The sequence below is a fragment of the Geomonas oryzisoli genome, from assembly GCF_018986915.1.
Classification (GTDB): Bacteria; Desulfobacterota; Desulfuromonadia; order Geobacterales; family Geobacteraceae; genus Geomonas; species Geomonas oryzisoli.
Window position 1 is genome coordinate 1,176,299 of the sequence record NZ_CP076723.1, and the last position, 114,835, is coordinate 1,291,133.

Genomic DNA, 114,835 nt, shown 5'->3' on the forward strand with positions numbered 1-114,835 from the left:
CGCGGCCTGGCCTACGCCTGCGGCTGCACCAGGAGCGAGATAGCGCAGATCGCATCGGCCCCGCATGAAGACGGCCTGGTGTATCCAGGCCTTTGCCGCGACGGATTGGCGCCGGAGAAGGTGGAACGGGCGCTGCGGGTCAAGGTCTACGATGAGGTGATTTCCTTCGATGACGGGATCATGGGACGCTACAGCCAGCACCTCACCGCGTCCTGCGGCGATTTCGTGATCCACCGTGCCGACGGGCCCTATGCTTACCATTTGGCTGTCGTGGTCGACGATGCTGCCTCAGGTGTGAACCAGGTGGTGCGGGGGTCGGACCTGCTCGCTTCTACGCCGCGCCAGATCTACCTGCAGCGCATCTTCAACCTGCCGACACCCTCCTACTTCCATCTGCCGCTGGTTACCGGGCCCGACGGCGCCAAGCTCAGCAAGCGCGACAACGCCGTCTCAATTGCCGCGGGGCGCGACCTGGAGCGGGAGGGGGGGCGACTCCTCTTTGCCGCGCTTCGTTTTCTCGGGCAGCTCCCGCCGCCGGAACTGCAGGACGCGGCAGCGACGGAAGTCCTGGAGTGGGGAGTCGACCATCTCGATGTCTCCGCCATCCCCCGCACCCCAGCCCCCTTTATCTATCCCTGATCCATGAACGGCGGAGGGGTTTCCTGCGGCGCCGCCATCGGCGGTTTCTTTTCCCGTCGCTGCAGTCCTTCTCTGATCTGGTCGCTGATTCTGCCGCTCAACCCCGGTTCCTTCAGGGTGAAACGGATCATGGCGTCGTTGAGCGTTTCGCATCCCGACAAAAACAGCAACATCAGCGGCAGGAGCACCCGGCTGGTCACGATTTTTTCCTCCTTCTCTCCACTTCGCGCCATTTTTCCAGCTCCGCCTCGGTGACCGGCTGCCATTGCGGCACCGGTGCCGGGTGCCAGTTCTCGTCGACAGCCACCATGGTGAAGACGCCGCTTGCGGCAAGGCGTTTGTTGCCGTCGGTGACGTTCTCCGCTTCCACTTCCACTTCGACCTCCATGGAGCTGCGTCCCACGTGGATGATGGTGGCCCGTGAGTAGATCACCTCTCCAACGTTGATCGGCGTGAGGAAGGTGATGCGCTGGGCGCAGGCGGTGACCACGCGCTTGCGGGAATAACGCCAGCAGACTACACCCGCGGTCTTGTCCATGATGCTCATGATCACGCCGCCGAAGATGTTGCCGTAAGAATTGGTGTCCTTCGGTAGCAGCGTCTCGATCAGCTCCGCTTTTCTGTTCTCCATGGAATCTCCTCTCTTGCCGCGTATTTGTTGCAGGTGCGGACACTCACTCTGCCGTGGGATCAGACCCGCTTTCGTCCGCGCCGGTGGTCGCGCCGACGATCCTCCTGAGGCGCGCGGCGCCGGCCCGTTCCATCGCCTTGCCCGTGATGCTGCTTCTGGTGCGGTTGCGCCGCTCCGCCACCGGGTACACCGAGCATTCGATCTCGACTCCCCGGTCCTCGAGGTAGATGTGCGTGTAATCCCTGATCACGCCCCCCTTCCTGATGGGGACCGTCTCCGTCTGGAACGGGATCCCCCTTTCCTGCAGCAGGTTCTCCACCGCTTCTACGGAATCCGAGAAGAGGTGGATGTCGATGTCGCTGCGGTCGGTGACCGCACCGGAGAGGACCGAGCCGACCAGGTAGGGTGAGAATTCCTCGAACAGCTCCAGGTACGAGAGGGCTGTCACCCTGAGTCCCAGCAGGCGCCGGGGAAGGACGTCCTCTTCCCGGGCCGCGATCAGGCTGGCGAGCTCCTGGTGAATCTCGGCGTTACTTGGGAGATGCGAGCCAAGGGAGAGGGCCTTCTCTGCCCCGAAGGGCTTGGCAGCCTTTCTTTTTGCATCGCGGTATTCCCGGACGCCCTCTTCGTACATGAGCCGAGCCGCCTCCCTGGCGATCATCGCGCGTATCCTGTCATCCCTTCTCATGTGACGAGTATAGCTGATGGTGTGCGATATGATACGACTTTTACTCCGCAGGTGGGGCAAAAATTTTCGTGTCATTAAAAAAAGGGGTTGACTGTGAAACCGGGTTTTGCTATAAACAGGATCTCTGCTGAGCGGGAATAACTCAGTGGTAGAGTGCAACCTTGCCAAGGTTGAAGTCGCGGGTTCGAACCCCGTTTCCCGCTCCAAATTATCTATCAAGCCCCGGTGACTTCACGTTGCCGGGGCTTTTTACGTTGTAGCCGGGAACGGACACACCACGAGTGGGAAGCTGCATCGGTTACATTCAAGACTTACTGGTTGGATTTTTTTTGACAGTCATCCGCTGCATCAAGTTCCCGACCTCTACTGGCGGCGCACCTGAACTCTACTCAGCATGGGCCAGTGGCATCGGCCGCGGCTGATGCCAGGTCTGCCTGCCTCGCAGCAGGAGCGAAGTAAGGGGGTGCGGCCTCTGGCAACTTGCCAGCCGGTGATGGGGAGAGTCTTTATGACAAAGAGTCCGGACGAGACCGTGCTGAGAAATGAGGATGTGGTGCAGGTGCTGGTGGGAATCCCGGAGGGGCATCGGCATGTGCGCACCACGATAAGGTTCGCCGATGGCCGCTCTGTGACATTTCAAGAGGCAACCGTAGCTGCCATCGTCCGTGCCTACATCACTGTGAAGACCGATCCTGTCAAAGATGCCGTCGAGCTTACCGGACGGAGGGTAGAGGATCGCAAGGCCGGTTACGCCGAGTGGCAGCTTCTGGAAGAGCCGCAGCCTAAGGAATGACTCTGATTGACTGAAGAGCTTTTATGCCTGTGTGGCTCCATAGCTGTTGAAGAATGAGAGAGTGTCTCGGTTGACGACGCTTTGCAACGGGGGGATGCAACATGTCGGCTGGACGACGGTGTGGCGGGTACAAGTGAAAAGTGCAGGCCAGGGGCTCACCTCGCCTGCACTTTTTCAGTTGGCACTACTGCAGGAAAGTCTCCTCGATGAAATCGGCGACGGCGCAGGGGTCGTTCAGGTCCAGCACCGGGACGTCGAGGTCGAGAACGCCGTCGCTGGCCACGGCTACGAGGGTGGGATCGTAGCTCTCGCCGCGGCAGAGCAGGGTGGTGCTCCTCTCCTGGCGGTTCACCTCGATCTTGGGCATGCCGCTTTTCTTGAAACCCTCGGTAACCACGATGTCCATGTCGCTGAAGTAGGTCTCGATCAGTTCCTCGATGGGCGGGGACTGGGTGTGCTTTTTCACGATGGCGAGCTTCTCCGGTGAGGAGATCAGCATGGTGTCGGCGCCGGCCGCGGTAAGCCGGTAGCTGTCCTTGCCCGGATGGTCGATGTCGAAACGGTGCGCGTCATGCTTGATGACCCCCACCTTGTATCCGCGCTCTTTCAGGTGGATGATCACCTTCTCCAGCAGGGTCGTCTTGCCGGTGCCGGATTTTGCCACAAAGGAAACTGCCTTTACCGTCATGTAATTCCTCCTGTATTGATAACGTCTTCCGGTGTGTTGAGATTCAGGAAGGCGGTGCCGGTGGGGTCGAGACGGGCGATCTCCTCGGGGCCGACCTCCCTCACCCTCACCTGCGGGTACCACGCGTAGGCGCAGCATTCTCCCCCCTCCAGCAGCTTTTGAATCGGCTCCAGGCACCGCTTGGAATACAGCGCGAACAGCGGTTCATACCCCTGCCCGGTCTTCGGGACCACCGCGTCGTAACCCTCCCTGAGCGAGCATAGGTGTCGAAGAATCGCGACGCTGGGGAAGGGGAGGTCGCAGGACGATACGAAGATCCACTCGCTGTCCGCGCCGGACAAGCCGGTGTAGACCCCGCCGAGGGAACTGCCGGGGATGAGATCTGGGAGCACTGTGAGGGAGTAGCTTGAGAAGCGCTCGCTCCGGTCGCCCACCAGCAACACCTTGGCAAAAGATCCCCGGAACAGGTCGAGCACCCGTTCGAAGAGAGGCTTTCCCTGCATTTGCAGAAAAGCCTTGTCCCGTCCCATACGGCGACTCTTGCCGCCTACCAGGATGACCCCCGTTATGTCGTCCGCCACAAAAACCGGCATGTTTGCTGACTCCACCTTAGCGTCACTTGTCCTCATTCCGGGAACAAGCCTCGTTTATAGCATAAGTGTTGCCGGCCGTGGCAGAAATTAAAATCCTCCCCTGATGTTTGCAGCTAATAAATATATGCTAACCTCTCCGTTGTCCTTGGGCGCGATATCCGAAGCATGCCGTCGGGGCATGCCCACACGCGCGATGGGGGTGGCCATGTATAGGATCATATTCGTTGCTTCGCTACTCGGTTTGCTGGCAGGTTGCTCGATGAACATGCGGCTGGCGGAAAAAGGTGCCACGACCTCGCCCGCAGAGGTGATCCGGCTCAAGGTACAGGCCGATCGCCAGCTCAACCGCTATGACAGGAGTTCCCACGCCCTTCTGCTGTGCCTGTACCAGCTGAAGGAGCCCGACGGATTCAGGCAGCTGGCCCAGAACAAGGAGGGGGTCCCGAAGCTCCTCGAATGCGGGCGTTTCGACCCCTCGGTGGTAAATGCGCAGCTTTTGGTGGTGCAACCGGGGCAGGAACTGAGCCGGAGTTGCGACAAGGGTGCCGGTACCCGTTACCTCGGGCTCGCTACCGGCTACTACGGTCTGGGCAAGGGGAAGGTAACGGAACTGCTGCCCATACCGGAAGGTGCCGCGGCCGACGGACGGCAGGGGCTGCTGCATCTGGACCTTGGGGCGCATGAGATAAACAACGCGAGGGTCGAATGAGCGCGGCGCAGCGTCCCATCTTCTGGCATCAGGGCATGTTCCTGCAGCCGCAGCATTTCCAGCTTGCCGAGCGCGGCGTGCACTCCCTGCTGGTCCCGTACCACACCGTTCAGACGCCGCACTTCTGGGGAGTGGCGCGGGTCGCGGTCAGGATCGTTTCGCGCGGGCTTCCTTCCCTGGAACTGGTCAGCGGCGCCTTTCTTTTTGCCGACGGTACCTACATCGAGATACCGGGAAACGCGATCGCTGAATCCCGCTTGCTTCCCGAGGCGGAGACGGGGAAGGGTACCCCCGTCACCGTCTACCTGGGACTGAAGAAGTGGCAGGAACAGGCGGAAAACGTGACCGTCCTGCAGCAGGGCGATCCCCTGGCCATGTGCAACACGCGCTACGTCGTCGCTCCCGACGTCGATTCCTGCCCGGATCTCCATGCCGGTGGTCCCTCTGCCGAGGTGCGCCACCTGGACCACGTGCTGAAGCTGTTCTGGGAGAGCGAGCTGGACCTGCTGGGGGACTACCTGCTGATTCCTCTCACCCGGCTGGAGCTGCGCGGCGACCAGGTGGAAATCTCTCCCGATTTCATCCCCCCCTGCCTTACCATTGCCGCCGTTCCGCTGCTCACGGACCTGGTGCGGGGCATACGCGACCTGGTCGCGGTGCGCTCCCGTCGCCTGGAAAGCGGCAAGAGGCAGCGCGGCGTGCAAGGCGCCGAGTTCGGGTCCAAGGACCTGGTCTACCTCTTCGCACTCAGGACGCTGAACCGCTACCTCGCCCAGCTCGACCATCTCGTGGGAGCCCGGGACGTCCATCCCTGGCACCTGTACGGCGTTCTCGGACAACTGGTTGCCGAACTCTCCTGCTTTTCCGACTCCGTCGCCTGCTCGGGGGACGCGGCGGCCGAGGCAGCAGCGTTCCTGCCGGAGTACAGCCACCTCGACCTGTCTCATTGCTTCTCGCAGGCCCACGATCTGCTCCTGAAACTCCTGGACCAGATCTGTGCCGGGCCGGAGTACGCACTGAAGCTCAGCCACGATGGCACCTATTACCATGCAGACCTCACCTCGACACATCTGCAGGGGAAAAGCCGGTTCTATCTTGCCGTAACCACCGAAGCAGACCCGGCCTCGGTTCGCGAATCCCTCACCGGGCTCGCCAAGCTGGGCGCACGTGAGAGGCTCCCTCTCCTGATCGCCCAGGCCCTGCCCGGCATCACCCTGGAGCAACTGCCCAACCCGCCGCAGGAACTGCCGCGCCGCTCCTCAACTCTGTACTTCGCCATCGACAGCCGTTCCGAACATTGGGACCTCGTACAAAAGTGGCACAACATCGCTCTCTTCTGGGACCAGGCACCCGACGACCTAGAGGCCGAGCTGATGATCGTCACCAGGGGGTGACCATGAGACTGATCGACTGCTTCATGCCATTGCTGGCCCATGTCGTGGAGTTCCGTAACGCGCTGCCGCAGTGTGCCGCCGATTATGCCGAGGTGAAAGGGACCATACGGCAGCTGTTGGCACAATCGGAAGCGCTGGCGCAGGAAGCAGGCTGCGACCCAGACCAGTTCGACCAGGCCCGGTTCATCGTCTGTGCCTGGGTCGACGAAACCCTGCTCGCCTCACCGTGGCACGAGCGGCAACTCTGGCAGCATGAGCAGCTGCAGCGTCTTTTCTACCGGACCACCGATGCCGGCGTGGAAGCTTTCCAGCGGCTTGAGGCCCTGGGGGAGCAAAAGGACGCGCTCGAAGTTTATTGCACCTGCCTCGCCCTCGGCTTCAAGGGGCGCTACATCGGAGAGCAGGGCGAGTATCTGCTGGCGCAGTTGAGGACCGCGCACCTGAAGCGGTTTCTCGGCACGGCTGACGCTGTCCCCGCTCTGGACGGCCTCGCGCTCTTTCCCGAGTCCCTGCCCGACCCTGCTACCGGCGCAACCTCGACCTTTCGGCCCGGCTTTGCCATGGCCCCTCTGTCAGCGGTCCTGATCGCCGCGCCCGTCATCCTGTTTGCCATCATGTACCTCGTGTTCCGATACGTGCTGAACGGTCTGACCCTTCCGAACCTCTAGCGGAGGAGGTGCGTCGTGCAGAAGTCCACCGTGCTCACCTGCTGCAAATATCTGCTCTTCGGCGCGGCGCTGCTTCCCATCACGGTGGTCGCTTTCGTGATGATCCCGCTCCTCACCTGGCCGTGGCGCATCGGCATCTTCCTTCCCTTCATCGTGCTGCTGCTGTGGGGGGTGCTGGAAGGGCTCAAAAAGCTCGTGCAGCGTGTGCGGCAGAGCAAAACGCAGCCGGTGCCGCAGGAACCCGCGCCCGTCCAGCCCGTCCAGCCTGCCCAGACTGCCCGGACTGCCCAGACTGCCCAGACTGCCCGCCCGGAATCGGTTCAGCTTGACGCGCCCTCGGTCGAAACGGCACGGCAGGACCGGATTCTCGATCTGCAGCAGAACTTTCGAGCGGCGATTCGCACCTTGAAGGCGTCTCACCTCAAGCAGGAAGGGGATGCTCTGCATGTGCTGCCCTGGTGCCTGCTGCTGGGTGCGAGCGGTTCCGGAAAGACCAGTGCGGTGCGGGGCGCCCGGCTGTTGTCCCCCTTCTCAGAGCGTCTGGAGCATGGTGCGACGGCCAACTGCTCCTGGCACTTCTACGACCAGGGGGTCGTGATCGACACCGCCGGGCGGTACGCCCTCCCGGCCGACGACGGGGGAGATCGTGACGAGTGGTTGACCTTCTTGTCGTTGCTGAAACGCTACCGGAAGACCGAACTCATCAACGGCGTCATTATCACCGTGGCTGCAGACAGGCTGATGGCTGGGGAACCCGCGGAACTCGAGGAAGAGGGGCGGCAGTTGCGCTGCCGCATCGAGGAGATGATCCGCTACCTGGGCGTCACCTTCCCCGTGTACCTGCTCATCACCAAGTGCGATCTCATAAGCGGCATGAGCGAGTTCTGCGGCGGACTGCCATCCGGGACCCTGGACCAGCCCGTGGGGCTTTTGAACCGGGAACTCGACGCCGACGTCCCGCGCGTACTGGAGCGGTTTAGCGACGTGGTCGACGGGCGCCTGCGGATGCTGCGCCTTTTGCTGCTGCACCATGCGGCGGCAACACCCGCGACCGGCCGTCTGCTCCTCTTCCCCGATCAGGTGCGGGCGCTGCGCCCCGGCCTCGAGCTCTTCATGTCGGCCGCCGCAGGGCAGAATCACTACCAGGAAACTCCGCTTCTGCGAGGCATCTACCTCTGCAGCGCGCTCCCGCTTCGAACCCTTTCCCGCCATGTTCCCGGCGACACGCACCCCGCTGCCGTGGCTCACGCACCTTTTCTCCACGATCTTTTCGAGAAGGTTCTGCCTCGGGACCGCGGGCTGTGGAGTCCCAGCGCCCGGACCCTGAAATGGCGGCACCTCGCCGACAACCTGGCTCTGGTCTGCTGGCTGCTGGTCGGCATCTCGCTGTGCGCCATGCTCACCTGCGCCTTCGTCAAGAACATCGGCGTGTTGCGGCAGGCTTCCTTCGCGGCGGCCGGCACGCCGCTTTTGCAGGGCGATACCGCCGCCGATCTTGCCGCACTGGAAAACATGCGCCGGTCCATCGCGGACGTGGAACGGGAGAACCGGAACTGGTGGGTGCCCCGTTTCGGCCTGAGCCGCAGCAAGGACGTCGAGCAGGCGCTCAAGGCGCGCTACTGCAAGGCGTATCGGGAGCACCTGCTGGCGCCCTTCGATGCGGAGATGGCACTGGCCTTGGAAGCGCTCTCTCCGGCCCTGCCGGATTCCGCCTTCGGTGGGCTCGTGCTGCACCTGAGCCGGCGCTGCAACCTCCTGAAAGGGAAGCTCTCCGGCGAGGATGAGGTCGTTCTCGTGTCCCGTCCGGTTCCGCAGTACCAGGTGCTGGCGCCGGCACAGGGATGGTCCGATCCCGCCGCGGGAAACCTTTACCTCGCCTACGTGGCATGGCTCGCCGATCCGGCCCAGATGACGGAGGAGTTGCAACGATTGCAGCAGTTACTCAAGCGCCTGGTGTTGTTGAAGGGAGCGGATCTTGGGTGGGTGGTGGGGTACGTGGAGCGGGAGGAAACGGCAGCGCCGATTTCCCTGCAGGAATTCTGGGGAGGATCGCGGACCCTTCAGGGCGAGCCGTCCCTGGCCGCCTGTTTCACCCGCAACGGCAGAGAGCGCATTACTGCCGTCTTGGGCGAAATCGGGGCCGCGTACCCGGACCGGGACGTCCTGGCGCGGGCGCGGTCGGAGTTCTGGCGCGGCTACCGGGAAGCGGCCTTCAGCGCCTGGCAGAGCTTCGCGGCACAACTCCCCACCGGTGCCCTCCGGCTTTTGGCGCCCAAGGAGTGGCAGAGCACTGCGACCACCATGGCGGGGGAGCATGGTCCCTACTTCACCTTCATGCGCCGTGCCCTGACTGAGCTGCAGCCCTTCGATCCCGCCGAGTCACTGCCGGTCTGGGTGGCCGAGCTGTACCGCTTCCAGGCGCTCAAGGGCGCCGGCCCTGCCGGGGTCGCATCCTCCCTTTCCGGCCAGGCGAGCAGGGTGGCAGGGAACATCGGGCGACTTGGGGGCAAGAAAGAGAATAATCCAGGTGACGAACTGGGCGCGAACCAGGCCAGGGAATACCTGAACGCCGTGGCACAGATCGCTCCGGTGGCGAAGTCCAGGGCCTTGGCGTACCGGATGGCCTTGCAGGCCTTCGGCGATTCCGGTGAGGCCGGCAAGTCGCCGTTGTTTCAGGCTGCGGAGGCGGCCCAGCGGCTGAACCAGTTCCTTGTGCAGGGGCAGGGGGACGACACCTTCGCCCGCCTCATCTACGGCCCCATCACCTTCTACGGCACCTACATCCGCATGGAAACGGCCTGCGCCCTCCAGGCACAGTGGGAGCAGACCGTGCTCAAGGAGGTGCAGGGGAGCAGGGATCCCCAGACCCTGCAGTACCTCCTGGGTAAGGACGGGCCGGTCTGGAAGTACGTCGGCGACTACGCGAACCCCTTTATCGGCTGGAGCCCCGCGCGTGGCTATTTCCCCAAGTCGGCCCTCGGGGGCTCGATACCGTTCAAGCCCGAGTTCTACTCGTTCCTGGCGCAGGGGGGAAAGGCGAGGCTTGCCGCCGCAGCCGGCTCTCCCAAGCCGGTGTACCAGGTCACCATCAAGGGGCTGCCGACCGACGCCAACGCCGAGGCCCGAGTCAAGCCGCAGGGGACGCGGCTGGAACTTCATTGCGCCACGGGGGTGCAGTCCATGGTCAACATGAACTACCCGGTCAGCCGGCCGTTCGTTTACATGCCCGACGCCTGCAGCGACGTGGTGCTGCAGATCGAGGTGGGGGATACCACCCTCACCATGAGGTATCCCGGCAGCCGCGGCTTCACCGAGTTCCTGCGCGATTTCCCGGCCGGGCGGCATACCTTTTACCCCCGCAACTTCCCCCAGGAAAAAGAAGCATTGCAGCGGCTGGGGGTGCGCTTCATCAAGGTGAACTACCAGCTTTTCGGCGCGGGGGACCTGGCCGCACAGCCGGCCGAGCTGCTACCGGCGCGAATCCCGGTGAAGATCGCCGAGTGCTGGGACTAGGGGGATACCATGATCAGGGATCTTTCCATCGAGAAGCTGTTGCTGCCCATCTCCTCAGAAAGCCTGGCCGGCAGTGATCTGCGCTACACGACCGTGTACGAGGAGATCATGGAGGCGCGCCGCTGTGAGGATGCCGTGGCCATGGGTGACTGGCGGCACGAGGTCAAAAAGGCCAACTGGGACAAGGCGATCTCCCTTGCAGTCACCGCACTCGGCACCAAGAGCAAGGACCTGCAGATAGCGGCATGGCTTGCCGAAGCACTCACGGTCACCGAAGGGTTTGCCGGCCTGGAGTCAGGGCTGGAACTGATCACGGGGCTCACCGAGCGCTTTTGGGAAACGGTTTATCCGCAGGCGGAGGGGGGCGACCTGGAATACCGGGCGACTCCCTTTCAGTTCCTCGACGCCAAGGTCTCGTTGCAGGTCAGGCAGATCCCGCTGACCGACCCGGAACTGACTCCCGGCTACTCGTGGCATGAATGGCAGCGCTGCCGGGAGGTCGGCTCCGAGTCGGAGGTGAGAAACCGCTATGGCGAGATCGACGAGGAGAAACAGAGCCGGCGGGACCAACTGCTGGCGGAGTCGGCCGTCACTCCCGAGGAATTCACCGCTGCGGTCGCGCGCTCCGGCGCGGGCTATGCCGCAGCGCTCCGCCAACGGCTGGCCGCGTGCAGCCAAAGAGTCGAGCGCCTGGCAAAGGTGCTCGAGGACAAATTCCCGGCGGCACACAGCCTCGGGGAGCTTTCCTCGGCCGTCGACGCGTGTACAACGCTCGTCGACACGCTGTACCGGGCAAAGGCGGAACCTGGCGCGACCGCCCCGGTGGAACGACGGCCGCAGGCGCCGGCTGCCGGGGATCTGGATGACCTGCAGGCTGAGCAGGCCGCGGTGCATCCGGTACCGGACCTTGCTGCAGCCGCTTCCGTGGCGTCGGGGGCGGGACTGCCCGAGCACCCGCTCTGGGCAGATGCCGTGGCCAGGTTCGAGTCGGGGGACCTGCAGGAGGCCCTGGCCATGCTTCTTTACTGCGGTAACGGCGCCGACTCGATCCGGGATAGAAACCGCGTCAAGCTCCTGATGGGCAAGCTGTGTCTCAAGGCAGGACGGTCGGACCTGGCCCGGCCCATCATAGAGGAGTTGCACGCGGTTATTGAGGAACTGCATCTGGAGCGCTGGGAGTCGCCGCTTTGGGTCGCGGAGGTGCTGGTCGCCTACTATCAGTGCCTGCAGGCGGGCGGTCCTCGCGAGTGCGACCTCGATCTGTCGCAGGCGCTGTTTCGGCGTATCTGTTTGCTCGATGTCACCAAGGCGATGCCGTACTCGCACTAGAGTGCGGCAGAAGGAGAGACCATGTCTAATTCGGAAAGTCTGCAACACAGGCTGGAGCGGGTGAGGGCGCCTCGGGTCCGCATCACCTACGATGTCGAGGTCGACGACGGCGTGGAGGTGAAGGAGATTCCCTTTGTCGTGGGGGTGCTCTCCGACCTGTCGGGTACGCCGGAGAGTGCGCAGCCAAAGCTTCGGGAAAGGAAGTTCCTGGACATCGACAGGGACAACTTCGACCGCGTGATGGAAGGGATGAGGCCGCGGCTTGCCTTCAGGGTCGATAACACCCTGTGCAGCGACGGCTCGCAACTGGGAGTCGAGCTGCGTTTCTCCAGCCTCGATGACTTTCATCCCGAGCGCGTGGCGCAACAGGTGGAGCCGCTCCGGAAGCTGGTCGAGGCACGGAGCCGACTTTCCGACCTGTTGCACCGGCTGGACGGCAACGACCGCCTCGATGAACTGCTGCAGGATCTGCTCGCCGGCGGCGACGCCCTCAAGGCTATCTGCCACCGCACCGAAGCCGGCGGAGGAACCGACGGCGAGAGCGCCTGAAAAGGAGGGAGTCATGGAAGAACTCACGAGAGAAAAGCGGGTGCAGTTCGCCGAGCCGGAGCCTGCCCCGCAGTTACTCGACATCATCGTCACCGAAGGGCGTCTTGCCCGCTGCGAAGAGCAGCAGGAATACGCGAAGGAGATGCTGGTCGAACTGGTACGGCAAGTAGTGGCCGGGGAAATGGTCTATAGCGGCGACACCGTGCGGATGATCCATGCCAGGATCGCCGAGATCGACCGGCTCGTCAGCGACCAGGTGAACGAGATCATCCATCACGCCGAGTTCCAGAAACTGGAGGCGTCCTGGCGCGGGCTTTCCTACCTGGTGCACCAGGCGGAAACCGGGAGCAACTTGAAGATCCGGGTGCTGAACGCGTCCAAGCAGGAACTGGCCCGGGACATGGAGAAGGCGGCCGAGTTCGACCAGTCCTCGCTCTTCAAGAAGGTCTACGAGGAGGAGTTCGGCAGCTTCGGCGGCGCGGCGTACGGTTGCCTGGTGGGGGATTACGAGTTCGGCAACACCCCGCAGGACCTGTCGCTATTGACCAGAATGTCGGAGGTTGCCGCCGCGGCACACGCTCCGCTTCTCACCTCGGCGTCTTCGACCCTGTTCGGGGTGGACAGTTATGCCGGGCTCGACGGACCGAGGGACCTGGCCAAGGTATTCCAGGGAGCCGATTACGCACGGTGGCGCTCGTTTAGGGTGTCCGAGGATGCGAAGTACGTGGCGCTATGCCTGCCGCACGTTTTGATGCGGCTGCCGTACGGCCTGGACAGCGAGCCGGTCGAGTCGTTCCAGTTCGAGGAGATCACCGGCGGCGACCATGACAAATATCTCTGGGGCAATGCCGCCTACTGTCTTGCCGGCCGCATCACCGATGCTTTCTCGAGGTACGGCTGGACCGCGGCCATCCGCGGCGTGGAAGGGGGCGGGGCGGTCGCCGACCTGCCGATCCACACCTTCGATACGGGAGAGGGGGAACTGGCGGCGAAGTGCCCGACCGAGATCGCCATCACCGACCGGCGCGAGAAGGAACTCGCCGACATGGGGTTCGTCCCCCTGGTGCACTGCAAGGGGACCGACATGGCCGCGTTCTTCAGCGTCCAGAGCGCGCACAAACCCAAACTCTACGACACCGATGCCGCCAATGCCAACGCCAGGCTCTCGGCGCAACTGCAGTACATCCTGGCGGTGTCCCGTTTTGCCCACTATCTGAAGGCGATGATGAGGGACAAGATCGGCAGCTTCGGGACCAGGAAGAACGTGGAGGATTACCTGAACCGCTGGATCAGCAGGTACGTGCTGCTGGATGACGATGCGGGGCAGGAGATGAAGGCGCGTTTCCCGTTGAGGGAAGCCCGCATCGAAGTCTTCGACCAGCCGGGGCGGCCGGGCAGCTATCGCGCCGTCGCTTTCCTCAAGCCGCACTACCAACTGGATGAGCTCACCATATCCTTGCGGCTCGTTGCGAACCTTCCCGCACCGCGCACGAGCTGACCGAAATCGACCCACAACAAAGGGAGGACGTCATGGCCTTCGACGCATTCTTGAAAATAGAAGGAATTCCGGGAGAGAGCAGCGACGACAAGCACAGGGACTGGATCGAGGTTCTCTCCTATAACTTCTCCGTCACCCAGCCCACCTCAGGTACCGCCAGCAGCGCAGGCGGCGCCTCGGCGGAGCGCGCGAGCTTCTCCGACTTCAGCGTCGTCAAGGTGCTGGACAAGGCGAGCCCCAAGCTCTTCGAAGCCTGTGCCACCGGCAAGCATATCCCCACGGTCACCCTCGAGATCTGCCGGGCCGGCGGCGACAAGCTGAAGTACATGGAATACAAGCTCAGTAACGTCATCATCAGCCTGAACCGCCCCGGCGGCAGCGCCCACGGCGGCGAAGCCATCCCCGTCGAGGAGATCGCCTTCAACTACGGCAAGATCGAGCTCGCCTACACCCAGCAAAACCGCTCCGACGGCTCCGGCGGAGGGCAGGTGGCGGCAGGGTGGAACCTGGAGACCAACAAGAAGGTATGATGCAATCTGCGACGTGGCGGGAGGGCGCATGCGATACCAGCCGGAACCAAGACGATCCTTACTGGACAGGCTTATCGACCGTGAGCCGGAATGTCCAGCTGAGCCCGTGTGCTCCTCCCGCAAGAGCTTGAATACGCTGATCGACTCGGTGCTGCGCGACCTGGAGAACCTTTTCAATAGCAGATCCTTCCCGATTGTGAACCCGCGCAGGGGGCTGGCCCCGCACGTGCCAGCTCCCCTCGTTTCCCATCTGCAGCACTCGATTCTCAGTTATGGAAGCCGTGATTTCAGCACGGATAACCCGCGCTCAGGTCGGGTGCAGCAGGCGATACGCCTGGAGATAATAAGGCTTCTCGATAGCTTTGAGCCTCGACTGAAGGACGTGACGGTGTCTTTAGGGACGACCCTGGGAGAGCGGACCTTGAATTTCCGAATCGAGGCATTGCTGCAAGTAGAGCCGGTAGCACTCCCGACCGCCTTTGACACCCATTTCGACATCAATAGCGGCGCCTACACCATCCTCTCGTGAGCCACCATGCCAGATGACATCCTCTACTACTTCGAAAGAGAGCTCAGCTACTTGCGCGACATGGGTAGCAGTTTTGCCAGGAAGTATCCCAAGGTTGCTGGGAGACTCCTCCTTGAGCCGAGCAAGTGCGAGGACCCGCACACCGAACGCCTGATCGAGGCATTCGCCTTTCTCTGCGCCCGAATCCAGCGTAAGATCGACGACGGTTTGCCTGAGATTACCCAGTCGCTTTTGCAGGTTCTCTATCCGCAACTGACGGCTCCCATCCCGTCCTGCGCGGTGGTGAAGTTCGCGCCCCTGTTGAGGAACCTGCCGGAGGGGGGCTATGAGATCGCCAAAGGGACACCTCTCTTCTCCAAGCCGGTTGACGGCGTACCCTGCCAATTCAGGACTGCCTATCCTGTCACTCTTTGCCCCGTAGAAGTAATCGACGCGTCATTGGAGTCGCCGGTAAAGCTGCTTAAAGGCGTGCAGCAGGCGGTGCGGGTTCGTTTGTTGCTGCACGGCGGCTCCGGGGTTCCGGGCGACGCACTGCGTTTTTATCTGAACGGACAGCCTCAGCACGTCTTCCCGCTGTACCAACTGCTGCTGAATCATCTGTGCTCTGTTGAATGCATGCCCGCCGGGGCATCGGTCGCCGATTCACTGCGACTGCCACCCGGTTGCCTGCAACCTGTCGGCTTTGCCGCGGATGAGGAACTTTTGCCGTACCCGGAACAGTCCTTCCCGGGGTATCGGCTGCTTCTCGAGTACTTCGCCTTTCCCCACAAGTTCCTATTCATAGACCTCACGGGGCTGTCGCTGCTCTGGAAAGGTGGTGCCTTCGGTGATGCCGTCGATCTGATCTTTTATTTAGACACCGCCGCGCCGGAGTCTTTAGTGGTTGGGGCCGAAACCTTCTGCCTCTATGCGACCCCCGTCGTCAACGCCTTCGAGAAGATAGCGGAACCGATCAGGCACAACCACGGAAAGAGCGAGTACAGGATAGTTCCCGACCTGAGACGTGAGGGCGCCTTGGAAGTACTCACTGTCAATGAAGTCACGGCTACCGAGGCGAGTTCTCCCGGTGAGGTAAAACGTTACTGTCCGGTTTTTCCAGTGAACAGTGGGGAAGATAATGCTTGCGTATGGCAGATGCAGCGGCGGCCGGCATCGTGGCAGCACGACGGTTGCACCGACGTTTTCCTTTCTGTTTGTGGACTTGTCGAAGCTGAGACTGCTCCATTGGAGGAAACCCTTCTCGTCCGCGTCACCTGCTCCAACCGCGACCTCCCTGCTAAGCTTCCTTTTGGGGATCCTGCCGGAGATTTCGACACGGAGTCTGCCGCACCGCTTCTCGGCATCTACTCCCTTCTCAAGCCGACCCCCTCTTTACGTCCGCACCTCGATGGGGAGCGGCAACGTCGCCTTGTTTCCCATCTTTCCCTGAACTTCATTTCCCTTGTAGAAGGAGGCGCCGGAGCTCTGCGGCAGCTCCTCTCCCTGTACGACTTTGGCTTGTCCTCTACCACTCGCCACCAGATAAGCGGCATTGTCTCTGTGACTTCACGAGCTGTTACCAGAAGACTAGGAGTAGGCTTTTGCCGCGGTGTGGAAGTGACGGTAGTCTTCGATGAAGAGAAATACGTCGGCAGCGGCGTTTACCTGTTCGTCTCTATCTTGGAGAGGTTCCTGGGGCAGTACGTGTCGGTCAACTCATTCGTGCAGCTTGTGGCCATAGGCGCATGCAACAACGCGATAATCAAGCGCTGGCCGCCCCGAGCTGGTGACAGGGTGCTGCTGTGAAAGGGAATGCACCAATTAAATCTGGCTTGGGCTTTTTTGCGACGGTCCGTTTGCTGGAACGGATGAGCCGCCACAACATAGAAGCTGCCTCATTGCCAGACGTGGAAAAAATCCGCTTCACAGTGAGGAAAGGCTTTGCCTTCCCTGCAGGAGACGTAACCGGGATTAGCTTCGGTGAGGACGGATCTGCCAACGTAGAAGTTGCCCTGATGGGGCTGATCGGTCCATCCGGGGTATTGCCGCACTGGTACCATGAACTGCTTCTGGAGCGGGAGAGGGCAAACGATCACGCCATGGGCGACTTCTATGACCGCTTTCATCACCGCCTCATTTCCATCTTTTACCGTGGCTGGAAGCGCAACTCGCTTCTGTCACAGAAGAAAAGCGACAACAGCGATGTCGTTTCCAATCATCTCTTCAGCTTCCTTGGACTCGGGACAGAGGGGCTGCGTGAAAAACTCTCAGTATCAGAGGTGGCATTGCTGCATTTCTGCGGTCTCGCAAGCCGGTCGGTTGCATCAGCCGGCACCATCGCTCGCATCGTTCAAAACCTGTTCGGCGTGGATGCCGAGGTGGAAACTTTTCTTCCGCGCAAAGTCAATCTGGAGCAGGCCGACCTGACCATGTTGGGCCAGAACAACTGTCTCCTTGGAGTCGATGCCGTCTGTGGCGGCCAGACCTGCGACATCCAATCCACCTTCCGGCTTTGTCTGGGGCCTATGGTTTTCCACGACTTAATCGACCTGTCGACAGAGGGGAGACTGAAGCAGATGGCTTCACTGGTCAGGTTCCTGGTGGGGGCTGAATTTGAGTTCGAGATCCGGTTCATTTTGAGAAGAGAAGACGTTCCCGGGTGCAGGCTCGGTGCGGCTACTTCCGATGCAACAAGGCTTGGTCTTTCCACCTGGCTCAAAGCGCCAGGCACCATTCTTGATGCGGACCCGTTCGTGACGATCTATCCCGACGAAGTCTCGAAACTCGCAGCATCGTAAAGTGGGGAAGCTATGTTTGCAGATGCGACAAAGAGGGGACTGGCGCCAGAGCTGGCGCGCAAGAAGTCGCAGGAACTGCAGGAGGCTGCAGCGCGGAAAACCGATGCAATGCGTCAGCACGAGTATATGGTGGCCCGCCAGTCAATTCTGGGAGACATGTCGTCATTGCCGTTTACGGCCAGTCAGGAATGCATAACAAACGCAAAGGCTGCGCGCCGCAGAGAACGTCTGAAATTGGTGAGTAGTGAGATCGTCGCCTGCCCAATGCATGCCTCACAAGCAGCGCGTCTACGAAAAGACATGGATGAAGTGGAAAACATGCGGTGCGCGAAGCATGTGTACTTGGCAAATGACCCGGATGCTCCCCCTGAACTGCGAGATACCCCTCCACCGGGCTTCATGAAGCCGACGGCAGAGCAACTTGAGAAGATGGGTCTATCCGAAGACATGCTGACGCCGGAAAGAAGCCAGTTCAGAGCAGCGGTTTATATCAAGGACCCTGCGGTGTGGGGGGCGTTCTCAAAACCTCCTGCTGTAATGGCATTCAGAGGGTCTACTGCAGCTCTCGAGGACTGGCAGAACAACTTCAACCAGGATGCAAATCAAGAAGCTCCGTATTACCGTCAGGCTGTAAAGATTGGAAACAGATTGTCTGCGAATGCTGCAGATGTTCAAATTGTCGGGCATTCGCTGGGCGGGGGCTTAGCCAGTGCGGCCCAAGGAGGAAGTGGTCTTAACGCTTCAACGTACAATGCATCCGGCTTACATCCTGCTACCGTAGCACGATACTCGCAAGACGTGAACCATGTGGCAGCGGAGGCCGGGAAAATCACCGCGATTAGAATTAAGGGTGAAGTGCTTACTACCACTCAAGAAAGACTAATGGGGTCACGAGGGCTATCAGTATTAGCGAATGATGCAATCGGAGTCAAAAAATATATTCAACCATCACATGGCAAAACTTATTTTCTCCAGCTTAAACAAAAAGAGAAGGTTGATTCTGACGATGATTATGCAACTTACTTGCACGGAATGGATGAGGTAATAGATTCAACTGAAAAGAACAAAGCGTCAGATGAATCCGTTATCAAGAATTGCAGTGCCAGAAGGAGGACTCAATGACGAAATATTTGTTCGTAGTATTCATCGGTATAGGAGCATTAACCATGCTGACCACAACCTCACAAGCCGCACCTAAGTTCAATTTGAAGCAGCCGGCCTTTTATTTCTCAGATAAAAAAACACTGGCCTTGGTCGATGCTGCTTTGGCAGGCGATCTAAGTTCAGCCAAACTTGCAGCGTCTCAAGGAGCAAATCCGAATGACGAGGGGCCTCTACAGAACAAGTACAATCGCTTGCGTCCGCTTCATTATGCTATTGCAGCAAACAATAAGGATGCCGTGAGAGTTCTGGTTGCAGTAGGTGCGGACCCTGAACTGAGTGCATTGGGATACGGGAGATCTTTCCTGTTCGCGATGAGTCTGGAAAACGTTGACATGATTTCTCTCTTGCTGGATCTGAGGCCAATTAAATCCCTCCGCAAGGACACCCTTGAGTACCTCCTTTTTGAAGCAGTGAACCAGCCATGCTGGAAATGCTTGGAACTCGTCCTGGAGCGAGGTGCTCCTATAGATTACCCCGATGGGCCAGGCTATACGGTGATGATGGTCGCGATGGATTGCCAAGACTATGAAATGGCTGAGAAACTGCTCCAGCATGGTGCATCCGTACACGTGGAAACAAAAAACGGTGTGACGCCGGCATATTCCGTAGAGTTCCATTTGAAGAAGTACATCCCCGGCAGCCCCACGTACAAAAAGGTGCTTCATCTGAAAGAAATGATGGCAGCGCGCGGGGCAGTTTTTCCTGCGTTGAGCCCGGAAGAGGTGCGGGGCAGGCGTAACAAGCAAAAGGATTCGCTTTCTCAATAGTGAGGTGCACATGGCGTTCACACAGCGTGACAGAGTCATTTCCTTAACGACCTCGCTTGGCGAGGATGCTCTCTTGCTGACCGAACTCACCGGGGAGGAGGGCATCTCACGCAGTTTCCGTTTCGACTTGTCTTTGCAATCCGAACGCCCTGGTATTGCCTTCCAATCCTTGCTCGGCAGTAATGCGACAGTTGCCATTACACTTGCTAACGGCACCAAAAGGTACCTGAACGGAATCATCTCCAGCTTTACCCAAGGCAGATCGAGCGGTGAGGACAGTGAAGATGGCCGCTTCTCTTTTTACAGATGCACGCTCGTTCCGTGGTTTTGGGCCCTCAGCAAAAGTGCGGACATGAGGATCTTTCAGAATCGCTCAATTCCGGAGATCGTTGAGCAGGTGTTTGAGAACCTTGGTTTCTCCTGGTACCGCTTTGACCTGCGCGGGAGTTACGAAAAAAGGAATTTTTGTGTCCAGTACCGGGAAACCGCCTTCAACTTCGTCTCCCGCCTTCTCGAGGAAGAAGGGCTTTTCTATTTCTTCCGCCATGAAGACGGCAAACACACCATGATCATCGCGGATTCTCCGGATGCAAACCTCCCTTGCCCGTTTCAGCAGTACGCTTCATCACGTCCTAACGCGACGGGCACCAGGAAGGAAGACGTCATCACCTCTCTTGAAATCACCCGGTGTATACATCCCGCCGCATACTCATTGAGCGACTACAACTTCACTATTCCCAACGCCAACTTGAAGTCTGAGGCTCCCGGCGTGGCCCAGACACAGGCGACGAAATGCGAGCTGTACGATGCGCCGGGGTGCTACGGCAGTAAGGGCGCAGGCGACAGGCTGGCAAGAATCCGGATGGAGGAAGAGGAAACTATGGCCACGGTTCTCCTTGGCAGTAGCGACTGCCGTGCCTTTGCCAGCGGGTATCGCTTCCGGCTCAAAGACCACTGCAGCCCGGAAATGGACGGTAAGGAGTTCCTCTTGATATCCGTGAAGCATGATGCAATGGAAGCATATAATGCCGGCTCGATCTCCAGTTACCGCAACAGTTTTGAGTGCATACCTCGTCAGACTCCGTATCGCCCGGCACGTCTGACACCTAAGCCGGTCGTGCAGGGAACTCAGACGGCTGTGGTCGTGGGGCCGCCAGGAGAGGAGATTCACACCGACCAGTACGGACGAGTCAAAGTGAAATTCCACTGGGATCGCGCTGGGAAAACCGATGACAGCAGTTCATGTTGGATCAGGGTGAGTCAGCCGCTAGCCGGCAGCGGTTGGGGCGCGTTATTTCTCCCGCGTGTCGGCCATGAGGTCATCGTCGACTTCCTGGAGGGCGATCCCGACCGTCCCGTCATCATCGGCCGACTCCATAACGGAGTGAACCTGCCGCCGTACCCCTTGCCTGCAGCAAAAACCAAAAGCTGCATGAAATCGTGCTCCACACCCGGTTCCCAAGGGCACAACGAACTCTGTTTCGAGGATAAGAAGGGGGCGGAGCAGTTGTCCATCCACGCACAGCGAGAGCAGGTGAACCGGGTCAATGAGGATTCGCTAGAGTGGGTAGGGCAGGACCGGCACCTAATCGTCAAGCGGGACCAGCTGGAGCAGGTGTCTCGTGATCAGCACCTACAGGTGGCCGGGGATTGTAACCATCGCATCGACGGGGACCTTTCCATAACAGTCGGTGCCGATCTCCAATTGAAGGTGGCAACAAAGTACGCCCTGCAGGCGGGGGAGGCGGTCCATATACAGGCTGCCAAGAGCATCGTGGTCGAGTCGTTAACGCAGGTGTCGTTGCAAGTGGGCGGTAGCTTCATCACCATTACTCCTGCCGGAGTAGCCATAGTCGGTGGCTCGGTGCAGATCAACAACGGCGGGATGCCGGGAGTTTGCACCGTAGCGTCGCCAGAACAGCCGAAGCTGCCAAGAGAAGCGGGCAAACCCGATACGACCACGACTTCCTGCAAAAGCCAGGATGTGCCATCTTGTACGACGCCGCAGGCAAGGTCATTGGAGAGAGCGGCAGCCGAGCATACACCATTGTGCGCGGCGTGACCGACAGGGTGAAGGCCGGTCGGCCTGTATCAGGGGAGGAGTAATGGAAAGTCTGGAAGAACTGGTGTTCGCCACAGACAGTAGCAGCGTCTTCTGTATCCTCGATGGCGCAGTGGTGCCGGATCTTCCCTCGCTTCTGGCCTCTCTAGCCTCGCAGCACTTCTGTCTTTTGCGCGGGGCGCTGTCACCTGACCTGGCGCAGGTCGCTCCCTACCTGGTCTTTCTCCGGCGGGACTGCCGCTTCACCGATTGGTTGCTGGCGCAAGGGTGGGGCAGGAATTGGGGGATCTACGGGGGGAGTGGCGGCAGCATGATAGAGCTGCGCAAACACTTCCGTCATGTGTTCCACGTCTCCGATCAAAGCGGCAAGCCCTACTACTTCCGCTTTTACGACCCTTGTGTCCTGAGGCACTATCTGCCTCGTTGCACGGATAAGGAACTGGCTCAATTCTTTGGGCCGGTGCAGTGGTTTCTTGTCGAGGAACGCACACCTGGAACAGCTAGAAAGTTTTTCCGGACTGGCAATGCGCTGCGCGAGGACAGAATCGCCGTCGCGCAACCACACCAGAGGGTGGGGGAGGTGTCATGGAGATTCGAATCGAGCAGATGAACGAGGTGGCGCGCGCGGAGTTTCTCGAGAGGCTGGACGCAGCGTTGATGCGTGACTTGAGCGATTACTACAGAATCGAGCGGGACCAGCGCCGCGAATTCCTTGCCGGCGCCATCGAACTGGCGGAGAGCAAGGGGTTCAGATCGGAGCAGGGCATGGCATCCTACGTCCTGGCCCTGTGGTATCTCGACATCGACTTCGAGGACAAGAGTTCGGAACTGGAGACGCTGCTTGCCTCCTCCCTGCCTGAGGTGCGTCGCATCCACGGCATGAATCAATGGGTGGAGGCCCTCCTGGGCGATCCTGACAACATTGCCGCTGCGGATGACGCTCTGAAAAAGTCGCTGCAGCTCACTGAGCCTTGGGGGCACTGACATAACAGGCCCATTCCCTCGGCCTCTGGCGGCAGCAGAGGCCGGGAGATTTTCACCAGGCAAAATCTTACCTTTACCTCTGCCGTCTCCGCGCCATCCCACTGAAAAAAAAGACGCTGAATTTAGCTGTTGACATAATGCGGGATCTTCTTTATAAAACTGATAACAGTTTTCATTATCGAAACACTTCCTCTTGAATGAAAACCTTTTGTCAGTGTGAGCAGGTGTTGAGAGCCTGGCGGAATCCACTATCAGAAACTGTGGAGGGGACATGAGCAGTTTTGTTGGAATCAGAGACAATCTGTCGGCGGTAAACGGCGCCGATGCAGCATCTTCCTCCCGCATGTCGAGGGCGGCCTGGCAGGATTTCGCGGGGCTTTACCCAACCGAAGAAGAATGTCTCGCCTCATTCCTGGCACTGGAACTGGCCGAAGTGCTGCAAGGTGCGAAGCCGGCAAATCTCGTCTGCCTTGCCAACAAGAACCGCTCCTGCGGTCGCAACCTCTATCTCCTCTGGAAAGAACACGGTGCGGCGCTCCTCGAACAGAGCGGACTCAAGGTGCGGGTTCTCGATGACCGCGGCTCGTCCATCCTGCTCCTGCTTTACTCGCAGGAGGCGCTGGGGGGACTGCTCGCCCAGAAAAGCGTCCGCATCATCCTGGGCAAGGCCGGCTACGGCAACGTCGATGGGTTCGATGCCATTCTGGACCAACTGCAGAACCGCGTGGCGGGGGAGGGGTTCCCGCACGAGATCGGCGTCTTTCTCGGTTACCCGTTGAAGGACGTGGTCGGCTTCATGGGGTGGGCTCCCCTTGCCTTCACCTGCCAGGGGCCTTGGAAGATCTTCGGCAAACCCGAGCAGAGCCTGCGTCTGGCGGAATGCCACCGCGAGTGCCGCAGCAGGATGTCGCAGCGTCTGGCTTCGGGATGCAATCCGCTCGACTGCCTGAAAAACTGCTCCATCACTGTCGCTGATTGGTACCTGGAAACAGGGGGGCCCTTTTTTGGCAGTGTCGTGAAAGTGAATATCAAAGCCGAGGTGTGACGCCTCGGAGGAGGGCAACATGTGCATAGCTTTGATAGGCGGCATGGACCGCTTGGGCAAACATTATCTGGAGGAGGCGGAACGGGCGGGGGTGAAGCTGCAGTTTTTCAGCACCTCGGAAACGAACATAGCCGCCAAGCTGAAAAAGGCCGATGCCATGGTGATCTTCACCAACAAGGTTTCGCACCGCGTGAAGATCGAGGCGATGCAGGTGGCGAAGGCCAACAACATCCCGGTGCTGATGGAACACGCCTGCGGCGTCTGCACCTTCAGGAACTGCCTCCAATGCCTCGCCCACAACTGTCACTAAGGCGGATGCTGCAAATTGGTCTTCATATTGAACCGCATCTGTGTTAGGTGTAGCCGTGTTGGACATCAAGACGATACGGCAGGATCTGCATGACCGATGTGACTGATACGACATCACGCTGGCTGGCGGTGAGCGGGATTCTTTTGATCCCCTTCACCGTCGTTTGCGTTCTCTACCTCGACATTCCGGTTGCCACCTTCGTCCGGGATCATCTCTACGCCAACCGGCACTGGCTCCGTGCGACTTCCGACCTCCCCGACCTGCTGCTCGGCGTGGTGGTTGCCGCAACGATCGGCTCCTGCTTCTTTTACCTGTTACGCTCCGGCAAGGGGATCCTCGACCGCGCCACACTCCTGGCCAAAGAGATCCTCTGGCTCGCACCCGCCTCCTATCTTGCCAAGGCGCTGTTGAAGATCGCTTTCGGTCGTTCCAACACGCGTTACTGGCTGAGCGATCCCAGTGCCTACGGCTTTCACTGCTTCCAGATGAAAGAACACTGCGAAGGGTTCCCGTCCGGACACATGCTGGTGATGGTCGCACTTTTGGCTGCCGGCTGGCGTTTCTATCCTGAGGGGCGCCCCTTCGGCATCGTCCTCTCGGTCCTGCTCGGCGTCGCCCTGATCGCCACCAACTACCACTTTCTGAGTGATGTCGTTGTGGGGGGCTACCTCGCCATCCTCCTCGAAGTGACGATCTCCCGCCTGCTTTTTTGCCGCCGCCGTACCTCATAGAAGTAAACGGCGCCGCTTCCCGTAGCACCGCACCCAGCGAGCCTTTGTCGCCGGTTTTTTCCCTTGCATCGCAGGCGGAAATCCCTTATATTTCAACAGCACATTGAAGATAGCAGAACGCTTAAACCAACGATTCGTACCAGATGAGCGGGAGGTTGCCCGCGATCAGATAACGCATGGAAAGGGTTTAGCCGCCGACGGTTAAGCCCTTTTTGTTTGAGCATAAAAAGGTCAGGGAGGCCCAATGGAAAGAAGAGCTTTAACTGCAGGAGACATGGTCGATTCGCAATGCACGCGTTGCAAGGCACTGCTGAACCACACCATCGTGGCGATGGTGGCGGGGCAGGTGGTGCGGGTGAAATGCAACACGTGCGGCAGCGAGCACAACCATCGTCCCGCGAAAGAACCAAAGGCCGCCACCGTGAAGGGAGCAAAGGCTGAAAAAGAGGTAAAGGCGCCGCGTACCAGGGCCGCCAAGGCACCGGCGGTATCCGACGAGGCGATCTGGGAGGAAATGATCCAGCCCCTCGACCCGGATCTCGCCGTCCCCTACAGCATGGACGGCAAGTTCAAGGTGAACACGCTGATCAGCCACCCCACCTTCGGGACGGGTGTCGTCGCATCGTGCCAGGCCGGCAAGGTCGAGGTCGTTTTCAAGACGGGTCGCAAGCTCTTGAGAAGCGCCTGCTAGTTAGCAGCACAGAGAGATGAAATGAGAAGGGGCTGCCGGTTTCCACATCCGGCAGCCCCTTTTTTTTTGTACAAAAAAGAAACCATTAGCCACGGAGAACATCTGAGGAAATCTGAGTAAGTCAAAACCCTCTTTTTTGCTTTTCTCCGAAGTTCTCAGATTTTCTCCGTGGCCAATGGTTCTCGGTTTATTTCTTGACCCTGAACCCGGCCCTCTCCCACCCGGACAGGTCGTTGGCAGGCTTTTGCTCCTTCGCCTTCGGCTGGTTCTTCGGCGTAGCGCTCTTCTGCGCCTGCTCCGGCGCCGCCTGCTTGATGGAGAGGGAGATCCTTTTCGTCTGCGGGTCCGCGGAGAGGACCTTCACCTTGACGATCTCGCCGACCTTGACCGCTTCGTTGGGGTCCTTGCAGTAGCGGTGCGACAACTGGCTTACGTGCACGAGCCCGTCCTGGTGCACCCCGATGTCGATGAAGGCGCCGAAGGCCGCCACGTTGGTGACCACCCCCTGCAGGATCATCCCTTCCTTCAGGTCGGCGATGGTCACCACGTCGTCACGGAATGCCGCGGTCTGGAACTGCTCGCGCGGGTCGCGTCCCGGTTTTTTCAACTCGGCCAGGATGTCGCGCAACGTGGGGAGGCCGATGCTGTCGGTGACGTAGCGTTCCAACCTGATCCCGGCGGAAAGGGCGGGGTCGGAGGCAAGCTGGGCCACGGTGACCTTGAGATCGGCAGCCATCTGCTCGACCACCGCGTAGTTCTCCGGGTGCACCGCCGTGTTGTCCAGCGGATGGTCTCCGCCGCGGATGCGCAGAAAGCCCGCCGCCTGCTCAAATGCCTTGGGGCCGAAGCGCGGCACCTTGAGGAGCGCCTGCCGGGTGGGGAAGGCCCCGTTCTCGTCGCGGAACTTCACGATGGCGCGCCCCTGGCTTTCTGAGAGGCCGGCTACATAGGAGAGGAGCGCCCAGGAGGCGCTGTTCAGGTCGACCCCGACGTAGTTGACGCAGGATTCCACCACCGCGTCCAGCGCTTTCTTCAGCAGCGACTGGTTCACGTCGTGCTGGTACTGCCCGACCCCGATGCTCTTGGGATCGATCTTCACCAGCTCCGCCAGCGGGTCCTGGAGCCTGCGGCCGATGGAGATGGCGCCGCGGATGGTGAGGTCCAGTTCAGGGAACTCCTCGCGCGCGATCTCGGACGCGGAATAGACCGAGGCGCCCGCCTCGTTCACCATGACCGTCTCGGCCTTGACGCCGGCGGCACGCAGCGCCTCGCGCACGAACACCTCCGTCTCGCGGCCGCCGGTACCGTTGCCGATGGCGATCAGGCGCAGGTCGTGGCGCTCCACGAGCCGGACCAGATCGGCACCGGCGCTCTCCGCCTTGGGCCCGCCGGTGTGCGGGTAAATGGTGGTCTGCTCCAGGAAACGCCCCGTTTCGCTGATGGCGGCGAGCTTGCAACCGGTCCTGAGACCCGGGTCGACGCCCAGCACGCGCCTCCCCCCCGCCGGGGGGAGCAGCAGCAGGTTTCTCAGGTTCTGCGCGAACACCGCGATGGCGGCCTCGTCGGCCCTGGTCTTTGCCTCCAGCCTCAGCTCCACTTCGATGGAGGGGGCGATGAGCCGCTTGTAGGCGTCGAGGGCCACGGCCTCCAGCACTTCCTTGAAGACGCTTTCCCGCTTCACAAGCGCCGCCTTCAAGCGCGCCACGATCTCCTCTTCCGGCGCCAGCAGGGTGAGGCGCAGCACCTCCTCCTTCTCTCCGCGCCTCATCGCGAGCATGCGGTGTGACGGTATCGTTTTGAGAGGCTCCTGGTACTCGTAGTACATCTTGAACTTCCCTTCGCGATCCGCCCCTTCTCCCAGGAGCTGCGACGCGAAGATCCCCTGCTCACGGGTGAGGTCGCGCACCATGGCGCGCCGGTCGGCGTCCTCGGAGAGCTGCTCGGCGAGGATGTGCGACGCTCCTTCCAAAGCGGCAGCCGCGTCGGGTACTCCCAGTTCATCGTTGATGAACGGCGCTGCCGCGTCCGCCGCGGATCCTGATGTCGGCTCCTGCGCCAGGATCAGCTGGGCCAGCGGCTCCAGGCCGCGCTCGCGCGCGATGGTCGCCTTGGTGCGGCGCTTGGGCTTGTAAGGGAGGTAGAGGTCTTCGAGCTCGGTCTTCTTGCGGCAGGTCGTGATGCGCGCGGAGAGCTCCGGGGTGAGTTTCCCCTGCTCCTCGATGCTTTTCAGCACGGTCGCTTTGCGCTCGGCCAGTTCGCGGTGGTAGTTGAGCAGGTCCTCGATCTCGCGGATCTGCACCTCGTCCAACTCGCCGGTCTGCTCCTTGCGGTAGCGCGCGATGAAGGGGACGGTGCCCCCCTCGTTCAAAAGCGCCACCGTGGCGAGCACCCCGCCGCGCGGCAGGCCGCTTTCTTCTACGACTATTTCCAGTAATTGCGGTGTGTCAGTCATCTGCATGATCAAACAGTCTCCTAAAAGCTTCAGCTACTGCTGCCCACCTCTGCCAAGGCTCTTCGGGGAATTCGGCGAAGTGGAATAAGTTGTCCAACAACACTGCACGCGAACCAGCGTTCCCCCCTTTGTGAAGGGGGGACAGAGGGGATTTGCCTCAACAAAAGCTACTCCACCTAAATTCCCTGTGCCGAAGGGGGACTTTCCTGGGCGCGACAGCCAGTCGGCAAAAAAAGAGGGTACTTCTTACACTCTTTGGGAGCCGGGGGCAAGAACTTTCCCGCCGGCGCCTAGGCCACGAATCCCTGCTTCTCGTACTCTGCCAGTTTGCGGTAGAGGGTGGCCACGCCGATATTCAACTCCGCCGCGGTGCGCGCCTTGTTGTTGCCCGTGGCCCTCAAGGCCGCCAGGATGTATTCCCGCTCCACCTCTTCCAGCGGGCGCACAGACTCCACGATCCCCGGTCTTGGCAGCGCTGACCTGAGCTCCTCGGGCAGGTCCTCGAGGTCGGCCCTCGTGTCCAGGCAAAGCGCCACGGCGTGTTCCACCGCGTTCTGCAGTTCCCGCACGTTGCCCGGCCAGGTGTAGCGCAGCAGTTGGTCGGCCGCCTTGGGAGTGAACCCGGTCACCTTCCGCCCCGCGCGCTTGGACGCCTGCTCCAGGAAGATGCGCGCCAGGGGAAGGATGTCCTCGTTTCTTTCCCGCAGGGGAGGGACCCTTACCTCGATCACCCTCAGCCGATAGTAGAGGTCGCGCCGGAAGTTTCCCTTGCTCACCTCGTCTGAGAGATTCCTGTTGGTGGCGGCGACCACCCGGATGTCGACCTGGCGCGACTTGTTTTCACCGACCCGTCTCACCTCCCGCTCCTGCAGCACGCGCAGCAGTTTCACCTGCATGGACTGGGAAACCTCGCCGATCTCGTCCAGGAAGAGGGTGCCGCCGTTTGCGGCCTCGATGAGCCCCATCTTGTCCCGGTCCGCGCCGGTGAAGGCACCCTTGGCGTGGCCGAAGAGCTCGCTCTCCAGGAGCGTTTCGGTGAGCGCGCCGCAGTTGACCGCCACGAAGGGGCGCCCCGAGCGGGCGGACTCCTCGTGGATCAGCCGTGCGATGCGCTCCTTCCCCGCGCCGCTTTCGCCGGTCACGATCACCGAAGAATCGACGCGGGCGATGCGCCGGGTCAGTTCGACCACCTGGCGCATCGCGCCGGAGCGAGCGGTGATGCAGCCGAACTCCTCCGTCCCCGCGCTCAGGCACGACATCTGGCGCCGCTGCTTCTTGAGCCGCTCCTCGGTGTCGCGCAGCGCCTTGGCCAGGTTCTGGAACACCTCGTCGCCGGTCTCCGACTCGAAGTAGGGGAGATACGGTTCCAGCGCCTCGCCCCACTGTTCCCTCGTTCTCCCCTCGACGTGGCAGACCGCGTCCCCCTTGCCGCAGCAGCGGTCCTCGATGAAGTACACCTTTTCGCCCCGCCAGTAGGAGACGTAGCCGCTGGCGAACCCGGTCAGGGTCCAGCAGACCGAGTCCTCGGAAAGACCCAGGTGCAAAAGGTGCTGCTCCACCTCGTAGGAGTCGTACCAGAAGGACTGCACCAGCGGCTGGTCGTCGCTGCCGTCGCTGCGCTTGTTTTCCTCGACCCGGACCATCCCCTGCAGCATGTGCAGTTTCGGGCCGGTCCAGCTGTCGGCGAAGAGGTCGGGGAATTCCAGCTTCAGGCTTTCCGCCGTCATCCTGCCGTGGGCGTAGCCGAACCTGGTCAGGATGCTGCGCGCCGCCGCCATCCCCAGCGAGCTGATCAGCTCCTTGCGCAAAAGCCCCAGGGCGACGGCATCGAAGATGATCGCCCTGCGCCCCATGAAGAACATGGTCCCCCCGTCGGGACGGAAGGAAAGTAGCTCCCGTAAATCCAGATCCGCCGATTGCATCCCCGCCTCCTAACTGCCTACCAGAATAATAAAGCACCTTATCATAATGATAGGCATTTTCCACGCTGTATACGAGTCTTTGTCGCAACCGACCGTTTTGCCTATTTTTTTTCGATGGCACACTCGCTGCTATTCCCACATCCAAAGAGGTTTTTTTGCCAAACAAGGAGAAACGTCCGGCTCGTCGGCCGTCTCGCGATTGGCGGTGAACTACACGAATGGGAGGTAAACGGTGGGAAAGAGAATTTTCGTAGGGCTGTCGCTGCTGGCTGTCCTCGGGGCGGGGCAGTCCCTGGCACAAGGCAAGGCCTGGGCGGCGAACATCAAGGGAAAACATGCCGCCGAGGGATTTGGCTGTGCCGACTGCCACAAGACCGACAAGCCGACGGCGTCGGCCGCGGTTGAGGCCTGCCTCGACTGCCACGGCGGCTACGACAAGATGGCCGAGCGCACCAAGGGGATGCACAACAACCCGCACGACTCCCACCTGGGGAGGATGGCGTGCCTCAAGTGTCACCGGGTGCACGCACCTTCAGAGTACCTGTGCCTGGAGTGCCACAGCGATTTCGAATTCAAGGACAAGTAGCCCGAACTGTTCCGAACGCGGCAAACCCCGCGTCGCACCAACCCCTGAGGGGGATCAAAGAGGAGGAATCGATGAGAAGAGTTCGAGGTATGGCGATGATGCTGGTCGCCCTGCTGGCGTTCGCCGCGCCGGCGCTGGCAGAAAAGGAGATGAATACCGACGTGGTGGTCGTGGGTGCCGGTACGTCGGGCCTTGCCGCCGCCGTCCAGGCGCTGCAGCTGGGCGCCAAGGTGGTGGTGCTCGAGAAGCAGGCCAAGGTCGGCGGTACCGGCAGCTTCTGTGAAGGCGTCTTCGCCGCGGAGAGCAAGCTGCAAAAGCGCATCGGCATCGACGTCAGCAAGGACTTTGCCTTCAAGCTGATCATGAACTACAGCCACTGGAAGGCCAACGGCGCCCTGGCCAAGAACTTCGTGGACAAGTCGGCCGACACCATCGACTGGCTCGACAACCTCGGGGTGAAAATCGAGTACGTCGGCGTCGGCGGCTTCGGCGGCCCGCTCACCTGGCACGTCATCGCCCCCGGTCCGGACTACCCGGACAAGAACCCCAGGGACTTCCACTGCCAGAGGATGATCAACGTCTTCGAGAAGTACGTGCAGGATCACGGCGGCAAGATCCTCCTGGAGACCCCGGGCACCGACCTCATCACCGACAACGGCAAGGTGGTCGGCGTGGTTGCCAAGGAGAAGTCCGGCGAGCAGCTGAAGATCAAGGCCAAGGCGGTGATCATCGCCACCGGCGGCTTCGCCAACAACAAGGAGATGATGAAGAAGTACGTCGAGTACCCGGAAGTGATCCCGGTCGGCAACATCGGCAAGGACGGCGACGGTATCCGCATGGCCGAGAAGGTCGGCGCGCAGCTCGAGGGGATGGGCACCGTTGAGGCGTACCGTCCCGGCCTCCCCGGCTTCCACCCGGCCGACCAGATGATCGCCCTCGCGGTGCAGCCCTACTTCTGGGTGACCCCGCGCGGCGAGCGCTACGTCGACGAGTCCAGCGTCGAGTTCTGGCCCTACGCCGGCAACGCGATCACCAGGATCGGCGGCACCGCCTACTCCATCTTCGACGAGTCCACCAGGAAGCTCGCCGTCGAGAAGGGGATCGAGATGCCGCTGGGCGAGTGGGTGCTCCAGGGGACCAAGCTCGTCAAGTTCGACGAATCCTTCAACAAGGAACTGGCCCGCAAGCGCGGCTTCGCGTTCAAGGCCGACTCCATCGAGGACCTCGCCAAGCAGCTCAACATGGATGCGAAGATCCTTAAGGCGAGCGTGGAGGCCATGAACAAGTCGGCCGCGGTACGCGAGGACAGCCAGTTCAACAAGAAGTCCAAGTACCTGCGTCCCGTCGCCACCGGCCCCTTCTACGCCGTGAAGCTCCTGCCGCGTCACCTGGGCACCCTGGGCGGCGTGAAGATCTCCGGCAACACCGAGGCGCTCAACGCCAAGGGCGAGCCGATCCCGGGGCTCTACGCGGTCGGCACCGACTCCGGCGGCATGTACGGCGACAGCTACGACCTGCTCTTGGGAGGGGGCACGGCGGGCTACGCCATCAACTCCGGCCGTATCGCCGCGGAGAACGCGCTCAAGTACTCCGGCATGAACAAGTAAGCGTCGTACTGCCGTGGCGGCGACCCCGCCACGGCAACCGCAGCTGTTGCAACTAAACCAACGACTACCAATCGAAAGGGAACAGTACCATGAAGAAGATGAACATAGCCGCCATGACCTTCGCTGCCGCCCTGGCGTGCTCCGCACCCGCGCTGGCCATCGACCTCAACGCCTACGGCAACATAAAGCTTGGGACCTTCTGGACCCAGAACTCCTACTACAGCCCGGCCACCGGGGCCGCCCGGCACGACAGCGACTTCAGCCTGGACAACTTCGGCGACAGCTTCATCGGCGTCAAAGTGAAAGACGGCGAATATTCCGGCGTGGCCGAGGTCGGCCTGTACAACCCGAAGGCGTACTCCAAAGGGGTGGAAGTGCGGCTCCTGTACGGCGAGTGGGATTTCGGCGAGGGGAAACTGCGCATCGGTAAGACGCCGAGCCCCTACGTGTTCCGCTCCCAGCAGGTCTGGGACAGCGACGGCGGCTTCAACGGCTACGGCTCGCTCTGGGACGGCCGCTACGCCAACATCAAGGTGACCATGAACAACGGCTTCTACGTCGACGCCATGCAGCCGCGCGTCGGCAACCAGGCCAACAACACCACCAACGTATCCCCCAACGCGGACGTGACCGCGGCCTACAGCCAGACCGGCAACAGCTACGCCGCGACCTACACCGACTACGACACGATGCTCCCGAAGATGGTGGTCGGCTACGAAGGGAAGCTGGACAAGTGGACCTACGGCGGCGGCGTCGCCGGCAACTGGTACAAGGCGACCAGCTCGATCAACAACTCCACGCCGGTGAAGCACGACATCTACTCCTACCTCGCCTTCTTCCACGGCAAGGTCGATCTGGCCCCGGTTGAACTGAGCTACAACGTCTTCACCGGGCAGAACACCGGCGACCTGATGAGCACCGCGACCGGCAACGGCACCGGCAACACGCTGGCCAACCCCGGTCAGGCCAACGGCGCCTACTACGACACGCTGCACGGCAAGAACTCCCACACCTACGGCGGCTTCGGCCAGATAGGCTACCGGGCGAGCGACCGTGCCATGATCTACACCGGCGCTTCCTACGTGATCGACGACAACCCGATCGCCCACGCCGACGCCCGCATGGCAGCCTTCGCCAACGTCAACTATGCCCTGGGCAAGCACATCAACATCGTCCCGGAGATCGACTACCTGAACGACTTCAAGAACTCGCTCGGGCAGAAAGAGCCGCGCTCCCTGATCGCCGGCGCCAAGTGGCAGATGACCTTCTAAAAAAATCGCAGCCCCGGCTATGGCCGAGGGGGCATTAATTCTCGGGGACTGGCTCCGCCAGGTGCCTGTCCCCCTTTCTCGCCGGCGGGGGGATATCCCTCGCCGGCAAGGGAAACCGATGGAAACAGCAATCCTGCACGACGAACCGTTTAAGTGGGACAGCCGCTACCGCAGCATCATCGGCCGACTGAACCGGATGCTCGAGCAGCTGCGCCGCCACCCCTCGTCCGACGTGACCGGCGAGCTCGATCAACTGGTGACGGCGACGCTCACCCAGATCGTCCCGGAAGAGCGCTACATGGAACTGGTGGCCTTCCCTAAGGTCAGGGAACACCGGCTTTGCCACCAGTCGATCAGCATCGGTACCGCCAAGCTGCGCTACCGCCTGGCCCTCGGGAAGGGGGCGCCGGCAGACGAGTTGGAGCAGATCCGCCGGCTCTGGCTGGAGCACATCGAAGTGCACGACCGGCTCTTCGAGACGTTCCTGACCGCACGGGGGTAGCGCCATGCCGGAGCGCAACCTGCTGCGAACCCTGTTCCTGGTCAACTTCGCCGTAACGCTGGCCTTCGGCATCGCCGACGCCTTCTTCTCGACCTACCTCTTCAGCCTCGGCGCCCGGGGGCTCATGCTCGGACTGCCGCTGGTCTGCTATTCCCTCGCCAAGATCGTCTGCAGCCCCGCGCTGGGCGCCTGGTGCGAGCGGGCCGGCTACCGTCGGGCGGTGCTGGCAAGCCTCGCCCTTTACCTCGCGGTCTCGACCGGTTACCTCTTCAACCTCTCCGTGCCCGTCCTCACCGTGCTGCGCCTGCTGCAGGGGGTGAGCTGCGCGCTGTTTCGCCCGGTGCTCCTGTCGCTGGTGGGGAGCTGCGCCGCCGAGAAGAGGCGGGGCACCGTCCTTGCCACCTTCGACATCTCCTTTTACGGTGCGCTGTGCCTTGGGCCGCTCACCGGCGGCCTGCTCAAGGACTCTTTCGGCTTCGTCGGCGTATTCGCAGCCGTTGCCGCATTGTGCCTGGTCGCCTTCTGTTTCGCCCTGCGCGGCATCCCCGGCGGCGACCGCGGCGGCAACGCCCCGGGCCGGACCAGCCGTGGCTCTTTGGGAACTTTGCGACGGGATCGTGCCGGCAGCTACCGGGCGCTGCTCGCCTTCATCTTCGGCAGGGCCTTCGGTATCTCGCTTACCGGTGCCTTTCTTCCCATCCTGCTTACCGCCAAGCTGGGGCTGACCGGCCTGCGCAGCGGCGTCATCCTCGCATCAGGCACCGTCGCCATGACGCTGCTCCTGCGCCCCATGGGGATCCTCTCCGACCGCGCCCCGCGCCGCCTGTTGGTGCTGGCGGGGGGGACCGCGGTGTCGGCGCTCTACTTTCTCGTCCCGGCCGCGCCCGGTTTTTACCAGATGCTGCTGCTTACCCTGGCCATCGGCGCCTGCAGCGTCGTCTCCCAGCCGGCCAGCAGCGCGTTATTGGTGGAAGAGGGGATGAGGCACGGCATGGCCGTGACGGTCGGCACCTTCAACGCGGCGCTCAACCTGGGCTTCGCGGCGGGACCCCTTTTCGGCGCGCTGCTGCAGGGAAGCCTCGGCATCGTCGCCGTGTTTCACGCCGCCGGGACCGTCGGGCTTGGCGCCGTCGCCCTGTTCGCGCTGCAGGGGAGCCGGCCCGGGGAGCAGAGCGCTCTCTGCGCATCCCCAAAAACCGTGTCGGTTGCTTCCGCAGCGGCAACCTCCTCATGTGAATCAGTTGCACCGTATTCTCACGCCGCTTGACCGGGCTCGCGAAAACGGCTATTCTGGCCAAATTTCAAATGAGAGGGGCTCGTTATGGTGCGTCCGAGTTGGGATGAATATTTCATCGAGATCACACGTCTGGTCGCCAAGCGCTCCACCTGCCTGAGGCGGCAGGTCGGCGCCGTCCTGGTGAAGGACAAGAACATCCTGGCGACCGGCTACAACGGCGCACCGTCGGGGACCGCCCATTGTCTGGATATCGGCTGCCTGCGCGAGAAGATGGGGATCCCGTCCGGCGAGCGTCACGAGCTCTGCCGCGGCCTGCACGCCGAGCAGAACGCCATCATCCAGGCCGCCAAGCACGGCACCTCCATCGAAGGGGCAACCCTGTACTGCAACACCATGCCTTGCATCATCTGCTCGAAGATGGTGATCAACTCGGGCATCAAGCGGGTGGTCTACCTCTCCGGCTATCCGGACCAACTGGCGGAGGAGATGATCCGCGAGTCCGGCATCACCGTCGAGAAGTACGAGGAGCCGCAGCCATGAAATGTCCCTTCTGCAGTTTCAGCGACAGCAAGGTGGTCGATTCCCGCCCCGACAAGGGGGGCGCGGCCATCCGTCGCCGGCGCGAGTGCGAGTCCTGCGGCAAGCGTTTCACCACCCACGAGCGGATCGAGGAAGTGCTCCCGCTGGTGACCAAGCGTGACGGCCGGCGCGAGCCCTTCGACCGCCTGAAACTGGTGGCCGGTCTGCAGAAGGCGTGCGAGAAACGGCCGGTTTCGGTGGAGACCATCGAGAAACTGGTGGACCGCCTGGAGACGCGCATGCAGGAAAGCGGCGAGCGCGAGATCCCGACCACCACCCTGGGCGAATGGATCATGAACGAGCTGCACGGCATCGACCAGGTCGCCTACGTCCGTTTCGCCTCCGTGTACCGCTCCTTCAAGGACATCAACGAATTCATGGTGGAACTGCAGGACCTCCTCAAGAAATAGGAGCGGGAATGTCTGCGGACCTCAAAATGATGCGGCTGGCGCTGGCCGAGGCCAGGAAGGGCGTCGGCAAGACCGCACCAAACCCCGCGGTCGGCTGCGTCATCGTGAAAGACGGCGTCGTCATCGGCAAGGGGTGGCACCGGAAAGCGGGGACTCCGCACGCCGAGGTGCATGCATTGAGGGAAGCGGGCGCGCTGGCGCAGGGCGCCGACGTCTACGTGACGCTCGAGCCCTGCTCCCATTTCGGCAAGACCCCTCCCTGCGCCAAGGCCCTCGTCGAGGCGCGCGTCGGGCGCGTCTTCGTCGCCATGGTCGACCCGAATCCCCTGGTATCCGGTCGCGGCATCGGCATGCTGCGGGAGGCCGGCATCGAAGTCGAAGTGGGGCTTTTGGAGGCGCAGAGCCGGGAGCTGAACCGCCCCTTCATCAAGTGGATCCAGACCAGGCGCCCGTACGTGGTGCTGAAGAGCGCTCTCACCCTGGACGGCATGAGCGCCACGGCCGGCGGCGATTCCAAGTGGGTGACCAGCGACGCCGCGCGGCGCGAGGTGCACCGGTTGCGCGGCAGGCTGGATGCCATCATGGTCGGCGTCGGCACCGTGATCAAGGACGATCCGCTCCTGACCTGCCGGGTCCCCGGCGGGAAGGACCCGCTGCGCGTCGTCGTCGATTCGACGCTCAGGATTCCGCGGCACGCCGCACTGTTCAGCCTGAAGTCGCATGCGCAGACCGTCGTCGCCACCTGCTGCACCGATGCCGCGCAGATCGAAGCGCTGACGGCGCACGGCGTCGAAGTGCTGGTCTGTAAGGAACGGGAAGGGCGCGTCGATCTCGACGACCTGCTGGTTAAGCTGGGCGAGCGGGGCGTGCAGTCCGTCCTGCTGGAAGGCGGGAGTCATTTGGCCGGCGCCTTCCTGCGTGGGGGGCTCATCGACCACTGCATGCTGTTCCTGGCCCCCAAGCTCGTCGGCGGTGCCGGCATGGGGCTCTTCGCCGGCGAAGGCGTCCGTCTCATGGCCGACGCCATCCGGCTGGAAGAAGTAAAGGTAAAGCGGATCGGCGTTGATCTGCTGGTGGAAGGCACACCCACAGACCGTTCAACGTTCAACGTTCAACGTTAGGACCTTGGTTTTCTTTCAGCCTACAGTTACGCGACGGCTCGTGCATTCTGGTCCCCTATTTACTTCTGTGCAGGTGCCGCACCAGTACCGTCGCTAGGTAAAGATTCAGCCGCTCGAACGTTGAACGTTGAACGTTGAACGTCTTTTTTGAGGTGTTATGTTCACAGGTCTCATTGAAACAGTAGGCGAGCTGGTTTCCATCGAGCGCCGCGGCGCGTCGGGGAGCCTCACCGTGAAGACCTCGCTCCCCCTGGACGAGATCCGGATCGGCGACTCCATCGCCATCAACGGCGCCTGCCTCACCGTGGTGCGCAAAGGCGGCGGCGCCGTCACCTTCGACGTCTCCCCCGAGACCATCGACCGCACCGCCTTCAAGAACCTGAAAGGCGGGGCGCCGCTCAACATGGAGCGCGCCATGCGCCTGTCCGACCGCCTGGACGGCCACCTGGTTTCCGGCCACGTCGACTGCGTCGCCACCATCACGGAGCGGCGCGAGGTGGCCAACAACATCGTCTTCTCCTTCAGGTTCCCGGCGGAGTTCGCGAAATACATCGCGGCCAAGGGTTCCGTGGCCATCGACGGCATCAGCCTCACCGTGAACGAGGTGGAACCGGACAGCTTCAGCGTCAACATCATCCCGCACACGGCAGCGAAGACGACCCTTCTCTCCAAGCGGGTGGGGGACGAGGTCAACATCGAAACCGACCTCCTCTGCCGCTATCTCGAGCGTCTGCTGGCGGGGAAAGGGCAGAAAGAAGGCGGGGTCACCATGGACCTGCTGGCTAAAAACGGCTTTATCTAGCTGCTTTTGCTTCCACTACGACGAAAATTTTGTTATGGTCAACGCCCTAAGGTTTGTTGTCCAACCAAATTTGGCCGCGGGAGTGGGACAACCTCACATCCCGGCGACCGATACTGAACGAGGAGAGGTTACGTAATGTCAGTAGCAAGCATAGAGGAAGCCATTGAGGAAATCAGGGCCGGGAGGATGGTGATCCTGGTTGACGACGAGGACCGCGAGAACGAAGGCGACCTCACCATGGCGGCCCAGTGTGTCACGCCGGAGGCGATCAACTTCATGGCCCGTTTCGGCCGCGGCCTGATCTGCCTCACCATGACCGCGGAGCGCTGCGACCGCCTCGACCTGCCCCCCATGGTGCAGGACAACACCTCCTCCTTCGGCACCGCCTTCACCGTCTCCATCGAGGCGAAGAAGGGCGTCACCACCGGCATCTCCGCCGCGGACCGTGCCCACACCATCCTGACCGCGGTGGCGCCCAACGCACAGGCCGCCGACCTGGCGCGCCCGGGGCATATCTTCCCGCTGCGCGCGAGAAACGGCGGCGTCCTGGTCCGCTCCGGTCAGACCGAGGGCTCCGTCGACCTGGCGCGCCTGGCCGGTCTTGAGCCCGCCGGCGTCATCTGCGAGATCATGAACGAAGACGGCACCATGTCGCGCATGCCGGAGCTGAAGAAGTTCGCCAAGGAGCACGGCGTCAAGGTCTGCACCATCGCCGACCTGGTCGCCTACCGCCTGAAGCACGAGTCGCTGGTGCGCCGCTCCGTCGAGGTCGCGCTCCCGAGCTCCTTCGGCAGCTTCCGGGCCGTCGCCTTCGAAAACGACATCGACAAGCTCGAGCACCTGGCCCTGGTCAAGGGGGACGTCAAGGGAGACGAATCGGTCCTGGTGCGTGTGCACTCCGAGTGCCTGACCGGCGACGTGTTCGGTTCGGTGCGCTGCGACTGCGCGGAGCAACTGCACGCCGCCATGGCGCAGATCGAGAAGGAAGGAAAGGGGATCATCCTCTACATGCGCCAGGAAGGGCGCGGCATCGGCCTCACCAACAAGCTCAAGGCCTACGCGCTGCAGGATCAGGGGCACGACACCGTCGAGGCGAACCTGGCCCTGGGCTTCAAGGCCGACCTGCGTGATTACGGTATCGGGGCGCAGATCCTGGTCAACCTGGGCGTGAAGAACATCCGTCTGATGACCAACAACCCGAAGAAGCTGATCGGCCTGCAAGGCTACGGCATCAACATCGTCGAGCGGGTGCCCATCGAGATGAAGCCGTCCAAGGCCAACGAAAAGTACCTGAAGACCAAGCGGGAGAAGATGGGACACCTGCTGGAAAATATCTGATTTTACTGGAGTGATTATGCCTAAATATTTAGAGGGAAAGCTGAACGCAGAAGGGCTCAAGTTCGCCATCGTGGTCGGCCGCTTCAACAGTTTCATCGGGGAAAGGCTCCTCGAGGGGGCGCTGGACGCCCTGGTGCGCCACGGCGCCGATGACCAGCAGATCACCGTGGTGCGCGTGCCGGGTGCCTTCGAGATCCCGCTTGCCGCGCAGAAACTGGCCAAAACCGGCAGCTACGACGCCCTGATCTGCCTGGGTGCCGTGATCCGCGGTTCCACCCCCCACTTCGATTACGTTTCCTCCGAAGTATCCAAAGGGATCGCCCACGTCTCCCTGGAGACCGGGATTCCCGTCGCCTTCGGCGTACTGACCACCGACACCATCGAGCAGGCCATCGAGCGTGCCGGTACCAAGGCCGGCAACAAAGGGTTCGAGGCCGCCGTAACGGTGATCGAGACCGCAAACCTGTTCAGGGAGATGAAATAATTGACCACACGCAGAGAAGGTAGAGAACTGGCGCTGCAGGCGCTCTACTCCAAGGACCTGGTGACCCAGGACCCGAGCACCACGTTGAAACGCATCGTCGAGAGTTTCGGTGAAGGCGAGGAACCGACCCTTTCCGCCAACTCCAAGGCCTACGCCTTTGCATCCGAGCTGGTTGCCGGCGTTGTCGGCCATCTGCAGGAGATCGACGGCCGCATCGCCGAGAAATCGAAGCACTGGAGCATGGCCCGCATGGCGCGTGTGGACCTGAACATCTTGCGTCTGGCCGTGTTCGAGCTGTTGTATCGTCCGGACATTCCGAAGAACGTCACCATGAACGAGGCCATCGAAGTCGCCAAGAAGTTTGGTGCCGACGATTCCGCGTCCTTCGTGAACGGCATCCTCGACGAAATCGCCTCCACGGTTACGGATAAGGAATAAAACCATAAACAGGATTCCCCTTCATCCCTGTGAAGCGCCTTTTGTTTTTAAAATCTGAAATTCGATCAAAGAGGGAATATGGAAGAGATTAAGGTAGGCCTGCTTGGTTTCGGCACCATCGGTGCCGGTGTCGTGAAGCTGCTCAAGGAAAACTCCACCCTCCTCACCGAGAAGACCGGCGCGCGGATCTCTCTCAAAACCATCGTCGACCTGGACATCACCACCGACCGCGGCGTCAGTACCGAAGGGATCACCCTTTCGCGCAACGCCGACGACGTGCTGACCGACCCGGAGATCTCCGTGGTCATCGAACTGATCGGCGGCTACGAGCCGGCGCGCAGCTTCGCCCTCAAGGCGATCGGCAACGGCAAGCACGTGGTCACCGCCAACAAGGCGCTGCTGGCGGTGCACGGCGAGGAGATCTACGCCGCGGCCAAGAAACACGGCGTCGAGGTCCTGTTCGAGGCGGCGGTGGGTGGGGGCATTCCCGTCCTCTCCGCCATCAAGGGGAACATGGCCGGCAACCGCTTCTCCACCGTGCTCGGCATCGTGAACGGCACCTGCAACTACATCCTCACCCGGATGACCCAGGAAGGCGCCGATTTTTCCGAGGTTCTGAAGAGCGCCCAGGAACTGGGCTACGCCGAGGCCGATCCCACCTTCGACATCGAAGGGGTCGACACCGCGCACAAACTCTGCCTGCTCCTGTCGCTTTGCTTCGGCACCAAGATCGATCTGAAGGACGTCTATTCCGAGGGGATCACCTCGATCACCTCCGAGGACGTCGACTTCGCCCAGACCTTCGGCTACCGCATCAAGCTTTTGGCCATCGGCAAGATGGATGGCGGCCAGATCGAGGCGCGCGTTCATCCGACCATGATTCCCAGCGACTACCCGCTGGCCGACGTGCATGGCGTCTTCAACGCCATCAGGCTCACCGGCGATTTCGTTGGCCCGGTCATGTTCTACGGCCGCGGTGCCGGCATGGACGCCACCGCCAGCGCCGTTGTAGGTGACGTGGTCGATCTCGCCCGCAACATGAGCGCCGGCATCACCCGTCGCTGTGCGCCGCTGGGCTTCCTGGACGACAAGGTCACCACCCTGCCGATCAAGCCCATCGGCGAGATCGTCAGCAAGTACTACATCCGTTTCCAGGCCCTGGACCGTCCGGGCGTTTTGGCCCGCATCGCCGGTGCCCTGGGTGCGCGTGGCATCAGCATCGCATCCATGCTGCAGAGTGCGAGGAGCGCCGACGAAGTGCCCATCGTGATCATGACCCACGATGCGCGCGAGGAGGACGTGAGAAAGGCCCTGGCCGAGATCGACACTTTCGAAGTGATCCGCGCCAAGAGCACCTTCATTAGGATCGAGGACAACCTCGAATAACGCCGCGGCGACAGCCAAGACGCAGAAAGGGCGGGGATATCGAATCCCCGCCCTTTCTTTTTATAAGCATTACCACAGAGGGCACCGAGGTCCACAGAGAGCACAGAGGAAAGGCGAGAAGGGACAGGCTCCGGTAGGTGCCTGTCCCTCTAGCGGAACGCTCCTTTCAACTCAGCCACCTCCCCCAACAAGCACAAAGAACGCAGAGTGCGCGCGATGGCCGCAAAGAGAATCGGATTGGGTTTTGTTTTTCCGTTCAAATTTTTTCTTCGTGTCTCAGCGGATACTTCGTGCACTTTGCGTAACCGCTTTAAAGGTTTGAAGCATAAAACACAGAGGGCACCGAGGTCCACAGAGAGCACAGAGGAAAGGCAAATTCAGAAGCGGTTACGCAAAGAACGCAGAGTACGCGCGATGGCCGCAAAGAGAATCGGATTGGGTTTTGTTTTTCCGTTCAAAATTTTTCTTCGTGTCTCAGCGGATACTTCGTGCACTTTGCGTAACCGCTTTAAAGGTTTGAAGCATAAAACACAGAGGCACCGAGGTCCACAGAGAGCACAGAGGACAGGCAAATTCAGAAGCGGTTACGCAAAGAACGCAAAGTACGCGCGATGGCCGCAAAGAGAATCGGATTGGGTTTTGTTTTTCCGTTCAAAGTTTTTCTTCGTGTCTCAGCGGATACTTCGTGCACTTTGCGTAACCGCTTTAAAGGTTTAAAGCATAAAACACAGAGGGCACCGAGGTCCACAGAGAGCACAGAGGACAGGCAAATTCAGAAGCGGTTACGCAAAGAACGCAGAGTACGCGCGATGGCCGCAAAGAGAATCGGATTGGGTTTTGTTTTTCCGTTCAAAGTTTTTCTTCGTGTCTCAGCGGATACTTCGTGCACTTTGCGTAACCGCTTTAAAGATTTGAAGCATAAAACACAGAGGACACGGAGGTTCACAGAGAACACAGAGGAAAGGCCGCTTCGGGGGGAAACAAAACCTGTTCTTTCTCAGTGTGCTCTGTGGCCTTTCTCCGTGTCCTCCGTGTTCCGCTTCCAGGTTTTGCAGTTAACGTAGAACGTAGAACGTAGAACTTCCCTTAGCCTCTCTCGTACTTCTCCACGACCTGCCGGTAGTGCTCCTCGAAACCCGCCGCGGACTTCTCCTCGGCTTTGCCGTACCCGGCGACGATGCCGTGGCGCACCCCTTCGGGCAGGATCCGCTCGGCCAGCGGGTAGAGGATGTCATCCTCCTTGGCGATATGATCGCGCAGCAGATCGAGGTATCCCCTCGCGTTGGCGACGATCGCCTCTTCCTGCCCCGCCTCGCCGTTGAGCGCCCTGGTCGCCGCCTCTTCCATCGCCTTCACGTAGGAGCGCCCCAGGTCATGCTCCATCAGCATGGCGGCCACCGGGCTGTTCTCCCGGGGCATGCCGTTTGCCACCAGCGCTTCGAACAGGACATCCTCCTCCTTGGCGTGATGGAAACGGTCGGCGTAGTTCCTGATGAAGTCCACACCGTCCAGGTAGAACTGGTAATCCTTGAAGCTTCCTTCCTCGGTGAGCCGCGCGTTTTTCTCCAAAAGGGCGAGCATTCTCAGGATCAACTGGTGCTCGTCCTTGAGCCTCTGGGTGATGTCCTGTTTCATGACCTAGTTTCTCCTCTCACCGTTGATGCCGATGATCGCCGTCTCCAGCGGGATCTCCTTGCCGGACTGTGCCAGCGCCTGGCGCACCATCATGTCGAGGCCGCGGCAGCAGGGGACTTCCATGATGGCCACGGTGATGCTCTTCACGTTGTTCTCGCTGAAGATCCGGGCCAGCTTCTCGACGTACGGGGTGCTGTCGTCCAGTTTCGGGCAGGCGATCGCCAGCGCCTTTCCTTTCAGCAGGTCGCTGTGGAAGCTCCCCAGGGCGAAGGCCACGCAGTCCGCGGCGATCAGAATCTCGCTGTCCTGGAACCACGGGGCGGTCGGCGGGACCAGGTGCAGCTGTACCGGCCATTGCCTCAGCTCAGAAGCCGCCTTCACGGTGTTCTCCTGCTCGGTTGCCTCGTTCCTCTCGATTACCCTTGCCATGCTGCCGGGGCAGCCGCATCCTGCATGTGCCATGTTCACTTCTCCCTTTTTATATGGTTGTTTTCGTTGTTGGTTGTGGCGTGTGCCGTTTCGATTTTTCTAGGCGACCCTGCGATTTTCCGCTTTTGCGTCCAAATAGTCATTTATTTCTTTTTCCACCGCCGCCTCCTGCTCCTGCGACAGCCCGTGGATGGATACCACATCCTTGAGGAGGCAGATGCCGACCTTGCAGGTGACGCATCCGATCTCGTAGCGGTTCAGGATCTCCCCGATCTCCGGGTTGCTCGCTATCACATTTTGAATCGCCGTATCGCCCAAGCCGTTTTTGAATTCCATCTGCTTCCTCCCGTGTTCTTGATGATCTGACAATACCCCTCCCGCTCCAAATTGTTTATGACCTGGGTCAAAAATATACAATTGTCTGAATCTGTGCCGCGCAGGCGGAATTGCATAGAAACATTGACGTTTTAACGATTAAGCGTAGAATGAAACGCTGGCGCGGCGGCAGGAAAGCGGCGCTCGCGGTGAAAAAATCGGAGGTGCGTCATGGAACAGGACCTGAGATCTCAGATCGAACGGTTGGAACAGGGCAAGGCACTCGCCCCGGAGGTGAAGGCGCAACTGGAGCGCGCCTATGCAGAGATCGGGCAAAAAGTGATCACCGCCAGGGTGCCCAAGGCGGGCGACGCAGCTCCCGGTTTCGTCCTGCCCAACGCCGTGGGGATTCCGGTGGCACTCGCCGACGCGCTGGCGCACGGTCCCGCCGTGGTGACCTTTTACCGGGGCATCTGGTGACCCTACTGCAGCCTTCAGTTGAGGGCCTACCAGAAGATACTTCCCGAGATACTGGAGCGTGGCGCATCGCTGATGGCGATTTCGCCGCAGAGTCCGGACAAGTCGCAGGCGACGCTTTTGAAGAACTTCCTGCAGTACGAAGTGCTGAGTGATCTGGGCAACGTGGTGGCGCGCAGTTACGGGTTGGTGTACCGGCTTCCCGGCTGGGTCCAGGGGCTTTATAAGGAATGGGGGGTGAACCTTCCCGAGTTCAACGCCGATGAGTCATGGGAGCTCCCCATGCCCGGCACCTTCGTTGTGGGGCGGGATGGCAGGATCATCACCAGTTATGCCGACAGCGATCCCAGGAACCGCCTGGAGCCCCAGGCCATCCTCGACGCGCTGCAGTAAAATCGCCTCACGCAAAGCCGCAAAGGTGCAAAGCAAACACGAAGCTTTTTTGACGTAAATAGATTTTGCTTCGCTTGGCGACTTTGCGGCTTTGCGTGAGCAATCTTTAGGGGGGACAGCAATGAAGATAGGCATATTGACCGGCGGCGGGGACTGCCCCGGCTTGAACGCGGTGATCAGGGGCGTGGTGAAGGCGGCGATCGGACGCGGCTGGGAGGTGGTCGGCATCGAGGACGGCTTCGACGGTTTCCTCCATCCCGAAAAATGCCGCCCCTTAGGCCTCGAGGAGGTGCGCGGCATCCTGCCGCGCGGCGGCACCATCCTCGGCACCTCCAACCGCGGCAACCCCTTCGCCTTTCCCATCATGCGCGAGGGGAAGGTGGAACTGGTCGACGTCTCCGAGGAGGTCCGCTCCCGGATCGTGAAACTGGGCCTGGACGCGCTCATCGTGGTGGGCGGCGACGGCTCGCTCAAGATCGCCCAGGAGATGATGAGGCGCGGCGTCCCCATCGTGGGCGTCCCCAAGACCATCGACAACGACCTCCTGGAAACCGACGTCACCTTCGGCTACAACACGGCGCTCGAGACCGCGACCGATGCCCTGGACAAGCTTCATTCCACCGCGGAAAGCCATCACCGGGTCATGGTGCTCGAGGTGATGGGACGCTACGCCGGGTGGATCGCCCTCGAGTCCGGCATCGCCGGCGGTGCCGACGTCATCCTCATCCCGGAAATCCCCTACGACATCGACCGCATCCGCGACGCCATCATCGCGCGCTGCAGACGCGGCCGGCGCTTCAGCGTGGTCGTGGTCGCGGAAGGGGCCTTCCCCAAGGGAGGCAACCGCGTGCTCAGGGAGGCGGCCGGCGGGAAATCCGTGGTGGAAAGGCTTGGCGGGGTAGGGGAGGCGCTGTCGCGCGAGTTGGGCGGCGTCCTGGAGATGGACATCCGGGTCACCGTGCTCGGACATCTGCAGCGCGGCGGCTCTCCGTCAACCTTCGACCGCTGCGTCGGCAGCAGGTTCGGCGTAAAAGCCGTGGAGCTCGTCGAGTCCGGTTCCTTCGGCCAGATGGTCTGCCTGAAGGGAAGACACATCACCTCGGTTCCCATCGAAGACGCCGTGCGCAGCCTCAAACTGATCGATCCCGACGGGGAGATGGTGCGGCACGCGGAGGCACTGGGGATCATGCTCGGCCGGTAGATTAAGGATATGGTTGACTTTGCCTAATCTCTGAACTAGACTGCGGAAAATTTCTCCGGCCGCACCCAGCGGCAAAGAACGCAACGAGGTGGTTTAGATATGAAGAACCCGATTGCCGGAGCCAACAGGAGCCAGCTCTACGCGCTTGCCGGCTTTTTTCTAGGGTCCATGGCCCCGCTGGGGTGGATCGTCCTGCGTCTTTTGCTGTTCTCGGATCCCAACCTCCCCATCTCCGCACAGCTCTTCTCCGAAATGACCCACAGCGCCCAGGGGATGGCCCTCTACGTCTACATGGGCGGGGGGACCGCGGTGGTGCTGGCCGTGGTCGGCTTCTTCATCGGCAAAGCGATCGACGAACTTCATCAGAAGGGTGAAAAGCTGGACCAGCTGGTCCAGGAGGTGGACGGCCAGAAGAAGCTCTTCGAGAACCGCTACAAGGTCCTCGACAACAACATCAAGAACTTCCACAAGATCAACAGCCGGATCCAGAAGGCGGTGCGCAGCGAGGACGTGATGGACCTCTGCGTGGAGGGGCTGCACGAGGTGCTGGGCTACGAGCGGGTCAACGTCCTCATGGTCGACGACGAGCGCAAGAACCTCTACTTCGCCGCCAGCGCCGGCAACGACAGCGCTGTGGGCCCCGAGGTCACCGTTCCGCTCGATGCCCGTTCCGGCGTCATCTACAAGAGCTTCCTGGAGCGGCAGGTCTTCTTCATCGAAGACATCTCCAAGTACCCCGCCGACTACCTGCTCCAGTCCCCCTTTGACACCATCGAGCCGCTGCGCTCCTCCACTTTCATCCTCTGCCCCATCATCCTCAAGGGTGAGACCATCGGGGTCTTCGGCCTGGACAACAAAAAGAGCCACCGCGCCCTCAACGATACCGACGTCGACACCATCCGGCTGTTTGCCGACCAGGCCGCGGCGGCCCTCATGCGCATCAGCCTGTTGCAGTCCATCGACCGGCTCACCCTGGAGCTGGGGAGGACCTTCTCGGATCTTTCCCAGCGCAGGGATAACTTCTCCTCCAATCTCTACCGCCTGGTGACTGCCGCCGAGTCCCTTTCCGGTGGCGCCATCAAGATCGACGCCGCCAGCCACGGCGTCATGGAATCGGTCGACAGCGCCAGCGCTTCCGCCGCCCAGATCTCCGTTGCCACCGACCAGATCACCCACAACATGGATGCGTTGTCCGACTCGGTGTACAAGTCGGTTTCCGCCATGGAACAGATCACCTCGACCCTGAGGCAGGTGGAGAAGAGCACGGGGCATTCCCACAGCCTCTCCAGCCGTGTCAAGGAACACGCCGAGCAGGGGACCCGCATCGTGCAGGAAACCGTGGGCGCCCTGGCCGAGATCCAGCGTTCCGTCGATCTCTCCTACGAGGGGATCAAGCGCCTGAGCGCCAACAGCGGCCGGATCGAAGGGTTCGTCAGCGTCATCAACGACATCACCAAGCGGACCAATCTCCTGGCGCTCAACGCCTCCATCATCGCCGCTCAAGCCGGCGAGTACGGCAAGAGCTTCGGCGTGGTCGCCGACGAGATCAGGAACCTCTCGTTGCAGACCGGTCTCTCCACCGGCGAGATCACCGGCATCATCGAGGAGATCATGTCCGAGTCCCGCATCGCGGCGGACAGCGTGACCACCACCAAGGAACTGGTCAAGAAGGGGGTGAAGCTCGGGCAGCAGACCGGCGCATCGCTCGGGAGCATCCTGGAGAGTTCCCAGAAGGCGTTGGACATGACCGAGCAGATCAAGCTCGCCACCGAAGAGCAGGCGACCAGCGTGCAGCTGGTGACCCGTTCCATCGAAGACGTGAGCTCCATGACCATGCAGGTCTTCAAGGCGTCCAAAGAGCAGGGGCAGGCGACCAAGGCCGTGGCGCGCGCCCTGGAGGACGTAAAAGAGATGACCCACGACATGGTCACCGCCGCCGGGCGCCAGAGCGCCGACAGTGGCGAGATCAAGGGCAGCATCGACTACGTCGCCAGGATGGCCGAGGCGATCTTCGACGGTATCGAACAGCGCCAGCACGAGAGCGGCCAGGTGGTCAAGGAGCTCGAGCAGATCAGGGCGAGCGCGGAGTAATAAAGGCACAACAAGGACGAAGCGGTTACGCAAAGAACGCCGAGCATGCGGATGACCGCAAAGCGGATTTTCGATTTAGATTTTCCCTGTCAAGCGCTTCTCTTCATGTTCTTCGCGGATACTCCGTGTACTTTGCGTAACTGCTTTTCCTTTTGCTCTTGGTTTTGAGAAAAAGTCTGGACTTTGTCGCAACGGTTGTGTTAGTTTCTAACGGCGTTTGGCCCGCTATAGATAAGTGGAGCCGCCAAGAGCGCCGACAGCACGTACATACCGCCTGGATTTCGCAAGGAACCGGTACGGGAAGCGATAAGCTGAGCAGAACTGCGCCATGACTGTGTGCGCATTCTTCTTTATACAGCGTCTTCCTCACCGGAGACGTTTTTTTTTGTCCAAAAGGCGGGTGGGGAGCCCCGGGGCGCCCATAGCTCCGAAGTGCTAGCACCCCGTTTTGCTAACTTGTATACGCAAATGCTGTAGGGGCGAATAATCATTCGCCCGACTCTTGCCACCATCACTGACACAGGAGCCGAAGACACGATGACCAAAGCCAAAACCGTTCTCGACTTTCACAGGATGAAAGCGGAAGGGGAAAAGATAACGGTCCTGACCAGCTACGACTTCCCCCTGACCGGTCTCATCGACGCCGCCGGCATCGACATGATCCTCGTCGGCGATTCCGTCGGTGTCGTGGTGGCCGGATTCGACAACACGCTCCCGGTCACCATGGAAGACATGATCTACCACACCAGGGCCGTGATGCGGGCGCGCCCCAAGGCGTTCGTGGTGGCCGACATGCCCTTTCTCTCCTATCAGACCGATCTCACGAGCGCGCGCCTCAACGCGGGACTTCTGGTGAAGGACGGCGGCGCCGCCGCGGTCAAGATCGAGGGGGGCGTCAACGTCGCCGAGACCATCGCCGCCATCACCGCCATGGATATCCCGGTCATGGGGCACATCGGCCTCACCCCGCAGTCGCTGCACCGCATGGGGGGCTACAAGGTTCAGGGAAAGGGTGACGCCCAGGCCGAGAAGCTGATCGAGGACGCCCGCGCGGTCGAGGCGGCCGGCGCCTTCGCCGTCGTGCTGGAAGGGATCCCCATGGGCCTTGCCCAGCGCATCACCGAGGAGCTCACCATCCCGACCATCGGCATCGGAGCCGGTCCGCATTGCGACGGGCAGGTGCTGGTGATCCACGACATCCTGGGGCTGTGCAGCAAGTACTCCCCGAAGTTCGTCAAGCGTTACGCCGAGCTCGCGCCGATCATCGGCGAGGCCGTCGCCAACTACATCGCCGACGTCAAGGGCGGCGCATTTCCCGAAGAAAGGCATTGTTTCAAATGATAATCATCGAATCCGTCGCCGAGATGCAGCAGTTCGCGCGGCAGAGGCGGGGCGAGATCGCCCTGGTGCCCACCATGGGCTACCTGCACGAGGGGCACGCCTCCCTCATGGTGGAGGCGCGCAAGCGCGCCAAGACCGTCGTGGTCAGCATCTTCGTCAACCCGACCCAGTTCGGCGTCAACGAGGACCTGGACAGCTATCCCCGCGATTTCGAGCGCGACCGGAAGGTTGCCTCCGCGGCCGGTGTGGACGTGATCTTCGCCCCCAAGGCCGCCGACATGTACCCGGCGGGGTACCAGAGCTACCTCAACGTGGAAGGTCTCACCACCGAGCTGTGCGGCGCGAGCCGTCCCGGTCATTTCCGCGGCGTCACCACCGTGGTCGCCAAGCTCTTCAACATCGTGATGCCCGCCGTCGCCCTTTTCGGCAAGAAGGACTTCCAGCAGCTCGCCGTGATCCGGCGCATGGTGCGGGACTTCAACTTCGACGTCGAGATCGTCGGCATGCCCATCGTGCGCGAGGCCGACGGGCTGGCGCTCAGTTCCCGCAACGCCCGGCTCACCCCGGAAGAGCGCGAGCCTGCCCTGTGCCTTTCCCGCGCCATCGCCGCCGCCCGTGACGCCTTCCGGGCCGGTGAGAGGAGCGTCGCCGAGTTGAGGCGAAAGGCGCTTGCGCTGATCGAGGCCGAGAGCGTCGCGGAGCTCGACTACCTGGAGTTCAGGGATCAGGACACCCTGCTCCCGTTGCAGATAGCGGATGAGAGAACGCTGCTCGCACTGGCCGTGCGGGTCGGCTCGGTAAGATTAATCGACAACTGTGTACTAGGGGAGGAATAAGAATATGGACAGGAAGATGCTGAAGAGCAAGATTCATCGTGCCACCGTCACCGGTGCCGACCTGCACTACGAGGGGAGCATCACCATCGATCTCGATCTCATGGAAGCGGCCGACATCATTCCGTACGAGGCCGTCTGCATCTGGGACGTCACCAACGGCAGTCGTTTCGAGACCTACGCCATCGAGGGTGAGCGTGGTTCCGGCGTGATCTGCATCAACGGCGCCGCCGCGCGCCTGGTGGCGCCGCAGGATCTCGTCATCATCGCGAGCTTCGTGAACATGGAAAACGCCGAGGCCATCGCCCACGAGCCCAAGCTGGTCTTCGTCGACGAGAAGAACAAGATGCTCCCCACCCGCAAGGAAGCCGCCGGCCAGGCGACTCTGAAGAGCGTGCACTGGAAGAACTAGCCGCGCGCTGACAGGTAAAAAGAGGACGCTGATGGAAAGAAAAATTCGTCAGCGTCCTTTTTTATATTGATTGGGAAAATGGGCAACATGCAACGTCTTGCCACGAGGCGCCGCAGATGAACGTAGGTCCCCCCTTGATAAAGGGGGGACAGGGGGGATTTGCCTTTGCTTCGCCTCGCGTCCCTCTCGCCTTACCTTCCACTACCTGTTACACTGCATCTGTTGACAGCAGGGATGCATGTCCCTCCGTGTTCCTCTGTGTCCTCTGTGGTTAATGCTTTTGGTGGTTAAAGCTTTTGGGGGTTAAAGCAATGAAGATCTACGCCGCATCCTACCTGCTGCCCATTTCCTCTCCGCCCATAGCCGGCGGCGCCCTGGCCGTCAAAGACGGGCGCATCGTCGCGGTCGGCAAGGTCCACGAGCTGCGGGCGCAGTTTTCCGCTCCGGTCATCGACCTGCACGAGTCGGTGATCGTGCCGGGCATGGTGAACGCGCACACCCATCTCGAGCTCACCCACTTCCCCGCCTGGAAAGTCCGCAAGGACCTCGACTATCTCCCCAAGCGCTACGTGGAATGGATTCAGCAGGTGGTGAAGATAAAACGCGCCCTGGCGCCGGGAGAGCTGGAGCACTCGGCGCGGGAAGGGATGCGGCTTTGCCTGGAATCCGGCACCACCGCGGTGGGTGACATCCTCTCCGACCTCTCCCTGGTTCCCCTGTACCGCGACACGGCGCTTACCGGCAGGCTTTTCCTGGAGGCGATCGGCCACGACCCCTTGTTGTGCGACACGTTGGTGGCGCGCATGGAAGAGACGCTCGCGAACCTGCAGGGAGGGTTGCTGCCCGGTCTTTCCCCGCACACGCCCCACACCGTTTCCGCGAAACTGTTCCGCTGCCTGCAGGATCTTTCCGGGAAGCTCGGCGCGCCCAAGGCGGTGCATCTTTCCGAGACGGCGGCCGAAGCCGCCTTCATGCACGACAGCACCGGCGACATCGCCGAACTGCTCTACCCCATGGCACACTGGGAGCAGTACCTGCCGCACCCGATGCGCACCACCTCGACACGCTACCTGGACGATCTCGGCGTGCTCGATGCCGCCACCCTGGCGGTGCACGCGGTCCATGTCACCCCCAACGACGTCGCCATCCTCAAACAGCGCGGCGTGAGCGTCGTGCTCTGCCCGCGCAGCAACGACCGTCTCTTCGTCGGCTGCGCTCCCCACAAGCTGTTGAAGGAAGCGGGGCTGCCGCTGGCCGTCGGCACCGATTCGCTGGCCAGCAACGATTCCCTTTCCCTGTGGGACGAGATCCGTTTCCTCCAGCAGACGGCCCCCAACGTCTTCAGCAGCCGGGAGCTCCTCGCCATGGCCACCCTGGGCGGCGCCCTAGCCCTGCGTATCGACGCCGACACCGGATCGCTGCAACCCGGCAAGCGCGCCGACTTCCAGGTGCTCGGCGGCTGCAGCTTCGACGCCGGCGCAGGCATCGAGGCGACCGTTTTGGCCCGGGGGCGCCTGGAGCGGGTGTATCTCGCCGGAGTCCCGCTGCAGTAAAGGCCTTTTGCCTGTTACGCGTCCAGCATCTCCCGTACCGTCCGCAGCAGTTCCATCGGCTGGATCGGCTTCATGATCAGGTCGATTCCCTCCTCGGTCACCCCGCGCTTCTGGATGAAATCCGCCGTGTAGCCGCTGGCGTACAACACCTTCGCTCCGGGGTTGACGCCGGCGATCTCGTCGTAGGCTTCCTTGCCGTTTTTGCGCGGCATGATCAGGTCCATCAGGATCATGTCGATCTCGTCCCGGTGCGCGAGGTACTTCTCCACCGCGTCCTGGCCGTCCACCGCCTGGATCACGCGGTAGCCGAAGCGGGTCAAAACGGAGAGGATCAGGTTGCGCACCCCGTCATCGTCCTCCGCGAGCAGTATCGTCTCGCTGCCTCCCCGCGGCGGCACGGCCTCCTTACCGTCGTCGCGGTCCCGGACCAAATCGGAACGGTAGATGGGAAGGTAGATCCTGAAGGTGGTGCCGTGGCCTTGCTCGCTGTAGACGTTGATGAACCCGTTGTGCTGCTTGACGATGCCGTAGACGATTGCCATCCCCAGTCCCGTTCCCTTGCTCACCTCCTTGGTCGTGTAGAACGGCTCGAAGATCCTCTTGGAGGTCTCCGCATCCATGCCGCAACCGGTGTCAGCCACGGTCAGCACCGCGTACTGCCCCGGCTTGTGCTCTCCCGATTCCTGGTCCAGCGGGGATTCCACCTCCTGGCTACCCGTTTCGATGGCGAGCACGCCCCCCCTGGGCATGGCGTCCCTGGCGTTGGTCGCGAGGTTGATGAGGACCTGCTCCATCTGCCCCAGGTCGGCCATGATATAGAGCGTTCCCGCGCTCGGCGTCGTCTGCAGCTGGATGTCCTCGCCGATGATCCGCACCAGGAACTTCCGGACGCTTTCCACCACGTCGTTGAGATTCACCGGCGCCAGGGTGATCACCTGCTTGCGGCTGAAAGCGAGCAGTCCCCGGGTCAGTTGCGCCGCCCGCTCTGCCGCCGACAGGATCTGGTCGATTTCCTGTTTATGCCGCTCGTCGAGCCTTTCATCGAGTTTCAGGATGCTGCCGTAGCCGCTGATCACCTGCAGGACGTTGTTGAAGTCGTGGGCGACTCCCCCGGCCAGCTGTCCCACGGCCTCCATTTTCTGTGCCTGGCGCAGTTGCGTCTCGAGCGCGATGCGCTCGGTGAGATCGACGAAGCTCACTACGGCGCCCTCGATGACGCCGTGGTTCATGATGGGATACGAAGAGTATTCAACCGGGAACGAGGTGCCGTCCTTGCGCCAGAACACCTCGTCGCGCACCGTGCACCCTTTCCCTTCGCTGAAGGCCCGGAAGATGTTGCAGTGCGGCACCGGTGCGGGAATGCCGTTGGGGAGGGTGTGGTGGATGATGTCGTGCATGTTCTTGCCGAGCAGCTCGTCCTGGCTCTGGTACCCGGTCAGTTCCAGGCAGGTCCTGTTGGCGAAGATGCATCTCCCGGAGGTGTCTATGCCGTACATGGCGGCATGGGTGGAATCCATGATCAGTTCCAGCCTTCGCTGGTTCGCCACCGCCTCCTCCTGGGCCGCCTGGCGTTCCGCGACTTCCTCCTCCAAGAGGACGGCGTGCTCCCTGAGTTGTTCCTGGGCGATCTCGCGTTCGGTCACCTCGTTCACCAGTTCCGCGTTGGTCTCTTCCAGGCGTCGTGAGCTTTCCGAGAGTTTTCTCGCCCCGGCAAGGATCAGGATGACCCCCACGATGCCGATCAGCAGCAACGCGGCCGCGGTACTGGCGAGCTCGCGGCTGGAGCCCGCCGAGAAAACCGCCAGCGGCACCGTCACGCTGATGCCGCCGCGGATGTCCCCCTTTTTGTAGCCCTGGGCGGCGTGGCACTTAAGGCAGGTGGTCTCGACCTTGAAGGGGCGCATGAGCCGCACGAAGCGGCGCCCGTCGACGGTGACCACCTCGCTCACCTCCTGTACCCCTTTCTCAAACGCCTCCAGCGCCTTTCGCTCCCAGGGGTCGGGTCCGTTTTCACCCCTGATCGGATTGAGGCTGGTGATGTGTCCGGTGGCGATCTGTTTCTCGGTTTGTGCCAGTTCGAACACCTGGCGGGTCATGTAGGCGGGGTTGATGAGGGTGAGTTCCCTTCCCGAGGGGGTCTTCAGGTCCCGTTCCGGGATGTGGGCCAGGTAGGGGTTGGGCTGGGTCTTGGGGGTGACGGGGGCGTAGACGCCGCCGTGCTGGGAAGCCCACTCGCGGTACAGCAGGTCCTTTTCGAAGGCGATGCGGGCCTGCGCTTTGGCAAGCTCGTTCAGGTTGTTTCGGTGCTGCACGAAGAACCATACGAGCGATATGGCGATGAGCAGCACCCAGATGAAGCATATGGTAAGGGCGTACCGTCGGGTCGTGAAGAGTCGGGAGAACATCTGTGTCACCGCCTGGGCTGAGTCGGTCCTGGTGTTCGAAGCATCATCACTGTTTGAGATCTATTCGGCAGACAGCTCAGGTAGGTTTAGTGGGAATTGGTGCAGTCTTTGTGTGAGAGGGCGACCTCGCGAAAGAGCCGCTGCTGTTCGTCGGCACAATCGGGGCATATGCCGTGACTGAACATGGCGTCGGAGTGTTCGCTCAAGTACTTTTCCAGTTGTTCCCATGACTGCTGCTCGGTGCGGATCTTCTTGCAGTAGGAACAGATCGAGATGATCCCTTCCAGTCGTTTGATCCTTGCCAGCGCCGCGTTGAGTTCCTCGTTTTGCTGCCTCATCTCGTCGCCGTAGCGTTGCGCCTCCGCGTGGAGCAGGGCGCTCGCCTTGCTCTTGTACAGAAAACGTGCGGAAGCCGCCGTCATGGCGGAGAACAGCAGCAACAGCACCACCCCGACCAGCGCCTCCTTGCGCCAGGAGGTCATGTAATCGACCGGCGAGATGGTGGCGAAGATGTAATAAGGGTACTTGGCCGCCTTGCGGAAGGTGACCATCCGTTCCTTGTTGTCGCGTGCGAAGACGGTCTTGTAGCTGGCGGTCACCGGGTTGGCCTGGATCATGGCGCGTGTCTTCTGCGACACCACGTCGGAGCCGATCCTGCTTGCCGGCTCCTTTCCTTTCGGGTGCAGGGCGACCAGCTTGAAATCCGCGTCCCGAACGCCGACCGCGCCGTACTTGCCGATGTCGAGGTGAGAAAGGAGCTTGTCGAAGTAGGCGACGTCGATGGTCCCGATCACCACCCCCGCGAAGGAACCGTCGGCGTTGTCGTAGCGTCTGGCGGCGATAACCTTCCACTGCCCGGTGACCTTCCCCTTCAGCAACGGGGACACCACCAACTGCCGGTCGGCGTTGTCGCGCAGTCTGCTGAAATAGGGGCGATCGCTGATGTTCACCGCTTCGGTCGTGCTGTCGCTGCCGCAGAGCACGTTGCCGGCCCGGTCGGTGATGGCGATCTTGTCCGCTTCCGGCAGTATCTGGACCTGCTGTTTGGCGTATGCGCTCAGCGAGCCCCTGTCGATACCGTGCGCAGCCAGTTGTCTTTCCGCCTCTTCCCCTACCGAGAAGAGTACGATGTTCAGCTTGTCCAGGATGTCGGAGAAGTTTCCTTCCAGGGATTTGGCGAGGTTCTGCGTGGAGACTTCAGCCAGCTTGTCATAGTGCTTGCGGCTGTTGTAGAGGGAATTGCCGACCATGAGGTAGGCGAACAGGTTGACCAGTATGACTCCTACGACGAGGCTGGTGCAGAAACTGTCTTTGCATCGTAGACGACCATGGGCTGGTAGTGTGTTGTTCATTCCCGGCTTGCCTCAGAGAGTGATGTTAATCCGTGCGAAGGAGATTAGCCTCAGATTATACAGTACTTTCTGTCGCTGTCACTGCGATGTGCCATAGAACAATTCGCAGCGAACTAGTTCAGAGGGAGGATCAACTCCACCTCCAGACCGCCTCCGTCGGCGTTGCGGGCGGAGATGCCGCCGCCGTGCATGACCACGGTTTCGCTGGCGATGGCAAGTCCGATGCCGCTGCCGCCGCTTTCCCGGTCCCGCGCCTCACCCACCCGGTAGAAGGGACGAAAGATCGCTTCCAACTGCGCGTCGGGGACGCCGGGGCCGTGATCGCGCACCCTGATGACGGCGCGCTCCGGCCCGGAGGGCTCGAGCCTCACCTCGACGCTGCTCTCCTCCTCGGTGTAACGCACCGCATTTCGTACCACGTTCTCCAGCGCCCGCCTCAGCATCTCCCGGTTGCCGTGCAGCATCACCGCCTGCATGCAGGCCGACTGGACGCTGCGCCGGGACGCGTTCGCCTCGAAATCGGCATCGCGCACCACCTCCTGCACCAGTTCCGCAAGGTCCACCCTCCCGAAAGACGTCGTGCCGCTCCCCCCCTCGATCTGGCTCAGGGTCAACAGTTCCCCGATCAGCAGGTTGAGCCGGTCCGCCTCCTGTTCGATGCGGTCGAGCGAGGCGACCGCCGGCGCGCTCTTGCGGGCCAGCCCCAGCGCGACGCCGAGCCTCGCCAGCGGTGAGCGAAGCTCGTGCGAGACGTCGCGCAAAAGCTGCCGGTGCGAGTTCACCAGCTTTTCGATGCGTTCGGCCATCCGGTTGAAGTCGCGCCCCAGGTCGGCCAGTTCGTCCCCGGCCGCGGCGTTGCCCAACTCGACCCGGGCGCCCAGGTCGCCGCCGGCGAAACTCTGCGTCGCTGCGCGCAGCCTGCGGATCGGGGTGGTGAGTCCCCAGGCGAGTCCGTAGCATGCGCAGCCGCTGACCAGCAGCGTTATCAGCATGTTGAGCCAGAAGTCGGGGGGCAGAGGGAACCCTCCCAGCGGCCCCGGCGGGACGTGGGTCACCTTCTCTGCGGCGGCGAGGAAGGTGGTGCCGGAAGGGGAGGCCACCCGCACCACGACGATGTCGTCCCGGCGCGGGGCGACGTCTCCGCCATCACTTTTGGCCGTTTCCCTGACCGCGTCGACCAGACGAGGCGAAGGGCCCGGCGAGATCGGGGTGCCGTCGGCGGCGAAGAGGTAGGCCCTCATTCCGTCGCCGTCGAAACCCTCGGCACCTTCGATCGCAACCCCCCTGTCGCGCAGCGCGGCGGCGTTGCGGCCGTACATGGTGAGAGCCTGGCTCGCGAAGCGCCGGCGCTCCTCGTCGAAGTGGTGTATGCGCCGCGCCTGCATCGGCGAAAGCCTCAGGTTGAAGGCGAGGATGAAGCAGATGCCGCCGGAGAGGACGGTGATGAGCCAGAACCAGAAAAAGAGTTTCATGAACATGCTGCGCATGCCGGATCTCCTCGACCATCAATGGGGTTGGGCTGAGTGGCTGTACAGGTAGCCGATGCCGCGCACCGATTTTATCCGTTCCATGCCGCCCGGCAGCGGGCCGAGTTTTTTCCGGATGCTGCTCACGTGGACGTCGATGCTGCGGTCGAAAGCGTTGAAGGGACGCCCGAGCGCCTGCCTGGTCAGTTCCTCCCGGCTCAGCACCCTCCCTGCCGAACGGGCCAGCGCTTCCAGCACCGAGAACTCCAGCGAAGTCAGTTCCACCGGCTCCCCCGACGCGCGCACCGTCCGCGTGCCGAAATCCAGTTCCACGTCCCCGACGCAAAGCCGGGCCGGTGCGGCGTCGCCCCCTTGCGGCTCCTGCTGCATGCGGCGCTGGACGGCGCGCAGCCGGGCCACCAGCTCGCGCGGGTTGAACGGCTTGGGGAGGTAGTCGTCCGCCCCCATCTCGAGGCCGACGATGCGGTCTACCTCTTCCCCGCGCGCCGTAAGCATGACCACCGCCACGTTCGAGCTGCGCCGGATCCGGGAGAGGACCTCGAAACCGTTCAGTCCGGGCAGCATCACGTCCAGCACCACGAAACTGTAATCCTCCGTCATCGCCCGCTCGGCTCCCCGCGCGCCGTCCTGAACCGTATCCACCAGGAATCCCTCTGAGACAAGGTACTCGCTGAGCAGTTCACAAAGGCCTATGTCGTCGTCGATGATCAGTATCTTTTTCTGCATATTGCGGGACCCTTCCTCACCAGGTGATGTCGCGGGCAGTATAGCTCCAAGCCCCGCGTAACTGCTGTTAAGAATTGTAAAGCGGCGAGCGACGAATCTTCACGAATATAGACAGCTCTTAACCCACCTTTACCCGGGCATGTCCTAGAATCGCCTCAGAAACGACGGCGCTCCTCGACGCTTGCCGCGCCGCCCACAATACGCCTTATGTCTCCCTTTGCAAAGCGTGCAGAAGAAGGGGAGCCAACAGAAAGGACCAGATATGACACCCCACAGTGCAACAGGATCAGGCTGCGAGGTTAAAAGCGCATGCCTCACCATCCTCGGTATGCAGCTCAGCGAGATCGAGCTGGAGCCGGAAACCCGGAGGAAGCTGTCGAGAAAGCGGGGTATCGTCGTGACGCAGGTCGTTTCCGGCTCGGAGTCCCAGCGCGGCGGCATCCGCAGCGGCGACGTGATTGCCGAGATCAACAACCGCGAAGTCGCCTCGCTCTCCGAGCTAAGATCGCTGCTGTCCCGGCAGGATCCGCTCGACCCCCTGCTCATCTTCGTGTTCAGCGACAACATCTGGCGCTTCATAAACCTCTCGTTCATCAGCGGCAGGTAAGGCCACAGGAAAACAAATGACCCGCAAACGCAAAATCATCTTCGCGGCGCTCGCCCTCCTCGCCCTTCTCGGCTCAGGCGTGGCGGCGCAACGCACCATCCTGAACAAACCAAAAGGGAGCTTCATCACCGCCGACGCCGCGCGAATGGATCTGGAAGAGAGCGTCCTCGCGACCGGAACGCTGAAGGCCTTCCAGACGGTCACCGTAGGAGCGCAGGTTTCCGGGCAATTGAAGGTCCTCCATGTGGCGCTGGGGGACAAGGTGAAAAAGGGGCAGCTCCTGGCGGAGATCGATCCGGTGCTCCAGGAAAACAACCTGAAGGACGCCGAGGCCCAGGTGGAGTACCTGCGGGCCCAGAAGCAGTCCAAGGAGGCGCTCCTTAGGCAGTACACGCTGGCCCTGCAGCGCCAGAAGGAGATGAGGGCGCAGGACGCGTCCCCGGTCGCCGACCTGGAGAGCGCCCAGGCCCAGGTGGAGAGCACGCGGCATGACGTCACCGCGTTCAACGCGCAGATCAAGAAGGCGCTCATCGCAGTCGACACCGCGCGGGCCAACCTGGGGTACACCCGGATCAGCGCGCCCATGGACGGCGTCGTCATCTCCATTGACACCGAGCAGGGGCAGACCGTGGTGTCGACCCAGTCGGCGACCACCATCCTCACCCTTGCCGACCTCGATACCATGACGGTGAAGGCGAAGATATCGGAAGCCGACGTGGTCCGGGTAAAGCCGGGGTTGCCGACCTACTTCACCCTGCTCGGCGACGCCGACACGCGTTACTGCGGCAGACTGCGCGCCATCGAGCCGGGGCCGGCAGCGAGCAGCAGCTCGGGTTCCAGCTCCAGCAGCAGCTCGAGCTCGGCGGTCTATTACTACGGCCTGTTCGAGGTCCCCAATCCCGGCGCAAAGCTCAAGGTATCGATGACGGCGCAGGTGGCCGTCGTCCTGAACCAGGCGCGACAGGCGCTCTGCATTCCCGTCGCGGCACTGGGAGAGAAACTCAAAGATGGCCGCTGCACGGTGCAGGTGCTGTCGGGCGACAAGGCCCTGCGGCGGGTCATCCGGACCGGCATCTCCAACAACGTGCAGGTGCAGGTCCTCGAGGGGCTGCGTGACGGGGAGAAGGTAGTGCTGGGTGATGCATCCTCGCTCCCCGCGGCGAGCTCCGGGACCATGCCGCCCCCGCCGGGGGGAAGGCACTGACCATGGAAAGACCGTTACTCGAACTTTCCGGGGTGGGACGCCGTTTCCCCGCGGGGGGGCAGGAAATCCCGGTTCTCAAAGGGATCGACCTGGTCATAACCAGAGGCGAGATGGTCGCGATCGTGGGCGCATCGGGATCGGGGAAATCGACGCTCATGAACATCCTCGGCTGCCTCGATCGCCCCAGCGAGGGGAGTTACCGGATCAACGGCAGGGATATCGGCGAGCTCTCAGGCGACGAACTGGCGCGGCTGCGCAGGGAACACTTCGGCTTCATCTTCCAGCGCTACCACCTGCTGCCGCACCTGGACGCCGTCCGCAACGCCGAGATCCCAGCGGTGTACGCCGGCTGGGACAAGGAGAAAAGGCGCACGCGGGCGAGGGAACTGCTGGCGCGCCTTGGGCTCGGCGACCGGCTCGATCACCGCCCGAATCAGCTCTCCGGCGGGCAGCAGCAGCGGGTCAGCATCGCGCGTGCGCTCATGAACGGCGGCGATGTCATCCTTGCCGACGAGCCCACCGGCGCCCTCGACAGCAAAAGCGGCCAGGAGATGTTGGACATCCTCCACGAGCTGCACGGCCGCGGGCATACCGTCATCCTGGTTACCCACGACATGGAGGTGGCCGGCCACGCAGCGAGGATCATCGAGATCCGGGACGGCGAGATCGTCCGTGACCAGGCAAATCCTGCGGCACCAAGGGGAGCGCAAGGTGAGGACGCAGGCGAGGCGTTCGGCGATGCGGACGGCGATGCGGACGGCGACGCGGACGGGGCAAGGGAAAGCGGGAAGGCCGCCGGCAGCCCCCTTGCCGCCCCGTGGGGGCGCTTCGTCGAAGCCTTCAAGATGGCGCTCATCGCGATGGCGTCGCACCGCATGCGGACGCTCCTGACCATGCTCGGCATCGTCATCGGCATCACCTCCGTCGTTTCCGTGGTGGCGCTGGGGCAGGGGGCGCGGCAGAAGGTGATCAACGATATCAGCGCCATGGGGACCAACGTGATCGACATCAACCCGGGCAAGGACTGGGGCGACGAGGACGCATCGGGCGTTCATACCCTGGTCGCTTCCGACCTGGAGGCGCTCAAGGGGCAGGGGTACATCGACAGCGCCACCCCCTCGACAGGCGGGACGCAGCTGCTTCGTTACCGCAACGTCACCGCCAACGCCTCGGTGAACGGCGTGGGCGATCAGTACTTCCGCGTCCGGGGGTACCAGATGGCACGAGGGATCTCCTTCGATGCCGGCGACGTGAAGCGGCAGGCGCAGGTGGTGGTGATAGATCCCAACAGCGCCAAGAAGTTCTTCGGCAGCGAGGACCCCATCGGCAAGGTGATGTTGCTCGGCACGCTGCCGTGCCGCGTCATAGGCGTAACCCAGGCCAAGGACGGCCCTTTCGGCAACAGCCAGAACCTCGAGGTGTGGATTCCGTACAGCGCGGCCATGGGGAGGCTGCTCGGGCAGCAGCATTTCAACTCGATAACCGTGCGCATCCGCGAGGGGATCTCGAATCAGGTCGCCGAGCAGAGCATCACCAAGCTCCTCACGCAGCGCCACGGCCGCAAGGACTTCTACACCAACAGCAGCGACAGCATCATGAAGACGGTCAACAAGACCACCACGACCCTCGCCCTGATGATCTCCGCCATCGCCGTGATCTCCCTCGTGGTCGGCGGCATCGGCGTCATGAACATCATGCTGGTGTCGGTGACCGAGCGGACCCACGAGATCGGCATCAGGATGGCGGTTGGTGCGCGGCAGGACGACATCATGCAGCAGTTCCTGATCGAGTCGGTGCTGGTGTGCCTGATCGGCGGCATGATCGGTGTCGTTTTATCCTACGGCGTCGGCGTCATCTTCCGGCTCTTCGTGACGAGCTTTGCCATGGAGTTTTCCCTGGTATCGATCGTCTCCGCCTTCGCCTGTTCCACCTTCATAGGCGTCGTGTTCGGGTTCCTCCCCGCGCGCAACGCGGCACGTCTGGACCCGATAGAAGCCTTGGCAAGGGAGTAAAGAGGAGCGGGGGCAGGGGGGAGCCGCGGTAGCCGCAGCATCCTGAGCTGCAACGCGAAGGGTGGAAGCTGGATGGAGCTGAGAAGAAGGCTATCTTCAGGACGGTGAAGGACAAAATGGAACAGCCATGCATAGTGAAAAAAGTGGGGCTCGTCGGCGTCGCCATGGCGGCGACGCTGTTCCTTGGCGGGTGCGGTGGCCTTCTGCCGCGCAGCAACTACACGACTCCCGCCGTGGAGCTTCCCGGCAACTGGCGGGAGCAGACCACGACTGGGACGACGGTTGCCAACGGGCAAAAATGGTGGAGTGGGTTCAACGACGCGGTGCTGAGCGGGCTCATCGAGCGGGCGCTCAAGAGCAACAACGACCTGGCCGCGGCCGCGATCAGGGTGCGCCGGGCGCAGCTCAACGCGAAGCTGACCGGCACCAACCTGGCCCCGTCGGCAGGCGTGTCGGCCACCAGCAGCTATTCGCGGTACTTCGCCGGGGGGAGGAGCACCAAGTCCGGCGGTGTCACCGGCACCGTGAGTTATGAGGTGGACCTCTGGGGCAAACTCGCCGCCGCCCGTGACGTGAGCAGTTTCGAAGCCGAGGCGACGGAAGCTGATCGCCAGAGCACGGCGCTCGCGCTGATCGGCACGGCTGCCACCGATTACTGGCAGATCGCCTATCTGAACGAGCGTATCTCCAGCGCCCAGGCGAGCATCGCCTACGCGGAAAAGATCCTCGATCTGGTGCACGCGAAGTATCGCGCCGGCGCCGTATCGGCGCTGGACCAGGTGCAGGCGCGGCAGACGGTGGCATCGCAGAAGGCCGAGCTGACCCAGCTCCTGCAGCAGCGGACCGAGGCGCGCAACGCCCTCGCCATCCTTTTCGATCAGGCCCCCGAAGAGGCCGTCCCCGAGCCGCAGCGCCTGCCGGACGGACCGGTTCCTGCCGTGGCCGCGGGGCTACCGGCCGATATCCTCGCGCAGCGTCCCGACCTGCGCGCGGCGGAACAGCGGCTCAGGAAATATCTCGCCGCCGTGGACTATACCCGGGCCAGCTACTACCCGACCTTCACCCTCACCGGAACCCTCGGCACCAGCAGCACCAGCCTCATCGAGATACTGAAGAATCCCGTTGCCGCTCTTGGCGTCGGCGCCACGCTTCCCTTCATCCAGGCGAACACGATGAAACTGAATGTGGCGCTAGCGAAGACCGACTACGAGGAGGCGGTAGCCAACTTCCGCCAGAAACTCTACTCGGCGCTCAGCGACGTCGAGAACGCGCTGTCGGCCCGGAGCCGGTACGCGGACGAGAACCGGCTGCTGGAGGAGTCCCTCGCCCTGTCGGAAAAGGCCGCATCGCTGGCAGAGGCCCGGTATCGCGCGGGGGCGACGGCGTTACAGGCCTGGCTTGATGCGCAGGAGAGCCGCCGCAGCGCGGAGAAGGCGTTGTCCGAGAACCGGCTCAACCGTCTCAAGAACTCCGTCGCCCTCTACCAGGCGATTGGCGGCGCAATGGAAGCGAAAACAGCGCAGTAAGCGCCGATATGGCGGTTTCGGCTAGATTCACCCCAGGTACGGCAGCGGCCGACGCTGGATTACGGAAAAGGAGGATGCGGCGATGAAGAAAGGTGCCATGAAGGGATTGGCGACAGCAGTGATGGCAACGGCGTTACTGGCGGCACAGGCGTACGCCTCTACCGGTTCGGACACGGTGGAGCAGGGGAGGCGTCCCCCGCAGGAGGCCTTTGACGCCTGCCGGGGGAAGAGTGCAGGAGCGACCGTGACAATGACCACGCCCCGCGGCGACGCGATCGAGGCCGTATGCAGGGAGATCGGCGGTGCAATGGTCGCAGTTCCCGAGCGTGGTCCCGCCGGCCCGCCCCCCGGCGACTGCGGCGACGGACATGCTCCGCCCCCGCCGGATTGTGGTCCCGGCCCGATGCCCGGAGACGACCGTCAGCAGTGACCACGTCAGCGGTATGGTTGATTGGAGTTTGTGGCCCGCCTTCGCTAAAGCTACGGCGGGGACAGCCTCCGCCGAAAACACAAAGGCTCCGGTTGGCGGCCTAATGGCGCGCCAGCCGGAGCCTTGGCGGAGGTTGGTGGAGGTGGCGGGAATCACATTCTACACCATTGAGTTGAAATCATTGAAGAATAATCAAAAAGATGCCAAAATTTGTACCCCCAGATACCCCCAATTTTCGCCGCTGCAATCCGCTGCAATCTGGGAACCTAATTCTGATCCGGAGATCATTTTCGAACTTTTTTTTCGCACCATATGCTGTGGTTCGAAGGATTTCCCCACCGGATGCAGGCAAGCCGATTGAAATGAGCCTTAACTCATGTGGCGCAACGACATCAGGCTGACCAAAGGAACAGATCGGAAGATACCACGTTTGGGTGACCAAATATCGCATCACTTGATCTTTTTCTAAACGGAACTCTCTACGATTTCGAGAAGCTCCTTAGACTCACCATTAATCCGGAAACGTGCTGCTTTGCCTTTTGCACTTTCAGTCAAAGTATGGAGGCCCGCTCCGTTCAATTGCATAATGAACGGACCATACTTCAAATCGATCAGTTTTTGTCCACCGCTGCAATTTACAGCTTCGACAATGCCGATATAGTCACCATCCAGCAGGGCAATTACTCGTGCCTTTGCTGGGGAAGGAGCCGCTTCTTGCGGTTGCGCTTGACGAGAGGCCTCTTGCTGCGCTTCATGAAGTTTGCGGATAAGTAACTTCGTGATTTCTGGGTTTCGATTCTGGTTACGATCCAACCTGAGACTTTTAATAACCTTAACTGCGTTGATGCATGCTCTATCAAAGCCAGTCTCAAGCGTGGACAGGCTCTCAAGGAATTTCGAATCCTTTTGAATACCTGTTTTCTTGATCCAAGGTGCAATCTGCTTTTTTATCAATAGCCCTAGATGAAAAATCCAGTTTTTCATTTGTTGATCGCGAGAAAAACGTATTTTAAGTTCACTGATAATATGGCCGCACACAAAGTACAAACCAGGATAATCGGTTTCAGAAAAAATTTCACTTGTTTCGTTCTGATTGTACTCTTGAAGAAGGTTGCCGTAGTAATAGTGAACTTTATGAGGTTCCTCCATAGCAACGGATATGAAACACTTTATGAGTTGCGGTGCGGATATTACCGATCTTTGTGGAATGTCATCGTCGTAGTCAAATTGATGAGGTCGTCTCTCATAGTAGTAGGAGAATCCTGACGATCTCATAGCATTATAAAAGTCTTCAAGAACTTTGTGATAGGGTCTAATAGTAGCAAATGCTTCTTTTGTTACATGGGATTGACTGTTGGTAGTGGCTATTATTCTCCCATATAGATCGATGTTGGTAGTTTCTATCAGCTTTACCGTTATATACATCGCATCGCTAAGATCATTTTTTCTTTCATAAAGAACATGACTTGTTTGACAGCCGTTGACTATCTGGAATCTTGAAAGTTCGAAAGTGTCACCCGATGGGATCACTTTTCCCGCAACGACTGTAACCCCATTGTTTAGCACTGCAAATCTGTCACGCTCGTTTGGATCAAGGACTGTTTTCTGTATAGCTGAGTTCACCGGGTTAGATACACCAAGAAAATCTCTAACGTTCTCAGTGAAAAGTGCTTTATTGAGTTCTCCATTCGGTTTACAAAGCAACCTCACGTAGTCAGAACATCTCGCAACACCTAAATAGGCTGCAGTAGCACCAGGGATTTGTGGAATTGCAGTATGCCTTTGAAAAGAAAGTTTGCCGTTAATATCATTTTTTGTTGCCCTATACAAAGCAGCGATTCCGTCGCCATCATGTATTTCTAAGCCAACATCAGAGAATTTGTACTTTTCAGCCGCGAGCGCAACTCGTTCGTTCTCGATCGCAGCCAGAATATTGCTATCAGTTAGCCGGTTTTGACCTGCGTAAGCATAATGCAGATGGACGGACGGCAATTCACGAAGTTTTGCCGACCTCTGATACACCTCTTCCTTGATATCAAAGGCGTTAGCCAATTCACCCGGAATTCCAGCCCGCTGATCGGTAAAAAAGGCTCGAACTGTGGCAGTGAATTTTAGATATTCACCTAAGTCAAATGAAGTAGAAGTCTTCGTTTGGATGAAATGGAATTCGGCGTTAAATTGCTGACGTGTCAAGGATTTAGCGTCGTCAATTTCATTAACAATTACGCCACCAATGACAACAGCAACACCATCAACACCTGTAGCCTGACCGGTAGCTACTTTATCAAAGTCAAACGAGTCGTAGTAGTCTGTTTTCAAAATACAGTAGTTTACAAACTTCTCAAATCTGTACTCTTCGGTCTCATCTACCAAATCGAAACGACCTGAAAACTCATTCAGCATTCCCTTAAGGATGATGTTATCCACTGCTCCTCCTAGTTTTAATTGAAGTCACAACCTTGGTAATTCTAGCTCCCCCCCCTTCTGCACCGCGCAGATTGCCATATTCGAATTGGCTAGCGCGGTTAGAGGGCGCGTAGGTTAACATGTCTACTTAGCGATGTTCAATTTAATTTTTATCACCGTTTCAATTTTCAAATTACTCAAAGGACACATTAGTTGCTTTCACCTATGACAGAGGAAATAGCAGGAGGCAATTTTTTCTAGACATCGAATGCAGGTTGAGCTTGAGACACTTGTTTAAAGAAGATCATCGGCACTTGGGGTCCGACCTTAGGATCCCATTGATTTGGACCATAAACCACCAACCATGTAACAGCCTACAGAACCAGCGTCGGCGTCTTAACATCTTCTTTCGTCAGGGAATAATCCTTATTCCTTTGGCATTTGAAGAATATCCGGCCTCAAGGTGAAATATTCCGTCGTATTCCCCTGTTATGTAATTTTCATCATTTTTCAACTTTTTAGCACTTACTAAATGATCTTTTATTGCTTTTAAAATTTTATGTTCTTCAGGTGTGTGTGTATTCTCAGAAACTTTTTTATGAGTGGCGAGCATATAAGCTTCTACAGTTTCAAATTTTTTGTTATCGAGGGCCGTCATGGAGCTGGTGACGTTAAACCCCTGTACTAGACCAGACAAATAAGTAGCCGCTCTAATGTTCTCACAGTATCTACGGTAAGGAGGTAAAGCATTAGATTGGGCAAGGAACATGGTTGCCCCCGCAGCTTTAACATAATTTGGTGGTCTTCCCGTCGAAGCTTCGATAGCCACAGTTCTGCATTCGTCTAGAAATGGCAGCGTTGAAAGTCTTTCTATATTTTTCAAGTTCAAGGCCACAGTATTAATGATAATCATAACTGTCACTGAAATACCTAAAGCACGGACAAGGGGGACTGCGTTAGAAACATCAATGCACATGCTCAGCCATACAGTTCGTGCCCACCAAAAATACAGGAACGCTTTGCATGCAAATATCCATAACAATGAATAACTAAATTGATTCTCATCGCCAAAATAGTTAAATATGTTGCCGAAGAAAACATGGTCTATAACAATATTTAAAACTTCTATTGGTACGAATAAGAAACTGGCATACGCTACAGATTTGAGTATAAGCTCATAGCTTACATCTTTACCGGTCGAATTTATCATATGCTTTACCAAAATGCAGAAAATTATTGTCCCGCACACAATTCCAAACATTGTTAAAATTGTATCGTCAACTTTTGTGTCTTTAGATATCACGAGGTTCACGATTTTAGTACTAAACCCATACAGATTTCCAAAACTTCGAATGACTGCCGTCAATAAAAGATTTATACAAAAAAATAAAAGGGGAGATATTGTTTCTGAAGACTTTGATACACACAAGGTTCTTTTTGGAAAAAAACAAAAACCGATCAGATTTTTGCTGTAATTTATCAACACGGCATCAACAAACTTTATCAGGCTAAAGACTTTATTTTCTATTTCGCTTTTTGACCACACTTTATTTCCCCATAATGTACTTCCAATTAAGACCTTACGCCTTCCCGACAAACTTCTTTCTCTGCAGCACATTGAGTTCGTGCAGGGGCATATTATTTAAGATTTTCCCTTTGTTCTGCCCGAAATTTCGAACCTGTAGCTCATCGCGTCCAATCTGCTTTTGGTTCTTGAACTCGGGCGCGATTTCAATCGTCTCCTAGGCATGCGCAGCATACCATGTAACGTTAATGAACAACAATAATAAATTGCTCCTGTGGCTGACATTGGAATGCTGATATTTTTTGTTAAATTGCGCCAATGCACCACGTTGGATCACACACCATAGCCTTTCGCTGACCGGAGGGATGGCAATGATGTCTGTTTCACCGGGGATGGCCGCAGGGCAAGCTGGCGGGTACTTCTCAGGGAAGATTACTACCTGGGCGGCATCGAGGAGGGGAGCAGCCACTGGTACGGCCGTGGAGCGAAGGTGCTGGGGCTCGACGGTCCGGTCGCGAAGGAGGAGTTCCGCACGCTCTGCCGTGGGGAGGACCCGGAGGGGAACCGGATCGTCGCCCCCATGTCAGCGATGATGTAAAAATACCCCCCTGTGGTAATTGAAAAGTACCCCCCTCACATCACAGGGAGGGGAAAATGATTCACCCAGGAGAGCTTCAGGTGCAAGATGCCCTTCAGCAGACTGTCATGCTGGAGGGGACCATGGTCGACAGAAACAAGTACGGAGCGATCCGAGAGCTTGCCCGGCTTGGAACCGCTAAGAAGGAGATCGCCAGGCAGTTGGAGGTGACCGTCAAAACGGTACGTCGTGCCCTCAAGAAGCCGCAGTGGGAGCCGTACCAGCGACCGAAGCCAACAGACACTGTGCTTTCGCAATTCGATGAATGGGCCACCTCCCGTGCTGAGGAGGTTAATTTCAACGCTGCCATCTTGTTCCGCGAACTCAAGGAGAAGGGCTACACCGGCGGATACGAGATGGTAAAGCTGTTGGTGCGCCCCCTGCGCGAGGAGTTCCAGCAGCGAGTGGATGCCGTAATGCGGTTTGAGACCGGTCCCGGAAAGCAGGGGCAGGTGGATTGGGGCAGCGCCCAAGTCTGGCTCGGCGACCAAAGAGTCCGCATCCACTTCTTTGCCATGGTCCTCGGCTACTCTCGCAGGCTCTTCGCTCGCGCATACCTTGATGAGCGCCTGCCGACTCTTCTGGCAGCCCACCAGGAGGCTTTCGCATGGTTTGGTGGCCGCCCTTCAGAACTGCTCTATGACAATCCAAAGACCATCGTTACCGACCATACGGCCAGCGTACTCACCCTCAACACAAAGTTCGCCGACTTTGCCGGCCACTTCGGTTTCGATCCACGGCTTTGTCGGCCTCACCGCCCCCAGACCAAGGGGAAAATCGAGTCGGGCGTGAAGTACATCAAGGGAAACTTCCTGCCCGGGCGCCGTTTCATCGACCTCGACCACCTGAACCGGGAACTGGAAAAGTGGATTGTCGAAGTCGCCGATGTCCGCATCCATGGGACCACCGGATGCCGTCCCGCCGAGAGATTCTCGGAGGAGAAGCTCATCGACGTCAATTCTGTGCCGCCTTACCGACTGGAGACGGCCCTCACGCGCAAGGTGGCCAGAGACTGCATGATAACCTTCGGCGCCAACCGTTATTCAGTGCCGTGGCGGTTCGCTGGGCAAACGGTTCAGATTGAGCTGTGGGGTGACGAGATCCGAATCCTGCAGGGCGAGGAGGTCATCGCCACGCATCAAAAGCTCGTCGGGACCGGCAAACAGCGCATCAATCCGGCTCACTTCCAGGGACTCTTCACCGACCGGCTGGAAAAGAAAAAAGAAGAGCCGCCGCGCTTCGATCCGTGGTGGAAGGATGAGGAGGTCATGATCCGCGACCTCGACATCTACGACCACGTAGCGAACATGTGAGGGGGTGACCAATGGAACAGATCACCGACCTCGCTGCATCGCTTCGCCACTTGAAACTCTCCCGCCTCGCCGACCACCTGGATAGCTGGCTCCAGGATGCCGCCAAGGGCGAGTGGGGCTATCACGAATTTCTCCAGCGCCTGGTCGAAGAAGAGGTGGCCGCGAAGAAGGACAAGCGCACCGAGATGGGGACCCGCATGGCACGGCTCCCCTTCATCAAGACGCTCGACTCATTCGACTACACTTATCAGCCGTCGCTCGATCCTAAGCGGATCAAGGAGCTCTCAGCCTGCCGCTGGGTCGAAAACGGCGAAAATGTAATCTTCCTTGGCCCTCCTGGCGTCGGCAAGACCCACCTCTCGGTCGGCCTTGGAGTCGAGGCGATCCGCCGTGGCTACCGGACCCTCTTCATCACCGCCCAGGGGCTGATTACCGCACTTGCACGGGCGCACGCGGAGAACCGGCTGGATGACAAGCTCAAGTTTTACTGCCAGCCTAAACTTTTGATCGTCGACGAGATAGGCTACATCCCCATTGACCGGTTGGGCGCAAATCTTTTCTTCCAGCTCATCTCGCGCCGGTACGAGAAAGGGGCGATGATCATGACCTCTAACCAGCCCTTTTCAAACTGGGGCGAGGTCTTCGGCGACCAGGTCATCGCCAGCGCCATTCTGGACCGGGTGCTGCACCACGCGATCTCTGTCAGCATCAAGGGCGAAAGCTACCGCCTCAAGGAGAAGCTCAAGGCCGGACTGCTGGCTAAACACATCGAGCAGTCATAACCACGGGGGGGTACTTTTCGATTACCGAAAAGGGGTACTTTTCAATTACCGTTGACACCCAAGCTGACGCGTGACCCGGAGAGTGGTTTGCCCGTCGAGACGCACCGCGCCGGCAACGACTGCACCTTCTCCGCTCCCCAAGTCGGTATCCATCGCCTATGCCGCAGGGGTGGGCCAGGTCCGGGAGGCACACGACGCGGCGGTGCGCTCGGTCCTGTCGCACATGGAGGAGCATTATTGCCATTACCGCAGCCCCGAAGGGATCAGGTGCGGTGGCATGGCAAGTTCGACCACGCCAGCTGCCCATTGCAACTGGACGCCAGCAGTGCCCGTCGACAGGTTCGAAAACCGGAATCCGGCTTCTAAATTTGCCCTGCAGAGGGTGAACGGCGAGCCACCCAGGGTAGTGGTTGCGGGCGAAAAGATTCGCATCAAAAAAAAGAGGGGGGCGCAGGTGGTACTCCCAGGGGACGAGGCGACTTCGGGCCCGAGGCAGGCGGAACGTCTTCTTGACGTGGCAGAGGAGCTGCGGCACAGGGGGCCTCCAGGTGAAGGCTGGCCCTGTTGGAGGTGTCGAAACAGGCGGTGTATTTAGGAGAACACCCTGTTCTCAACGGTGAGGAGTTAACCAGCTTTCTTCAGCATAATTTCCTTATTTATTTTTGCTACATTGCAAAAAAAATCATTGACTACTAATGGATTTCCGGAAGGATGTTCGTTTGCATTCCTAACCATACACATAGTACAGTACTCCTTTTCAGAGCATTCCATACATTTAGGGAAATCTCTTTTTCGCAATCCTCTTAGATATTGTACATTTCTCGAATTGTTCCAAATATCTTTAAGGGATTCTTTATCTACATTTCCGACAACATAGCCCTGCCAACCAGCACATGGGTATACGTTTCCGTTGTCTGATATACAAATTGAGGAATGACATACGCTACAAACAATATCATTAGGCGTAATATTCTTTTTATCTTCGGCTTCCTTTTCCAGTAGTTCCAAATATCCTGGTTCATCCGCAATTTTGCCGTTAATCACCTGCTCGATATCATTAAATGACAGACGACTCCTAAGGTTATCGGTCGTATTGTCACATCCAGCTATTAATACATAATCGTATGTGACATGAAAATTATGCTCTTTGGCCCATTTCAATACATCTTTATAACTGTTCTTATTTTCTTCAATTATTGGACAGCTGATTTGCAGCGGGATATCATTTTCTTTAAGCCTCAAAATGGCATTTATAGTTAGATCCAAACTTCCTTTTGTCTGTGTTATTGCATCATGAATTTCGGGGTCCATAGAGTATAAAGACACTTGAACCCCCAGAAGTGAATTACTTTTCATCTCTTCCACGATTTCATCTGTTAACAATGTTAGGTTACTAAGAACGTTCACAGACAAGTTATATTCTTTGCATTTTTTTAAAAAATCAACAAAGTTATGGTGCAGCATTGGTTCGCCACCTGTTAGCGTTAAATGCAACACCTTCATTTCTTTGCACTGTTCTAAAATATTAAAAAACAAGTCAGTCTTGATATGACCTAATTTGTCATCATGTGGAATGTAGCAATGCACGCATCTTTCATTGCACATGCTAGTGATTTCTATTTGCAAATTTGTCAATCGAGGTTCGTCTTTGAAATATTCATTCAAAAAATCTTGTGTGGATTTACTAACATCTTTGGTAGCAGGGTAACAAGAGGCGATATCGTTTATTGGTGACAAGTTTTTATAGGAAAATCTAAAGTCATTTTTATCACATTCTTGCAATATATCTCCAGACACAATAAAACCATCTTGTTCGAGTATGCTAAAAAACTCTACTGTATCACTCTTTATTGTTTCAATATCAACGTCACTAAACTGCTTGTGTATTTTATTTACAATTGAGTCGAGCTTTTGTGCTTTTTCACCTAAAGCTGACAGAAAAATTGCCCCACTCTGAGAGACAATCTTATCTCCAATGTCACTCCCCTGGTTGTCAGCTTTTGTATACCCAAAATTCCTATTGTCGGTAATATAACCAAAAGCCCCATAATTTCTGAATATGACGTTTGATTTTCGTTTAAAATACATTGAAATTTTCTCCGCAAAACATGGGCGACGATGCCATAGTGTATGGCACCGTCGCCTTTGGCCAAACTTTGAATTAGCGGCCGCCGGGCCCCGGTTTGTTACAAGGTCTTCCACTCGGCTTACTGTTCGGCCTGCATTCTGCCATTCGCACAATATCTTGTGCTAAGATTTCAGGTCTTTGATATCCCATTTTTTCCACCTCCTTCCATGGTTATTATTACTTTTGCTGTAAAATAGCAAAAGTTCGCATGATGCCCAATTGCCACGATTCCGATGCCGATTCCCCTACTCTGAATAACTTAGGCACTGCATTGCCAGGAATTCTGGCGGTGCATCGTCGTGTCGGTTCTCAGTTCTCGAAGATGCTCATTTAGAGCTAATTAGTCAAGGGTCGCCCCGAGGCACATTAATTTCCGTACTAATGGAAAGTTTTTTTATTTCCCATTTTTAAGTTATATGGCGTAGTGAGTGGGTTAAATGGATTGGAAAAATTAAGCCTTTTATAGGTGGATTTAGTGTCAGCGGCTCAATAATCGAGTCCCCTTACTCCGCCAATTAACAGGCAGCCCCTTGCCCAATATTAGCCGAAAATAATAGCAACCAGAGCGCGGTACGGCTTGAACCAGGACCTGAAGGGGGTGTTTAAGGAATTTGGAATCGTATAATCACGAGCCAGCCCCAGATCGATTAAAATGGCCTCTCTGCCGTACTCGACAAGGCCCAGCCGCAGGGTCCTAGACAGCACCTAGGGTAAGCACAGGCCCCCCCTTCACGAAGCTATGCCGAAAGTGGAGATAATCATGATGACCCTACGCCGAGGGATGACTGCTGTACACGCGAGACGTTATTTCTCCAGGGAGGACTACTACCTCGGGGGGCCGATGAGCCGGGATGCAGCCTGTGGTACGGGAAAGGGTCAAGGTGCTGGGACTCACCGGTCCGGTTGGATACGAAGAATTCCGCGCCCTGTGCAAAGGGCGACGCGCCTGACGGTGGACAGCTGGTTGCGGCGGGGCATGGTCGTGATCCGAAGACATCGGAGTTCATGGAGGTACGGCGGGCGGGGAACGATACCACGTTCTCGGCCCCCAAGTCGATTTCCATCGCCTACGTCGCCGCGGTCGAGGGGGTGAAGGAAGCCCACGACGCGGCGGTGCTTTCGGTGCTCGATCATATGGAGCGACACTACTGCCACTACCGGCACGCAAAGAGAACCCATCCGGGGGGGATGGTGGCGGCCACATTCGACCACGCCGCCTTGCGCAGCATACACCTGCAACTCCTCTCGAACATCTTCCTGGCGAACGCGGTTAAGACCCCACGGGAGCTTCAGAACCAACGCAACCGACCTGCTGTTCGAGGACCAGAAACTGCTCGGCCGTCTGTAGCGGCAGGCGCTCTCACATGAACTCACGGAGCGCGGGTTCCAGGTGACGGTGAAGGACCGCTCGGAGATGTACATCGAGCTGAAGGAAATCGACCCCGCGCGCTGATAGACCATTTCTGCAACAGGCGAAAGCCGATCGACGATCAGGTGGAGAAATGGCAGGCAAAAGGGCTCTTTGCCGGGTTTCCCCATGCCCGGCTATACGAGATGTCGGCGTTGGAGACCAGGGACCCGAAGGGCTCAATCACGAAGGAGGAGTTAACCCGTTACTTTGAGAGGGGCTTCGAGGCCTGCGGCACCTAGTTTGTTCAGGTGAGGCGGGATCTGGAACGGTGCAGGGAACTTTCCATCTCCCGCACCTCTCCCGATACCCCGCACGTGGTAGAGCTTGCGGTCCGGGATATCACCGAGGACGAGGCGGCTCGCGCGCGCCCCCCCGAGGTCGACGCGTACCTGGAGCGTTGGCAGGAGAGAGAGGGCGTCCGGCTGACGGCCGGACAGAAAGCCGAGGTTCACCTGGAACTGACCGGGAGCCGGGGCGTCGCCCTCACCATCGGGGACCCGGGAACCGCCAAGACATCCACCCTGGAGATCGTGGAAAGGTTCAACGAGGAGGTATTGCGTCCCGAGGGGAGGGAACATCTTTCCGTCAACCTCTCCTATACCGGAAAGGCGGCCCGTGAGTTGTCCCTTGCCACCGGGAGGCCCCTCACCCTCAACAGTTTCGAAAACGGGAATCCGGCTTCCAAATTTGCCCTGCAGAGGGCGAACCGCGAGCCGCCCATGCTAATGGTCGCGGTGAAAAGATTCTCATCCCAGAGGGGCGGAAAGCACAGGTAGTGCTCCGGGTGGACGAGGCGGGCTTTCTCGGGGCGAGGCAGGCGGAGCGTCTGCTCGATGTTGCCGATGAGCTGCGGCAAAGGGGCGTCCGGGTAAAGCTGCACCTCCTGGGAGACTCGAAGCAGATGCAGGGTATCCAGGCGGGAAACCTCGCGCCACTCTGCAAAGGCCTGGACCCACGGGAAGGTCGACAGGGCGCACCAGTTCCGACGTCCTACAGCACAGAACCACGGGGGCTCCTAAAGATCACACGCGAGTTGACCGTGGTGACCTAGGTGAGACGTCGTTCCCAAATGTCAAAGCTAACACGGGCCTCGCTTCACTCGGCTCTATTTTTTCCTTATACACCTGACGCAGCCCTTCGGCGCAGCATCAGGTGTAAGTCCTTGAAAAAGGCCGAAAACCCTGCCGCCAGAACGGCGCCTAACGTACGTTAAGTCGCTGATATCACAACCGGGCCAGGTGGTCCAGCTGTTGTGAGGGATCAGAGATGGCAAAAAGTAAGATGAATCAGAGATTACCTGTCGAGGTTTTCGAGCGGTTGATGCAACTGCAGGAGTCCCAAAAGCTCTCCATGGGAGACCTCATTTCCAGCGCCCTGGATGCTCTGGAACGGGAAGTATATCTCCCAGAGACGCTTCTGGAGCGCGTCGAAAATCTGGAGGTTTTGGCCCTCTCCATCATAGAAAAAGTGGAGCTTCTGGATCAGAAAACACTGGGCGCCGACAAGACAAAATACTTTTTCCAAGTCTTGGAAAAACAGCTGGTCGCGCACGATCAAGCCGAGCATGCACGCTTCCAACGGATCGCTGGTCCGCACGCTTTCGATTGACAGGGGGGCTCCAGCCGCCGCCTAGGAAGGAGCAAAAGGCCCTATGCTTTGGACCGAAGCAGCCGGCGCTGACCCGCCGGCAGCTTCAGGCGGTCCCGGCCCGTTCTCCGGGGTACGGCTCCGCTCGCGCTGCACCGTCCCCCTCCGAACCGACCCTTGTTGAGGCGGGGAGCGCCCCGCACCGACTCCGCTTTTTTACTGTTCCAAAAGCTTCCGGGCCAGCGCGTGCAGTTCCGCGTTGGCAAGGGCCAGCACCTTCTTTTTGACCGACCGGGAGTAGTACTCCTGCTCCGTTTTGGTCATGGGAAGCCCCTCCAGTTTCCGCCTGAAGAGGTCTGTCTGTTTAGGCGAGAATACTTGGGAGAGCGCGAATGCGAGGGAGAATTCGTCGTACCTTTCCTTCCTGCGCCGGGTGCGTTCCGCATTCTGTTCCACGTACAGTTCGAAATTTTTCTTCAGGCGCTCCGGCGAAAATTCCGCTCCCTCCCAGGTGACCGGCTGGCCCGATTCGAGGTCTTTGCGCCACGCTTTAACCTGCTCTTTCTCTTTCGGGGGCAGTTCCTTTTTGTACTTCGCGGCCCACGTGAACTCCAGGTGGTAAAGCGCGTAGAGGGAGAGCGACAGGAGGCAGAGCCGGTTCAGATTGTGGCGGTCCCGCTCTTCCGGCAGGCGCTGCCGGACCTTTTCGAAGCTGAAGCGGTAGTCTTCGGAGGCATTCGCCAAAAGCACCGGGAACAGTTCCCAGAGCCGTCCGTCGCCGTTTTTCACCACCTCGGCCACCGTTTCGTTCACGTCCAGCGCCTCGTCCGGCTCGAACATCGGCAGGCCGAGCCTGGACAGGCTTTTCATCAGTTCCCGGTTATCCATGAAGTCCCTTTTCCCTGAGCAGATCCACGAAATGCTCGATGTGCGGTCTAAGCCTTGCCTCGGAGATGTCGTACAGGATCATCTCCTGAAAATGCGCCACCAAATGGTCGACGTCGATCTCCGAGATCTTCGCTTCGGCAAGCATCAGGCAGTCGTCGAAGTCCACCCTGGTGCCCCGCATCAGCTTGCTGCAGATGAGGTCGTAGTAGTTGAGGATGCCGAGGTACAGGTGCGAATACTCGCGCAGGAGGTAATGCCTTCCTTCCTCCAGCGGCGAGGCGAGGAGCCCCGTGGTGTGGATGTTCGTTCCCGGGAAGAGGTCGAACTGGAAGATCTCTCCCTGGCGCTGCCACCCCGATTGGGTTACCCTCTGGTACCCCATCTGCTCCAGGTTCCGGGTGAGGTAGGCGTGCTCCTTCAAGACTGGCACCACGAAGTCGACGTCCTTGGTCGAGGCCTTGATGTCTAAAAGCGTGAGGGCGGTGCCGCCGCAGGCGATCAGGTGCACCCGGCGCTTCAGGCGCCGGTTCCACTCTTCCAGAACCTCAAAGAGCTGCTCTTTTCCGAGTCGATATTCCATATTGTATCCTTTGATACAAAATCTTGTACACATCAATACAAGATAATGTACATATTAATACAAATAATTTACATGTTCAACCATTTGGTTTCCAGCGTGGTCACTTCTGTTGCAGGTGCACCGAAATCTTACCCCGGTTTTGAGGATGCGGAGCGCTTTTCCTCATCATTTGGAGCACGGGCGGGAATACTGTGGTTAAATGTTTCCAAGCTTTGTGTTGGCCCCTCTGCGCCAGGTACTGCCTGACCGGCAGAACCGGCCGATTGGCGCCGACATGAGTTGACCGGTAGGACCTAACGTACAGAGAAGCGACAGGGAGGTTGCACATGAACGACACGAACGTGCTGCCCGGCGACGGGTACGTGAGGCTGCCCCAGATCATCGGGCAAAGGGAAGTTACCAGCGAACAGGCGGCGGCGAACAGGAAATCAGGCAGAGGACCGAAGACGCCGAGGCCCGCAATCACCCCGCTTTTCCCGGTGAGTCGGGCGGGATGGTATGCCGGGATCAAGAAGGGGATTTATCCGCCGCCGGTCAAACTCTCGGATCGGGTTTCCGCCTGGACGGTCCAGTCGATCCGGGCTCTGCTTGAGAAAGGCTCATCATAAGAAGGCGGCACAAGTGGCGCGTATCGGAAGCAGTGCAGTGATGGCAAAGAAGGCCCCTTGTCTTCCGGCAAGGGGCCTCTTGTAATCTCTGTCCTAGGCCTCTCTTTTGAACGGAAGCACCTTCGCTCCCGCCTTAAGGCCGTCTAGGTAATCCGCCCAGGTCTGCATCATTTTGCGCCGCTCGGCTAGGTGGGCCGTGCGGTTGTAGGCGCGACCGTTGGGGTCGCGCAGCGCGTGGGCCAGTTGCTGCTCGATGTAATCCGCCCGGATCTGCAGCACCTCGTCCAGGATGGTCCGCGCCATGGCCCTGAAGCCGTGGCCGGTCATCACGTCCCCGTCATACCCCATTCTTCTCAGGGCGGCGTTGACGGTGTTCTCGGACATACAGCGGTCGAAGGATCTCCCGGAGGGGAACAGGTAGCGGCTGGTGCCGGAGTAAGGCTGCAGTTCCTTCAGGATGTCCAGCGCCTGGGTGGCGAGCGGGACGATGTGGGGTGCCTTGGTCTTCATGCGCTGCGCCGGGATGTTCCACTGTTCCGCTTCAAAATCGATCTCGGACCATTCCGCCTGTCTCAACTCGCCGGGGCGCACGAAGACGAGCGGCGCGAGTCGCAGGGCGCACCTCACCACGAAACCGCCCTGGTAGGCGTCGAGGTCGCGCAATAGCGGTGCCACTTCCTTGGGTTCGGTGATGGCGGCATGGTTGCGCCCCTTGGCCGGGGGGATGGCCCCTTTAAGGTCGGCGGCGACGTCGCGCTTCGCCCTCCCCGTGGCGATGGCGTACCGAAACACTTGGCCGCAGATCGTCTTGACCCGGTGCGTCGTTTCCAGGGCACCCCGCGCCTCGATCCGGCGCAGCACCGCCAGGAGTTCCGGTGCCTCGATCTCCCCGATGGGGGTTCCACCGAGCCAGGGAAATACGTTTTGTTCCAGGCGGGCCAGGATGGTCTGCGCGTGCCCCTCGGTCCAGGTCGGCTTGAACCGCTCCCACCACTCCCGGGCCACGATCTCGAAGCTGTTCGCCGCCCGCTGTTCCCGGGCAGACTTCTGCGCCCGGCGGGCCGCTCCGGGATCAACGCCGTTCCGCAACTCCTTGCGCGCCGCCCGCATCAGGTCGCGCGCCTCGGCGAGCGGTACCTGCGGGTAGGTCCCGAGGGCCAGCACCTTTTCCTTCCCTTCGAAGCGGTATTTGAGCCGCCAGTATTTCCCGCCGCCGGGATTGATCAGGAGGTACATCCCCTCGCTGTCCGAAAGCTTGATCGGCTTCGCTCCCGGCTTGGTATTTCGTATCTTTACGTCCGTCAGTGCCACGGCAACCTCCACGTGGGGGTATCAGATTTGTTTTGGGGGTACATTTCGCTTCTTGTACCCCCAAATACCCCCGCTGTCAATGGTTACCACCATACTACACTGGACGCTGATAAAAGAAAAAGCCCTGATTTCTCAGGGCTTTTTCTTTATTTGGATCTTTTAAGACCCCCTAATGGTGGAGGTGGCGGGAATCGAACCCGCGTCCGAGAATCGTACACATAAGGCGTCTACATGCTTGTACCTGTTTTTAAGTTTAGCCCCTCAAGGCTCCACAGGGCGGGATACTTGAGTCGCGATTCCGCTTGATTTCGCCGCAGGGCCACGGACTCTCCCTGAAACTATCCCACTGAATGACGTTCTATCCTTCCACGTGGGAGATGGTAGGTAGAACGTTAGCAGGTTATTAAGCTGCTAAAGCGTATTCGTAGTTGTCGGCGCTTAATGCGTCCCGGATTGTTTAACGAGCCACCCGGACCTCGGCATGCAACCTTAGCTTCTTACCCCCGTCGAAACCTTTACACCCCCTTAAAATCTGAAAAAACGTTCAACGTTCAACGTTCCATGTTAACTGCGATCATCTGCTAAAGGTTCAAACTTTACGTCTGTTTTAGCAGCCTTACCGTGCTGTCACGCTGCCGGTGCCATTCAGGGGCGAGCTCCATCGAACGTTGAACGTCGAACGTTGAACGGCCGTTTACCGGCTTTGCCGTGCTGTCACGTTGCCAGTGCCATTCAGGTCGAGCTCCATCGAACGTTGAACGGCGAACGTTGAACGGCCGTTTACCGGCCTTGCCGTGCTGTCACGCTGCCCGTGCCATTCAGGGTCGAGCTCCATCGAACGTTGAACGTTGAACGTTGAACGGCCGTTAATCCCTGTCCCTTGAGCCGCGGTTTCTTTCCTTCATGGCGACCACGACATCGCGCTGCATGTCCTTCGCCTTCATGACTTCGCGCTTGTCGTAGTTCTTCTTCCCCTTGGCGAGTCCCAGCTCGGTCTTGACCTTGCCGTCCTTGAAGTACACCCGAAGCGGGATCAGCGTGTAACCCTGCTCCCTGATCTTGGAGAAGAGCTTCACGATTTCCTTCTTGTGCAACAACAGCTTCCTCATCCGGTCGGGATCGTGATTCTCTCGATTGCCGAAATCGTACGGGTTGATGTGGAAGTTGTGCAGGAAGGCTTCGCCGTTCTTCACCATGGCGAAAGAGTCGTTCAGGTTGGCCTTGCCGTTGCGCAGGGACTTTACCTCGGTCCCCTGCAGCACCATGCCCGCCTCGTAACGCTCCTCGATGAAGTAGTCGTGAAAGGCCTTCTTGTTGTTGCAGATCAGCTTCTCGCCCATAACGATCCATAGTAACAGAATCGCCTGCAAAAGGACAGGGGGAAAAACATAAGGATCTTTTGCCAGCGATTCCAGACGGGCAAGCTGTCCTTCCGGTCCTCTTGACTTTCGGGGGAAAAGCAGGGACACTAGCCGGCCGCGATGACGTCGCGCGGCACCATATATTAAATAAGGAACAGCATGCAGTCCAAAACCATCAAGTCCGATCTTCTCCTTCTTCTGATCGCCGCCATCTGGGGCGGCGGTTTCGTCGCGCAGCGCAAGGGACTCGATTTTCTCGGCCCGTTTTCCTACAACGGTGTCCGCTTCGCGCTCGGGAGCCTTTCCCTGCTCCCCCTGGTGTATCTGAATCGGCGCCGGCAGGGGCCTTATCACGGCAGCCTGCCGCAAGCAGGGAACCGCGCGCTGCTGTACGGCGGCCTGATGGCCGGGGGCGCGCTCTTCATGGGTGCTTCGCTGCAGCAGGTCGGCATCGCCTACACCACGGCGGGGAACGCCGGTTTCATCACGGGACTTTACGTCGTCCTCGTGCCGCTTCTGGGCATGTTCTGGGGACAGCGCCCCCGCATCGGCACCTGCCTCGGCGCCGTGTTGGCCGCCGTCGGCCTTTTCTTTTTGAGCGTCACCGACCGGTTCACCATCGGCATCGGCGACCTGTTGGAACTGATCGGCGCCGTATTCTGGGCGGGACACGTGCTCCTGATCGGCTGGCTCTCCCCGCGCCTGGACCCCTTCAAGCTTTCCGCGCTGCAGTTCGCCGTCTGCTCGGTGTTAAGCCTGATCACCGCGTTCGTCTTCGAGTCCATGACCCTTGCCGCGGTCTTTGCCGCCTGGCGTCCCATTCTCTACGGCGGCCTTATCTCCGTGGGCTTTGCCTACACCATGCAGGTGGTGGCGCAGCGCGACGCCCATCCCGCGCACACCGCGGTGATTTTGAGCGCGGAAGGCGTCTTCGCCGCCATCTGGGGATGGTTCTTCCTCGGTGAAGTGCTGGGAGCCCGGGGACTCCTGGGCTGCACCCTCATGCTCGCCGGCATCCTCTGCTCCGAGCTCTGCAACCTGGTCATCCAACTGCGGAGCAGCGCCAAGGCGGTGTGAAACCGGTGTCGCACAAGTTGCACGAAGCCGTGACGGCTGGTATCGTGGGATGGCCCGCCGCTTTTAATCCTGCAATGAGAAGGTTTTTACGATGAACGAAGAAGAACAAAATGGGGGAGGGGAGCAAGAACCCCTCGATACATCGAAAGGCTACCAGCGCTACCTCAGGAAGCTGCGCGAGAAAAGCTACATGCAGGTCACGATCTGGACGGCGGCACTTCTTGTCGGATGCGCCGCCGTTCTCTTCGCACGTCTCATCTCCGCTTGCCAGGCCGTGTTCTTCGGACTGTTTCACGCCCATTCCTATCTCATGACCGCGGCCACACCGCTGCTTTTCGTCGCCGCAACCTTGATCGTTCAAAGATTCGGCCCCGAAGCTCGAGGCAGCGGTATTCCCCAGGTGCTCGAAGCGATAGACAGGGCCCACGGCAATAAGCACGAGCCACCGTGGCATAGCCCCCTGGTCTCGCTACGCACCGCAGTGGTAAAGGTGATATCGAGTTGCGTAGGCATAATCGCCGGCGCTTCCATCGGGCGCGAGGGCCCCACCGTCCAGATTTCAGCCTCGGTCTTTGCCTTTTTCGGGCGGATGACACGAAAGGTCCTTCCCCAGGTCGATTTTCAAACCTTCCTGACCGCAGGTGCCGCGGCGGGCGTCGCGGCGGCGTTCAACGCCCCCCTCGCCGGGATTGCTTTTGCGCTGGAGGAAGTGACCGAGGGGGCATTCGGGCGTTTCAGGGAAATGGTGATGCTCGCCGTCATCCTTTCCGGTATCGCGGCGATGGCCTTAGCCGGCAACTACCTCTACTTCGGTCATCCCGCCGTCACGCTTACGCCGAACCTGCTGGTCCCTGAAACGCTTATTTTCGGCGTCGTCGGCGGGATCATGGGGGGTGCATTCGCCCGGCTGCTTGCCTTTCCGGAACTGTTCGGCCTCCCTCCTCAGCCGTGGAAGAGAGCGCTCTACTGCGGCATCGTCTGCGCTGCCATCGGCCTGTTGACCGACGGAGCCTCTGCCGGATCGGGGTACGAAGTCACCCGCAGTTTCCTCGAGAGTTCCTCCATCGAACAGTGGCCGGCGGGACTGGGGATAGCGAAGTTCGCGACCACCGTCCTTTCCTACCTTTCCGGGATGGCCGGCGGCATTTTTTCTCCCTGTCTTTCCATCGGGGCCGGCTTCGGCTTCACCGTCGCCAAACTACTGCACCTGCAGAATTTCAAGGTGTGCGGGCTCCTCGGCATGGTCGGCTTCTTTTCCGGCGCCATCCAGGCGCCCTTGACCGCGGTGATCATCATCATGGAGATGACCGACGAGCACACCCTCATTATTCCCTTCCTGCTGGCGGCATATCTTTCCCGGAGAATCGGGAAGGTTTTCATGCCGGTTCCGCTGTACCGCTTCCTTGCCAGTAAAAATCAGAAGGGGTAACCGCCGGTTGCCCCAATGTTTCATTGCTGCTCGCACGAGCGGCTCTACCACTTCTACCTTCCCCACCACCATTCCGCTTTACGCAAAACACAGTGAAGTCCTCGCGTTTTCCCGTGACATAAGTGGTTGCTCGTGAATTAGAAATCTGATAGATTTCGGTGCAACTCACGCTGCAGAAATAGGAAATTTTCGCAGACGTGACTTCAGGTAAGCTTTTCATGAGGGACGAAATGGAGACTTCAGACATTCGCTGGCAGCAGCGCCTTGCCAACTACAAAAAGGCCTTGTCTCAGCTGACAAAATTCATTGCCAAAGGAGAACTCAACGAGCTTGAGGAACAAGGTCTTATCAAGGCTTTCGAGTATACCTATGAATTGGCTTGGAACGTAATTAAGGATTTTCTCGCCAGCAGGGGGAGCAACTCTATTTACGGTTCGAGGGATGCGATCAGGGAAGCCTTCAGTACCGGCCTCATCATTGACGGCGATGGGTGGATGGAAATGTACGCCGACCGTAACAAGACCTCCCATACCTACAATGAGGAGACTGCAGACGAGATCATGCGTAACATCCTTGCGCGGTACTATCCGCTGTTTGTCGCACTAAGAGAAAAAATGGAGTCTCTGGTTGAGGAGGGGCGTTAAGCGGTGCTGGCTGACTCCGGGCTGAAAGAGGCCACTATTGAAAAGATCCGTTCCGTCTTCTCCCGATATCCCGAGATAGAAGAAGTGATACTGTATGGTTCCCGAGCAATGGGAAGGCACAGAAACGGTTCAGATATTGACCTGACGATGGTGGGGGAGGGGGTGACTCACGCCCTGCAACTTAAGATCGAAAACGAGCTCGATGATCTGCTTTTACCGTACAAGATAGACCTTTCCGTGCTGACCGGTATAGATAACGCCGAACTACTCGCCCATATTCAGCGGGTCGGCATGGTCTTCTACCGCAGGGCCTGATTCCAAATGCCGTGACTTTCCTTGAGCCCACATCACTATGAGCCCTGCCTTTCATCGTTACATCGGCATCGACTATTCCGGTGCTCACCACCTCGCCCAAGCTAAAGCCGTGAAGACACCGGTTGACCACGCCTTTGGCATGCTGAAAGACGTGGTTCAAGGGGACAGGACGAAGTGGAGTATCGTGTACGACATCAACAACCTGAAAGCCTTTTACCGTACCGCAACCAATGCGAAGACACGGGTGGTTGATCTGAAGGATACGGATTTTTCTTGCACCGCGCCGGTCCAGATGGTCGATATCGATGCCGGCAGCGGGAATGTAAGCAAGAGCTTTCAAGCTTATACGCAGCAGGCGAACCGCAAGCTCCTGGGAGACGCTTTCGGCAAAACCGACTTTCTCAAAACCATTCCCACCCAGACTATTGATGCCATAGCTGCATATCCGGACTCTTTTAAATGTGAGCAGTAGAAGTCAACGTTTCCCGCCTCGTCCCCCTCGTGCGCCAGCCGCCGAGGGGGAACCTGTCCCGTCTTTTACGATCCCGTCTTACTACACTCAAACGTCCCCCCTCACTCTGTCACATAAGTGGTTGCTCGTGGATTAGAAATCTGATAGATTTCCCCATGGTTAAATATTTCTGTTTAAAGCACATAAAGTAGACGAACTAGATGCAACCGGACAGGTCATCTGACAGTAAGCGGCCACAAAAGAGAGCGGAAAGAGCTCCCCGAGGCCTCGCTAACAGCACGATGATCTCGCCTTGGCCCCAGAGGTAGTGATAAATGGGAAAGCTTTCGCAGTTTCTGTCGACCGTCTTCAGCGGTAGCCCAACGTCCAGCGATGTGAACAGTGAGCGGTTGAAGTCATTGCCGAATCACTATTCGCAGTTCGACATGGCTTTGGCCTGGGAGATCAAGCAGGCGGGAATGGAAGCGGTCGTGGAGGGAGTGGGGAAGAATCTCCGCTACGCCTTCATGGAAGGGATCGAGATCTGGATCGCAGCAGTCGATGCCGCAGGCAAAACAACAGCCCGCAATGTCTGCTTCGTCATCCCGCGCCAGGTGAAACAGGACGAGATCTTTCCCTTCAGCGTCAAGCTTCCGATTGCCGTGGAACCAGGCATGCTGCTGAAGTTCACCTACAAGTACAACGGCTCCGACGGCGGTGACGGTGGCGTGGACTGGATGCAGAGTTTTGAGTGGGGTGTGTCCTGACTTTTGGGGTGGGATGGTTATTGGGTGGCAGAGGGCGCAATTGAATGAGGCGGGGGGGAAGTTTGAGTCGTTACATTTATGTGGTGGTGGTCTTGTGTTGTGCCCTGACTGTGGCTCTCTCCGGGTGCGGCGGGGGCGGGGGAGGAACCCCGTCGGTAACGCTGGGTACTACCACCTGGCAGCAGGTGAACGGGCCTGAGGGGGGAGCCGTAAATGCTCTAGCCGTGGACCCCTCTTCACATCTCACTGTTTATGCAGCCACCAACAACGGCGGGGTGTTCAGGTCCACCAATGGTGGCGCCTCCTGGACCAGAGTGAACACCGGGTTGCCAGAGTTGCAGGTATACTGCATCGCCATTGATCCGACCGACAGTCGGACGGTCTATGCCGGCACCTCTGCCGGGCTCTATAAGTCCACCAACGCGGCCTCGTCGTGGTTCGCAGCTAATTCCGGCCTGTCACAGTACACTTTCCCAGGATCGATCGTTTCCATTGCCATCGACAGCGCCGATCGCCGCAACGTCTTCGTCGGTAGCGGCAGCGGTATCTACAAGTCCTCGAATGCCGGTGCGAGCTGGAGTTGCGTATATAGCGGCCTTTCCTTTCCGGCTTTGACAGTCGATCCCACCAACAGTCAGGTTATCTATGCGGGGACAGCCAACTTATATGGATCCGAGTCAGGTGCAACTGCAGCCGATATCGGGGTCTTGAAGTCGAGCGACGGCGGCCTCACCTGGCAGACCGTGAAGATTGCCACGGGATACGTTCGGTCAATAGTGATCGACGCCCGCAACAACAGCGTCGTTTACGCCTGCACCGGTGGAGGGGTCTTCAAATCCACTGACGGTGGCGGTACCTGGGGAAGCGTGTCCGGAGCAGTTGTTTTGGCCGCGGCATTCAGCAACAACGGCCAGACCCTGTACGCTGCCACTGGCGACAAACTCACCAGCTCCACCGACGGCGGTGTTCACTGGAATGTCCTCGGGACACCCCTTGCTGGAGTGGAGACGCGCGCGCTTGCTGTCGATCCCGCCGACAGCCAGACGATGTATGTGGGGACCAGCGCCGGCGTTTTCAAATCCATCGATGGCGGAGTATCGTGGACCGCCGCCAATACCGGCTTTGCTGCCGCCGTCATCAAGGCGGCAGTCATTTCCGGGGCTGCCGGCACGCAGCGCATTTTTGTCGGGACATGGGACGGCGTATTCAGTTCAACCGACGGCGGAGGGTCGTGGAGCTTGGCTAACGGTGGACAGACAGGCTCTGTAAACAACCTTGCACTTGATCCGCGCAATGCGCAGACCTTGTATGCAGGGATACTTTTCGGGGGAGTCTTCAAGTCCGTCGATGGCGGCGACTCGTGGAGCGCCGCTAACGACGGACTGGGCATCACTTATCCAGGTATCCCCACCACCTATTATCCCAACACCGCGTCTTTGGCCGTTGATCCGGCAGATGGGGCGATATATGTGGGATCGAGTAATGGCGTCTTCAAATCCTCCGACGGTGGCGGTTCCTGGGCGACAGCCGGAGGCCTGACTGGTTATGTTTATGCCCTCGCCGTCGATCCTGCACACAGCGGTGTTGTATATGCGGGCTCCTACGACGGGGTGTTCAAGTCGACCGATGGTGGCGCCACTTGGGTCGCTAAGAACTCAGGCATGCCGTTTTCCAAGATGGTCTATTCCCTGGCGATAGATCCCGCCAACACGCAATGCGTTTATGCCGGAGGTTACGGCGGAGTGTACGCCTCCACCGACGGAGGGGACTCTTGGACCTTCAAAGGTCCCAGTTCCATGGTATATCCCGTGACTTCGCTAGCGATAGATCCCGACATGCATGCCATCTATGCAGGTACACGCGGCGCTCTCTACAAAACCTTGAATCGAGGCAGTTCTTGGAGTTTGGTGAATATTCCGGCCACTCACACCGGGGACTTCACGTCCATCGCCATTAACGGATCGACTCTTGTTGCCGTGACTGACGGCGGAGCGGTTTTTAAGGGGAGTACGGTTTGGTAAAAGGGCAGAGGGACGTCCCCCTAACACACTTTAGCCCGTGTAACCTTTAACCCGGAGATAGATTCAATGAAACTAGGCAATCAGTACCATTTGGACGACCCATTCAAGGCGGCAGCACGACTGCATCAATCGCGATACCGGGCAGAAGTGCTAAAGGTGGCAGATGACGAATATGGTAACCGGTTGAATGAGCATGATGCCCGGGAACTGCTGAACTATTATGCCCATTTAAACTCGCGTGAGGTTCTTCGGAGAAAATATCCAGGCTATTCCAAAAAGCGAGATGCGGACATGCTGCGAAGCGAGCATATCCCCTTCAACATGCTGGCTCCGCTCGATTGTGACCGGTTGGCAGCGGCCGGTATTATCTTCGATGCGTTTGGAATAGCATGTGACACTGTGTCGAACATTCACATCGAGTTCGCTCCGGATAAATCGGTTCGCCCCTATCTGGGTGACGGGACCGCATTTGATGCATACCTTGAAGTGATGAAGCCAGGTGGGGCGAAGTGTGGGATCGGCATCGAGGTCAAGTATACCGAACAGTCGTATCGGATCGGGATAACTGAGAAGGTCAATGTCGAGAACAAAGATTCTCTTTACTGGGAGACTGCGCGTTGGTCAGGTGAATTCATTGATCCCGACGATGACATCTTCGGGACCGATGAACTGCGCCAGATATGGAGAACCCATTTACTTGGCCTGTCCATGGTGAAGCATGGCGATCTTGACGAGTTCTATTCCATCACGCTGTTTCCCGACGGCAATGAGCATTTTCACAACGCGCTGGGTAAGTACAGATCCCTGCTGAGCACAAACGGGAGGGAGCACGTCTTTGGTTGCACGTTTGAAAAATTCATCTCCTCGATACATGGCAATGCGGAGTTTGATGCCTGGAAGTTGTGGCTTGAGCGCAGATATCTGGTCAAATAATGATCTCGGTACCGAAGGGGTATAGGTGCCCTCTATGTCCTGAGCATCAGGATGATGAGGACGATTTTTGTTGGAGTGATCTGTTACAGGCTCCCGTCTGCCATTCGTGCACCTACGAAATCGTCAACGGATTCGAGGGATGGAGTGAGGCGCCGACACCTGATCAATACAACCATACCGAAAGCATCACGCGGATCATGGAACTTACCGGACTCACCTTTCAGCAGGCCAAGTTCAAATTTATGAGGCGCCATGTCAGCGATTGGGCAGGCACTGTCCCCGAAGAAATGCAAGCAGCCGACCTGTCACTTTTGACGGACGATCAATTGAAGGAATGGAACGCCATACTTGATGCAGCAATGCTTCAGCTGCGGAGCCAGGCCGATCCTTAGCAGGAGTAAGAGAAAGGCAAGGGGACGCACATAAGATCATAAGATTCTCGCTGTGACGTGGGCAGTTATGCCGAGACGGGCTCGTATCAGCAGTCACTCAATCTGTTGAGCGCGGTGAGCGTTTGGCAGAGGGAAAAGGATGGCAATTACAGAACCTGGTGGAAGGAAACTTATGATCTTATGTGCGTCCCGTTGGGTCCGTTGGCCGAGGATACGAATGAATGCCATGCAGAAACTTATAGCCATATTTATTTTACTCGCCGGCGCTAATGCTTATGCTGACGGATACATGTTTAAGGCAGGGAGATTCCCAGAGGGAAAAGTGACTGTCCTTACTCTTACAGCCGAACAGAAGAAGCAAATCGAGTTGTATTACCGATGCAGGGACAACAGATATACACCGTACATTTTCAGATTAACTTCAGAACAGAGTAAACATCTTAAAAAAGAAGCTGGGAAAAGTCCAAAAAGGTATGCAATTTTTGAAAGTTATCGAGGCGAAGAAGGCATTGAGCTTGATTACAATGTCATAAATCGGTTCAGTGAACAATCTTTCGAGATTCCACACAAAACCCTTGTTTCCGACAGCATGGTTCAGAAATATGAAAACGAGATCATGGGATGGAAGCCGAGTCCATTCGAGAAATTAGAAATATATAGGTTGCGTGCCGATAAGTGCCCGTAATACGGAAGATACACTCCGCAATTTGTAGAAGTAGATAAAAAACTGACGGAACAGAGGGGGCCGTTGTTGATATTTTGACTTTCGCTGGCTAGCTGCTGCGTTCGAGAATTTGTTCAAAAATCAAAATACCAACAACGTCCCCCATGACTATATTGCGTTTGAAATGCTGACGCGGAAGTGACGCACAACCAGACGGCTGGAGCGGACTAAGCAGACGATTAGAGTTGGTGGAAGCCTATAAAAGCTTGCCCGCTCCGCCGCTCTGCCTGAAGGCGTTGGAGAAGAAATGAAATATGTTCAAGCCATTCATCAGCGTGCGATCCTTCTGAAGATAAAGGGAGTATTTTTCTCACTCTTGTTCTTGATGTTCCCCGTCCAAAGCTTTGGCGATGTCAATAGGTGGGAGGGCGTGTGCAAAAAGGTGGAAAAGATGCAGTTGCCCGTCAAAGATCGACCTGACGCGGAAGCCGCAAAATCTCTCGACAAATGCGAATCGGCGAACCTCTATTACGGCTTTGATATCACGCCTGATCCGACGAAAGCTCGCCACTGTGCCTACCTTGAGATAGACCGAGGAGACGACATCGTTTTTGGGGGATCGGCGATCCTCATGATGATCTACGCAAACGGTAACGGAGTGAAGAAGAATCCCGATTTCGCCATAAAATTCGCTTGCAAACTCGACGGAGCCCCTGCCGAGATGGAGTATCGAATTCAGCACCTTCTGGACCTGAAAAAGACCAAGGGAGGCAAGGCGTTCGATCTCTGCGACGACATCACGAGCGGGTACATGCAGGGACACTGCGCCGGACGTGAGCAACGATTTGCGGACGCCAAACGCAAACGCAACCTTGACGGCATCCTAGCGAAGTGGGGCGAAAAGGATAAACAGGAGTTCGCCCTCTTAAAGCAGTCCTTCGATAAATTTTCAGAAGCGCACGTAAGAAACGAAGTGGATACAACCGGCACCGCCAGAGCTGCCCTCCAGATCGAGGAGGAATCTACACTTTCGAAGGAATTTGTCAACGCCGTTGTTCAGTTCGAAAAAGGGAAACTGCCGCGCTACACCCACGCCGAATTTATAAACACGGACCGGGAGCTGAACACGGTATACGGCAAGATTCAAAGCAAGAAAGACTTCGATTCGGGAAGCGTGATGCAGTCGGATATCAAACACACGCAGAGGGCCTGGTTAAAGTATCGGGAAGCCTGGGTCGCATTCGGTCGCCAGAAGTATCCGCAGGTTACCGAAGAGAGTTGGCGGACGTGGCTCACCAAGAAGCGTATAGCAATGCTCAAACAATTCCCGGATTAGGAGCAGTGGGGACCGTTCATTTGATACCTGTTGAGCGAGAAACGGAAGTCCCAACCAGGCAGGTGCACCAGCCCCACAGATCGGGGAAAGCCGGGGTCAGGCTTGCATTGTTGCAAAGTTAGTGATCGAGAGTCAACCAGATTGCAACTTTGCAAGCCTGACCCCAGATTCCCCCAACATTAATGTTAGCTGCGTCCCCTCATACACATGCATAGGGTAGATTTTCGGGATGACCGGTCTTGTTCCTGACGCCGGCACCACTTTGTTGTAAAAGGACGTTTTTATATGACCAACGATCAAGAGAAAAACAGCAGGGCACGTTCCCGTACTTGGCCGTATCCACGGCATGCTGATTTCGAAAAATCACTTCGCGAGACGGCCAAAGCCTGGTTCACGTCGAAGGGGTATCCAAAGCATGATAAATATCCCTACTGCCTCGATACTTATGACAACTGGCACCACAACATTATTGATCAGAAGGTCGTCACTTTTATCAAGAGTGATCGACTAGAGCGCAAAGGTAACAAAGGCTTTCCCCTCCACAAATATGTCCACCACGGCCTGAGCAGTCAGGCTCTCCTTTTCAACCTACTTGGACCTCTCGTTGTTGACAATAATCTTGACCCGCTGCGCAAGGTGCTGGAGTCTCATGGGGTCATCTGGCCGGGTGAAGATGCTGAAGGGAAATTCGAGTACGAGAACCGCGATATTTTCAATGAAGACAGCGGGCAGCCGACATCTATCGATTTCATGATTCAGGATTCGGCGGGAGAGCCAAAGATCTTCATCGAAAGTAAGCTGGTTGAGAAGGAGTTCGGCGCCTGCTCTGTCTTCAAGAATGGTGATTGCGAGGGACGAAGCCCTGTCGGCGATTTTCATCAATGTTATCTGCATCACATTGGTCGGAAATATTGGACTCTGTTGGAAAAGAATGGTTTCTTGGATGGCCCGCTCGGTAGCGAAAAAACATGCATATTCGCCAGTCACTACCAGTTTTTTAGAGAAGTCCTTTTTGCCTTGGAAATGAGCGGGACATTTGTTTTGCTAAGCGACGAGCGCAGTCCCACCTTCTTCTGTACGAGCAAGGATGAAAAAATCAAAAGAGGGCTTATGCCCTTTCTTTGTGATCTGGTTCCTGAGAAGCTCCGGCACCGAATCGTGAGCATCACGATCCAAGAGGTGGTTCATGCGATAGAGGAGACAGGGACGTCTGAGTGGGTGAAAGATTTTAAGGTTAAATATGGCCTTAAGAGATAGCGCTGCTTGATGTGGGGGTGGATTTGGGGGTAGAGCAGGGGGCGGGGAGGTGATCTATGTAACATATCATGCCTCTTAGGGGGACGAGGGGACGTAGGTAGCTTATGAAGCTTATTAAGCAATATTGTACATAAACTACCTACGTTATATAAGACCTATGGCCTTTGCTAACCCGCTGAAGTTACGCGGAAAGTCCTCGTCATACCAGTCTTGTTAATTTCCCCTCCGCCTGTTATTGGATATCCACACTATCTACTAACAGGAGGAACAACATGGACTGCGCTGTAGATCGCCTTGACCTCTTCAGGCATATAAAGTCATCAGTCAGAGGTTCCGAAAAATTCTTACTTGTTGGAATCGACGTTGCGAAAGACAAGCATCACGCCTTTTTCGGCACCCCAAATGGAAGAACTCTCTACAAGAACCTGGTCTTTGACAATAGCATAAAAGGCTTTGAGAACCTGAGAAGCCTTGCGAGACTCCTACTCGCGCAGAACGGACTGGGCGAAATTCTTTACGGACTTGAACCTACAGCCTCCTATCACAAGCCTCTGGCGGAATACCTAATCCGCAATCAAGAGCATGTAGTCTATGTCTCCAATGTCGCTGTCGCGAAAAACCGCGCGCTTCTCGACGGCCGCTGGGACAAGAACGACAAAAAAGACGCCGCCAACGTTGCGGATCTTGTTGGGCAGAGTCGATGCCTGTTTTACGACATACCGCAAGAGCACCTGATGGAGCTGAGAAGCCTCATCTCCTTCCGATCCAGGCTGAAGAAAGAGGAGCACGCTCTACGAATGCGACTGAGGAACAACGTCTTCGCACAGTACTTCCCTGAACTGGACAAGCTCTACACCCATGCAGGACAGCCGGATGATCTTGTTCTATCTATAGCTCAACATTGCCTTGATCCGCGAGAGATCGCAAAGCTCGATTTCGACGTATTCCTGAAGCGGATCACAAAGAAAGCCGTCAGCCCACTACAGGAAAAACGTCTACATGAGCTTTGGAAGATCGCGAACGAGTCTGCAGGATGCCAAGTGCATGCTGCGGCCCGTTGGGAGGCCCAAAGCTTGGTGGCTAAGCTGAAAGCAGTCAGAACAATGGTCAAAGACAACGAACACCGGATGGAAACGGTAGCGAAACAATTCCCTGAGTATCAAAGTCTTCTGTCCATTCCTGGCTTTGGCCCCATAGTCTCGACAATGGTTCTTGCTGCCATCGGTGATCCCTTCCGCTTTGAGAACCGCAAGCAGGTTTTGCGAACGGCAGGACTTGATCTAAGTGCCGAGCGTAGCGGCAAGAGTAGCGATACCGCCAAGCCGGTGATCTCCAAGCAAGGAAAAGCAGCGCTTCGGTACGCCCTGGTGCAGGCTGCCATGGTCGCCTCGACACTGAACCCTGACATCAGGAATTACTTCAGCCGTCTCCTCAAAGGTCGTGAGTTTGAACGAGGTATTAAACTCAAGATGAAGGTAAAACTGGCTGCGAAATTTCTGGTTGTGGCTTGGACCCTTATGAAGACCAAAGAACAATTTAAAGCTTCCTGCTTCGAGGCATGATACTAGGAGCAGGCAGTCGGCGAGAAGAGCCCTTTTACCAACGTTGAGGCTATGACCTCGGGAGGGACAATACCGGGCGTCTCACTGAATCTCGAAGCTTGGATAAGGAATGATGGACGCCCCCGTACCGCACGCGGGCGGGGTACGTCGGATATCAGTAACGATTAAGCTCGTGGTTCGCCGTAGTGAGACTCTCTCGCCAATTATGAAGCAGGGGAGACGTGCGTCCGCACTACGCGGTGAAGGATAAGTATCCAATTTTAAAAGAACAGCTTATTCAGTTGACAGGCGAATTATAGAATGTCCCCCTATACGTGACACTTGCACTGGGGCTGAGTCCGCGGCGTAACCGCGAGACGGGAAAGTGGCCTGAAAGGTTACCCTCGTGCCGCTTTAGCCCCATGCTCCTGACAGGTCAGCGCCACGACCATAGTCGCTTCCTGCTCAACTTGCTGATTGCTCTAACTGAATCCCACAGGATTCGCAGGTTAGGATATATTTGGAGTAGTCTTTGAAACAAGAGGGGCAGACGTTACGGTCTTTAAGACCACGAACCCTTTGTTTGCGCGCCTCAATTTCGTCTGCTTCCGCCACACTTGACATGGTGTCCACTGTAGACGGCACTTCTTGCAAATTTCGCAGCATGCTACGGATATCTTTTTGTATTGATAATGACTGCTCCATCAATTCGATTCGTTGATTTATCTTCCAATACCAGCAGTTAACTTCTCTAATCAGCAGCATGAACAGTATAAACAACCCTGCAAATATCAGCAGTGTAGCACCAAAATTTCCTGAATCATCGCCAAATCCAGCATAAGCAGGAACTGCAAACGTGAGAATCGAAGCTGACAACGACATTCTTTTCAATATCGACATACTACGCCCTCCTTATTTATTTTGATGATATTCCAATAAAAACCATCAGCACGACTAGCAGAATGATCATTCCGAAGGCAATTTTGGCCAAACTGCCTACGTTTGCTCTTGTCTTTTTGTCAACAAACTTATTAAAGGTAAAGAATGCCGCAACAATAAGTATCACACAAACAAGCAGTCCAAACATGCCCCCCTCCTTATGTGAAGCGACTCATCGCCAGGTATATTTTTATTATTGGTTTAATTAAATTAAAAATTTTACCAATTCCTTCACTAATACACACTCATACACTTGGCGGCTTGCAGTGTCAAACTCTATCTTAAGTTGTGGTCAGTAGGTAACATTGCCACGAGACCAAGGGATAGAAGCAGAGATGGGTGTCCGTTGCTTATATAACTTATTAATGTGGGAAGGACAGAGGGACGTCCCTGAAATCCTGCGCAGCAGCTGCAAAGGCTCCACCGGCAATACGCCGGCGGAGCCTTTTGTTGTTTCAATGTACACACCGTCCCACGGGTAGCGGGAGCGAGACTGGAAATAGATCGGTAAGGCTGCTCTCGTGTTGTAGCGACCGGTTGGCGCACACGGTGATCAGGGGACGTTCTGGCTTCGGTTGGCTCGTTATGAGCCGATCGTAGCCTTTTTTCGTTTTGGGGAGGAAGATGAAGAGAGGTAGGGGGACGTTGTTGATATTCTGGGTTTCGGCCTGCTGCACCGGGAAAGGCTCGCTGCTCGTGAGGTTTCGAGCGGTCCTGGACATGGTTGTCATCGCACCGCACCTGAACACAAAGTGGGGGGAGGTACACTCATAAATATTCTTCGACTATGGGTGGACTTGGGGTCAGTTGTCAACAAGCTGTAGCGTTGACAGAACTGGCTTTATCTAGTATACAGATGAAGTATTTTTTAATTTATGATTGCTAGGATATTGGGATGGCATTGTCAATTTGCTAGTTTTAGTAAGGGTTATGCTTTTCATTCAATGATAGAAGCTGCGCATTCGGCATTTTACCAAGTAGAACCGCTTTGACTATCATCTGATTATCGTATACACGCTTAACCACTTAAAACCTGCAACGAGTCAAAGCATTTGTTGATCACCTAATTTGCACAAGAACTGAGGAACCATGCCTGATTGTATTTAAATATGGAGGGTCAAATGAAGAAATTGATTGTGGTTTTTGTGGCTGTTTTCACTTTGATGTCACTCGGATGCAGGATTGACACGTTGACGATGGATTCAAATCAGAACGTTACGGTGGAAAGAACGATTCCAAAATACGAAGAAGCAGGTCAAAAATGGGGAAAATCTTTCGCCGAAAAAAAATTGAAATCAGGGCAGTTGAACAATGACCTCAGCCGGGATTTTATTTTCGCCCTGTGTGATAAAAATAAATTAGGATACTTTTATGTTCATTCAGAATTGAAAGAGGCTTTTAAACGTGGTTTCAGAGTGGGATATGAAGACAGAACAGCTGACTTGGTACTTGGTCCACACATAAAAGAGGCTGCGGGACTAGTAGGAGAAACCACCTCAAATAAAATTGTTAACAATATAGATGTCTTTGAACATCAGTGGGAAGATTTACTCAAACAAGGGATTGACGTATTCATCGTTTTGATTTCAGAAGGTTCTCAAGCAGATAGAGAAATATTCATCAATAAATTTTCGGATAAATATTCGGAAAAATATAACTTTATGACGCAAAAGTATAACAAGAACAACAGAAATCGGGGGATTCAGCTCACACAAGGCGGCACCTCCTACATACTGGACCCGATATTGAATGCAGTTCAAATGCCGGAGCCTGACGTAATCAAGACTAAATTTTATTCGCTGGCCTTCAGCGTCATGGGCGATGAATGGGGACGTAGATATGGTACAAACTTAGTAAAGCGAGACGAGTTAATCGACATCCTCAGGCGTTGTAAGCCTGCACTTGAGGAAGGTGAAGGTGCTGAATCAAACCTCAGATACATCTACACCTCCTTTGCAGAAAGTTATCGTGCGGACTCAGAAGATACCTTTAAGGGGATCATGAAAGAGGCCGGTATTAAAAGCGCATATATAGACAAAACCATCGCGAAATATATTAAAAAGTAGCCAATATACTTGGTTGGTCAGTTTAAAGAGGTGAAAGTTCGAAGACCTGAACCGGTCCTTACTTCACACGGGTACAGAGGGTACAGAGAGGGATACAGAGGGGGACGTTGTTGATATTTTGACTTTCGCAAGGCTAGCCGTTGCGAACTTTGTGTAGTTAAAAATCAAAATATTAACAACGTTCTTCATGATAATATTTCCTGAATGATTTCAAAATAATCATGTAGAGTGAGATTCCCGCCGCCTCCACAACTTCAAAGGCTCCACCGGCAATACGCCGGCGGAGCCTTTTGTCGTTTCAATGTACACACCGTCCCACGGGTAGCAGGAGCGAGACTGGAAATAGATCGGTAAGGCTGCTCTCGCGTTGTAGCGACCGGTTGGCGCGCATACGGCGGCCTTTTCGCCGAAAGTAAGGGGGATACCCCCTGAAATCCTTCGGTTGGCTTGTTATGAGCTGATCGGAGCCTTTTTTTCGTTTTTGGGAGGAGGCGGGATAAGAGATTGCTCCAGGGCTTGACGGAATTTCAACCTCTGCTATATTGGGAAATGTTAAAACATTCCAATCTTTTTACGCGGGAGGCTACTATGTTAGTAGAGGAGTACGATTCGGTCGAAGTCAATCTCCGAAAGCAGACTTTCCCCCAGTTATTTATCACCGTTTCCGATCTTGCCGATGCCCTGGATGCTAATGCACTCTACAATGAAAACCGTCCCAAACACGCCTGTACCGGGGATGTCTTGAGGGAGCATGTGGCAGTCATGAAACAGCTAAGCATCGGCGCCGACCGGGGAGACGTCCTGCTCAGGGATCAGCGACAGCAAAGACGGGATTTTTGCGAGCTCGATGTGGTCGGCTCGGTTTGTTACATGAAGAGCATAGCGATCAACAGGAGGGACCCGACCCTCCTCCATTCTTTGACACTACCGCCGAAGGAAACAGCCCACAAGAATTCCCGCAAGGCGAATTCCTCCCACCAAAACGTGCCGATTCGTCTCGAAGTGAAACATGTGAGAGGCGAATCGGGTTGGGTTGTCATCCAAGGGACCCATGTGCGGGGTGGCGGGCCGTACCTGATCAATCTCTGCAAAGGCGAACCGACTTCTGAAGCAAGCTGGTACAACCCTGGTGGTCACCACGCCAGTTGCGCAAAGATCATCCTCAAGAACCTCGAACCGGCCAACAGGTACTACGTCAGGATGAGAACCGATGGGCCGGAAGGGCCGGGGCCGTGGTCGCAGGCTGTTTCGATCATCGTGTTGTAAACACATTTCACTTTCCTTCGCTTCGGTCTGCCGGTTTTTGTGGCAGACCGGAGCTGCAGTCCCTTCTGAAAGGCAATCCCCTCCCAAAAGAGCCACCAAAAACAAATCCCCCCTGCCCCCCCTTCGCAAAGGGGGGAACTCGAGTTCTCCGGCATCACTTTGAGCTATCTTCACTTTTGAGGACACACCATATATCCTAACGAGCTAGGAGGGTGTGTCATGAGATCGAATCGCAAGTACGATTCAGAGTTTAAACGAGAAGCGATCAAGTTAGTCATTGATGAAGGCCGTACCATCCGTGAGGTAGAGAGCAGCCTAGGGATCACCCATGGGGTTCTCAAAGGGTGGGTCCAGAAACATCGGGACCAACAAGATCCTGTAAAAGTTAAGCATGCATCAGTTGAAGCCGAACTGAAGCACCTGCGTAAAGAGAACGAGAGGCTACTGCGCGAGCGTGAAATCCTAAAAAAAGCAGTGGCCATCTTCTCGACGGATCCGAATCGATATTCGGGTTCATAACCGAGCACCGCTCCGAATTCGGAGTTCAGGAGATGTGCCGAGTTCTTGGAGTGACTCGGAGTTGGTACTACGCCCATGCAGCCGGCCGGGTAACCAAGCGGCAGCGTGAAGACCAGGCACTGCTACCAGCTATCAAAAAAGCCTTTCACGACAGCGACAAGACGTACGGTGCAGTACGAGTAGTCAAAGAGCTGCAAAAGCAACAAAAGTACGTCGGAAAGAACCGCGTCTGGCGCCTGATGCGTGAAAATGATCTGCGAGTGAAGACTAAGCGGCGATTCAAAGTCACCACGAACTCGGATCACAAACGTCCTGTCGCGCCAAACCTTTTACAGCGGAATTTCTCTGCTCCAGCCCCTAATCAGGTTTGGACTGGTGACATCACGTACATCGAGACTGCCCAGGGCTGGTTGTACCTGGCAGTCGTGCTGGATCTCTTCTCCCGCCGGATCGTTGGCTGGAGCATGAGCGACCGAATGACAGACGACCTGGTTGTAACGGCTTTTGCCAATGCAGCGGTGAAGCGTCGGCCAGGAGCTGGCTTCATCTTCCACAGCGATCGCGGTTCGCAGTACTGCAGTAAGCGCTTCGGTACCACGATCAGCAAAGCTGGCGGCGTACAAAGCATGAGCGGCACCGGATGCTGCTACGACAACGCTGTGACGGAGACATTCTTCTCGACACTGAAGAGAGAATTGGTTTACCACTGCTCCTTCAAAACCCGGCAGGAGGCGCAAAGCCGGATCTTTTGCTACATCGAAGGTTTTTACAATCGCAAGAGGCTACACTCTGCCATCGGCTATTGCTCCCCAGAAGAGTTCGAGCAGCAGGAGTTGAAGATGGCAGCATAAGGGTTTCTAACGTGTCCTCTATTGCGAAGATAGGCCACTTCGTGGCGAAATCTCTCCGAGGCGACGGCTTAACTTCAAAGTCGCGCACAAGACATTAAAACCAAAAATTCTCGCACGGAAAAGGAGCGAGATCTCTTCGAGGCGACGTCTCAACTTCAAAAAGTCGCGCACACGACATTAAAACTAAAATTCTCGCACGGAAAAGGAGCGAGATCTCTCCGAGGCGACGTCTCAACTTCAAAAAGTCGCGCATAAAACATTAAAACCAAAATTCTCGCACGAAAAAAGAGCGAGATCTCTCCGAGGCGACGTCTTAACTCTAAAACGTCGCGCACAAAACATTAAAACCAAAATTCTCGCACGGAAAAGGAGCGAGATCTCTCCGAGGCGACGTCTCAACTCCAAACCGTCGCGCACAAGACATTAAAACCAAAGTTCTCGCACGAAAAAAGAGCGACATCTCTCCGAGGCGACGTCTCAACTCCAAAAAGTCGCGCACAAGACATTAAAACCAAAGTTCTCGCACCAAAAACGAGCGACATCTCTCCGAAGCGAGGTCTCAACTTGAAAAAGATTCGCATATCTTCTGAATACGGTACTTAAAACCTGGGAGCTGAAGTTCTCGCGCCAAAAAACGGGGGCCTTGGGGGCAAGTCTTGAATCTTGACCGTGAACTATATATAACGGTCGGGAAGCACGACCCAATCCCGACACACTCAGACCAGTCGCCCGTTCTTTTTGCACATCTTTGAGGTCAATAGATGCAGGAGATGAAAGCCACCCATAGCTTCTGGAATGACGCCAGTGTGCCGAGCGTCGCGGTGAGGTGCACCAGGAGGAGCGCGGAGAGTTACAAGGCTCACTGCCATAGGGAGTTCTGCGTCGGCGCCGTGACGGAAGGAAAGGCGGTGATGACGGTGAGGAACGAGACCTGCGTCTTGTCGCCCGGGCTCCTGGCGGTCATCCCTCCCGAAACGGTGCACAGCTGCAATCCCCCGGAAGGGGGGTCGCGTTCCTACCAGATGGCCTTCTTCGACGCAGCGTGGTGCCGCTCGCTTCAGGAGGAACTTTTCGGCAGGCGGGGGGACTTCATACCGCCCGCGCACTTCCTGGTGGAGAACGCAGCCCTCTACGCCTCCTTCCTCCAACTCACGGCACTTCTGGCCGACGATGCCCTTCCTTTGGAAAAGAGCGAGCGGGCGACGCAATTCGCGAGCGAGCTGTTTATCAGTACCTGCGACCGGGAACTCCCGGCTCCTGCCAAGGAGCGGGATGGGATCGTTCCTGACGTCAAGGAGTACCTGGAGCGGCGGGCAGACCTGAATATCACGCTGCAGGAACTCGCCGTCACGTTCCGTTGCAACCCCTATCACCTGCTGCGCACTTTCAAGCAGGCGGTCGGACTCCCACCGCACGCTTTCATGCTAAACGCCCGCATCGAGAGGGCGAAACGGCTGCTGCTCGAGGGAATGACGCCGGCCAGCGTCGCGGCGGAGACGGGGTTCGCCGATCAAAGCCACTTCCACAAGACCTTCCGGCGCCTCGTCGCCGCAACTCCCCGCCAGTTCCAGCTCAGACCGGCAAAATAAGTCAATTTCCGACAATACTTTCCCTCCCGATCCGCGCTAACCTCGCCCAAAACATCCGGATTAGACAATCATCCGCGGCCTCGCTCCCGCTTTTGCCAAGGGGGGTGGGGGATTTGCCACTCTACCGAAAGCAAATCCCCCTAAATCCCCCTTCGCAAAGGGGGACTTCTACCATTGTCTCCTTGGCAAAGGGTGCGGCATTTGGCAGCGGAAGATACTAATCGGCAAAATGGGGAGGCTGCGTGTCAAAGTATCTTGTCGAGTTCGTAGCGCTGGCAACGGCGCATTTTCTGGCCCTGATCAGTCCGGGGCCGGACTTCTTTCTTGTCGTGGGAACTTCCGTCAGGGAGGGGGCTTCACGTGCCGCGGGGCTTTGTGCCGGTATCGCCGCGGCAAACGGCGCCTACATCCTCCTTGCCCTTACCGGCTTCGCCTTCATCAAGGAGCCCCCGCTCCTCTTCACCGCCATCAGAACGGCCGGTGCCCTGTACCTGCTCTATCTCGGGCTCATGCTGCTGAAACCGTCGCAACGCCCGGTCGACTCACCGCTCCCGGATGACGAGAGGCCTCGCGGCACCAGCCGCCGCAGCCAGTTCGCAGCCGGCTTTCTCTCGGCCATCCTCAATCCGAAAAATGCCGTCTTCTACTTAAGCCTCTTCACCGTGATCGTGAGCCGCGATACGCCGCAGGCGATCCAGGCCTGCTACGGTTTGTGGATGGTCCTGGCCGTCTTCTTCTGGGATCTGTTGATAGCGCGCTTGGCGGGAAGCGAAAAGGTGAGAGCCCGCCTCGACCGCCACACGCACTGGATCGAAAAGTGCTCAGGAGGAGCGCTGCTCCTTCTTGGGGCGGTGCTGTTGTTGCGGTAACTGGGACTGAATCGCGGGCTTCGTTGGCTCACATGAGCCGACGGAGCCTTTCATCTTTGAGGGGTAGCAAGGGGACAGGCACCTGGCGGAGCCAGTCCCCTCCCGTAAGCATTGCCGGCCGTCACAGCGGTAGGACGAAGGGGACCGGTGCTTAGGAGTTTTTAAAAGGCTTCAGCCTCGCCGTTAAAAACGGGGCTGAAGCCTTTTTCACGTGATGAGGGCGATAAGGGATAGAGGGGGCTAGGCGACTTTGAACTGGCGGACCATCTCCTGAAGCCTCACGGACATGGAGGCAAGGGCAGTCGCGGCGGCGGCGGTCTCGTCGGCACCTTTGGCCGTCGCCTGCACTATGTCGGTTATCTGAACCATGTTGGTACTGATTTCACTCGTTGTTGCGGTCTGCTCTTCGGCGGCTGTGGCAATCTGGTTCGCCTGCATCATGACGGCGTGTATCTGCTCGAGGATGGCTTCCAGGGCCTGACCGGAACGGGATGCCTGCTGCGTCCCTCGTTCGACTTCTTTGCTCCCTTCCTCCATGGCTTGAACCGCACTCTGGGTTTCACCCTGAATGGTGCGGATCATCTCGGATATCTCCCTGGTCGCACGGGTGGTGCGCTCGGCCAGCGCCCTCACTTCGTCTGCGACGACGGCAAATCCACGTCCCTGCTCGCCTGCTCTTGCCGCCTCGATGGCTGCGTTGAGCGCGAGCAGGTTGGTCTGGTCGGCGATGTCTTCTATGGTCCCGACGATCGCACCGATCTGATCGGAGCGCTCGCCAAGCGACTCTACGGTCCTCGCGGCCCCTTGCACCCGCTCGGCAATCACTCCCATCACTGCCACTGTGGCCTCGACGACTTCTGCGCCGTCAACGGCCGCCTGGTTGGCACATTGTGCGCCTTGAGCGGCAAGGTGACAGTTTTGAGCTATGTCGTTGGAGGTCGCCGCCATCTCTTCCCCGGCGGTGGCAACGGTATTCGCCTGCGCGACGATCTCTTCGGTCCCCTGCACCATCTGCTGCGCCGTTGCCTGCAACTGCGTGGACGAGGTGGCCACCCGGGTGGCATCGCCGGAGAGATCCTGCATGATCGACTGGACCTTCTGAACGAAACCATTGATATGATCGCTGAGCTGGCCCAACTCATCCTTGGCGTGGTAGTTGACACGCCGGGTGAGATCCCCCTCGGCGATGACGGCAATGGCGCTGCCCATCTCTTTCAGGGCACTCTTTATACCCGAGGATAAAAAGGCACAGATGCCGAGGCTGAGCAATAGGGCAATGCCCCCTGTGATCAGCATGGTGGCAATCGCAGCGGTACCTGCTTCTTGCGCGCTCTTGACCCTCAGATCCGTCCGCTTCGCGTAGTAGTCCATCAGTGCCTCGGCTGCGGCAACGTATTTCTGCCTGGCCTGCTCACCCTCACCGGCAATGGCGGCCTTGAATCCGGCCATGTCGCCCGAGGCTGCAATGGTCTTCAGTTTGTCGTTCACCTTCGCGCCGGCTGTGAGCGCGCTGTCCAACTCCGCTACCAGCTTCTTGCCGTCGGGCGTTTTGGTATTTTTTTTCAGCGCGTCGAGTGCCTTTTGGTACGCTGTGCGGTGTTCCTCCATGTGTTTAGCGATCTTATCCCGATCTGCCTGGGTTTCCGCCAGCACCAGCCCCTTCATCTCCTCGTCGACCCCCTGCAGGTTGAGCAGCACCTGTCCCGCATTGGCGGTAAGCCCGCTGATGCGGTTGACGTTGCTCAACTGGTCGGCACTGCTGTAAAGCCCTTTCATGCCGGCCCCCACGACGATGAACAGCAGCAATGAAACGGTTCCAAAGCCAAGCAGCAACCGTTTTGCGATGGTGAAATTTGCCATAAGTCCTCCTGAAGTCGCACCACATCGAAAATATTTGCTCATAGACTGCTCAAATAACTATATCGACATTTTTTGTGGGTACTTTAGTCTACAACATCTTCGATGTTTCGTCGGCTTGATTCAGATTCTCCCAAAGCGCAACTGCGCTTCGCGATGACTGGCGCCTTGCTGCCGGGGCATGCTATATTCGCCAGATTGAGCAATCCCGGTCAGGATTTCTCCGCGACTCTCGGGTAGGATGACCTGCGAATCGAGAGGGGACGGCAGGCACATGGACAAGGCACAGGCATATGCGGAGCGCTTCGACAGGGTGGTCCGCTACATAGAGCGGCACCTGGACGAGCCGTTGACGGTGGAGGGACTGAGCCGGGTGGCGCATTTCTCGAAGTTCCACTTCCACCGGCAGTTCACGCTCTACACCGGCATGGGGGTGTTGGCCTTCATCCGGCAAATGCGACTGAAGCACGCCTCGCACCGGCTCTGCTACCGCCGCGAGGAGCGCATCATCGACATCGCCCTGGATGCGGGCTTCGAGAGTCCCGAGGCGTTTTCACGCGCCTTCAAGCAGGTCTTCGGCCAGTCTCCCTCCCAGTTCAGAAAATCCCCCCAATGGCAGCCCTGGAAGGAGCGCTTCCGGCCGCCGCCCATGCAAAGGAGAGAAGACATGGAAGTGAAGATCGTGGAGTTCCCGGAAACGAGGATCGCGGTGCTGCCCCACCGGGGCGCACCGGAGAAGATTGACGAGTCGGCGCTGAAGTTCATCGAGTGGCGCAAGCAGAGCGGGCTTTCGCCGGTGAAACAGGCGCTTACCTTCGGCATCGTCTACGACGACCCCGCCGTGACCGAGCCGGAGCGGTTCCGCTTCGACATCTGCGGCACGGTGCCGGAACCGGTGCCGGAGAATCCGCAGGGGGTAGGGAACGGCATCATCCCCGCCGGCCGCTGCGCCGTGGCGCGCCACCTCGGCTGCCATGACCGGATCGGCGACACGGTCTATCCGCTGTGCCGGGACTGGTTTCCCCAAAGCGGGGAGGAGCTGCGGGATTTCCCGATCTTCTTCCACTACCTGAACCTGGTTCCGGACGTCGCGGAGCACGAGCTGGTCACCGACATCTACCTGCCGCTCAAGTAGCAACTTTGGAAGCTGCAAGCGCAGCAAACAGGCGTCGCAAAATGAACTGGGGGTAGGTCCTATGCTTTCATGGCAAGGTCACCCACCCCCCTGCCCCCTCCCGTCAAGGGAGGGGGAGCCCCCCCTATCCTCCTCCCGCAAGGGGAGGGGGGAGAGCGTTAACCGGACAGCAGTGGGCGTTGAACCTTTGCTGTTTACTTATTAAAGATAATAGTGTATACGCTAACGGCAAGGCGAGAGGGAACCTGCACCTGCCGATGCATCCGCGCAATTCCCGTACGCGAAGAATCGAAGTCTATGCGGCCCGGAGCGGGCCTGCGGTTCTGCAGCCGTCGCACGCGGGGTGAGGTGGACGGCGTTGAGGGATGCCATGATGCGTTCTCTGTCGTTGTCACTGTATGCCGCCCTGCACGCGGCCCTCAAGCAGGCCCACATGCTTTCCTCGGCGATCCTCGCCGGAAGCGGCGCCTGTCTCATCTATCTGCTGCACATCTACACGTCGTCTTCCCAAAGGATCGAGACGGCGGTCCTCAACCAGTCCACCATCGAGCTGGTCTACTATCTCCTGCTCCCCAGCGCCGGCTTCAGCATCGCCACCGGTGCCATCATCTGCCTCGCCGAAAACCGCGCCGTCTTCTCCTGCCATTACATGGGGACCAAGGCGATCAACGCCGGCGCCGTCGTCGTCCTGGGCGCCGTCCTTTATCTCGGGCTGGGCAAGCTCGCCGCCGCGGCCTCGGATGTGCGAGGGGTGGCGGTGGGAGGGCGGGTTTTCCAGGCTGACGACCTGTTGGCAGGAAACAACCTCATGGCCGCCGTGCTCATGGGGACCATCCTGTTCGTGCTGTACAACGTGGTGCGTCGGCCCTGCGGTGATGCGGGGGGATGCAAGGCGTGCAGCTGCAGTGGGATCCGCTGCGACGAGGCTGATGCTTCGGTGAGCGACACTGGTGATGCGCAGTAACAGGTAAGGCAAATCCCCCCTGGCCCCCCTTCGCAAAGGGGGGGACGTCAGGCCATGTGCAGCGCTTCGTGGCAATCTCCTTCGCTGATAAATCCACCTTCGCAGAAAATCCCCTTCGCAGAAAATCCCCTTGCACTGTCATGGGCTCCAGAGAAAGGTAAATTCCTTCGTCTGCTTGTTCCCCCCATTCACTTTCGCTGCGCCACTACGAACAGCTCCAACGTGACCAGGTCGTGCACGAGATGCATGCCTAGCCGCTCGAAGAGTTTGCCGGAGCCGTAGCCGGCATCCCAAAGGGTCCGGTCGATGTCGAAATGGGCATGGGCCTTGACGCTGCCGTCTTCCTGGGGCGCCACGATGGCGGGAAAACCCACCGGACGGGTAATATCCCTGATGGTGAGCTCGCCGATGACGGTCCCATCGGGGGCTTCGGGTGGTCCGGCGGCTTCGGGCTCCCAGCGGGTCAACCGGAATGAGGCGGTGGGGAAACGCTCGACGGCGAAGAAGTCCTCGGATTTCAGATGCCGGACCAGGAGATCGCGCCAGTACGGATCCTGCAGGTCACGATTTTCGATGCTGGTCATGTCCAGCACGATGGAACCGGCGGCGAGTCTGCCGTTGTCCATGACCAGTTCGCCACTTCGCACGGCGATGGTGCCATGATGGCGGTTGTTCAGGTTGCGCCCGATCCATTCCAGGGTGCTCTTTTCGGTGTCGATGGTGTAGCTGCCGTCCGCGACGGCGGCACCGGGACGGGGGGCGGAGCCGGTTTCGACGGGAAGGCCGGCTGCTTTCAGGGCGGCGAGTCCGCCTTCGAGAACGGAGACATGGCGATATCCCGCCCGGACCAGGCGATCATGCGCCACTTCGGCGGTGAGCCTGCTCCCGGTCGCGTCGTACAGGATCAGTTCGGTGTTCCGCTCGGGAACCAGCTCGGCGATGCGGTCAAGAAACACCATCTCGTAGATGCAGGCGTTATGTGCGCCTGCCAGGTGGCAAGCGGCGTAATCCTCGGGCGTCATGACGTCGATGACGAGGGCGCCGGAGGCCAACAGTTCTTTCAGTTCGGCACAGGTTGTCGTCTTCATGGTCTTCATCCCCCTTTGTTTCCAACTGCAATGACTTCAGGTGTGGATCTTTACGGTATTTTAGCACTTTGCCGGTTATACGCTCAACGTCGGCGCCCACAGCAACTGAGCGATACTCAAAGGCTCAACGCAAAGGCGCAAAGGCGCGGAGACGCAAAGACAGGATGAACGACATAGACAATCCTGCAAACTCAAACACGGGCTGCTTTACGATACGGAACTTTTTGCTATTGTTTGCTAGGCGGCTGTGTCTGCCGGGTCCGGTTCGACTGCTCTCCTGTGTCAGGGGAAACGTTCATCATCTTGCATGAAGGAGGACGCTATGAGGAAAATGTTGATGGCCTGTGTCGTAGCCCTGTCGGTAGCAGGTTCGGTCGCTGCCGCGGATCGTCCGGTAGCTCCCAACGGCATCGCGCTGTATCCCGACTACCTCTCCTGGAAGGTGATCGCTCCCTCCTACCGGGAGGACAAGGGACAGATCAGGATCATAACGGGTAACGAGACCGCGGTGGCGGCCCTGAAGGCCGGAAAAAAACCGCTTCCGGACGGGAGCGTGCTGGCCAAGGTGGCCTGGAAGGCGGAGAAACACCCGTCCTTCCCGGTGGCGACGGAACCGGACGCTTTCGTGCAGGTCGAGTTCATGGTGAAGGACGCCAGGAAGTACAAGGACACGGGCGGGTGGGGCTTCGCCCGCTTCGTCGGAAATAAGTTGCAGCCGTACGGCAAGGATGCCGGCTTCGTCGCGGAGTGCTTCGGCTGTCATACGCCGGTGGCGGGAAACGATTACCTGTTCACCAGGATGGTCAGGACGCCGTAAGGGAGCTTAGGGAACTCAAAGGCAAATCCCCCCTGGCCCCCCTTTGACAAGGGGGGACGCGGGGGCGGGTGCGGCGCTGCGTGGACACCATGGTGCGAGCCTCCGGCATCCAAAGAGAAATCCCCCCTGTCCCTCTTTTTACAAGGGGGACGCTGGGGCAGGGGCGGTGGGGTGTGGCAAAGGAGGCTGTGATTACTATTTCAGGAAATGATACGCGAATTTTTGTGGATATCCGCTTAACTTGATTCGTGAATATAGGAATTTCTTGCTATGCGCGGATACGCGTGCTATAAAGCTTTCGAGTTTGAAAAAGACAAAAAAGGTCCTGTTTAAAAGTGGAAAACGCATCCCCTATCGCCATCGAAGCAAAGTCTGAAGTTTCAGAGGAGGCATGTTGCCTGACCTCGGCCGAGCCGGGCCGCGGCTCGCGACTCTCCCTGAGAAACTTCATCCTCACATCGTCCCTCGCCGTTTCTTTCATAAGCTTCGCTACGGTCCTCGGCATCACCTCGCTGGTTTACCTCGACACCGTCAAACGCGGCGCCACGAGGCTCGCCTACGACCAGGCGCAGCAGTTCCGCCACTCGATTCCCCTGCTGATGGGAAAGGGGGTCACCCGACGGGAACTGCTGAGCATCTATAACACGCCCAACGGCTCCGGCGCGCTCGGAAACCACTCGGTGGAGCTCTATCGCACCGCGATCGTGGAGGCGCTCTACGGCCACGTCGAGCTTCCCCAGGACGCGGGCGTAGCGCAGGTCTTCAGAAGCGGCAGCGTCCTCGAGCGGGGCGAGGGGCGGGTGGTCGAGACGATCTTCCCCATCTTCGCTGAACAAAGCTGCCTCCGCTGTCACGGCAACGCCCGCACCGGAATGCTCCTCGGCGCGCTCAAGGTGCGGCAGGACATCGAACCGATGCTGCGGCAGGCGCGCCTCAAACTGTTCTTTCTCTTCCTTTTGCTTTCCCCTATCCCGGTGCTGATGGCTCTCTTCATCGCCCGGCAGGTCAATGCCCGCGTCGTCCCTTCCATCAACGAGCTCGGCGACAAGGTGATCCAGGTCAACAGCATCCGCGACCTGACCCGCCTGGAGTTTTCCGACGTGGCCCCCGGCTTCACGGAGCTGGACCGGATCTTCGCCGAAGTGGCCAAGCTGGTGGACAAGATACGGGCGGTGTCGGTGGACAAGGAGATCCTGGAGCTCGAGATCCAGATGCTCGAGAAGTTCATCATCACCTCGGAGGTGATCCGGGACTGGAAGGAACACGTGGCCTCGCTCCTCCTCGAGATCAACCAGGTGGTCGACGCCTACATGCTGTTTTGCATCTTCCAGGTGGACGAGGAACTCTACGACATCGAGATCTTCTGGCGCTCCCACCCCAGCGAGGCAACCAAAAAACACGTGGAGCAGGAGGTGCTGCGCAAGATCCGCCGCGAGAACGCCCGGCTCGCCGCCAGTTCGGGGCTGCAGGTGATCCACAACGTGGCATCGGACCACACGCCGCTCGCGCTGGAGCAGGGGGACCTGGAGCTGCAGACCAAGTCGCTGATCCTCGATTCCCCGCAGATCGGCGGTGTGGTCGGGATCGGGGTACAGTCCGAATCTGCCTGGAATTCGACCCGCAGCCTGGTCATCGACAGCGTCCTGACCACGCTTTTGAACGTGATCGGCTCGATCAAGGCGATCCACAAGTACACCAAGGACCTGGAATACTACGCAACCCGCGACCCCCTCACCAATCTCTTCAACCAGCGGGTGTTCTGGGAACTGATCTCCTACGAGATCGGCCGGGCCGACCGGCACGGCTACAGCTTCGCGCTGCTCGTGATCGACCTGGACAACTTCAAGCACATAAACGACACCTGGGGGCACGCCATCGGTGACCGCTACCTGGGAGCCTTCGCCACCGCGGTCCAGCAGGCGCTGCGCAAGGGGGACATCTTCGCCCGCTACGGCGGGGACGAATTCGTGATCCTGCTCCCCGAGGCGGACGAGGAACAGGCGGCGCTGGTTGCCGCGAGGATCAGGAACATCACGGAGGACCTGTACGTGGCCACCCCGGATGCGGCCAAGGCCAGGGCGACCGCCTCCATAGGACTTGCCATGTTCCCGCTGCACGCGGTGACGGAGAAGGACCTGTTCCTGTTCGCGGACAACATGACCTACAAGGCGAAGGGGGAGGGGAAAAACCGGGTCAGCATCCCGACCGCCGAGGACGTGGTCGAGGTGTTCCGGATGGTCGGGGAAAAGGCGAGGATGGTGCAGGAGGCGGTGGACGGGCGCAGGGTGATGCCGTATTTCCAGCCCATCGTGGCGCTGGGACCCGGCAAGCCGGAGTGCTGCGAGGTGCTCTGCCGCATCGAGATGAACGGCGAGGTGATCGCAGCCAGCGACTTCATCGAGACTGCGGAGAGCCTCGGCATCGTGGGGAGACTGGACGCGATCCTCCTGGAGAAGACCTTCGCCATGGTCCAGGAGCAGGGATACCAGGGAAACCTGTTCGTGAACCTCTCCCCGAAGTCTATGATCCTGAACGAGTTCCTTCCCAACATCATCACGCTCGCGGACCGGTACCGCATCGACCGCAGCCGGGTGGTGTTCGAGCTGACCGAGCGGGAGACGGTGAAGAACCTGACCCTTCTCGAGAAGTTCGTCTATGACCTCAAATCCCAGGGGTTCAAGTTCGCAATCGACGATTTCGGCTCGGGCTTCTCCTCGTTCCAGTACATCCGGCAGTTCCCCATCGATTTCGTGAAGATCGAAGGGGTCTTCGTGAGGAACATGCTCAACGATTACCGGGATATGGCTTTCGTGAAGACGCTCGCCATCCTCGCCAAGGAGTTCAACATCAGCACCATCGCCGAGTACATCGAATCGCAGGAGATCCTGGAGGCGGTGCAGAGCGTGGGCATCGACTACGCCCAGGGGTATCACCTCGGGTCACCTGCGCCGGAGCTCGGAAAACAAAGGCAAGCGGCAATTAACAGGGATGAAGGGGATGAAAGGGATAAAACTGAGCTATCTTCACTTTTGAGGACACACCATATATCCTAACGAGCTAGGAGGGTGTGTCATGAGATCGAATCGCAAGTACGATTCAGAGTTTAAACGAGAAGCGATCAAGTTAGTCATTGATGAAGGCCGTACCATCCGTGAGGTAGAGAGCAGCCTAGGGATCACCCATGGGGTTCTCAAAGGGTGGGTCCAGAAACATCGGGACCAACAAGATCCTGTAAAAGTTAAGCATGCATCAGTTGAAGCCGAACTGAAGCACCTGCGTAAAGAGAACGAGAGGCTACTGCGCGAGCGTGAAATCCTAAAAAAAGCAGTGGCCATCTTCTCGACGGATCCGAATCGATATTCGGGTTCATAACCGAGCACCGCTCCGAATTCGGAGTTCAGGAGATGTGCCGAGTTCTTGGAGTGACTCGGAGTTGGTACTACGCCCATGCAGCCGGCCGGGTAACCAAGCGGCAGCGTGAAGACCAGGCACTGCTACCAGCTATCAAAAAAGCCTTTCACGACAGCGACAAGACGTACGGTGCAGTACGAGTAGTCAAAGAGCTGCAAAAGCAACAAAAGTACGTCGGAAAGAACCGCGTCTGGCGCCTGATGCGTGAAAATGATCTGCGAGTGAAGACTAAGCGGCGATTCAAAGTCACCACGAACTCGGATCACAAACGTCCTGTCGCGCCAAACCTTTTACAGCGGAATTTCTCTGCTCCAGCCCCTAATCAGGTTTGGACTGGTGACATCACGTACATCGAGACTGCCCAGGGCTGGTTGTACCTGGCAGTCGTGCTGGATCTCTTCTCCCGCCGGATCGTTGGCTGGAGCATGAGCGACCGAATGACAGACGACCTGGTTGTAACGGCTTTTGCCAATGCAGCGGTGAAGCGTCGGCCAGGAGCTGGCTTCATCTTCCACAGCGATCGCGGTTCGCAGTACTGCAGTAAGCGCTTCGGTACCACGATCAGCAAAGCTGGCGGCGTACAAAGCATGAGCGGCACCGGATGCTGCTACGACAACGCTGTGACGGAGACATTCTTCTCGACACTGAAGAGAGAATTGGTTTACCACTGCTCCTTCAAAACCCGGCAGGAGGCGCAAAGCCGGATCTTTTGCTACATCGAAGGTTTTTACAATCGCAAGAGGCTACACTCTGCCATCGGCTATTGCTCCCCAGAAGAGTTCGAGCAGCAGGAGTTGAAGATGGCAGCATAAGGGTTTCTAACGTGTCCTCTATTGCGAAGATAGGCCAAACATTCGGATAAAGCGGTTACGCAAAGTACTCGAAGTACGCGCGAAGATCGCGAAGAGAGATTTTTGTCGGTACCCTGCCGCCTGCTTGGCGTTCTTACTCCTCCGTTCTTCGCGCTACTGCTTTTAAATTCTCCCAGAACCTTTTTCCTTGGCCTTTATCCCCCTCATCCCCTTCATCCCTGTGAATAATTGATTTTCTTTTGTCAGAAAAAGCGAACTTGCTTTACGAGTTCGCTTTCTTTGTTATCTTATCTTGTGCTTTCATTAATTGACGCCCTACAGCTCATGTCAGTCACTCAGACCGTCACCTCGTCACCCCTATCGTCACATCGACCAAAGGACCGGGAATGCTCAAACGTCTGATCCTCATCGTATGCCTCCTCGCCTCCGTTGTATCGGCACCCGCCGCCCCTCACCCTCAGAAAACACTCGTGGTAGGAAGCGAGGAGAATTTCCCTCCCTTCTCAACCGGCAATACCGACGACACCGCCGGCGGCTTCGCGGTGGAACTCTGGAAAGAGGTCGCCCACGAAGCGGGGCTCACCTACACCATCAGGGTCAGGCCGTGGGGGGAACTGCTCCAGGAGTTCAGGGAGGGTAAGGTCGACGTCCTGGTCAATATCGCCACTTCGGAGGAGCGCCACCGCTACACCGATTTCAGTGTCCCCCACGTCACCGTCAACGGCGCCATCTTCGTGCGCAAGGGTGACTCCCGGATCAACTCGGAGGCGGACCTGGCCGGAAAGTCCATCATCGTTTTCAAATCGGACCTGGCCCACGAGTACGCGATCTCCAAGGGATGGCAAAAACAACTGGTGCTGGTCAGTGACGCCCGGGAAGGGCTCAGGCTCCTCGCTTCGGGGAAATACGACGCCATGCTGCTCAGCAAGCTGGCCGGGCTGCAGACGCTAAAGGAGCTGCGCATCGAGAACGTGCGGGCCCTGGACGCCAAGGCCGGCTATGCACAGAAGTTCACCTTCGGGGTGCACAAGGGAGATTCGGACCTGCTGGCCGCGCTGAACGAGGGACTGGCGGTCACCAAGGCCGACGGCGACTACGACAAGCTGTACCAGAAGTGGTTCGGTGTCTACGAACCCAAGGAGCCGACCTTCCGGGACATGCTGAAGTACCTGCTGCCCTTCGCGCTCGCGGTCGCGTGCCTCGCCGCCTATTTCTTCTACAGGCGCAATCGCGAGCGTAAAGCGTCCGAGGCCGCCTTGCGCGAGAGCAAGCTGCGCCTGGACACCATCCTCGACAACGTCGGCGCCTACATCTTCATAAAGGACACCCAGTACCGCTACACCTACGCCAACCGCAAGGTCTGCGAGCTGTTCGGCACCCCCGAAGAGAAGATTCTGGGCAAGACCGACGCCGCCTTCTTCTCGCCGGAATCGCTACGCGAGATCGTCCTCAGCGACCGGCCGGTGCTCGAGGAAGGGCTCACGGTCAAAAGGGAAGAAACCAACCTGGCGGCCGAGAACGAGCTGCCGCGCAGCTACTGGACGGTGAAGCTCCCGCTCAGGGACGAACAGGGCGCCATATACGGCCTGTGCGGCATATCGACCGACATCACGGAACTGAAGCATCTCGAGGACGAGCTGAAGAAGAAGGGCTCCGAGCTCGAAGAACAACTCGCGGAGCGGGAGATCGCGCAGGAAGCGCTGCAGGAGCAGACGGCGCTGCTCGAGGAGCAGACCGCGATGCTGGAGGAGGAGGTCGAGGAACGCAGAAGGGCCGAGATCGCGCTCAAGCAGAGCGAGGAGACGGTCCGGCACAAGCTGAAGGCGATCCTGGAACCGGAAGGGGACATCGGCGCGCTCGAGCTCTCCGATATCATCGACACCGAAATGCTCCAATCCATGCTGGAGGACTTCTACCGGATCACCGGGATGCTCGGGGCGGTCCTCGACGTCTCGGGCAAGGTGCTGGTCGCGGTAGGGTGGCAGGACATCTGTACCAAGTTCCACAGGGTTCATCCCGAGGCCTGCAAGAACTGCCTGGAAAGCGACACCGTTCTGACCAAGGGAGTGGCGGTGGGAACCCACAAGCTCTACCGCTGCAAGAACAACATGTGGGACATGGTGACCCCGATCGAGGTGGGGGGGAAACATGTCGGCAACGTCTTCATCGGGCAGTTCTTCTACGAGGACGATCCGCCCGACCTGGAACTGTTCCGCGAGCAGGCCAGGCGCTACGGGTTCGACGAGAAGGAATACCTGGCCGCGCTGGACCGGGTGCCTCGCTTCACCAGGGCGATGGCGGAAGCGGGGATGAATTTCTACGCCGAGCTCACCAAGGTCGTTTCCACGCTCAGTTTCACCTCGATCAAGCTGTCCCGGATCCTCGCCGAGCGCATCCACCTCGAGGAGCAGCTGCGGCAGTCGCAGAAGATGGAAGCGGTGGGGCAACTGGCCGGCGGCGTCGCCCACGACTTCAACAACATCCTGCAGGTGATCACCGGCTACGGCAACATGCTCAGGATGGGCGAACGCCTGAGCACCAAGGAACAGGAATGGGTGGACCACATCCTGTCATCCGCGGAACGGGCGGCGCACCTGACCAAGGGGTTGCTGGCGTTCAGCCGCAAGCAGGTCATCCACCTGGAACCGCTGGACCTGAACGAGGTCATCGAGAACTTCAAGAAGTTCATCCTCAGGGTGATCGGGGAGGACATCCACCTGAAGACGGTGACCTACGGGGACCGTCTCATCGTCAACGCCGACGTGGGGCAGCTCGAACAGGTGCTGATCAATCTCGCCACCAACGCCCGCGATTCCATGCCCAAAGGGGGGATGCTCACCCTCGAGACGGGGCTGCAGGCGGTGGAAGCACCGTTTGATCACGAGCTCGGGCGGGCGGAACCGGGGACCTATGCCGTGTTGACCGTATCGGACAGCGGCAGCGGCATGGACGAGGATACCCGCAAGAGGATCTTCGAGCCGTTCTATACGACCAAGGAGGTCGGCAAGGGGACCGGCCTCGGCATGGCGATCGTCTACGGCATCATCAAGCAGCATAGCGGGATCATCAACGTCTACAGCGAGCCCGGGCACGGGACCACCTTCAGGATCTATCTGCCGGTGAAGGAGGCCGGGCCGGGCGAGGCGGATGCCGCGCCGGTGCAGGTAGAGCCACCGGTGGGCGGGAACGAAACGATCCTCTTGGCCGAGGACGATGCCGAAGTGCGCAGGCTGGTTGTTTCCATCCTCAGTCAGTACGGCTACCAGGTGATCCAGGCGGTGGACGGGCAGGACGTCGTCGAGCGGTTCGCGGCCAACAGGGAAAGGGTGGACATGATCCTCATGGACATGATCATGCCGAAAAAGAACGGCAAGGAGGCCTACGAGGAGATCTCGCAGCTGCAGCCGGGGGTGAAGGTGCTGTATTCGAGCGGATATACCGC

At 58.5% G+C, this 114,835-nt stretch carries 108 protein-coding genes, 1 tRNA gene and 1 other RNA gene (2 of these 110 cut by a window edge); 84 read left to right on the top strand and 26 right to left on the bottom strand.

Annotated features, from left to right (window positions below; translation table 11 throughout):
- Positions 1-639: the 3' portion of a tRNA glutamyl-Q(34) synthetase GluQRS gene (gene gluQRS / locus KP004_RS05235; protein WP_216801323.1), read on the top strand. The gene continues 294 nt to the left of window position 1, outside the view; the window shows 639 of its 933 coding nt (coding positions 295-933); its start codon lies off the left edge, out of view; the stop codon is at positions 637-639.
- On the opposite strand, the gene KP004_RS05240 is transcribed toward gluQRS, so the two are convergent.
- Genes KP004_RS05240 through KP004_RS05250 form a run of 3 tightly spaced genes read right to left on the bottom strand, consistent with a single transcriptional unit; the run spans position 630 to position 1,958 of the window.
- The gene (locus KP004_RS05240; RefSeq protein ID WP_239026949.1) at positions 630-839 is read right to left on the bottom strand and encodes a hypothetical protein; all 210 of its coding nucleotides are present in this window, start codon (positions 837-839) and stop codon (positions 630-632) included. The two genes, gluQRS and KP004_RS05240, sit on opposite strands and share 10 nt — an antisense overlap.
- Positions 836-1,270 (bottom strand): acyl-CoA thioesterase, encoded by a 435-nt coding sequence (locus tag KP004_RS05245; RefSeq protein WP_216801324.1) that lies wholly within the window; start codon positions 1,268-1,270, stop codon positions 836-838. The genes KP004_RS05240 and KP004_RS05245 overlap by 4 nt, the downstream gene beginning before the upstream one ends.
- Before the next feature lie 43 nt (positions 1,271-1,313).
- Positions 1,314-1,958 carry a hypothetical protein gene (locus tag KP004_RS05250; RefSeq protein WP_216801325.1) on the bottom strand — a complete coding sequence of 215 codons (645 nt, stop codon included), beginning with the start codon at positions 1,956-1,958 and terminating at the stop codon, positions 1,314-1,316.
- 131 nt (positions 1,959-2,089) lie between these two features.
- Between KP004_RS05250 and KP004_RS05255 the strand changes: the two genes are divergently transcribed.
- A tRNA-Gly gene (locus KP004_RS05255) sits at positions 2,090-2,164 on the top strand.
- Between the two features lie 302 nt (positions 2,165-2,466).
- Positions 2,467-2,751 (top strand): hypothetical protein, encoded by a 285-nt coding sequence (locus KP004_RS05260; RefSeq protein ID WP_216801326.1) that lies wholly within the window; start codon positions 2,467-2,469, stop codon positions 2,749-2,751.
- A 184-nt stretch (positions 2,752-2,935) separates the two neighbouring features.
- Here the strand turns inward: KP004_RS05260 and mobB are convergent, their stop codons facing one another.
- Positions 2,936-3,439: a molybdopterin-guanine dinucleotide biosynthesis protein B gene (gene mobB, locus KP004_RS05265; protein ID WP_216801327.1), complete on the bottom strand. Its 504-nt coding sequence runs from the start codon at positions 3,437-3,439 to the stop codon at positions 2,936-2,938.
- Positions 3,436-4,068: a molybdenum cofactor guanylyltransferase gene (mobA, locus tag KP004_RS05270; protein WP_239026950.1), complete on the bottom strand. Its 633-nt coding sequence runs from the start codon at positions 4,066-4,068 to the stop codon at positions 3,436-3,438. Before mobA ends, mobB begins: the two co-directional genes overlap by 4 nt.
- A gap of 169 nt (positions 4,069-4,237) precedes the next feature.
- Here mobA and tssJ point away from each other — a divergent pair, with 169 nt between their 5' ends.
- From tssJ to KP004_RS05370, 20 genes are all read left to right on the top strand, one after another.
- Positions 4,238-4,741, top strand: coding sequence for a type VI secretion system lipoprotein TssJ (tssJ, locus tag KP004_RS05275; protein ID WP_216801328.1), 504 nt, complete (start codon positions 4,238-4,240; stop codon positions 4,739-4,741).
- Complete coding sequence (gene tssK, locus KP004_RS05280) at positions 4,738-6,135, top strand: type VI secretion system baseplate subunit TssK (RefSeq protein ID WP_216801329.1); 1,398 nt, start codon at positions 4,738-4,740, stop codon at positions 6,133-6,135. The genes tssJ and tssK overlap by 4 nt, the downstream gene beginning before the upstream one ends.
- A gap of 2 nt (positions 6,136-6,137) precedes the next feature.
- A complete protein-coding gene (locus KP004_RS05285; protein ID WP_216801330.1) occupies positions 6,138-6,803 on the top strand; it encodes a DotU family type IV/VI secretion system protein in 666 nt (221 codons plus the stop codon).
- Between the two features lie 15 nt (positions 6,804-6,818).
- Positions 6,819-10,316, top strand: a complete 3,498-nt coding sequence (locus tag KP004_RS05290; RefSeq protein WP_239026951.1) for a type VI secretion protein IcmF/TssM N-terminal domain-containing protein — start codon at positions 6,819-6,821, stop codon at positions 10,314-10,316.
- Between the two features lie 9 nt (positions 10,317-10,325).
- Positions 10,326-11,645: a type VI secretion system protein TssA gene (gene tssA / locus KP004_RS05295; protein ID WP_216801331.1), complete on the top strand. Its 1,320-nt coding sequence runs from the start codon at positions 10,326-10,328 to the stop codon at positions 11,643-11,645.
- Between the two features lie 21 nt (positions 11,646-11,666).
- Positions 11,667-12,194 carry a type VI secretion system contractile sheath small subunit gene (gene tssB / locus KP004_RS05300; protein WP_216801332.1) on the top strand — a complete coding sequence of 176 codons (528 nt, stop codon included), beginning with the start codon at positions 11,667-11,669 and terminating at the stop codon, positions 12,192-12,194.
- 13 nt (positions 12,195-12,207) lie between these two features.
- Positions 12,208-13,692, top strand: a complete 1,485-nt coding sequence (gene tssC, locus KP004_RS05305) for a type VI secretion system contractile sheath large subunit (RefSeq protein ID WP_216801333.1) — start codon at positions 12,208-12,210, stop codon at positions 13,690-13,692.
- 32 nt (positions 13,693-13,724) lie between these two features.
- The gene (locus KP004_RS05310; RefSeq protein ID WP_216801334.1) at positions 13,725-14,222 is read left to right on the top strand and encodes an Hcp family type VI secretion system effector; all 498 of its coding nucleotides are present in this window, start codon (positions 13,725-13,727) and stop codon (positions 14,220-14,222) included.
- A gap of 28 nt (positions 14,223-14,250) precedes the next feature.
- The gene (gene tssE, locus KP004_RS05315; RefSeq protein ID WP_216801335.1) at positions 14,251-14,751 is read left to right on the top strand and encodes a type VI secretion system baseplate subunit TssE; all 501 of its coding nucleotides are present in this window, start codon (positions 14,251-14,253) and stop codon (positions 14,749-14,751) included.
- A 6-nt stretch (positions 14,752-14,757) separates the two neighbouring features.
- Positions 14,758-16,536, top strand: coding sequence for a type VI secretion system baseplate subunit TssF (gene tssF, locus KP004_RS05320; RefSeq protein ID WP_216801336.1), 1,779 nt, complete (start codon positions 14,758-14,760; stop codon positions 16,534-16,536).
- Positions 16,533-17,528, top strand: a complete 996-nt coding sequence (tssG, locus tag KP004_RS05325; protein ID WP_216801337.1) for a type VI secretion system baseplate subunit TssG — start codon at positions 16,533-16,535, stop codon at positions 17,526-17,528. The genes tssF and tssG overlap by 4 nt, the downstream gene beginning before the upstream one ends.
- Before the next feature lie 12 nt (positions 17,529-17,540).
- Positions 17,541-18,650, top strand: a complete 1,110-nt coding sequence (locus tag KP004_RS05330) for a Tle-like phospholipase domain-containing protein (protein WP_216801338.1) — start codon at positions 17,541-17,543, stop codon at positions 18,648-18,650.
- On the top strand, positions 18,647-19,459 hold the full coding sequence (locus KP004_RS05335) for an ankyrin repeat domain-containing protein (RefSeq protein WP_216801339.1): 813 nt from the start codon (positions 18,647-18,649) through the stop codon (positions 19,457-19,459). Before KP004_RS05330 ends, KP004_RS05335 begins: the two co-directional genes overlap by 4 nt.
- 73 nt (positions 19,460-19,532) lie before the next feature.
- Positions 19,533-21,521 (top strand): type VI secretion system Vgr family protein, encoded by a 1,989-nt coding sequence (locus KP004_RS05340; protein WP_239026952.1) that lies wholly within the window; start codon positions 19,533-19,535, stop codon positions 21,519-21,521.
- A gap of 43 nt (positions 21,522-21,564) precedes the next feature.
- On the top strand, positions 21,565-22,131 hold the full coding sequence (locus tag KP004_RS05345) for a DUF4123 domain-containing protein (protein ID WP_216801341.1): 567 nt from the start codon (positions 21,565-21,567) through the stop codon (positions 22,129-22,131).
- A complete protein-coding gene (locus KP004_RS05350; protein ID WP_216801342.1) occupies positions 22,107-22,505 on the top strand; it encodes a hypothetical protein in 399 nt (132 codons plus the stop codon). Before KP004_RS05345 ends, KP004_RS05350 begins: the two co-directional genes overlap by 25 nt.
- A gap of 271 nt (positions 22,506-22,776) precedes the next feature.
- Positions 22,777-23,550: a DUF3793 family protein gene (locus KP004_RS05355; protein ID WP_216801343.1), complete on the top strand. Its 774-nt coding sequence runs from the start codon at positions 22,777-22,779 to the stop codon at positions 23,548-23,550.
- A gap of 19 nt (positions 23,551-23,569) precedes the next feature.
- Positions 23,570-23,860, top strand: coding sequence for a DUF2325 domain-containing protein (locus KP004_RS05360; protein WP_199394466.1), 291 nt, complete (start codon positions 23,570-23,572; stop codon positions 23,858-23,860).
- Positions 23,861-23,949: 89 nt separating this feature from the next.
- A complete protein-coding gene (locus KP004_RS05365; RefSeq protein ID WP_216801344.1) occupies positions 23,950-24,591 on the top strand; it encodes a phosphatase PAP2 family protein in 642 nt (213 codons plus the stop codon).
- A gap of 274 nt (positions 24,592-24,865) precedes the next feature.
- The gene (locus tag KP004_RS05370; RefSeq protein ID WP_239026953.1) at positions 24,866-25,282 is read left to right on the top strand and encodes a hypothetical protein; all 417 of its coding nucleotides are present in this window, start codon (positions 24,866-24,868) and stop codon (positions 25,280-25,282) included.
- 187 nt (positions 25,283-25,469) lie between these two features.
- Here KP004_RS05370 and KP004_RS05375 read toward each other — a convergent pair whose 3' ends face one another.
- The gene (locus KP004_RS05375) at positions 25,470-27,740 is read right to left on the bottom strand and encodes a Tex family protein (RefSeq protein WP_216801346.1); all 2,271 of its coding nucleotides are present in this window, start codon (positions 27,738-27,740) and stop codon (positions 25,470-25,472) included.
- A 284-nt stretch (positions 27,741-28,024) separates the two neighbouring features.
- Positions 28,025-29,656: a sigma-54-dependent Fis family transcriptional regulator gene (locus KP004_RS05380; protein WP_216801347.1), complete on the bottom strand. Its 1,632-nt coding sequence runs from the start codon at positions 29,654-29,656 to the stop codon at positions 28,025-28,027.
- Between the two features lie 232 nt (positions 29,657-29,888).
- Between KP004_RS05380 and KP004_RS05385 the strand changes: the two genes are divergently transcribed.
- From KP004_RS05385 to KP004_RS05445, 13 genes are all read left to right on the top strand, one after another.
- Complete coding sequence (locus KP004_RS05385) at positions 29,889-30,242, top strand: cytochrome c3 family protein (RefSeq protein ID WP_216801348.1); 354 nt, start codon at positions 29,889-29,891, stop codon at positions 30,240-30,242.
- A 71-nt stretch (positions 30,243-30,313) separates the two neighbouring features.
- Positions 30,314-31,849, top strand: coding sequence for an FAD-dependent oxidoreductase (locus KP004_RS05390; protein WP_239026954.1), 1,536 nt, complete (start codon positions 30,314-30,316; stop codon positions 31,847-31,849).
- Positions 31,850-31,938: 89 nt separating this feature from the next.
- Positions 31,939-33,120, top strand: a complete 1,182-nt coding sequence (locus tag KP004_RS05395; RefSeq protein ID WP_216801349.1) for a hypothetical protein — start codon at positions 31,939-31,941, stop codon at positions 33,118-33,120.
- 118 nt (positions 33,121-33,238) lie between these two features.
- The gene (locus tag KP004_RS05400; protein ID WP_216801350.1) at positions 33,239-33,622 is read left to right on the top strand and encodes a hemerythrin domain-containing protein; all 384 of its coding nucleotides are present in this window, start codon (positions 33,239-33,241) and stop codon (positions 33,620-33,622) included.
- Between the two features lie 4 nt (positions 33,623-33,626).
- Positions 33,627-34,889: an MFS transporter gene (locus KP004_RS05405; RefSeq protein ID WP_216801351.1), complete on the top strand. Its 1,263-nt coding sequence runs from the start codon at positions 33,627-33,629 to the stop codon at positions 34,887-34,889.
- 54 nt (positions 34,890-34,943) lie between these two features.
- Positions 34,944-35,399 carry a deoxycytidylate deaminase gene (locus KP004_RS05410; protein WP_216801352.1) on the top strand — a complete coding sequence of 152 codons (456 nt, stop codon included), beginning with the start codon at positions 34,944-34,946 and terminating at the stop codon, positions 35,397-35,399.
- A complete protein-coding gene (gene nrdR / locus KP004_RS05415) occupies positions 35,396-35,848 on the top strand; it encodes a transcriptional regulator NrdR (protein ID WP_216498304.1) in 453 nt (150 codons plus the stop codon). The genes KP004_RS05410 and nrdR overlap by 4 nt, the downstream gene beginning before the upstream one ends.
- An 8-nt stretch (positions 35,849-35,856) precedes the next feature.
- Positions 35,857-36,969 (top strand): bifunctional diaminohydroxyphosphoribosylaminopyrimidine deaminase/5-amino-6-(5-phosphoribosylamino)uracil reductase RibD, encoded by a 1,113-nt coding sequence (gene ribD / locus KP004_RS05420; protein WP_216801353.1) that lies wholly within the window; start codon positions 35,857-35,859, stop codon positions 36,967-36,969.
- Between the two features lie 157 nt (positions 36,970-37,126).
- On the top strand, positions 37,127-37,771 hold the full coding sequence (locus tag KP004_RS05425; RefSeq protein WP_216801354.1) for a riboflavin synthase: 645 nt from the start codon (positions 37,127-37,129) through the stop codon (positions 37,769-37,771).
- A 135-nt stretch (positions 37,772-37,906) separates the two neighbouring features.
- Entirely contained in the window at positions 37,907-39,109 is a 1,203-nt protein-coding gene (locus tag KP004_RS05430; RefSeq protein WP_216801355.1) for a bifunctional 3,4-dihydroxy-2-butanone-4-phosphate synthase/GTP cyclohydrolase II, read from the top strand.
- A 16-nt stretch (positions 39,110-39,125) separates the two neighbouring features.
- Positions 39,126-39,593, top strand: a complete 468-nt coding sequence (gene ribH, locus KP004_RS05435) for a 6,7-dimethyl-8-ribityllumazine synthase (RefSeq protein WP_216801356.1) — start codon at positions 39,126-39,128, stop codon at positions 39,591-39,593.
- Positions 39,594-40,031 carry a transcription antitermination factor NusB gene (nusB, locus tag KP004_RS05440; RefSeq protein WP_216801357.1) on the top strand — a complete coding sequence of 146 codons (438 nt, stop codon included), beginning with the start codon at positions 39,594-39,596 and terminating at the stop codon, positions 40,029-40,031.
- Positions 40,032-40,109: 78 nt separating this feature from the next.
- Positions 40,110-41,417, top strand: a complete 1,308-nt coding sequence (locus KP004_RS05445) for a homoserine dehydrogenase (protein WP_216801358.1) — start codon at positions 40,110-40,112, stop codon at positions 41,415-41,417.
- Positions 41,418-42,503: 1,086 nt separating this feature from the next.
- On the opposite strand, the gene KP004_RS05450 is transcribed toward KP004_RS05445, so the two are convergent.
- The 3 genes from KP004_RS05450 to KP004_RS05460 all read right to left on the bottom strand — a co-directional run bounded on the left by KP004_RS05450 (position 42,504) and on the right by KP004_RS05460 (position 43,817).
- Positions 42,504-43,052 (bottom strand): hemerythrin domain-containing protein, encoded by a 549-nt coding sequence (locus tag KP004_RS05450; RefSeq protein ID WP_216801359.1) that lies wholly within the window; start codon positions 43,050-43,052, stop codon positions 42,504-42,506.
- Between the two features lie 3 nt (positions 43,053-43,055).
- Positions 43,056-43,514: an iron-sulfur cluster-binding oxidoreductase gene (locus KP004_RS05455; RefSeq protein WP_216801360.1), complete on the bottom strand. Its 459-nt coding sequence runs from the start codon at positions 43,512-43,514 to the stop codon at positions 43,056-43,058.
- 66 nt (positions 43,515-43,580) lie between these two features.
- Entirely contained in the window at positions 43,581-43,817 is a 237-nt protein-coding gene (locus KP004_RS05460) for a hypothetical protein (protein WP_216801361.1), read from the bottom strand.
- A 210-nt stretch (positions 43,818-44,027) separates the two neighbouring features.
- Between KP004_RS05460 and KP004_RS05465 the strand changes: the two genes are divergently transcribed.
- From KP004_RS05465 to KP004_RS05495, 7 genes are all read left to right on the top strand, one after another.
- Positions 44,028-44,666 (top strand): peroxiredoxin-like family protein, encoded by a 639-nt coding sequence (locus KP004_RS05465; RefSeq protein WP_216801362.1) that lies wholly within the window; start codon positions 44,028-44,030, stop codon positions 44,664-44,666.
- 121 nt (positions 44,667-44,787) lie between these two features.
- Positions 44,788-45,867, top strand: coding sequence for a 6-phosphofructokinase (locus KP004_RS05470; RefSeq protein WP_216801363.1), 1,080 nt, complete (start codon positions 44,788-44,790; stop codon positions 45,865-45,867).
- A gap of 99 nt (positions 45,868-45,966) precedes the next feature.
- The gene (locus KP004_RS05475) at positions 45,967-47,958 is read left to right on the top strand and encodes a methyl-accepting chemotaxis protein (protein ID WP_216801364.1); all 1,992 of its coding nucleotides are present in this window, start codon (positions 45,967-45,969) and stop codon (positions 47,956-47,958) included.
- 537 nt (positions 47,959-48,495) lie between these two features.
- The gene (gene panB, locus KP004_RS05480; RefSeq protein WP_216801365.1) at positions 48,496-49,299 is read left to right on the top strand and encodes a 3-methyl-2-oxobutanoate hydroxymethyltransferase; all 804 of its coding nucleotides are present in this window, start codon (positions 48,496-48,498) and stop codon (positions 49,297-49,299) included.
- On the top strand, positions 49,296-50,135 hold the full coding sequence (gene panC, locus KP004_RS05485) for a pantoate--beta-alanine ligase (protein WP_216801366.1): 840 nt from the start codon (positions 49,296-49,298) through the stop codon (positions 50,133-50,135). The genes panB and panC overlap by 4 nt, the downstream gene beginning before the upstream one ends.
- A 4-nt stretch (positions 50,136-50,139) precedes the next feature.
- Positions 50,140-50,544 (top strand): aspartate 1-decarboxylase, encoded by a 405-nt coding sequence (panD, locus tag KP004_RS05490; RefSeq protein ID WP_183351179.1) that lies wholly within the window; start codon positions 50,140-50,142, stop codon positions 50,542-50,544.
- 311 nt (positions 50,545-50,855) lie between these two features.
- Complete coding sequence (locus KP004_RS05495) at positions 50,856-52,097, top strand: amidohydrolase family protein (RefSeq protein WP_216801367.1); 1,242 nt, start codon at positions 50,856-50,858, stop codon at positions 52,095-52,097.
- 14 nt (positions 52,098-52,111) lie between these two features.
- On the opposite strand, the gene KP004_RS05500 is transcribed toward KP004_RS05495, so the two are convergent.
- From KP004_RS05500 to KP004_RS05515, 4 genes are all read right to left on the bottom strand, one after another.
- Positions 52,112-54,502 carry an ATP-binding protein gene (locus tag KP004_RS05500; RefSeq protein WP_216801368.1) on the bottom strand — a complete coding sequence of 797 codons (2,391 nt, stop codon included), beginning with the start codon at positions 54,500-54,502 and terminating at the stop codon, positions 52,112-52,114.
- 86 nt (positions 54,503-54,588) lie between these two features.
- Entirely contained in the window at positions 54,589-55,854 is a 1,266-nt protein-coding gene (locus KP004_RS05505; protein WP_216801369.1) for a PDC sensor domain-containing protein, read from the bottom strand.
- Positions 55,855-55,967: 113 nt separating this feature from the next.
- A complete protein-coding gene (locus KP004_RS05510) occupies positions 55,968-57,341 on the bottom strand; it encodes an ATP-binding protein (protein WP_216801370.1) in 1,374 nt (457 codons plus the stop codon).
- 18 nt (positions 57,342-57,359) lie between these two features.
- Positions 57,360-58,067, bottom strand: a complete 708-nt coding sequence (locus KP004_RS05515) for a response regulator (protein WP_216801371.1) — start codon at positions 58,065-58,067, stop codon at positions 57,360-57,362.
- 328 nt (positions 58,068-58,395) lie between these two features.
- Here KP004_RS05515 and KP004_RS05520 point away from each other — a divergent pair, with 328 nt between their 5' ends.
- From KP004_RS05520 to KP004_RS05545, 6 genes are all read left to right on the top strand, one after another.
- A complete protein-coding gene (locus KP004_RS05520) occupies positions 58,396-58,674 on the top strand; it encodes a PDZ domain-containing protein (RefSeq protein ID WP_216801372.1) in 279 nt (92 codons plus the stop codon).
- Positions 58,675-58,690: 16 nt separating this feature from the next.
- Positions 58,691-59,878, top strand: coding sequence for a macrolide transporter subunit MacA (gene macA, locus KP004_RS05525; protein WP_216801373.1), 1,188 nt, complete (start codon positions 58,691-58,693; stop codon positions 59,876-59,878).
- 2 nt (positions 59,879-59,880) lie between these two features.
- Complete coding sequence (locus KP004_RS05530) at positions 59,881-61,890, top strand: MacB family efflux pump subunit (RefSeq protein ID WP_216801374.1); 2,010 nt, start codon at positions 59,881-59,883, stop codon at positions 61,888-61,890.
- Positions 61,891-62,006: 116 nt separating this feature from the next.
- Positions 62,007-63,416, top strand: coding sequence for an efflux transporter outer membrane subunit (locus KP004_RS05535; RefSeq protein ID WP_239026955.1), 1,410 nt, complete (start codon positions 62,007-62,009; stop codon positions 63,414-63,416).
- 82 nt (positions 63,417-63,498) lie between these two features.
- Positions 63,499-63,846, top strand: coding sequence for a hypothetical protein (locus tag KP004_RS05540; protein ID WP_216801375.1), 348 nt, complete (start codon positions 63,499-63,501; stop codon positions 63,844-63,846).
- A 13-nt stretch (positions 63,847-63,859) separates the two neighbouring features.
- Entirely contained in the window at positions 63,860-64,207 is a 348-nt protein-coding gene (locus tag KP004_RS05545; protein ID WP_216801376.1) for a hypothetical protein, read from the top strand.
- A 104-nt stretch (positions 64,208-64,311) separates the two neighbouring features.
- On the opposite strand, the gene KP004_RS05550 is transcribed toward KP004_RS05545, so the two are convergent.
- The gene (locus KP004_RS05550) at positions 64,312-66,273 is read right to left on the bottom strand and encodes an AIPR family protein (RefSeq protein ID WP_216801377.1); all 1,962 of its coding nucleotides are present in this window, start codon (positions 66,271-66,273) and stop codon (positions 64,312-64,314) included.
- 391 nt (positions 66,274-66,664) lie between these two features.
- Complete coding sequence (locus tag KP004_RS05555) at positions 66,665-67,870, bottom strand: hypothetical protein (protein ID WP_216801378.1); 1,206 nt, start codon at positions 67,868-67,870, stop codon at positions 66,665-66,667.
- Between the two features lie 355 nt (positions 67,871-68,225).
- Here KP004_RS05555 and KP004_RS21445 point away from each other — a divergent pair, with 355 nt between their 5' ends.
- From KP004_RS21445 to KP004_RS21450, 4 genes are all read left to right on the top strand, one after another.
- Positions 68,226-68,375 carry a relaxase domain-containing protein gene (locus KP004_RS21445; protein WP_367620764.1) on the top strand — a complete coding sequence of 50 codons (150 nt, stop codon included), beginning with the start codon at positions 68,226-68,228 and terminating at the stop codon, positions 68,373-68,375.
- A gap of 80 nt (positions 68,376-68,455) precedes the next feature.
- Positions 68,456-69,727, top strand: a complete 1,272-nt coding sequence (istA, locus tag KP004_RS05565; protein ID WP_216800482.1) for an IS21 family transposase — start codon at positions 68,456-68,458, stop codon at positions 69,725-69,727.
- A gap of 11 nt (positions 69,728-69,738) precedes the next feature.
- On the top strand, positions 69,739-70,509 hold the full coding sequence (gene istB / locus KP004_RS05570) for an IS21-like element helper ATPase IstB (protein ID WP_216800483.1): 771 nt from the start codon (positions 69,739-69,741) through the stop codon (positions 70,507-70,509).
- Positions 70,510-70,678: 169 nt separating this feature from the next.
- The gene (locus tag KP004_RS21450; RefSeq protein WP_216801379.1) at positions 70,679-71,104 is read left to right on the top strand and encodes a hypothetical protein; all 426 of its coding nucleotides are present in this window, start codon (positions 70,679-70,681) and stop codon (positions 71,102-71,104) included.
- A gap of 29 nt (positions 71,105-71,133) precedes the next feature.
- Here the strand turns inward: KP004_RS21450 and KP004_RS05580 are convergent, their stop codons facing one another.
- Positions 71,134-72,597: a radical SAM/SPASM domain-containing protein gene (locus tag KP004_RS05580; RefSeq protein ID WP_216801380.1), complete on the bottom strand. Its 1,464-nt coding sequence runs from the start codon at positions 72,595-72,597 to the stop codon at positions 71,134-71,136.
- Positions 72,598-73,540: 943 nt separating this feature from the next.
- Here KP004_RS05580 and KP004_RS05585 point away from each other — a divergent pair.
- From KP004_RS05585 to KP004_RS05600, 4 genes are all read left to right on the top strand, one after another.
- Positions 73,541-74,005, top strand: coding sequence for a relaxase domain-containing protein (locus tag KP004_RS05585; RefSeq protein ID WP_239026956.1), 465 nt, complete (start codon positions 73,541-73,543; stop codon positions 74,003-74,005).
- Positions 74,006-74,296: 291 nt separating this feature from the next.
- The gene (locus KP004_RS05590; protein WP_216801381.1) at positions 74,297-74,824 is read left to right on the top strand and encodes a hypothetical protein; all 528 of its coding nucleotides are present in this window, start codon (positions 74,297-74,299) and stop codon (positions 74,822-74,824) included.
- Between the two features lie 8 nt (positions 74,825-74,832).
- Positions 74,833-75,099 carry a hypothetical protein gene (locus KP004_RS21455; RefSeq protein ID WP_367620765.1) on the top strand — a complete coding sequence of 89 codons (267 nt, stop codon included), beginning with the start codon at positions 74,833-74,835 and terminating at the stop codon, positions 75,097-75,099.
- A 230-nt stretch (positions 75,100-75,329) separates the two neighbouring features.
- Positions 75,330-75,656, top strand: coding sequence for a hypothetical protein (locus KP004_RS05600; RefSeq protein ID WP_216801383.1), 327 nt, complete (start codon positions 75,330-75,332; stop codon positions 75,654-75,656).
- Positions 75,657-75,851: 195 nt separating this feature from the next.
- Here the strand turns inward: KP004_RS05600 and KP004_RS05605 are convergent, their stop codons facing one another.
- Positions 75,852-76,523, bottom strand: coding sequence for a hypothetical protein (locus tag KP004_RS05605; protein ID WP_216801384.1), 672 nt, complete (start codon positions 76,521-76,523; stop codon positions 75,852-75,854).
- Entirely contained in the window at positions 76,516-77,103 is a 588-nt protein-coding gene (locus KP004_RS05610) for a hypothetical protein (protein WP_216801385.1), read from the bottom strand. Before KP004_RS05610 ends, KP004_RS05605 begins: the two co-directional genes overlap by 8 nt.
- A 326-nt stretch (positions 77,104-77,429) precedes the next feature.
- On the opposite strand from KP004_RS05610, the gene KP004_RS05615 reads away from it, so the two are divergent.
- On the top strand, positions 77,430-77,711 hold the full coding sequence (locus KP004_RS05615; protein WP_216801386.1) for a helix-turn-helix transcriptional regulator: 282 nt from the start codon (positions 77,430-77,432) through the stop codon (positions 77,709-77,711).
- A gap of 93 nt (positions 77,712-77,804) precedes the next feature.
- Here the strand turns inward: KP004_RS05615 and KP004_RS05620 are convergent, their stop codons facing one another.
- From KP004_RS05620 to smpB, 3 genes are all read right to left on the bottom strand, one after another.
- Complete coding sequence (locus KP004_RS05620; RefSeq protein ID WP_216801387.1) at positions 77,805-79,022, bottom strand: tyrosine-type recombinase/integrase; 1,218 nt, start codon at positions 79,020-79,022, stop codon at positions 77,805-77,807.
- 173 nt (positions 79,023-79,195) lie between these two features.
- Positions 79,196-79,547: a transfer-messenger RNA gene (ssrA, locus tag KP004_RS05625) on the bottom strand.
- A gap of 341 nt (positions 79,548-79,888) precedes the next feature.
- Entirely contained in the window at positions 79,889-80,362 is a 474-nt protein-coding gene (smpB, locus tag KP004_RS05630; RefSeq protein ID WP_216802404.1) for an SsrA-binding protein SmpB, read from the bottom strand.
- Positions 80,363-80,542: 180 nt separating this feature from the next.
- On the opposite strand from smpB, the gene KP004_RS05635 reads away from it, so the two are divergent.
- The 13 genes from KP004_RS05635 (at position 80,543) to KP004_RS05695 (ending at position 93,231) form a co-directional block, all read left to right on the top strand.
- On the top strand, positions 80,543-81,460 hold the full coding sequence (locus KP004_RS05635; RefSeq protein WP_216801388.1) for a DMT family transporter: 918 nt from the start codon (positions 80,543-80,545) through the stop codon (positions 81,458-81,460).
- Between the two features lie 91 nt (positions 81,461-81,551).
- Positions 81,552-82,889: a chloride channel protein gene (locus tag KP004_RS05640; RefSeq protein ID WP_216801389.1), complete on the top strand. Its 1,338-nt coding sequence runs from the start codon at positions 81,552-81,554 to the stop codon at positions 82,887-82,889.
- A 230-nt stretch (positions 82,890-83,119) separates the two neighbouring features.
- Positions 83,120-83,533 carry a nucleotidyltransferase substrate binding protein gene (locus KP004_RS05645; RefSeq protein WP_216801390.1) on the top strand — a complete coding sequence of 138 codons (414 nt, stop codon included), beginning with the start codon at positions 83,120-83,122 and terminating at the stop codon, positions 83,531-83,533.
- A 3-nt stretch (positions 83,534-83,536) separates the two neighbouring features.
- Positions 83,537-83,848, top strand: a complete 312-nt coding sequence (locus KP004_RS05650) for a nucleotidyltransferase domain-containing protein (RefSeq protein ID WP_239026957.1) — start codon at positions 83,537-83,539, stop codon at positions 83,846-83,848.
- A gap of 37 nt (positions 83,849-83,885) precedes the next feature.
- Positions 83,886-84,320, top strand: a complete 435-nt coding sequence (locus KP004_RS05655) for a hypothetical protein (RefSeq protein WP_216801391.1) — start codon at positions 83,886-83,888, stop codon at positions 84,318-84,320.
- A gap of 425 nt (positions 84,321-84,745) precedes the next feature.
- Positions 84,746-85,066, top strand: coding sequence for a hypothetical protein (locus KP004_RS05660; RefSeq protein ID WP_239026958.1), 321 nt, complete (start codon positions 84,746-84,748; stop codon positions 85,064-85,066).
- A 44-nt stretch (positions 85,067-85,110) separates the two neighbouring features.
- Positions 85,111-87,087, top strand: coding sequence for a WD40/YVTN/BNR-like repeat-containing protein (locus tag KP004_RS05665; protein WP_496197164.1), 1,977 nt, complete (start codon positions 85,111-85,113; stop codon positions 87,085-87,087).
- Positions 87,088-87,153: 66 nt separating this feature from the next.
- A complete protein-coding gene (locus tag KP004_RS05670; protein ID WP_216801394.1) occupies positions 87,154-88,020 on the top strand; it encodes a PGN_0703 family putative restriction endonuclease in 867 nt (288 codons plus the stop codon).
- Complete coding sequence (locus KP004_RS05675; protein WP_216801395.1) at positions 88,020-88,412, top strand: hypothetical protein; 393 nt, start codon at positions 88,020-88,022, stop codon at positions 88,410-88,412. Before KP004_RS05670 ends, KP004_RS05675 begins: the two co-directional genes overlap by 1 nt.
- Positions 88,413-88,629: 217 nt before the next feature.
- Positions 88,630-89,097 (top strand): hypothetical protein, encoded by a 468-nt coding sequence (locus tag KP004_RS05680; RefSeq protein ID WP_216801396.1) that lies wholly within the window; start codon positions 88,630-88,632, stop codon positions 89,095-89,097.
- A 286-nt stretch (positions 89,098-89,383) separates the two neighbouring features.
- Entirely contained in the window at positions 89,384-90,412 is a 1,029-nt protein-coding gene (locus KP004_RS05685) for a lysozyme inhibitor LprI family protein (RefSeq protein ID WP_216801397.1), read from the top strand.
- 285 nt (positions 90,413-90,697) lie between these two features.
- Positions 90,698-91,669 (top strand): PGN_0703 family putative restriction endonuclease, encoded by a 972-nt coding sequence (locus tag KP004_RS05690; protein WP_216801398.1) that lies wholly within the window; start codon positions 90,698-90,700, stop codon positions 91,667-91,669.
- Between the two features lie 272 nt (positions 91,670-91,941).
- Complete coding sequence (locus KP004_RS05695; RefSeq protein WP_216801399.1) at positions 91,942-93,231, top strand: IS110 family RNA-guided transposase; 1,290 nt, start codon at positions 91,942-91,944, stop codon at positions 93,229-93,231.
- Between the two features lie 444 nt (positions 93,232-93,675).
- On the opposite strand, the gene KP004_RS05700 is transcribed toward KP004_RS05695, so the two are convergent.
- The gene (locus KP004_RS05700; protein WP_216801400.1) at positions 93,676-94,110 is read right to left on the bottom strand and encodes a hypothetical protein; all 435 of its coding nucleotides are present in this window, start codon (positions 94,108-94,110) and stop codon (positions 93,676-93,678) included.
- Positions 94,111-94,126: 16 nt separating this feature from the next.
- Positions 94,127-94,297, bottom strand: a complete 171-nt coding sequence (locus KP004_RS05705) for a hypothetical protein (protein WP_216801401.1) — start codon at positions 94,295-94,297, stop codon at positions 94,127-94,129.
- A 973-nt stretch (positions 94,298-95,270) separates the two neighbouring features.
- On the opposite strand from KP004_RS05705, the gene KP004_RS05710 reads away from it, so the two are divergent.
- The 6 genes from KP004_RS05710 (at position 95,271) to KP004_RS05735 (ending at position 101,309) form a co-directional block, all read left to right on the top strand.
- Positions 95,271-96,215, top strand: coding sequence for a hypothetical protein (locus KP004_RS05710; protein ID WP_216801402.1), 945 nt, complete (start codon positions 95,271-95,273; stop codon positions 96,213-96,215).
- Between the two features lie 588 nt (positions 96,216-96,803).
- Positions 96,804-97,481, top strand: coding sequence for a hypothetical protein (locus KP004_RS05715; protein WP_216801403.1), 678 nt, complete (start codon positions 96,804-96,806; stop codon positions 97,479-97,481).
- A gap of 219 nt (positions 97,482-97,700) precedes the next feature.
- Positions 97,701-98,000, top strand: coding sequence for a transposase (locus KP004_RS05720; protein WP_216798563.1), 300 nt, complete (start codon positions 97,701-97,703; stop codon positions 97,998-98,000).
- Positions 97,997-98,851: an IS3 family transposase gene (locus KP004_RS05725; protein ID WP_239027033.1), complete on the top strand. Its 855-nt coding sequence runs from the start codon at positions 97,997-97,999 to the stop codon at positions 98,849-98,851. The genes KP004_RS05720 and KP004_RS05725 overlap by 4 nt, the downstream gene beginning before the upstream one ends.
- A gap of 761 nt (positions 98,852-99,612) precedes the next feature.
- On the top strand, positions 99,613-100,440 hold the full coding sequence (locus KP004_RS05730; RefSeq protein ID WP_216801404.1) for an AraC family transcriptional regulator: 828 nt from the start codon (positions 99,613-99,615) through the stop codon (positions 100,438-100,440).
- A 242-nt stretch (positions 100,441-100,682) separates the two neighbouring features.
- Positions 100,683-101,309: a LysE family translocator gene (locus KP004_RS05735; protein ID WP_216801405.1), complete on the top strand. Its 627-nt coding sequence runs from the start codon at positions 100,683-100,685 to the stop codon at positions 101,307-101,309.
- A gap of 240 nt (positions 101,310-101,549) precedes the next feature.
- Here KP004_RS05735 and KP004_RS05740 read toward each other — a convergent pair whose 3' ends face one another.
- Complete coding sequence (locus KP004_RS05740; RefSeq protein ID WP_216801406.1) at positions 101,550-103,169, bottom strand: methyl-accepting chemotaxis protein; 1,620 nt, start codon at positions 103,167-103,169, stop codon at positions 101,550-101,552.
- Positions 103,170-103,440: 271 nt separating this feature from the next.
- On the opposite strand from KP004_RS05740, the gene KP004_RS05745 reads away from it, so the two are divergent.
- Both KP004_RS05745 and KP004_RS05750 read left to right on the top strand, forming a co-directional pair.
- Positions 103,441-104,301: an AraC family transcriptional regulator gene (locus tag KP004_RS05745; RefSeq protein WP_216801407.1), complete on the top strand. Its 861-nt coding sequence runs from the start codon at positions 103,441-103,443 to the stop codon at positions 104,299-104,301.
- Positions 104,302-104,671: 370 nt separating this feature from the next.
- On the top strand, positions 104,672-105,265 hold the full coding sequence (locus KP004_RS05750; RefSeq protein ID WP_216801408.1) for a hypothetical protein: 594 nt from the start codon (positions 104,672-104,674) through the stop codon (positions 105,263-105,265).
- Positions 105,266-105,453: 188 nt separating this feature from the next.
- Here the strand turns inward: KP004_RS05750 and KP004_RS05755 are convergent, their stop codons facing one another.
- The gene (locus KP004_RS05755) at positions 105,454-106,353 is read right to left on the bottom strand and encodes a YceI family protein (protein WP_216801409.1); all 900 of its coding nucleotides are present in this window, start codon (positions 106,351-106,353) and stop codon (positions 105,454-105,456) included.
- A 322-nt stretch (positions 106,354-106,675) separates the two neighbouring features.
- Between KP004_RS05755 and KP004_RS05760 the strand changes: the two genes are divergently transcribed.
- The 5 genes from KP004_RS05760 to KP004_RS05780 form a co-directional block, all read left to right on the top strand.
- Positions 106,676-107,170, top strand: a complete 495-nt coding sequence (locus KP004_RS05760; protein ID WP_216801410.1) for a cytochrome P460 family protein — start codon at positions 106,676-106,678, stop codon at positions 107,168-107,170.
- 335 nt (positions 107,171-107,505) lie between these two features.
- Positions 107,506-110,223 carry a putative bifunctional diguanylate cyclase/phosphodiesterase gene (locus tag KP004_RS05765; RefSeq protein WP_216801411.1) on the top strand — a complete coding sequence of 906 codons (2,718 nt, stop codon included), beginning with the start codon at positions 107,506-107,508 and terminating at the stop codon, positions 110,221-110,223.
- A gap of 19 nt (positions 110,224-110,242) precedes the next feature.
- Complete coding sequence (locus KP004_RS05770; RefSeq protein ID WP_216798563.1) at positions 110,243-110,542, top strand: transposase; 300 nt, start codon at positions 110,243-110,245, stop codon at positions 110,540-110,542.
- Positions 110,539-111,393: an IS3 family transposase gene (locus KP004_RS05775; protein ID WP_239027033.1), complete on the top strand. Its 855-nt coding sequence runs from the start codon at positions 110,539-110,541 to the stop codon at positions 111,391-111,393. The genes KP004_RS05770 and KP004_RS05775 overlap by 4 nt, the downstream gene beginning before the upstream one ends.
- A gap of 470 nt (positions 111,394-111,863) precedes the next feature.
- Positions 111,864-114,835 carry the 5' portion of a PocR ligand-binding domain-containing protein gene (locus KP004_RS05780; RefSeq protein WP_239026959.1) on the top strand. Its footprint extends 109 nt past the window's final position, so only the first 2,972 of its 3,081 coding nucleotides appear in the window; the start codon lies at positions 111,864-111,866; the stop codon falls past the right edge of the window.

Excerpts from the sequence above, each read along its gene's own strand:
- KP004_RS05245 (WP_216801324.1), bottom strand. The coding sequence starts at position 1,270 with ATGGAGAACAGAAAAGCGGAGCTGATCGAGACGCTGCTACCGAAGGAC.
- KP004_RS05250 (WP_216801325.1), bottom strand. The coding sequence starts at position 1,958 with ATGAGAAGGGATGACAGGATACGCGCGATGATCGCCAGGGAGGCGGCT.
- KP004_RS05260 (WP_216801326.1), top strand. The coding sequence starts at position 2,467 with ATGACAAAGAGTCCGGACGAGACCGTGCTGAGAAATGAGGATGTGGTG.
- mobB (WP_216801327.1), bottom strand. The coding sequence starts at position 3,439 with ATGACGGTAAAGGCAGTTTCCTTTGTGGCAAAATCCGGCACCGGCAAG.
- mobA (WP_239026950.1), bottom strand. The coding sequence starts at position 4,068 with ATGAGGACAAGTGACGCTAAGGTGGAGTCAGCAAACATGCCGGTTTTT.
- tssJ (WP_216801328.1), top strand. The coding sequence starts at position 4,238 with ATGTATAGGATCATATTCGTTGCTTCGCTACTCGGTTTGCTGGCAGGT.
- tssK (WP_216801329.1), top strand. The coding sequence starts at position 4,738 with ATGAGCGCGGCGCAGCGTCCCATCTTCTGGCATCAGGGCATGTTCCTG.
- KP004_RS05285 (WP_216801330.1), top strand. The coding sequence starts at position 6,138 with ATGAGACTGATCGACTGCTTCATGCCATTGCTGGCCCATGTCGTGGAG.
- tssA (WP_216801331.1), top strand. The coding sequence starts at position 10,326 with ATGATCAGGGATCTTTCCATCGAGAAGCTGTTGCTGCCCATCTCCTCA.
- tssB (WP_216801332.1), top strand. The coding sequence starts at position 11,667 with ATGTCTAATTCGGAAAGTCTGCAACACAGGCTGGAGCGGGTGAGGGCG.
- tssC (WP_216801333.1), top strand. The coding sequence starts at position 12,208 with ATGGAAGAACTCACGAGAGAAAAGCGGGTGCAGTTCGCCGAGCCGGAG.
- KP004_RS05310 (WP_216801334.1), top strand. The coding sequence starts at position 13,725 with ATGGCCTTCGACGCATTCTTGAAAATAGAAGGAATTCCGGGAGAGAGC.
- tssE (WP_216801335.1), top strand. The coding sequence starts at position 14,251 with ATGCGATACCAGCCGGAACCAAGACGATCCTTACTGGACAGGCTTATC.
- tssF (WP_216801336.1), top strand. The coding sequence starts at position 14,758 with ATGCCAGATGACATCCTCTACTACTTCGAAAGAGAGCTCAGCTACTTG.
- KP004_RS05330 (WP_216801338.1), top strand. The coding sequence starts at position 17,541 with ATGTTTGCAGATGCGACAAAGAGGGGACTGGCGCCAGAGCTGGCGCGC.
- KP004_RS05335 (WP_216801339.1), top strand. The coding sequence starts at position 18,647 with ATGACGAAATATTTGTTCGTAGTATTCATCGGTATAGGAGCATTAACC.
- KP004_RS05345 (WP_216801341.1), top strand. The coding sequence starts at position 21,565 with ATGGAAAGTCTGGAAGAACTGGTGTTCGCCACAGACAGTAGCAGCGTC.
- KP004_RS05350 (WP_216801342.1), top strand. The coding sequence starts at position 22,107 with ATGGAGATTCGAATCGAGCAGATGAACGAGGTGGCGCGCGCGGAGTTT.
- KP004_RS05355 (WP_216801343.1), top strand. The coding sequence starts at position 22,777 with ATGAGCAGTTTTGTTGGAATCAGAGACAATCTGTCGGCGGTAAACGGC.
- KP004_RS05360 (WP_199394466.1), top strand. The coding sequence starts at position 23,570 with ATGTGCATAGCTTTGATAGGCGGCATGGACCGCTTGGGCAAACATTAT.
- KP004_RS05365 (WP_216801344.1), top strand. The coding sequence starts at position 23,950 with ATGACCGATGTGACTGATACGACATCACGCTGGCTGGCGGTGAGCGGG.
- KP004_RS05370 (WP_239026953.1), top strand. The coding sequence starts at position 24,866 with ATGGTCGATTCGCAATGCACGCGTTGCAAGGCACTGCTGAACCACACC.
- KP004_RS05375 (WP_216801346.1), bottom strand. The coding sequence starts at position 27,740 with ATGCAGATGACTGACACACCGCAATTACTGGAAATAGTCGTAGAAGAA.
- KP004_RS05380 (WP_216801347.1), bottom strand. The coding sequence starts at position 29,656 with ATGCAATCGGCGGATCTGGATTTACGGGAGCTACTTTCCTTCCGTCCC.
- KP004_RS05390 (WP_239026954.1), top strand. The coding sequence starts at position 30,314 with ATGAGAAGAGTTCGAGGTATGGCGATGATGCTGGTCGCCCTGCTGGCG.
- KP004_RS05395 (WP_216801349.1), top strand. The coding sequence starts at position 31,939 with ATGAAGAAGATGAACATAGCCGCCATGACCTTCGCTGCCGCCCTGGCG.
- KP004_RS05400 (WP_216801350.1), top strand. The coding sequence starts at position 33,239 with ATGGAAACAGCAATCCTGCACGACGAACCGTTTAAGTGGGACAGCCGC.
- KP004_RS05405 (WP_216801351.1), top strand. The coding sequence starts at position 33,627 with ATGCCGGAGCGCAACCTGCTGCGAACCCTGTTCCTGGTCAACTTCGCC.
- KP004_RS05410 (WP_216801352.1), top strand. The coding sequence starts at position 34,944 with ATGGTGCGTCCGAGTTGGGATGAATATTTCATCGAGATCACACGTCTG.
- nrdR (WP_216498304.1), top strand. The coding sequence starts at position 35,396 with ATGAAATGTCCCTTCTGCAGTTTCAGCGACAGCAAGGTGGTCGATTCC.
- ribD (WP_216801353.1), top strand. The coding sequence starts at position 35,857 with ATGTCTGCGGACCTCAAAATGATGCGGCTGGCGCTGGCCGAGGCCAGG.
- KP004_RS05425 (WP_216801354.1), top strand. The coding sequence starts at position 37,127 with ATGTTCACAGGTCTCATTGAAACAGTAGGCGAGCTGGTTTCCATCGAG.
- KP004_RS05430 (WP_216801355.1), top strand. The coding sequence starts at position 37,907 with ATGTCAGTAGCAAGCATAGAGGAAGCCATTGAGGAAATCAGGGCCGGG.
- ribH (WP_216801356.1), top strand. The coding sequence starts at position 39,126 with ATGCCTAAATATTTAGAGGGAAAGCTGAACGCAGAAGGGCTCAAGTTC.
- KP004_RS05445 (WP_216801358.1), top strand. The coding sequence starts at position 40,110 with ATGGAAGAGATTAAGGTAGGCCTGCTTGGTTTCGGCACCATCGGTGCC.
- KP004_RS05450 (WP_216801359.1), bottom strand. The coding sequence starts at position 43,052 with ATGAAACAGGACATCACCCAGAGGCTCAAGGACGAGCACCAGTTGATC.
- KP004_RS05455 (WP_216801360.1), bottom strand. The coding sequence starts at position 43,514 with ATGGCACATGCAGGATGCGGCTGCCCCGGCAGCATGGCAAGGGTAATC.
- KP004_RS05460 (WP_216801361.1), bottom strand. The coding sequence starts at position 43,817 with ATGGAATTCAAAAACGGCTTGGGCGATACGGCGATTCAAAATGTGATA.
- KP004_RS05470 (WP_216801363.1), top strand. The coding sequence starts at position 44,788 with ATGAAGATAGGCATATTGACCGGCGGCGGGGACTGCCCCGGCTTGAAC.
- KP004_RS05475 (WP_216801364.1), top strand. The coding sequence starts at position 45,967 with ATGAAGAACCCGATTGCCGGAGCCAACAGGAGCCAGCTCTACGCGCTT.
- panB (WP_216801365.1), top strand. The coding sequence starts at position 48,496 with ATGACCAAAGCCAAAACCGTTCTCGACTTTCACAGGATGAAAGCGGAA.
- panC (WP_216801366.1), top strand. The coding sequence starts at position 49,296 with ATGATAATCATCGAATCCGTCGCCGAGATGCAGCAGTTCGCGCGGCAG.
- panD (WP_183351179.1), top strand. The coding sequence starts at position 50,140 with ATGGACAGGAAGATGCTGAAGAGCAAGATTCATCGTGCCACCGTCACC.
- KP004_RS05495 (WP_216801367.1), top strand. The coding sequence starts at position 50,856 with ATGAAGATCTACGCCGCATCCTACCTGCTGCCCATTTCCTCTCCGCCC.
- KP004_RS05500 (WP_216801368.1), bottom strand. The coding sequence starts at position 54,502 with ATGTTCTCCCGACTCTTCACGACCCGACGGTACGCCCTTACCATATGC.
- KP004_RS05505 (WP_216801369.1), bottom strand. The coding sequence starts at position 55,854 with ATGAACAACACACTACCAGCCCATGGTCGTCTACGATGCAAAGACAGT.
- KP004_RS05510 (WP_216801370.1), bottom strand. The coding sequence starts at position 57,341 with ATGCGCAGCATGTTCATGAAACTCTTTTTCTGGTTCTGGCTCATCACC.
- KP004_RS05515 (WP_216801371.1), bottom strand. The coding sequence starts at position 58,067 with ATGCAGAAAAAGATACTGATCATCGACGACGACATAGGCCTTTGTGAA.
- KP004_RS05520 (WP_216801372.1), top strand. The coding sequence starts at position 58,396 with ATGCAGCTCAGCGAGATCGAGCTGGAGCCGGAAACCCGGAGGAAGCTG.
- macA (WP_216801373.1), top strand. The coding sequence starts at position 58,691 with ATGACCCGCAAACGCAAAATCATCTTCGCGGCGCTCGCCCTCCTCGCC.
- KP004_RS05530 (WP_216801374.1), top strand. The coding sequence starts at position 59,881 with ATGGAAAGACCGTTACTCGAACTTTCCGGGGTGGGACGCCGTTTCCCC.
- KP004_RS05535 (WP_239026955.1), top strand. The coding sequence starts at position 62,007 with ATGGAACAGCCATGCATAGTGAAAAAAGTGGGGCTCGTCGGCGTCGCC.
- KP004_RS05540 (WP_216801375.1), top strand. The coding sequence starts at position 63,499 with ATGAAGAAAGGTGCCATGAAGGGATTGGCGACAGCAGTGATGGCAACG.
- KP004_RS05545 (WP_216801376.1), top strand. The coding sequence starts at position 63,860 with ATGGTTGATTGGAGTTTGTGGCCCGCCTTCGCTAAAGCTACGGCGGGG.
- KP004_RS05555 (WP_216801378.1), bottom strand. The coding sequence starts at position 67,870 with ATGTGCTGCAGAGAAAGAAGTTTGTCGGGAAGGCGTAAGGTCTTAATT.
- istB (WP_216800483.1), top strand. The coding sequence starts at position 69,739 with ATGGAACAGATCACCGACCTCGCTGCATCGCTTCGCCACTTGAAACTC.
- KP004_RS05580 (WP_216801380.1), bottom strand. The coding sequence starts at position 72,597 with ATGTATTTTAAACGAAAATCAAACGTCATATTCAGAAATTATGGGGCT.
- KP004_RS05600 (WP_216801383.1), top strand. The coding sequence starts at position 75,330 with ATGAATCAGAGATTACCTGTCGAGGTTTTCGAGCGGTTGATGCAACTG.
- KP004_RS05605 (WP_216801384.1), bottom strand. The coding sequence starts at position 76,523 with ATGGATAACCGGGAACTGATGAAAAGCCTGTCCAGGCTCGGCCTGCCG.
- KP004_RS05610 (WP_216801385.1), bottom strand. The coding sequence starts at position 77,103 with ATGGAATATCGACTCGGAAAAGAGCAGCTCTTTGAGGTTCTGGAAGAG.
- KP004_RS05615 (WP_216801386.1), top strand. The coding sequence starts at position 77,430 with ATGAACGACACGAACGTGCTGCCCGGCGACGGGTACGTGAGGCTGCCC.
- smpB (WP_216802404.1), bottom strand. The coding sequence starts at position 80,362 with ATGGGCGAGAAGCTGATCTGCAACAACAAGAAGGCCTTTCACGACTAC.
- KP004_RS05635 (WP_216801388.1), top strand. The coding sequence starts at position 80,543 with ATGCAGTCCAAAACCATCAAGTCCGATCTTCTCCTTCTTCTGATCGCC.
- KP004_RS05640 (WP_216801389.1), top strand. The coding sequence starts at position 81,552 with ATGAACGAAGAAGAACAAAATGGGGGAGGGGAGCAAGAACCCCTCGAT.
- KP004_RS05645 (WP_216801390.1), top strand. The coding sequence starts at position 83,120 with ATGGAGACTTCAGACATTCGCTGGCAGCAGCGCCTTGCCAACTACAAA.
- KP004_RS05655 (WP_216801391.1), top strand. The coding sequence starts at position 83,886 with ATGAGCCCTGCCTTTCATCGTTACATCGGCATCGACTATTCCGGTGCT.
- KP004_RS05660 (WP_239026958.1), top strand. The coding sequence starts at position 84,746 with ATGGCTTTGGCCTGGGAGATCAAGCAGGCGGGAATGGAAGCGGTCGTG.
- KP004_RS05665 (WP_496197164.1), top strand. The coding sequence starts at position 85,111 with ATGAGGCGGGGGGGAAGTTTGAGTCGTTACATTTATGTGGTGGTGGTC.
- KP004_RS05670 (WP_216801394.1), top strand. The coding sequence starts at position 87,154 with ATGAAACTAGGCAATCAGTACCATTTGGACGACCCATTCAAGGCGGCA.
- KP004_RS05675 (WP_216801395.1), top strand. The coding sequence starts at position 88,020 with ATGATCTCGGTACCGAAGGGGTATAGGTGCCCTCTATGTCCTGAGCAT.
- KP004_RS05680 (WP_216801396.1), top strand. The coding sequence starts at position 88,630 with ATGAATGCCATGCAGAAACTTATAGCCATATTTATTTTACTCGCCGGC.
- KP004_RS05685 (WP_216801397.1), top strand. The coding sequence starts at position 89,384 with ATGAAATATGTTCAAGCCATTCATCAGCGTGCGATCCTTCTGAAGATA.
- KP004_RS05690 (WP_216801398.1), top strand. The coding sequence starts at position 90,698 with ATGACCAACGATCAAGAGAAAAACAGCAGGGCACGTTCCCGTACTTGG.
- KP004_RS05695 (WP_216801399.1), top strand. The coding sequence starts at position 91,942 with ATGGACTGCGCTGTAGATCGCCTTGACCTCTTCAGGCATATAAAGTCA.
- KP004_RS05700 (WP_216801400.1), bottom strand. The coding sequence starts at position 94,110 with ATGTCGATATTGAAAAGAATGTCGTTGTCAGCTTCGATTCTCACGTTT.
- KP004_RS05705 (WP_216801401.1), bottom strand. The coding sequence starts at position 94,297 with ATGTTTGGACTGCTTGTTTGTGTGATACTTATTGTTGCGGCATTCTTT.
- KP004_RS05710 (WP_216801402.1), top strand. The coding sequence starts at position 95,271 with ATGAAGAAATTGATTGTGGTTTTTGTGGCTGTTTTCACTTTGATGTCA.
- KP004_RS05715 (WP_216801403.1), top strand. The coding sequence starts at position 96,804 with ATGTTAGTAGAGGAGTACGATTCGGTCGAAGTCAATCTCCGAAAGCAG.
- KP004_RS05720 (WP_216798563.1), top strand. The coding sequence starts at position 97,701 with ATGAGATCGAATCGCAAGTACGATTCAGAGTTTAAACGAGAAGCGATC.
- KP004_RS05730 (WP_216801404.1), top strand. The coding sequence starts at position 99,613 with ATGCAGGAGATGAAAGCCACCCATAGCTTCTGGAATGACGCCAGTGTG.
- KP004_RS05740 (WP_216801406.1), bottom strand. The coding sequence starts at position 103,169 with ATGGCAAATTTCACCATCGCAAAACGGTTGCTGCTTGGCTTTGGAACC.
- KP004_RS05745 (WP_216801407.1), top strand. The coding sequence starts at position 103,441 with ATGGACAAGGCACAGGCATATGCGGAGCGCTTCGACAGGGTGGTCCGC.
- KP004_RS05750 (WP_216801408.1), top strand. The coding sequence starts at position 104,672 with ATGATGCGTTCTCTGTCGTTGTCACTGTATGCCGCCCTGCACGCGGCC.
- KP004_RS05755 (WP_216801409.1), bottom strand. The coding sequence starts at position 106,353 with ATGAAGACGACAACCTGTGCCGAACTGAAAGAACTGTTGGCCTCCGGC.
- KP004_RS05760 (WP_216801410.1), top strand. The coding sequence starts at position 106,676 with ATGAGGAAAATGTTGATGGCCTGTGTCGTAGCCCTGTCGGTAGCAGGT.
- KP004_RS05770 (WP_216798563.1), top strand. The coding sequence starts at position 110,243 with ATGAGATCGAATCGCAAGTACGATTCAGAGTTTAAACGAGAAGCGATC.